Annotated in this window: 105 protein-coding genes and 10 tRNA genes (2 of these 115 running past the window's edge); 73 read left to right on the top strand and 42 right to left on the bottom strand. The window is 44.9% G+C overall.

What is annotated here, in order from left to right:
- From csrD to OCV11_RS01990, 27 genes are all read left to right on the top strand, one after another.
- A protein-coding gene (csrD, locus tag OCV11_RS01860) for an RNase E specificity factor CsrD (RefSeq protein ID WP_261894654.1) crosses the window boundary here: on the top strand, positions 1-1481 show its 3' portion. The gene continues 523 nt to the left of window position 1, outside the view; the window shows 1481 of its 2004 coding nt (coding positions 524-2004); the start codon falls outside the window, past its left edge; the stop codon is at positions 1479-1481.
- Complete coding sequence (locus tag OCV11_RS01865; protein ID WP_261894655.1) at positions 1478-2926, top strand: PilN domain-containing protein; 1449 nt, start codon at positions 1478-1480, stop codon at positions 2924-2926. Before csrD ends, OCV11_RS01865 begins: the two co-directional genes overlap by 4 nt.
- On the top strand, positions 2926-3573 hold the full coding sequence (gene pilO, locus OCV11_RS01870; protein ID WP_261894656.1) for a type 4a pilus biogenesis protein PilO: 648 nt from the start codon (positions 2926-2928) through the stop codon (positions 3571-3573). The genes OCV11_RS01865 and pilO overlap by 1 nt, the downstream gene beginning before the upstream one ends.
- A complete protein-coding gene (locus tag OCV11_RS01875) occupies positions 3566-3880 on the top strand; it encodes an MSHA biogenesis protein MshK (RefSeq protein ID WP_261894657.1) in 315 nt (104 codons plus the stop codon). The genes pilO and OCV11_RS01875 overlap by 8 nt, the downstream gene beginning before the upstream one ends.
- A gap of 14 nt (positions 3881-3894) precedes the next feature.
- On the top strand, positions 3895-5571 hold the full coding sequence (mshL, locus tag OCV11_RS01880) for a pilus (MSHA type) biogenesis protein MshL (protein WP_261894659.1): 1677 nt from the start codon (positions 3895-3897) through the stop codon (positions 5569-5571).
- 6 nt (positions 5572-5577) lie between these two features.
- Positions 5578-6423: an ExeA family protein gene (locus tag OCV11_RS01885; RefSeq protein ID WP_261894660.1), complete on the top strand. Its 846-nt coding sequence runs from the start codon at positions 5578-5580 to the stop codon at positions 6421-6423.
- Entirely contained in the window at positions 6420-7490 is a 1071-nt protein-coding gene (locus tag OCV11_RS01890; RefSeq protein ID WP_261894661.1) for a tetratricopeptide repeat protein, read from the top strand. Before OCV11_RS01885 ends, OCV11_RS01890 begins: the two co-directional genes overlap by 4 nt.
- Positions 7480-9207, top strand: coding sequence for a GspE/PulE family protein (locus OCV11_RS01895; protein ID WP_261894662.1), 1728 nt, complete (start codon positions 7480-7482; stop codon positions 9205-9207). Before OCV11_RS01890 ends, OCV11_RS01895 begins: the two co-directional genes overlap by 11 nt.
- 9 nt (positions 9208-9216) lie before the next feature.
- The gene (locus tag OCV11_RS01900) at positions 9217-10449 is read left to right on the top strand and encodes a type II secretion system F family protein (protein WP_261894664.1); all 1233 of its coding nucleotides are present in this window, start codon (positions 9217-9219) and stop codon (positions 10447-10449) included.
- A 1-nt stretch (position 10450) separates the two neighbouring features.
- Positions 10451-10894 carry an MSHA biogenesis protein MshF gene (locus OCV11_RS01905; protein WP_261894665.1) on the top strand — a complete coding sequence of 148 codons (444 nt, stop codon included), beginning with the start codon at positions 10451-10453 and terminating at the stop codon, positions 10892-10894.
- A 28-nt stretch (positions 10895-10922) separates the two neighbouring features.
- On the top strand, positions 10923-11531 hold the full coding sequence (locus tag OCV11_RS01910; protein WP_261894666.1) for a prepilin-type N-terminal cleavage/methylation domain-containing protein: 609 nt from the start codon (positions 10923-10925) through the stop codon (positions 11529-11531).
- A 41-nt stretch (positions 11532-11572) separates the two neighbouring features.
- A complete protein-coding gene (locus OCV11_RS01915) occupies positions 11573-12049 on the top strand; it encodes a type II secretion system protein (protein WP_261896205.1) in 477 nt (158 codons plus the stop codon).
- A gap of 20 nt (positions 12050-12069) precedes the next feature.
- Positions 12070-12552 carry a prepilin-type N-terminal cleavage/methylation domain-containing protein gene (locus OCV11_RS01920; protein WP_261894667.1) on the top strand — a complete coding sequence of 161 codons (483 nt, stop codon included), beginning with the start codon at positions 12070-12072 and terminating at the stop codon, positions 12550-12552.
- Positions 12549-13127, top strand: coding sequence for a type IV pilus modification PilV family protein (locus OCV11_RS01925; RefSeq protein WP_261894668.1), 579 nt, complete (start codon positions 12549-12551; stop codon positions 13125-13127). Before OCV11_RS01920 ends, OCV11_RS01925 begins: the two co-directional genes overlap by 4 nt.
- On the top strand, positions 13127-13819 hold the full coding sequence (locus OCV11_RS01930) for a PilW family protein (protein WP_261894670.1): 693 nt from the start codon (positions 13127-13129) through the stop codon (positions 13817-13819). Before OCV11_RS01925 ends, OCV11_RS01930 begins: the two co-directional genes overlap by 1 nt.
- Positions 13809-14237, top strand: coding sequence for an MSHA biogenesis protein MshP (locus OCV11_RS01935; RefSeq protein WP_261894671.1), 429 nt, complete (start codon positions 13809-13811; stop codon positions 14235-14237). Before OCV11_RS01930 ends, OCV11_RS01935 begins: the two co-directional genes overlap by 11 nt.
- A gap of 3 nt (positions 14238-14240) precedes the next feature.
- The gene (locus tag OCV11_RS01940; protein ID WP_261894673.1) at positions 14241-17879 is read left to right on the top strand and encodes a DUF6701 domain-containing protein; all 3639 of its coding nucleotides are present in this window, start codon (positions 14241-14243) and stop codon (positions 17877-17879) included.
- A 156-nt stretch (positions 17880-18035) separates the two neighbouring features.
- Positions 18036-19079, top strand: a complete 1044-nt coding sequence (locus OCV11_RS01945; RefSeq protein ID WP_068711852.1) for a rod shape-determining protein — start codon at positions 18036-18038, stop codon at positions 19077-19079.
- A 58-nt stretch (positions 19080-19137) separates the two neighbouring features.
- On the top strand, positions 19138-20031 hold the full coding sequence (gene mreC, locus OCV11_RS01950; protein WP_261894675.1) for a rod shape-determining protein MreC: 894 nt from the start codon (positions 19138-19140) through the stop codon (positions 20029-20031).
- Positions 20015-20509 (top strand): rod shape-determining protein MreD, encoded by a 495-nt coding sequence (gene mreD, locus OCV11_RS01955; RefSeq protein WP_261894676.1) that lies wholly within the window; start codon positions 20015-20017, stop codon positions 20507-20509. The genes mreC and mreD overlap by 17 nt, the downstream gene beginning before the upstream one ends.
- Positions 20506-21087, top strand: a complete 582-nt coding sequence (locus OCV11_RS01960) for a Maf family protein (RefSeq protein ID WP_261894677.1) — start codon at positions 20506-20508, stop codon at positions 21085-21087. The genes mreD and OCV11_RS01960 overlap by 4 nt, the downstream gene beginning before the upstream one ends.
- Positions 21088-21225: 138 nt before the next feature.
- Positions 21226-22695, top strand: a complete 1470-nt coding sequence (gene rng / locus OCV11_RS01965; protein ID WP_261894679.1) for a ribonuclease G — start codon at positions 21226-21228, stop codon at positions 22693-22695.
- Between the two features lie 11 nt (positions 22696-22706).
- Entirely contained in the window at positions 22707-26597 is a 3891-nt protein-coding gene (locus tag OCV11_RS01970; protein WP_261894681.1) for a YhdP family protein, read from the top strand.
- 13 nt (positions 26598-26610) lie between these two features.
- Positions 26611-27438: a carbon-nitrogen hydrolase family protein gene (locus OCV11_RS01975; protein WP_261894683.1), complete on the top strand. Its 828-nt coding sequence runs from the start codon at positions 26611-26613 to the stop codon at positions 27436-27438.
- Positions 27439-27440: 2 nt separating this feature from the next.
- Complete coding sequence (gene tldD, locus OCV11_RS01980; RefSeq protein ID WP_261894684.1) at positions 27441-28886, top strand: metalloprotease TldD; 1446 nt, start codon at positions 27441-27443, stop codon at positions 28884-28886.
- 213 nt (positions 28887-29099) lie between these two features.
- Positions 29100-29519: a ribonuclease E inhibitor RraB gene (gene rraB / locus OCV11_RS01985; RefSeq protein WP_261894685.1), complete on the top strand. Its 420-nt coding sequence runs from the start codon at positions 29100-29102 to the stop codon at positions 29517-29519.
- Positions 29520-29613: 94 nt separating this feature from the next.
- Positions 29614-30384: a glycosyl hydrolase 2 galactose-binding domain-containing protein gene (locus tag OCV11_RS01990; protein ID WP_261894687.1), complete on the top strand. Its 771-nt coding sequence runs from the start codon at positions 29614-29616 to the stop codon at positions 30382-30384.
- Positions 30385-30441: 57 nt separating this feature from the next.
- Here OCV11_RS01990 and OCV11_RS01995 read toward each other — a convergent pair whose 3' ends face one another.
- From OCV11_RS01995 to argR, 4 genes are all read right to left on the bottom strand, one after another.
- Positions 30442-30822, bottom strand: coding sequence for a DUF2061 domain-containing protein (locus tag OCV11_RS01995; protein ID WP_261894688.1), 381 nt, complete (start codon positions 30820-30822; stop codon positions 30442-30444).
- Positions 30823-30980: 158 nt separating this feature from the next.
- Complete coding sequence (locus OCV11_RS02000; protein ID WP_261894690.1) at positions 30981-31421, bottom strand: universal stress protein; 441 nt, start codon at positions 31419-31421, stop codon at positions 30981-30983.
- Between the two features lie 268 nt (positions 31422-31689).
- The gene (locus OCV11_RS02005; RefSeq protein ID WP_261894691.1) at positions 31690-32658 is read right to left on the bottom strand and encodes a TAXI family TRAP transporter solute-binding subunit; all 969 of its coding nucleotides are present in this window, start codon (positions 32656-32658) and stop codon (positions 31690-31692) included.
- Positions 32659-32968: 310 nt separating this feature from the next.
- A complete protein-coding gene (argR, locus tag OCV11_RS02010) occupies positions 32969-33439 on the bottom strand; it encodes a transcriptional regulator ArgR (RefSeq protein WP_261894692.1) in 471 nt (156 codons plus the stop codon).
- A 334-nt stretch (positions 33440-33773) separates the two neighbouring features.
- Between argR and mdh the strand changes: the two genes are divergently transcribed.
- Positions 33774-34712, top strand: a complete 939-nt coding sequence (mdh, locus tag OCV11_RS02015) for a malate dehydrogenase (RefSeq protein ID WP_261894693.1) — start codon at positions 33774-33776, stop codon at positions 34710-34712.
- Positions 34713-34819: 107 nt separating this feature from the next.
- Here the strand turns inward: mdh and ispB are convergent, their stop codons facing one another.
- Positions 34820-35791 carry an octaprenyl diphosphate synthase gene (ispB, locus tag OCV11_RS02020; protein WP_261894694.1) on the bottom strand — a complete coding sequence of 324 codons (972 nt, stop codon included), beginning with the start codon at positions 35789-35791 and terminating at the stop codon, positions 34820-34822.
- 272 nt (positions 35792-36063) lie between these two features.
- On the opposite strand from ispB, the gene rplU reads away from it, so the two are divergent.
- The 6 genes from rplU (at position 36064) to folA (ending at position 39941) form a co-directional block, all read left to right on the top strand.
- A complete protein-coding gene (gene rplU / locus OCV11_RS02025) occupies positions 36064-36375 on the top strand; it encodes a 50S ribosomal protein L21 (RefSeq protein ID WP_261894695.1) in 312 nt (103 codons plus the stop codon).
- Positions 36376-36395: 20 nt separating this feature from the next.
- Complete coding sequence (gene rpmA / locus OCV11_RS02030) at positions 36396-36653, top strand: 50S ribosomal protein L27 (protein WP_086982114.1); 258 nt, start codon at positions 36396-36398, stop codon at positions 36651-36653.
- 217 nt (positions 36654-36870) lie between these two features.
- The gene (gene cgtA, locus OCV11_RS02035) at positions 36871-38043 is read left to right on the top strand and encodes an Obg family GTPase CgtA (protein WP_261894696.1); all 1173 of its coding nucleotides are present in this window, start codon (positions 36871-36873) and stop codon (positions 38041-38043) included.
- Between the two features lie 161 nt (positions 38044-38204).
- Positions 38205-38966, top strand: a complete 762-nt coding sequence (locus OCV11_RS02040; RefSeq protein WP_261894697.1) for a threonine/serine exporter family protein — start codon at positions 38205-38207, stop codon at positions 38964-38966.
- Positions 38966-39433, top strand: coding sequence for a threonine/serine exporter family protein (locus OCV11_RS02045; RefSeq protein ID WP_261894699.1), 468 nt, complete (start codon positions 38966-38968; stop codon positions 39431-39433). Before OCV11_RS02040 ends, OCV11_RS02045 begins: the two co-directional genes overlap by 1 nt.
- 25 nt (positions 39434-39458) lie before the next feature.
- Entirely contained in the window at positions 39459-39941 is a 483-nt protein-coding gene (gene folA, locus OCV11_RS02050; protein ID WP_261894700.1) for a type 3 dihydrofolate reductase, read from the top strand.
- A 27-nt stretch (positions 39942-39968) separates the two neighbouring features.
- Here the strand turns inward: folA and apaH are convergent, their stop codons facing one another.
- From apaH to lptD, 6 genes are read right to left on the bottom strand one after another with little or no spacing between them, the layout of a single operon-like run.
- A complete protein-coding gene (gene apaH, locus OCV11_RS02055; RefSeq protein WP_261894701.1) occupies positions 39969-40784 on the bottom strand; it encodes a bis(5'-nucleosyl)-tetraphosphatase (symmetrical) ApaH in 816 nt (271 codons plus the stop codon).
- Between the two features lie 11 nt (positions 40785-40795).
- Positions 40796-41176, bottom strand: coding sequence for a Co2+/Mg2+ efflux protein ApaG (gene apaG, locus OCV11_RS02060; RefSeq protein ID WP_261894702.1), 381 nt, complete (start codon positions 41174-41176; stop codon positions 40796-40798).
- Between the two features lie 56 nt (positions 41177-41232).
- Positions 41233-42042: a 16S rRNA (adenine(1518)-N(6)/adenine(1519)-N(6))-dimethyltransferase RsmA gene (gene rsmA, locus OCV11_RS02065; RefSeq protein WP_261894704.1), complete on the bottom strand. Its 810-nt coding sequence runs from the start codon at positions 42040-42042 to the stop codon at positions 41233-41235.
- 13 nt (positions 42043-42055) lie between these two features.
- A complete protein-coding gene (gene pdxA, locus OCV11_RS02070) occupies positions 42056-43054 on the bottom strand; it encodes a 4-hydroxythreonine-4-phosphate dehydrogenase PdxA (protein ID WP_373332812.1) in 999 nt (332 codons plus the stop codon).
- Positions 43038-44333 carry a peptidylprolyl isomerase SurA gene (gene surA / locus OCV11_RS02075; RefSeq protein ID WP_261894707.1) on the bottom strand — a complete coding sequence of 432 codons (1296 nt, stop codon included), beginning with the start codon at positions 44331-44333 and terminating at the stop codon, positions 43038-43040. The genes pdxA and surA overlap by 17 nt, the downstream gene beginning before the upstream one ends.
- A 47-nt stretch (positions 44334-44380) precedes the next feature.
- Positions 44381-46732 carry an LPS assembly protein LptD gene (gene lptD / locus OCV11_RS02080; RefSeq protein ID WP_261894709.1) on the bottom strand — a complete coding sequence of 784 codons (2352 nt, stop codon included), beginning with the start codon at positions 46730-46732 and terminating at the stop codon, positions 44381-44383.
- 153 nt (positions 46733-46885) lie between these two features.
- Here lptD and djlA point away from each other — a divergent pair, with 153 nt between their 5' ends.
- Positions 46886-47740 (top strand): co-chaperone DjlA, encoded by an 855-nt coding sequence (gene djlA, locus OCV11_RS02085; RefSeq protein ID WP_261894710.1) that lies wholly within the window; start codon positions 46886-46888, stop codon positions 47738-47740.
- A 211-nt stretch (positions 47741-47951) separates the two neighbouring features.
- Here djlA and OCV11_RS02090 read toward each other — a convergent pair.
- The 12 genes from OCV11_RS02090 to mutY form a co-directional block, all read right to left on the bottom strand.
- A tRNA-Asn gene (locus OCV11_RS02090) sits at positions 47952-48027 on the bottom strand.
- Between the two features lie 28 nt (positions 48028-48055).
- Positions 48056-48131, bottom strand: a tRNA-Thr gene (locus OCV11_RS02095).
- A gap of 35 nt (positions 48132-48166) precedes the next feature.
- A tRNA-Asn gene (locus OCV11_RS02100) sits at positions 48167-48242 on the bottom strand.
- Positions 48243-48269: 27 nt separating this feature from the next.
- A tRNA-Thr gene (locus OCV11_RS02105) sits at positions 48270-48345 on the bottom strand.
- A 42-nt stretch (positions 48346-48387) separates the two neighbouring features.
- A tRNA-Phe gene (locus OCV11_RS02110) sits at positions 48388-48463 on the bottom strand.
- Positions 48464-49192: 729 nt separating this feature from the next.
- Positions 49193-49268 (bottom strand) — tRNA-Asn (locus OCV11_RS02115).
- Between the two features lie 8 nt (positions 49269-49276).
- Positions 49277-49352, bottom strand: a tRNA-Phe gene (locus OCV11_RS02120).
- A 7-nt stretch (positions 49353-49359) separates the two neighbouring features.
- Positions 49360-49435, bottom strand: a tRNA-Thr gene (locus OCV11_RS02125).
- Between the two features lie 45 nt (positions 49436-49480).
- Positions 49481-49556 (bottom strand) — tRNA-Phe (locus tag OCV11_RS02130).
- A gap of 106 nt (positions 49557-49662) precedes the next feature.
- Positions 49663-50805 carry a membrane-bound lytic murein transglycosylase MltC gene (mltC, locus tag OCV11_RS02135; protein WP_261894711.1) on the bottom strand — a complete coding sequence of 381 codons (1143 nt, stop codon included), beginning with the start codon at positions 50803-50805 and terminating at the stop codon, positions 49663-49665.
- Positions 50806-50855: 50 nt separating this feature from the next.
- A complete protein-coding gene (locus tag OCV11_RS02140; protein ID WP_261894712.1) occupies positions 50856-51128 on the bottom strand; it encodes an oxidative damage protection protein in 273 nt (90 codons plus the stop codon).
- Positions 51129-51140: 12 nt separating this feature from the next.
- Complete coding sequence (mutY, locus tag OCV11_RS02145; protein ID WP_261894713.1) at positions 51141-52196, bottom strand: A/G-specific adenine glycosylase; 1056 nt, start codon at positions 52194-52196, stop codon at positions 51141-51143.
- A 178-nt stretch (positions 52197-52374) separates the two neighbouring features.
- Between mutY and trmB the strand changes: the two genes are divergently transcribed.
- Positions 52375-53094 carry a tRNA (guanosine(46)-N7)-methyltransferase TrmB gene (gene trmB / locus OCV11_RS02150; protein WP_261894714.1) on the top strand — a complete coding sequence of 240 codons (720 nt, stop codon included), beginning with the start codon at positions 52375-52377 and terminating at the stop codon, positions 53092-53094.
- A 115-nt stretch (positions 53095-53209) separates the two neighbouring features.
- Complete coding sequence (gene glsB / locus OCV11_RS02155; RefSeq protein ID WP_261894715.1) at positions 53210-54130, top strand: glutaminase B; 921 nt, start codon at positions 53210-53212, stop codon at positions 54128-54130.
- A gap of 75 nt (positions 54131-54205) precedes the next feature.
- Here glsB and hemW read toward each other — a convergent pair whose 3' ends face one another.
- From hemW to OCV11_RS02185, 6 genes are all read right to left on the bottom strand, one after another.
- Positions 54206-55384, bottom strand: coding sequence for a radical SAM family heme chaperone HemW (gene hemW, locus OCV11_RS02160; protein ID WP_261894716.1), 1179 nt, complete (start codon positions 55382-55384; stop codon positions 54206-54208).
- Positions 55384-55983, bottom strand: coding sequence for an XTP/dITP diphosphatase (locus OCV11_RS02165; protein WP_261894717.1), 600 nt, complete (start codon positions 55981-55983; stop codon positions 55384-55386). Before OCV11_RS02165 ends, hemW begins: the two co-directional genes overlap by 1 nt.
- A 166-nt stretch (positions 55984-56149) precedes the next feature.
- Positions 56150-56440, bottom strand: a complete 291-nt coding sequence (yggU, locus tag OCV11_RS02170; protein WP_261894718.1) for a DUF167 family protein YggU — start codon at positions 56438-56440, stop codon at positions 56150-56152.
- Positions 56440-56997 carry a YggT family protein gene (locus tag OCV11_RS02175; protein WP_261894720.1) on the bottom strand — a complete coding sequence of 186 codons (558 nt, stop codon included), beginning with the start codon at positions 56995-56997 and terminating at the stop codon, positions 56440-56442. The genes yggU and OCV11_RS02175 overlap by 1 nt, the downstream gene beginning before the upstream one ends.
- 72 nt (positions 56998-57069) lie before the next feature.
- On the bottom strand, positions 57070-57888 hold the full coding sequence (gene proC, locus OCV11_RS02180) for a pyrroline-5-carboxylate reductase (protein WP_261894721.1): 819 nt from the start codon (positions 57886-57888) through the stop codon (positions 57070-57072).
- A gap of 53 nt (positions 57889-57941) precedes the next feature.
- The gene (locus OCV11_RS02185; RefSeq protein ID WP_261894722.1) at positions 57942-58649 is read right to left on the bottom strand and encodes a YggS family pyridoxal phosphate-dependent enzyme; all 708 of its coding nucleotides are present in this window, start codon (positions 58647-58649) and stop codon (positions 57942-57944) included.
- 25 nt (positions 58650-58674) lie between these two features.
- On the opposite strand from OCV11_RS02185, the gene OCV11_RS02190 reads away from it, so the two are divergent.
- Positions 58675-59712 carry a type IV pilus twitching motility protein PilT gene (locus tag OCV11_RS02190; RefSeq protein WP_261894724.1) on the top strand — a complete coding sequence of 346 codons (1038 nt, stop codon included), beginning with the start codon at positions 58675-58677 and terminating at the stop codon, positions 59710-59712.
- Between the two features lie 10 nt (positions 59713-59722).
- Positions 59723-60829: a PilT/PilU family type 4a pilus ATPase gene (locus OCV11_RS02195; RefSeq protein ID WP_261894725.1), complete on the top strand. Its 1107-nt coding sequence runs from the start codon at positions 59723-59725 to the stop codon at positions 60827-60829.
- A gap of 47 nt (positions 60830-60876) precedes the next feature.
- Here OCV11_RS02195 and ruvX read toward each other — a convergent pair whose 3' ends face one another.
- From ruvX to metK, 7 genes are all read right to left on the bottom strand, one after another.
- Positions 60877-61299, bottom strand: a complete 423-nt coding sequence (gene ruvX / locus OCV11_RS02200; protein ID WP_261894726.1) for a Holliday junction resolvase RuvX — start codon at positions 61297-61299, stop codon at positions 60877-60879.
- A 75-nt stretch (positions 61300-61374) separates the two neighbouring features.
- Positions 61375-61938, bottom strand: a complete 564-nt coding sequence (locus tag OCV11_RS02205; protein ID WP_261896206.1) for a YqgE/AlgH family protein — start codon at positions 61936-61938, stop codon at positions 61375-61377.
- A 40-nt stretch (positions 61939-61978) separates the two neighbouring features.
- Complete coding sequence (gene gshB, locus OCV11_RS02210; protein ID WP_261894727.1) at positions 61979-62935, bottom strand: glutathione synthase; 957 nt, start codon at positions 62933-62935, stop codon at positions 61979-61981.
- Positions 62936-62948: 13 nt separating this feature from the next.
- On the bottom strand, positions 62949-63680 hold the full coding sequence (gene rsmE / locus OCV11_RS02215; RefSeq protein WP_261894728.1) for a 16S rRNA (uracil(1498)-N(3))-methyltransferase: 732 nt from the start codon (positions 63678-63680) through the stop codon (positions 62949-62951).
- Positions 63681-63768: 88 nt separating this feature from the next.
- Positions 63769-64473: an endonuclease gene (locus tag OCV11_RS02220; RefSeq protein WP_261894729.1), complete on the bottom strand. Its 705-nt coding sequence runs from the start codon at positions 64471-64473 to the stop codon at positions 63769-63771.
- Positions 64474-64558: 85 nt separating this feature from the next.
- The gene (locus tag OCV11_RS02225; protein WP_261894730.1) at positions 64559-65059 is read right to left on the bottom strand and encodes a SprT family zinc-dependent metalloprotease; all 501 of its coding nucleotides are present in this window, start codon (positions 65057-65059) and stop codon (positions 64559-64561) included.
- A gap of 155 nt (positions 65060-65214) precedes the next feature.
- The gene (gene metK, locus OCV11_RS02230) at positions 65215-66369 is read right to left on the bottom strand and encodes a methionine adenosyltransferase (RefSeq protein WP_261894731.1); all 1155 of its coding nucleotides are present in this window, start codon (positions 66367-66369) and stop codon (positions 65215-65217) included.
- 320 nt (positions 66370-66689) lie between these two features.
- Between metK and tkt the strand changes: the two genes are divergently transcribed.
- Complete coding sequence (gene tkt, locus OCV11_RS02235; protein WP_261894732.1) at positions 66690-68687, top strand: transketolase; 1998 nt, start codon at positions 66690-66692, stop codon at positions 68685-68687.
- Between the two features lie 91 nt (positions 68688-68778).
- Here tkt and OCV11_RS02240 read toward each other — a convergent pair whose 3' ends face one another.
- Complete coding sequence (locus tag OCV11_RS02240) at positions 68779-69675, bottom strand: LysR family transcriptional regulator (RefSeq protein WP_261894733.1); 897 nt, start codon at positions 69673-69675, stop codon at positions 68779-68781.
- A gap of 499 nt (positions 69676-70174) precedes the next feature.
- Between OCV11_RS02240 and epd the strand changes: the two genes are divergently transcribed.
- The 5 genes from epd (at position 70175) to mscS (ending at position 76065) form a co-directional block, all read left to right on the top strand.
- Positions 70175-71203 carry an erythrose-4-phosphate dehydrogenase gene (epd, locus tag OCV11_RS02245; protein WP_261894734.1) on the top strand — a complete coding sequence of 343 codons (1029 nt, stop codon included), beginning with the start codon at positions 70175-70177 and terminating at the stop codon, positions 71201-71203.
- Positions 71204-71360: 157 nt separating this feature from the next.
- Positions 71361-72521, top strand: a complete 1161-nt coding sequence (locus OCV11_RS02250) for a phosphoglycerate kinase (protein WP_261894736.1) — start codon at positions 71361-71363, stop codon at positions 72519-72521.
- 151 nt (positions 72522-72672) lie between these two features.
- A complete protein-coding gene (gene fbaA, locus OCV11_RS02255; RefSeq protein WP_261894737.1) occupies positions 72673-73749 on the top strand; it encodes a class II fructose-bisphosphate aldolase in 1077 nt (358 codons plus the stop codon).
- 227 nt (positions 73750-73976) lie between these two features.
- Positions 73977-75088, top strand: a protein-coding gene (locus tag OCV11_RS02260) for an IS3 family transposase (RefSeq protein WP_373332800.1) whose coding sequence is annotated in 2 segments (ribosomal slippage) — positions 73977-74238 and positions 74238-75088 — 1113 coding nt in all. Because the reading frame shifts where the segments join, the coding sequence is not laid out codon by codon here.
- A gap of 110 nt (positions 75089-75198) precedes the next feature.
- A complete protein-coding gene (mscS, locus tag OCV11_RS02265; protein WP_261894739.1) occupies positions 75199-76065 on the top strand; it encodes a small-conductance mechanosensitive channel MscS in 867 nt (288 codons plus the stop codon).
- A 90-nt stretch (positions 76066-76155) separates the two neighbouring features.
- Here mscS and OCV11_RS02270 read toward each other — a convergent pair whose 3' ends face one another.
- Positions 76156-76788, bottom strand: a complete 633-nt coding sequence (locus OCV11_RS02270; protein WP_261894741.1) for a LysE/ArgO family amino acid transporter — start codon at positions 76786-76788, stop codon at positions 76156-76158.
- Between the two features lie 117 nt (positions 76789-76905).
- On the opposite strand from OCV11_RS02270, the gene OCV11_RS02275 reads away from it, so the two are divergent.
- The 3 genes from OCV11_RS02275 to OCV11_RS02285 all read left to right on the top strand — a co-directional run bounded on the left by OCV11_RS02275 (position 76906) and on the right by OCV11_RS02285 (position 80560).
- Complete coding sequence (locus OCV11_RS02275; protein ID WP_261894742.1) at positions 76906-77802, top strand: LysR family transcriptional regulator ArgP; 897 nt, start codon at positions 76906-76908, stop codon at positions 77800-77802.
- A gap of 112 nt (positions 77803-77914) precedes the next feature.
- Positions 77915-78577, top strand: a complete 663-nt coding sequence (locus OCV11_RS02280; protein ID WP_261894744.1) for an SIMPL domain-containing protein — start codon at positions 77915-77917, stop codon at positions 78575-78577.
- Positions 78578-78742: 165 nt separating this feature from the next.
- On the top strand, positions 78743-80560 hold the full coding sequence (locus tag OCV11_RS02285) for a GGDEF domain-containing protein (RefSeq protein ID WP_444546118.1): 1818 nt from the start codon (positions 78743-78745) through the stop codon (positions 80558-80560).
- Between the two features lie 404 nt (positions 80561-80964).
- Here the strand turns inward: OCV11_RS02285 and pykF are convergent, their stop codons facing one another.
- Positions 80965-82377: a pyruvate kinase PykF gene (pykF, locus tag OCV11_RS02290; RefSeq protein WP_261894746.1), complete on the bottom strand. Its 1413-nt coding sequence runs from the start codon at positions 82375-82377 to the stop codon at positions 80965-80967.
- Positions 82378-82804: 427 nt separating this feature from the next.
- On the opposite strand from pykF, the gene OCV11_RS02295 reads away from it, so the two are divergent.
- The 3 genes from OCV11_RS02295 to OCV11_RS02305 all read left to right on the top strand — a co-directional run bounded on the left by OCV11_RS02295 (position 82805) and on the right by OCV11_RS02305 (position 85722).
- The gene (locus tag OCV11_RS02295) at positions 82805-83566 is read left to right on the top strand and encodes a DeoR/GlpR family DNA-binding transcription regulator (RefSeq protein WP_261894748.1); all 762 of its coding nucleotides are present in this window, start codon (positions 82805-82807) and stop codon (positions 83564-83566) included.
- A gap of 68 nt (positions 83567-83634) precedes the next feature.
- Positions 83635-85467, top strand: a complete 1833-nt coding sequence (gene glmS, locus OCV11_RS02300) for a glutamine--fructose-6-phosphate transaminase (isomerizing) (protein WP_261894749.1) — start codon at positions 83635-83637, stop codon at positions 85465-85467.
- Positions 85468-85635: 168 nt separating this feature from the next.
- A tRNA-Leu gene (locus OCV11_RS02305) sits at positions 85636-85722 on the top strand.
- Between the two features lie 63 nt (positions 85723-85785).
- On the opposite strand, the gene OCV11_RS02310 is transcribed toward OCV11_RS02305, so the two are convergent.
- Complete coding sequence (locus OCV11_RS02310; protein WP_261894750.1) at positions 85786-86700, bottom strand: LysR family transcriptional regulator; 915 nt, start codon at positions 86698-86700, stop codon at positions 85786-85788.
- A 187-nt stretch (positions 86701-86887) separates the two neighbouring features.
- Here OCV11_RS02310 and OCV11_RS02315 point away from each other — a divergent pair, with 187 nt between their 5' ends.
- On the top strand, positions 86888-87244 hold the full coding sequence (locus OCV11_RS02315; RefSeq protein ID WP_261894751.1) for a cupin domain-containing protein: 357 nt from the start codon (positions 86888-86890) through the stop codon (positions 87242-87244).
- 48 nt (positions 87245-87292) lie between these two features.
- On the opposite strand, the gene OCV11_RS02320 is transcribed toward OCV11_RS02315, so the two are convergent.
- Positions 87293-89305, bottom strand: a complete 2013-nt coding sequence (locus OCV11_RS02320; protein ID WP_261894752.1) for a glycoside hydrolase family 28 protein — start codon at positions 89303-89305, stop codon at positions 87293-87295.
- Between the two features lie 329 nt (positions 89306-89634).
- On the opposite strand from OCV11_RS02320, the gene OCV11_RS02325 reads away from it, so the two are divergent.
- The 21 genes from OCV11_RS02325 to hypB all read left to right on the top strand — a co-directional run bounded on the left by OCV11_RS02325 (position 89635) and on the right by hypB (position 113622).
- Entirely contained in the window at positions 89635-90240 is a 606-nt protein-coding gene (locus OCV11_RS02325) for a 4Fe-4S dicluster domain-containing protein (RefSeq protein WP_068711989.1), read from the top strand.
- Positions 90241-90242: 2 nt separating this feature from the next.
- On the top strand, positions 90243-92276 hold the full coding sequence (gene hyfB, locus OCV11_RS02330; protein WP_261894753.1) for a hydrogenase 4 subunit B: 2034 nt from the start codon (positions 90243-90245) through the stop codon (positions 92274-92276).
- The gene (locus OCV11_RS02335; RefSeq protein WP_261894754.1) at positions 92276-93229 is read left to right on the top strand and encodes a respiratory chain complex I subunit 1 family protein; all 954 of its coding nucleotides are present in this window, start codon (positions 92276-92278) and stop codon (positions 93227-93229) included. Before hyfB ends, OCV11_RS02335 begins: the two co-directional genes overlap by 1 nt.
- 13 nt (positions 93230-93242) lie before the next feature.
- The gene (locus OCV11_RS02340) at positions 93243-94682 is read left to right on the top strand and encodes a hydrogenase 4 subunit D (RefSeq protein WP_261894755.1); all 1440 of its coding nucleotides are present in this window, start codon (positions 93243-93245) and stop codon (positions 94680-94682) included.
- A 12-nt stretch (positions 94683-94694) separates the two neighbouring features.
- Complete coding sequence (hyfE, locus tag OCV11_RS02345) at positions 94695-95342, top strand: hydrogenase 4 membrane subunit (RefSeq protein ID WP_261894757.1); 648 nt, start codon at positions 94695-94697, stop codon at positions 95340-95342.
- 4 nt (positions 95343-95346) lie between these two features.
- Complete coding sequence (locus OCV11_RS02350) at positions 95347-96933, top strand: hydrogenase 4 subunit F (RefSeq protein ID WP_261894758.1); 1587 nt, start codon at positions 95347-95349, stop codon at positions 96931-96933.
- A 16-nt stretch (positions 96934-96949) separates the two neighbouring features.
- Entirely contained in the window at positions 96950-98692 is a 1743-nt protein-coding gene (locus OCV11_RS02355) for a hydrogenase large subunit (RefSeq protein ID WP_261894759.1), read from the top strand.
- An 8-nt stretch (positions 98693-98700) separates the two neighbouring features.
- Positions 98701-99282, top strand: a complete 582-nt coding sequence (locus OCV11_RS02360; protein ID WP_261894760.1) for a formate hydrogenlyase complex iron-sulfur subunit — start codon at positions 98701-98703, stop codon at positions 99280-99282.
- The gene (locus tag OCV11_RS02365) at positions 99279-100094 is read left to right on the top strand and encodes an NADH-quinone oxidoreductase subunit B family protein (RefSeq protein WP_261894762.1); all 816 of its coding nucleotides are present in this window, start codon (positions 99279-99281) and stop codon (positions 100092-100094) included. The genes OCV11_RS02360 and OCV11_RS02365 overlap by 4 nt, the downstream gene beginning before the upstream one ends.
- Entirely contained in the window at positions 100081-100515 is a 435-nt protein-coding gene (locus OCV11_RS02370; RefSeq protein WP_261894763.1) for a formate hydrogenlyase maturation HycH family protein, read from the top strand. Before OCV11_RS02365 ends, OCV11_RS02370 begins: the two co-directional genes overlap by 14 nt.
- A complete protein-coding gene (hycI, locus tag OCV11_RS02375) occupies positions 100512-100970 on the top strand; it encodes a hydrogenase maturation peptidase HycI (RefSeq protein ID WP_261894764.1) in 459 nt (152 codons plus the stop codon). Before OCV11_RS02370 ends, hycI begins: the two co-directional genes overlap by 4 nt.
- A gap of 233 nt (positions 100971-101203) precedes the next feature.
- Positions 101204-101752 carry a 4Fe-4S binding protein gene (locus OCV11_RS02380; RefSeq protein WP_261894765.1) on the top strand — a complete coding sequence of 183 codons (549 nt, stop codon included), beginning with the start codon at positions 101204-101206 and terminating at the stop codon, positions 101750-101752.
- Between the two features lie 15 nt (positions 101753-101767).
- Complete coding sequence (fdhF, locus tag OCV11_RS02385) at positions 101768-103912, top strand: formate dehydrogenase subunit alpha (RefSeq protein ID WP_261894766.1); 2145 nt, start codon at positions 101768-101770, stop codon at positions 103910-103912.
- Positions 103913-104055: 143 nt separating this feature from the next.
- Positions 104056-106077, top strand: coding sequence for a sigma 54-interacting transcriptional regulator (locus OCV11_RS02390; RefSeq protein ID WP_261894768.1), 2022 nt, complete (start codon positions 104056-104058; stop codon positions 106075-106077).
- 21 nt (positions 106078-106098) lie between these two features.
- Positions 106099-106923: a formate dehydrogenase accessory sulfurtransferase FdhD gene (gene fdhD, locus OCV11_RS02395; protein ID WP_261894769.1), complete on the top strand. Its 825-nt coding sequence runs from the start codon at positions 106099-106101 to the stop codon at positions 106921-106923.
- Between the two features lie 333 nt (positions 106924-107256).
- Positions 107257-109704 carry a carbamoyltransferase HypF gene (gene hypF / locus OCV11_RS02400; RefSeq protein WP_261894770.1) on the top strand — a complete coding sequence of 816 codons (2448 nt, stop codon included), beginning with the start codon at positions 107257-107259 and terminating at the stop codon, positions 109702-109704.
- A gap of 51 nt (positions 109705-109755) precedes the next feature.
- Positions 109756-110010: a HypC/HybG/HupF family hydrogenase formation chaperone gene (locus tag OCV11_RS02405; protein ID WP_068712019.1), complete on the top strand. Its 255-nt coding sequence runs from the start codon at positions 109756-109758 to the stop codon at positions 110008-110010.
- Positions 110007-111140, top strand: coding sequence for a hydrogenase formation protein HypD (gene hypD / locus OCV11_RS02410; protein ID WP_261894772.1), 1134 nt, complete (start codon positions 110007-110009; stop codon positions 111138-111140). The genes OCV11_RS02405 and hypD overlap by 4 nt, the downstream gene beginning before the upstream one ends.
- Positions 111137-112135, top strand: coding sequence for a hydrogenase expression/formation protein HypE (gene hypE, locus OCV11_RS02415; protein ID WP_261894774.1), 999 nt, complete (start codon positions 111137-111139; stop codon positions 112133-112135). Before hypD ends, hypE begins: the two co-directional genes overlap by 4 nt.
- A 9-nt stretch (positions 112136-112144) precedes the next feature.
- The gene (gene hypA / locus OCV11_RS02420; protein WP_261894775.1) at positions 112145-112486 is read left to right on the top strand and encodes a hydrogenase maturation nickel metallochaperone HypA; all 342 of its coding nucleotides are present in this window, start codon (positions 112145-112147) and stop codon (positions 112484-112486) included.
- A 2-nt stretch (positions 112487-112488) separates the two neighbouring features.
- On the top strand, positions 112489-113622 hold the full coding sequence (gene hypB / locus OCV11_RS02425; RefSeq protein ID WP_261894776.1) for a hydrogenase nickel incorporation protein HypB: 1134 nt from the start codon (positions 112489-112491) through the stop codon (positions 113620-113622).
- A 138-nt stretch (positions 113623-113760) separates the two neighbouring features.
- Here the strand turns inward: hypB and OCV11_RS02430 are convergent, their stop codons facing one another.
- Positions 113761-115343: the 3' portion of a lysophospholipid acyltransferase family protein gene (locus OCV11_RS02430; protein ID WP_261894778.1), read on the bottom strand. It continues 172 nt past the right edge of the window; 1583 of the gene's 1755 nt are visible here — the last part of the coding sequence; the start codon falls outside the window, past its right edge — the gene reads right to left on this strand; the stop codon is at positions 113761-113763.

The raw sequence follows: 115343 nt of genomic DNA on the forward strand, positions 1-115343 counted from the left end.
GTGGCCGAATGATCTTAGCAGGGCAAGTGGAGCGTTTTGCTGTCGGTGACGAACGAGAGTGGCCTTACACCGCCAGTGAAGCATTAGATAAACTGATTGAAGAGCTCAAAGATGCTCGTCAAGAGCGGAGCCGCTTTGACACGTTTATTCGCAGCCAAACTTTCTTAGACCAATTGACTGGTGCCGCTAACCGTGTGCTTTTCGATAATAAATTAGAAGCGGCGCTGCAAGAGAGTGGCGCTCATGGTGGCGTGGTCATGCTGCGTATCGATGAACTGGAGTCGGCTCGAGAAGAGAATGACAAGCAGTTAGTCGACGATTTTATTATTAACGTTGGTCAGTGCTTATCCAATGTCACCTCTCGCTATCCAGATGTGATCTTATCGCGTTATTACGAATCTATTTTTGCCGTGTTCTTACCGCATCAATCTTCAAAAGATGTCGCGTATGCGGCTTCCCAATGCCTTAAATTGGCGGAGAGGTTAGCGCCCCCATCACCGCTTGATAAAGATAATTGGTTCCATATTGGCGTCACTATGTATAACGAAGGTGAACGCCGTGGTCGTATTATCAATGAAGTAGAAACGGCACTGAAAAATGCTCAACTACAAGGAATGAACGCTTGGAGTCGGTTTAAAAAGCTGGCGAAACCACAAGATGAGCGAGGTAGTGTACGTTGGCGCACGTTGTTTGACGAAGCGTTGAAACCACAAAATATTCTTTTGTATCAGCAACCTTGTTATTTATTGACTGGCAGCGAACAGCTAGTGAAAGTTCACCAAGAGATATTTGCTCGAATTGATGACCCACAACAAGGAGTTATCAAAGCATCACGTTTCAGTGCGGCGCTAGAGATGGTCGGTTACGAATCATTGATGGATCGATCCGTATTTGATCGCGTTATCGATTTTCTTCGTTCTAGCTCATCGAAAGAGTGCTATTCGATTAATATGAATGTAGTGCCTTTCGCGGATAAGCGTTTTGTTCGTTGGTTGCGTTTTGAGCTAATGCAAATGCCTCAAGAGTGGCGTCAAAGACTCTCTTTCGATTTTTCTGAAGGACATTTAGTACAACATCTGGACTACATGCGACCTGTTTTACGGATGATTTCCGCTTTAGGTTATAAAATTGTCGTAGGGCAAGCTGGACGTACCATAGTAAGTACCCACTACTTGAAAGACATCAAGGTTGATGTACTAAAACTGCATCGTAGCTTAGTGAAACGAATCGATCAAAGGCATGAAAATCAACTGTTTGTGCGCAGTATGCTCGGTGTATGTAGCGGTACTGATACGAAAGTCATTGCAGTAGGGGTTGAAGAAGAGTCAGAATGGGCGATGCTCAAAACCCTTGGTGTTGATGGTGTACAGGGGCGCCTATTCGATGAAGAACGTCCACTACAACCTGATGTTCAGTTGAAAAAACGTAAGGTTGAGTCTGTTATTAAACCTGGTAGAAGAAATCGATGGCGAACTAAATGATAAAACTTGATGAATTGATGTCGAAACTGAATGCTAAAAAATCGAAAAATCAATCGATTGTTTTTGCTGTATTTCAGCCTGATGCCATCTATTTTTCATCAAGTGACACTCATTTGGAGTTACCGTCACGTTACCCATTAAGTGACAAAAGTCTTGCTGTTTCATTAGCTTCAGCCTTGTCTATGGCTGGAATTAAGAATGTGCTGGTGGATGTCATCCTCCATGTTAATCAGTATCAAAGCTTTCAAATTGATAAGCCTGCGATTCCCAAGTCGGAATGGCAGGCTGCATTGCCTTTTTTACTCAAAGACTTAATTAGAGAAAAAGTCACCGATGTGGTTGCCGATGCCTATGAACTGCCAAACAGCAATAAGGTGCAATCTTACGTCGTCCATAAAAAGCTGATTCTAGAGCTTTATCATCAACTTCATGAGCAGCATTGTGAATTACACCGCGTTGTCCCTGAACAAGAAGTATGGGCTCAATCAGTACAAGACCTTAGCCATTTTCTACTTTTACAAAAGAGCACTGAAGGCAGTTTTAAACTCGAAGCATTTTATCAGCAGCGTTGTACTTTCCAGCGCACGCTACGTGGCGTGGTATCACCTTTAACGGGAAGTTCAAGTTCACCACTACAACTCGATGGCTTGGCGCTTGAGCTACAGAGATCGGTTGACTATCTGTCATCACAGATGAAAGGCGTGCCGCTGCATGTGCTGAAAGTGTGCTGCGATGAAGAAAATAATGAAGAGGTGGTTGCAGCACTGAATGAGCGTTTAAGTGTGAAATCGTCCGTTCTCGATGCTGAGCATGACTCTTCTGGTTTGGTTTTGGCAAGAAGTGCCCATAAAGTGCAAAGCGGTGCGATTAACTTCTTTCAATCACAACTTAAACCCAAAGTGGATCATTTCACCTTAACCAATGTAGCTGCGGTATGGGGAGCTATATTGGTTGTGATGTTATTGATTACCGCGTTTTATCAGTATGAATTAGCACAGAAAAGTAAGTATTTACTTACTTTGCAATCACAACAAACGATGTTAGTCGCTCAACGCGACGAGCTGAAGAAACAAGCGGCAAATCATCAGCCTTCTCCGGATAAGTTAGCGGCGATAAGTCGACTGAAAAAAGAAATTGATGCGAAAAATGCGTCGATTGGTGCGGTTGATAGTATTGAGCAATCAAAACAGGCGGGTTATTCCGGGATCATGAGTGGATTGGCTAAGTTAGCCAATACGGATATTGCTCTGTCTGAGATTGAGATCGATAACAACCAGCTGAATATCAAAGGATATGCTCGTAATGCAGCTTCAGTTCCTGCTTGGATTGCTCAGTTTAAACAAGAGCTGCACCTGATCGGCCGTAGCTTTGAAAAACTAAAAATCGAACGTGACGATAAAGGGGTTGTGACTTTTGAGCTGAAAACGAAGCAGGAGGCGAAATAATGAAAGCGCACTGGTTACGTTGGAGCCAACTGTTTGCAGAACGTTCACATCGAGAAAAAATGCTCATCGCTCTTGGTGGGTTGGTCATTTTGTTTCTCGCATTGCAGATGTGGGTCTTAGACCCTGTGTTAGCCCAAGTGGCTGTTCAACAAAAAAAAGCGCTCAATACTGTCTCTGAAACACAAAAAGTGACGGCAGAAATTGCACGACTTAAAACGCTGTTGTCGACGGATCCAAACGCTGAAGTAGACAAACAGTTTGCGAGTTTACAGGTACAGAGCCAGCAGCTTTCTATGAGCATGTCTCAAGTCATGGATGGTATGGTTTCCCCATCTGAAATGGCCAATCTATTAGAAAGCGTATTACGCAATGGTAATAAGTTAAAACTCATTAGTTTGACCTCTCTTCCTGCAAAGCCGGTGGGAAAGAGTAAAGATGGTGTCGATGGTGCTTACTATATTCACCCAGTGCGTATGGAGCTAACCGGAAGCTATTTTGCTATTCGTGATTATCTTTCGGCACTAGAAAGTTTGCCGATCAAATATTACTGGCATAGCTTTAAGTACAGTGTTGAAACTTATCCTCAAGCTCGCATGATTTTAGTGGTTTATACGATTGGCTCACGAGAGGAGTTTATTGGTGGGTAGGTATGTCAGATTTTTGGGTCTGTTGTTGTTTGTTTCTTGGCGTGTTATCGCGGCTCAGGATCCCACCGAGCCTCTGTCTTGGATGAATCCTTCCCAAGAAAAAAAAGTAGTACAACAATCGCTGCCTACATTAAACAGCATCATATGCTCCCCTGAGTGCAGCGCCATCGTCAATGGCGAAATCGTAGGTCGTGGTGATGTGGTTAACGGTTATCAAGTTAAAAACATCACGACCTCGACAGTGGTGTTAGCGCGCGGCAAGCAAGAATGGACACTTGAATTATACTCACAAGATATCAAGCAATAAGGGTCTGGAATCGTATGCGTAGATGGTATTTAGGAACCTTGATTTTAGGGCTGGCTGGATGTTCGATGGGCCATCGTGACCCTGTCGAAGTTAAGCAAGCTTTGAATGAAGCGGTGGAAAACAGCCAATCCAAGCGCTTAGCATCGATTCCCGATGCGGTTGCGGCAGACTTAATGCCAGACTCTGGGATTTCAATGCCTTCCGATACTCCAAAGCAGCTCAAGCGATTTCGGATTCAAACCGATGGAGTTGATGCTAGAGCTTTCTTTACCAGTTTGGTGAGAGGGACTGGTTATAGCGTAGCTCTTCATCCTGATGTGTCTGGCAAAATCACGGTTAACCTTTCTGATGTCACCCTCGATGATGTACTCAATGTTGTGCGAGATCTCTACGGGTATGAAATTGAGAAAACTGGTCAAGTTATTCAAGTCTATCCAGCGGGGTTGAGAACCGTCACTATTCCCGTTGATTATCTACAGTTCAAACGTCTTGGTCGTTCGCTAACCGCGATTAATACGGGGACGATCACTAGCAATACCAATAGTTCTAATAGTTCGAACTCCTCGTCCTCTTCCTCATCTTCTTCGAATTCCATCGCCTCGCTACTTAGCTCAGATTCTGGAGATAACAATAACAGCTCCGATGGTTCAACCAATACCTCATCGTTAAGCGGTGGGACAGAAATTGAAACCACCAGTAAGAGTGACTTTTGGGATCAATTGCAAAAAGCCATTACGCAGTTAGTGGGCTCCGGTCGTGGGCAAAGTGTGGTTGTATCACCTCAAGCGGGTGTTATTACTGTGCGTGCCTTCCCTGAACAGATTCGTGAAATTCGTCGCTTCCTTGGTATCTCTGAGCAGCGATTACATCGCCAAGTTATCTTAGAAGCTAAAGTGCTCGAAGTAACACTGAACGATAGCTATCAACAAGGGATTAACTGGTCAAATTTATCTTTAGGTAACAGTAAGGTCACCTTTGGGGTTGATGGCACAACGTCATTACCAGGGATGGATACGATAGGCACTTTGTTAGGTGGAACAACAAGCCTGTCTATTTCCGATGGTAGTTTTTCTGGCGTGCTCAGTTTTATGTCGACTCAAGGGGATATTAACGTCCTTTCTAGCCCACGAATCACTGCGGCGAATAACCAAAAAGCGGTGATTAAAGTGGGGACTGATGAATATTACGTCACTAATTTAACCAGTACGGTTGGTTCTGGCGATAATGCAGAATCGGCACCGGATATCGAATTGACGCCATTTTTCTCTGGTATTTCCTTAGATGTGACTCCGCAAATTGATGACCAAGGTAATGTACTGTTGCACGTACATCCTGCCGTTATTGATGTGGAAGAAGATTCCAAATCAATTACCTATCAAGACCAAGAGATTGAACTGCCGTTAGCTAAAAGCTCTATTCGTGAGTCGGACTCAGTGATTCGAGCTAAAGATGGTGATGTGGTAGTGATTGGCGGCTTGATGAAAACCAGTATCTCGAAGAAGCAGACGAAAGTGCCTTTGTTAGGCGATATTCCGGGGTTGGGACATCTATTTCGTAGTAAGTCGAATGCAACAGAAAAAACCGAATTGGTGATTTTGCTCAAGCCGACAGTAGTTGGCGTCAACACTTGGCAAAAAGAGCTTGAGCGTTCGCAAGACCTACTGCAGCAATGGATTCCAGATACTAAGTAACGACAGATGTATTTAGAACATTTTGGCTTTACTCAATTTCCATTTCATCTCACGCCAGATACCTCTTTATTTCTGGGGCTTGCGCCACATTACGAGGCACTGCAAACGGTGAATGCCGCGCTCATGATGGGTGAGGGCGTCATTAAGGTCATTGGGGAAGTGGGTACAGGTAAAACCATGGTGTGTCGGATGCTGCTGTCACATCTTGCCGAAGAGTTTGTGTGTATCTATTTGCCTAATCCCGCTTTGAATGGTCTTGAGTTACGACAGAATATCGCTCGGGAGTTACAGCTGGGGCACCCCAATGAATCAGTGATATTGGGGGAAATTCAAGCGAAGTTAATCGAGTTACATCAGCAGGGACATAAAGTCGTGGCAATCGTTGATGAGGCCCAAGCGTTACCTGATGATGCGCTTGAGATGCTGCGATTGTTAGGCAATCTCGAAACGGATCAAGCTAAGTTATTACAACTCGTATTACTTGGTCAGCCTGAACTAGACATTAGGTTAACTCAGCATCATTTAAGACAATTTCGGCAACGTATTACGTTTAGTGCCGATTTAAGACCGCTAACGATGGCTGAAACAGTTGCTTATATCGATAACCGGCTAATTAAGTCCGGCGCTAATGCAGGGCTGTTTCCCTTGAGCCAAAAAAAAGCAGTGTGGCGCGCAGCAAGAGGGACGCCTCGTTTGATTAATCAAATTTGTCATAAAACCCTGTTGCTCTGTTTTTATCAGGGTCTCAAAGGAGTTACCAATCCGCCACTGTTTGCTGCAATACAAGATACGTTTGATACGTGTAAACCCAGATTTAAGACCCCTTGTTTTTGGGGATGGAGTCATTCATGAGTGAGGTTAATCAGGCATTGATGCAACTCGTCAAAAAGCAGTCTGGCCCGTTGCAAGATATTCCTCAAGCCGATGTCCCTGTGATGAAAAAACATCATGGCTGGCCATGGTTTATTGCTGGGTTTTCCTTAAGCTTGGCCGTTGGTGGATGGGCGGTGACCTCCAACAATAATCAGCAAGTGGTTCATCAGTCGGACGTTGTTCTCATTCAACCTCATCAAACTACTGAAAGCCCAACGCAAAGGGCGGTTGCAACCAACACGCCAATCTATTCAGCACTAAAATCAACGCCTTCAACCGCCACAACAGTGGTGAATGCTGCACCGACTCTTCCCATCAATACGGCACTGGTCAGCGCGGTTGCCTCTAATACGCAGGCTTCGTCTACGACTGTAGCGACTAACGAGAATAATCATGGAGTGAAAACGTTAGTCGACACCCCACAAGTAAAGATTGAGCAAGTGGATCTAACGCCTGAGCAACTGGCGAAGAATGCACAGACCCGAGCGTTAAAAGCGTTGGATAGCAATAACTTTGATGCAGCGGTGGATGCTTATGCTGAGGCGCTCCGTTATACCCCAAGAGATGAAACATTAAGACAGCGTTTAGCGGCGCTTTACTACGGCAAAAATGACGTTCGCAAAGCGTTTGATTTGTTGCAGATTGGGATTGAAATGAATCCCAAAGGTGAAACACTGCGTATTGCTCTATCGCGATTGCTGATTAAGGAAAAGCAGTTAACGGCGGCATTAACACCGCTCTCTTCTTTAAACGATGGTGCGTCTGTTGAATATTTATCACTGCGTGCTGCTCTAGCACAGAAAAATCAATTTAATGATATGGCATTGGAAAGTTATCAAAAACTGGTTGAGAAAGAGCCGAATAATGCCCGCTGGTGGCTTGGGTTGGGGATTCAGCAAGAACGGGCTCTTCAATTAGCGCAGGCAAAAGTCTCTTATCACAATGCACTCAGTAAAGTTGGAGTCTCTTCAAACTCAATTACGTTTATCCAAGACAGATTAAAAACTCTAGATAATCTTCAAGGAGGAAAACCCAATGCAAATTAAATTAAGAAAGCGTCTGGGGGATCTTCTGGTTGAAGAAGGGATTGTTAGCGAAGATCAGGTGCAACAGGCGCTCAACGCCCAACGTAATACGGGGCGTAAGTTAGGAGACACGTTGATTGAGCTTGGCTTTATCAGCGAAAAACAGATGCTGAGCTTTTTGTCTCAACAACTTAATTTGCCGTTAATCGATCTTAATCGGGCCAATGTCGATATTGATGCGGTGCAATTACTGCCTGAAGTTCATGCGCGCCGCCTGCGTGCTTTGGTTATTGCTCATAATGGCGATACGCTACGTATTGCAATGAGTGATCCCGCCGATTTGTTCGCCCAAGAGTCACTGCTTAATCAATTACCACAATACAGTTTCGATTTCGTTATTTCTCCTGAAAAACAATTGGTTGAAGGGTTTGATCGTTACTATCGACGTACCAAAGATATCGCTAACTTTGCTGAGCAGTTACAAGCTGAACACCAAACTTCAGATACTTTTGATTTCTCAATTGATACCAATGATGACTCTGATGAAGTCACCGTGGTTAAACTGATCAATTCGCTGTTTGAAGATGCCATTCAAGTCGGGGCATCGGATATTCATATAGAGCCGGATTCTAATCTGCTGCGCCTAAGGCAGCGTATTGATGGGGTTTTACATGAAACCCTGCTTAATGAAGTCAATATTGCCCCCGCCTTAGTACTGCGCCTAAAACTGATGGCGAACTTGGATATTTCTGAAAAGCGCTTACCTCAGGATGGTCGTTTCCACATTAATGTGAAAGGCCAGTCCGTTGATATTCGTATGTCGACCATGCCGGTTCAATACGGTGAGTCGGTGGTTATGCGTTTACTTAACCAATCATCAGGGGTAAGAAAGCTCGAAGAATCAGGTATCCCGGATGAATTATTGATTCGTCTGCGACGTCAGCTTCATCGCCCTCATGGCATGATTTTGGTTACCGGTCCTACCGGCTCAGGGAAAACCACCACCTTGTATGGTGCCTTAACCGAGTTAAATGAGGCGGGTAAGAAGATCATTACCGCCGAAGACCCAGTGGAATATCGCATTTCGCGAGTGAACCAAGTTCAGGTGAACTCTAAGATTAATTTGGACTTTTCCACCTTGCTTCGTACCTTTTTGCGTCAAGACCCAGACATCATTTTGATTGGGGAAATGCGTGACCAAGAAACCGTAGAAATTGGCTTGCGTGCTGCGTTAACGGGGCACTTGGTATTAAGTACATTACATACCAACGATGCGGTTGATAGTGCGCTACGCTTAATCGATATGGGCGCTCCTGGTTACCTTGTTGCGAGCGCAGTGCGCGCAGTGGTGGCTCAGCGCTTGGTGCGTCGAGTTTGCCCCGATTGTAGCGAGGCGATCGAAACCGATGAGTCACAAAAACAGTGGCTACAACAACGTTTTCCTAATCAAACCAATGCGGTATTTCGCCACGGGCGCGGCTGTCAAAGTTGCAACTTAACGGGCTATCGAGGACGTATTGGGGTATTTGAAATGCTTGAGCTCGAGCAACATATGATGGATGCGCTGCGCTCAAATGATGCGGTGGCGTTTGCCAAAGCAGCGAGGCAGTCTGAGCAATATAAACCGCTATTGGCTTCTGCGATGGAGTTGGCTTTGCAAGGGGTTGTGAGTTTGGATGAAGTGATGGCTCTGGGTGAGGGTGATGCCTCCGGTAGTGTCCAAGCCATTTACCTCTGAGGATAGTGTATGCCAACGTATCGTTATCAAGGACGCCAAGCCGACGGTTCAAAAACCTCAGGTAGCATTGATGCCCCGACGCAGGAGTTGGCTGCTGAAGCTCTTATGAATCGAGGCGTTATTCCAACGCTCATCGCCGAAGGTAAAGGCAGTGCTTCTGGTATCAGTTTTGGTGTGGATTGGCGCAGTTTGTTTGTGCGTTCGGTACCTTTGGAAGTATTAGTTATCTTCTGTCGTCAGTTGTTTAGCTTAACGAAAGCGGGGGTGCCTTTACTGCGCTCTATGCGCGGTTTAACGCAAAACTGCCCGAATAAACAGCTAAAGCATGCACTTGATGAAGTCTGTAACGAGTTGACGAATGGTCGTAGCTTATCGGCTTCCATGCAATTGCATCCGTTGGTTTTCAGCCCACTGTTTGTCTCAATGATTCACGTTGGTGAAAATACGGGTCGCTTGGATGAAGCACTGTTGCAACTGGCCATGTATTACGAACAAGAAGTTGAAACGCGTAAGCGGATTAAGACCGCCATGCGTTATCCCTCTTTTGTATTGTCATTTATTACAGTGGCGATGTTTGTCCTCAACGTAAAAGTGATTCCTCAATTTACTAAAATGTTCAGTCGGTTTGGGGTCGAACTCCCTTTGCCAACTCGAATATTGATTGGTATGTCAGACTTTTTTGTTAACTACTGGATGGCAATGCTGGGGGCTTTAGTGGCTGCTTTCTTTGCTTTTCGAGCGTGGTTAGGCACGCCAAATGGCAGAGAGAAATGGGATAAGTGGCGCCTGCGTTTTCCGATTGTTGGGGGAATTGTCAATCGTGCTCAACTGTCACGATTTTCCCGTACTTTCGCCCTGATGTTAAAAGCGGGAGTGCCTTTAAACCAATCGTTAGCTTTATCAGCAGAAGCACTGCAAAACAAATTCTTAGAAGCCCGTTTACTAGAAATGAAGTCGGCAATTGAAGCGGGGAGCAGTGTGTCGCAAACCGCGACCAATACGAAGATTTTTACTCCGCTAGTATTGCAGATGATTGTGGTCGGTGAAGAGACCGGGCGTATTGATGAGCTATTAATGGAAGTCTCCGACTTCTATGATCGAGAAGTCGACTATGATTTAAAAACCCTCACTGCGCGAATTGAGCCTATATTGCTGGTGATCGTGGCAGGAATGGTGCTGGTGTTGGCCTTAGGGATCTTTTTGCCGATGTGGGGAATGTTGGACGCCATTCGAGGGCGGTAGCATGAACGAACGATTTCGCTTTGTTGTGTGGGCTGTGTTGTTGGTGATCTTAATTTCGACCTTTTTTTACTATTGGCAAAAAGTACAAGTGGTTGCTGATCGAACTGCATTTACCTTAGCAACCGATCGTATGTTGGATCGTGCGAATCAAATTAAGCAGTTGTGGATTCTGAAAGGTAAGCCATCCCAGTTAACGTATTTGGAACAAACACTGCCGATGAATCAGAGTGGTTGGGTTTTCCCAGAAACAGGACAAGGTATTGATTGTGAGAAAATACTGATGATTCTGTACCCAGATGAGAGGATTCTCAATTTTAAGCCACTTGTGGAAAGTTTGAGCAAGAACGATCGGTTTATATGCAATTTTAGGTATAATCAACAATATGCTATTCAAGTGGTTTGGATAGGAAAGCAGTTTTCTGTGAAGGTGCTCGAAGAACCCTAGTCAATAAAGGGGGACACGGGTCTTTTTGATGCATAGTTTGGGTGGTCATAACATGGTGGTTGGAGATAGGCGAGTAACAGGTTTCTCACTGATTGAGTTGATAGTCGTGATTGTGGTTGTTGGGTTACTTGCTGTTGCTGCTCTACCAAAGTTTATTGATGTGACTGACGAAGCCAAAAAAGCAAGTGTGCAAGGAATTGCTGGTGGTTATGCAACGGCGGTTCTTTCAGCACGCTCCCAATGGGAAGCAGAGGCAAGACCGACCCAAACGGTGGGTGGACAGGTATATAACACGGTCAACTATGACGGTGTCGATTTTTGGTTAACTCGTGCTGAGGACGGTTCTGGTAACAGCACGGGATATCGCGATGGGTATCCTTACGCAATCAATAGCGGGACAGGGAGTTACCCCTCGTCGGTAACAGATGCAGCTTGCATCGCGCTGATGGAGAACTTGTTACAAAACCCTCCTCGAGTGAGCACGGTGACTGCGGCAAACAGCGATTCGGATATACAGTATTCAGCAGAAGCGGACAACTCTGCTCATACTTGTACTTATGTTCAAAAAGAAGGCGGCTCTGCACATCAGTTTGTTTATGAACTGGAAACCGGTCAAGTAACGGTAACTTTGCAGTAGTTGGTAGGTTTTTAATTCAGTCGATGTAAAGAGGTAATATGATGAAAAGACAAGGTGGTTTTACCCTGATCGAATTGGTAGTGGTCATTGTTATTTTAGGTATTTTGGCCGTGACCGCCGCGCCTAAGTTCCTAAATTTGCAGGATGATGCTAAGAAATCTGCGCTGCAAGGTTTGAAAGGGGCAATGGATGGTGCAGCAGGTATCGTCTATGGCAAAGCTGCTGTTGAAGGCAAGGATTCAGGTGATTCTGTTCAAACTCTTGATAGTGGCATTACGGTTCTTTATGGCTATCCTACAGCGACTTCTGCAGGGATTGGTGCATCAGTAACAGGTCTAACATCTGATTGGACATCTTATGCTAATACTAGTACTTCTCCAGCAAGTTTTGTTGCGACATTCAGTAGTTCAAGTATTACTGATGCGTCAGGTGTGACTGGCACTTCTTGCTATGTATCCTATAGCCAAGCAACAAGTGCAGCTGCCGCTTCTACATTGGTCGTAGACTCTGGTTGCTAATTTTACTTAGTTAATCTCGTATGAGTAAATCAAACCCAGCTCAATTAGGTTTTACTCTGGTTGAGCTTGTGGTTGTGATTCTATTGGTCTCCATCGTATCGGCTGCCGCCTACTCCCGATATATGGGGACCTCTGGTTTTTCTGCTTTTACCGCGCAAGAGCAGGCGATGTCGGTGATTCGTCAGGTCCAAATCAACCGCATGCAATCGAATCTTTCCTCTCCTTCTAGCAATGTTAATTATGTATTAGCGATTTCAAGTAACTGTCTTGGTTCGGTTGCTGGATGTGCTAATAGCAGTAACGGTCAGCGTAGTGATTTTGTTAGTGAAGAGGGCATTACCTTTTCGGTTTCCCCCAGTTTAAATACCGTTTCGTTTGATCTACTTGGCAACCCCCTCGACAGTGCAGCAAGTGGTGTGACCATCACCATACGCTCCAGCGCTAACACGGTGCAGCTTTGCATCAACTCCCAAGGTTATGTGAGTAAAGGGGGCTGTTCATGAGGAAACCCAACGGTTTCACGCTGGTTGAAAGTATTATGGCCATGATATTGATTGGCTTTGCCATGGTGACTCTCATCAGCTTTCTTTATCCTCAGGTTGAACGTTCAGCGACTCCTCATTATCAAATGCGCGCCGCCCACTTACAGCAAAGCATTATGAGTCGCATTTTGTCGCGCGCCTTTGATGAACAAAGTGATGTTCAAGGTGGGCAATATCGCTGTGGCGAAAATAACTTACAAGGCGAGGCCACAACCTGTACTGCACCGGCTAGCCTTGGAAAAGAGAGTGGTGAGAGTGCCGACACCTTTAACGATGTGGATGACTATATTGGTTGCTGGTGGAGCGATAATGCCAGTGATTGTGGGGCCACGACAGTGGCTGGGCGTTTAACCGATTTGTTGGACATGTCATCGGCAAGTGAATACGCCCATTTTACGGTGTTTATCAGTGTTAATTATGTGGGCAGCAGTGGCAACGTTAGCTCGACGATTACTGATTTAAAACGGATTCAGCTTAATGTGGATGCGGGCAATTATGGCTCTTATCCATTAGTTGCTTTTCGGGGGAATTACTGATGCCTTCTTCCCGCGGATTCACTCTTATCGAAATGATCATGACCATTATCGTTGGGTCGATTTTGGTATTGGGTATTGCTGGTTTTCTTGAGTTAGGCGCGAAAGGATATACCGATACGGTTGCTCGGCAACGTATTCAAACTCAAGCGCAGTTCGTGTTAGAAAAAATGTCTCGAGAGCTACGCCATGCGGTACCCAATAGCATCGAAGTGACGTCTACCGCACAAGAGCAGTGTGTCTCCTTCTATCCAATTGAGTATGCGGGGTTTTACGCTGTCGATGAGGCATCGCAAACCTTGGAGTTTTTAGTGGGAAATGCCCCTGCTCAATATGATGACTTAAAGTTAATGATCAACCCGAGCCGCCAAGCCGATTTTACGGATAGTAGTATTTACTTCACTCTGTCTGGCAGTGCTACCACTATCTCAATCTCAAGTCATCCACTGGTTAGTTCGTCGATCGCAAATCGAGCCTATTTATACAAAGACTTAGTAACTTACTGCTTAAATTTTGTTGCCAATTCCCTGACGCGAAATTCTATTCAAGTGGGCGACAGTGTGAGTTCAGGAAGTTTTAGCTATGCCGCCCCAACGCTACAACGAGGTGGTGTGGTTCGACTGTCGTTAACCTTAAGCCAAAATGGCGAACAGAGTCATTTTGTGCAGGATGTGCAGGTGCTCAATGTTCCCTAGAAGAAAGAAACAGGCAGGTAACCTCTACATTGTTGCTATATTTGTCATTATGGTGATGGGATTCCTTGCTGCGGCTTTAACCCGAATGGAATGGTCAAATCAAGATTCGCTTTCTCGTGAATTACTTGGCACCAAAGCGTGGTTTGCGGCTAATTCTGTTAATGAAAAAGCGATGACATTGCTTTACCCACTTAATGCGACCAGCAGCGCAGTATCTAGCGCCTGTACAGCATTGGGGAGTAGTTCAGCGGCGGGTATTATGGCGAGTTACGATCAATGCAGTGTTGTCACGACATGTCAAAGTGAAGGCACCTTATCGATTAATAATGCCACCTACTATCGAGTCGAAAGTGCTGTGACCTGTGGTAGCGGTAATTTTAAAGTGCGGCGAGTTCAGGATATTTGGGTTAAGGAGTGAGTAATGAAAGCAGTTCGGCGACTTGTTTTTTTGTGTTTAACTCTACTTCTTTTTTTTAGTGGGGCGGCTCAAGCGCTTAGCTTTACTGCATTTCAATGTCAACAACTTAGGTCTGATAAAGCATTTTCATTACACTACAGTCTGTTCCGGTTATCTGGCTTATTAAATGAGAGCATGGTGGGAATCGATAGATCGGTTGTTTCCTTAAATATATTGCCGCATACCCTTTGGACAACTAGTTCGATTTTATCTGCAGATTTTATTGATCAATCACTAGAATATGGGGTTGAACATCATATTTGGTTAAAGTATGAACCAGTCAACTCTTTAACGTATAGTGGGAGATTAACTTATTATCGTTTAGTTAATAATGTTTGGGTAAAAATCGGCAATACCGTCAATATTAACTTAAAAGGATTATTATCAACCCAGTTAAGTGTTTATGGGATTAATGTTCAAGAGCTAAGTTGTAGTCTAGATAATACTCAGCCTCCAACTCAAAGTACATTTGTAAGACCTGAAGTATGCGATTTATTTCCTGAGCCTGTTCAAAGTTGGATAACCCAAGGTCAATCAAGCTACGCTGGTTATCCAAATAGTCGCCTTAATATTACCAATGATAGTGTAAAAATCGATGGCTGGTCTGGCGCTTATAAAAGAAGTAATACGATAGATATCAATGCTGGTCAAGGAAACGCAAGTTGGAAGGCGCTTCGTGTTGGTTTTGATACTACGGGTGACGACTGGATGGCATGGAACAGAAATGGTGCTAATGTTTGTGATTCTAAAGGATGTTACCCTGGGAACGATGATGGGAAAATTAACGAACGAAAAGTGGCTGCGCCACCGTTAGTTCCTGCCGTTTCTAGTCAGCCGACCCAAGATCTATTTTTAGTTGACTCGAACTCTTCCGATAATCGATTTTATGAAAATTCTTGTGATGTACAACCTGACCAATATTCGCTTTGCATTTACAATCCTCAACGTTCGAGTGATGGTTATATCGATATCTATATTATTAAAAATATTCGCAATTTAGATCTGCTAAAATATGGAAATAATCCAATAAGAGTACATTTTTTTAACGGTATTTATATCGAGCAACTAAATGTACAGTCTGACGTTGCTTTGTATTTCGATAAAAATACCACAGTAACTTTTAATAAATTAATTACCGCAGTTGATACCACACACATCTATTTTGCTTCTTCAGCTTGGATTAATGTTGCAGGCAATGGTGTGGAGGATGATTTTGCTCTTAACAGTCGGGTGGATTTTTATTATGTAGGGGAGGATGACAGTAATTTTCAATATCCGGTAATCTATGGCCCCACTGCGCAATTTCAACTAAAAAGTAAATTATTTAAAGGTTACTTGCTCGCAAAAAACGTTATTCTCGATACCACCATCACAATTCAAGGTGCCGTGACCGCAAATTATTTGGTCATGGTTGAAGCAACGAGGATTGAGTCTCTACCGGGGGGAAATCGATGTGCTGTCCCGATTGACGGTGATAACTATATATTGCAGATTACGCCAAACGAAGATTATTCACTGACTTGTAAAGCGCAAGATGTCACATTTCAGGTGTTTGACGAAGATGGAGCTGCGGCAACCGATTATTCAGGCTATATCGAAGTATCACCTTACACCAATTTAACTGTTGTGACAGGTTCGGGTAGTAATGGAGTATACCAGCCTGACAGCAACGGCCTGTTGGAGCTGAATTTGTCGACTACGAAAGCTCAAGATGTCACTTTATCTGCCTATCTTTCGACACAAACGGATTCTTCGAATACAGTTACGGGAACTTACCATTTCGTTCCTTATCGCTTTGTTGTTGATGATCAACCGGTGATAGCGGACAAACCTACTCAGATTTCTCTCGCTGTTGAAGCTTGTGATGAGCAGAATAATACGATTGATATCGGTTACACAGGAACGCCGAGTTACACTTCCATTTGGAATGCTCCTGAAAATGGAGTTGGATCGTTAACTTTAGATAACCGTACGTTCATTGCTGGCAAAGCGACAGCGATGCTAACGATGGAAGATTCAGGCGTGAAAACGGTTACCTTGGAAGATGGAAATTTTAACTGTGCAGCATTGAATAATGATTGTCCCATCAAAGGTAACGGTACGTTAAAAGGCAGCTTCACCGTTTACTCTCGCCCTTGGACATTCGCAATTTGTCCTTCAGGTACGAATGAGATGGACGGCAATATTACGGATGAAGAGAGTACCGGATTTACCTCCGCAGGTTCATCATTTGCGCTGGTAGTGAAGCCAATTCGATGGCAGAGCAATGGCAGTACGTCAGGAGAGATTGCCAGTGCTTCCTATTGTAGCTCTGCGGTTACTCAAAACTTCTTCTCGACCAATAGCCAGCTTAGCGCAACGGTAGAACTGACTTACAATGTGGCTGAGCCTGATGATGGTGCTGATGGCATATTGAAGAGTGGCGAGAGTACCAGCGTAACGCTGGCTAACGATGCTTCATCGAGTGAGTACAGTTTTTCTGGATTAACTTGGAGTGAAGTGGGCGTGCTGCGCGTTAAAGCCAATACACTGCGTGATGCCGCCGGAACACCAACGCCTTATCTGCAAAACGATCTGTCGATCCAAACCGGTTATCGAGATATTGGTCGTTTCTATCCTGCCTATTTAGCCATTACCACCAACAGTTGGAATTATGCCGATGGGCTTGATGACTTTGCTTATATGGGACAGCCAATCAGTTATGGATTTACTGTTGAAGCGAAAAATTTAAGCGGACAGGCGACAACTAACTACAGCCGCTTTGCCAATGCTTTAAAAGCACAAATGCGATTAGTTGCAGTCGATACGAACAGCGATTACGAGGATATGAGCAGTCGCGTGGCTGACTATAATGATCATTTTTGGTCTGGAACTGATTGGAACTCTGGCGCTGACTTGACCGTAAACCACAGTTTTACTTTTGCTCGGTTAGAGACGTTGCAAAGCCCATTGACTACCAAACCGGATGGTTCATTTACTGCTGGCTTTGGTTTGCAAGTAACGACTGGACCGGATGGCGTTGATTTTCAAGATAATGGCTTAACACATAAGGTTAATGAGGTATTAGTCAGTACAGATAAAGCTTTCCCTCTGCAGCCTGATTTACGTTATGGTCGTTTGGCCTTTTCTGATGTGGGAGGGAACTCAACCTCTAGTGTCAATGTCCCACTATCGGCTCAATATTGGAATGGCAATCAGTTTGTCACTAACACAGATGATTCAGGCAGCCTCCTTTCGATTGATGGGGACAAGGTTTGTAAAAACACCATCTGGCAGAGCCAAGCACAGACATCGAGCTCGCAACTCACAGGAATCACTGGTAATGTGGCCGTTAGTTCTGGCCAAAACCATCAAATTTACGCGCAACCTGATGCGGATTCTGCATTACGAGAACAGGTTCGTTTTTGGATGCGTATAAACGAAAGTTCCCCCCAAGTGAATGAGCAAAATATTGACTGTGGCGGCGCTTATCTTGACCAACCATGGCTACAATTTAATTGGCGTAATGAAGGTGATGAAGATCCATCAACAGTTATTACCTTTGGCGTCTATCGTGGAAATGATCGAGTAATTTATCGCGGAGAACCGGGAATCAATAACTAACGGCGGCAGAGTTTTTCGGGACCGAAGTTAGGAATTTGTTAGAAATTACTTGTTTCGCTCTATGTTTATGCACCAATACCTTGCTGTGATGGCGAGGCGTTGGTACATTTAGAGCAATTTTTTATCTTCTTAATTCTTGCAGGACGAGCGAAGAATATGTTCAAAAAACTTCGTGGCATGTTTTCAAATGACCTATCTATCGATTTAGGTACTGCCAACACTCTTATTTATGTTAAAGGACAGGGCATTGTCCTTGATGAACCCTCTGTGGTCGCTATTCGCCAAGACAAAGGTCGTGGTGGAAAAACTGTGGCAGCGGTCGGTCATGCAGCAAAACAAATGCTAGGACGTACACCAGGCAACATTTCTGCTATTCGTCCAATGAAAGATGGCGTAATCGCTGACTTCTACGTTACCGAAAAAATGCTTCAGCACTTCATCCGTCAAGTGCATGACAACAGCATTTTGAAACCTAGCCCTCGCGTTTTAGTGTGTGTTCCTTGTGGTTCTACTCAAGTTGAGCGTCGTGCAATTCGTGAATCGGCTCTAGGTGCTGGTGCTCGTGAAGTGTATTTGATTGATGAACCAATGGCTGCGGCGATTGGTGCTGGTCTGCGCGTATCTGAACCAACCGGCTCAATGGTGGTTGATATCGGTGGTGGTACGACTGAAGTTGCAGTTATCTCATTGAATGGCGTAGTTTATTCTTCTTCTGTTCGTATCGGTGGTGACCGTTTCGATGAAGCGATTATTAATTATGTGCGTCGTAACTACGGCAGCTTAATTGGTGAAGCGACAGCAGAAAAAATCAAACATGAAATTGGTTCTGCGTATCCTGGTGATGAAGTTCAAGAAATTGAAGTTCGTGGTCGTAACCTTGCTGAAGGTGTTCCACGTAGCTTTACGCTAAACTCAAACGAAATTCTTGAAGCTCTGCAAGAGCCATTAACCGGTATCGTGTCTGCTGTGATGGTAGCGCTAGAACAGTGTCCACCAGAATTAGCGTCTGATATTTCAGAAAACGGCATGGTTCTAACGGGTGGCGGTGCGCTATTGAAAGATCTTGATCGTCTGCTCACTGAAGAAACAGGTATTCCTGTGGTTATCGCTGAAGATCCACTAACTTGTGTTGCTCGTGGCGGCGGTAAAGCTCTCGAAATGATCGATATGCACGGTGGCGATCTCTTTAGCGAAGAGTAATGGCTTGTCAGGAGCTTCACACGTAGGAAGCTCCTGAATCAACTCTGGGATTGTTAAGATGAAGCCTATATTTGGTCAAGGACCATCTCTTCAGCTACGTCTATTCTTCGCTGTCATTGTATCAGCCAGCCTCATGCTGGCTGATAGCCGTTTAGATGCTTTTTCTCATGTGCGTTTTTTGCTTAACAGCTTAGTAGCGCCAATTCAGTATGCTGCGGATTTGCCTCGTTCCCTATTTGATGGGTTTTACGAGCGTGTCAGCTCGCATCAAAATCTGCTTGAATCCAACCAGAAGCTGAAGCAAGAAGTGTTAACTCTCAAAAGTGATTTGATCTTACTGGATCAATATCAAGAGGAAAACAAACGTCTGCGTAAGCTACTGGGATCCTCGTTTGTCAGAGATGAAAAGAAAGTAGTAACGGAAGTTATGGCGGTGGATACTTCCCATTATCGTCATCAAGTGGTGATTGATAAGGGCAGTTTAGATGGCGTATACGAAGGCCAACCGGTGATTAATGAGAAGGGGATTGTTGGGCAAGTAACGTTTGTTGCGGCGCACAACAGTCGCGTTCTACTGTTGATCGACCCGAATAACGCGATTCCTGTACAAAATATCCGTAATGATATTCGCGTCATTGCTTCGGGTAACGGACAAAGTGACGAGATTCAGCTCGAACACATTCCAACCAGTGCTGATTTGCAGGTTGGAGATATGTTGGTGACCTCTGGATTAGGTGGCGTGTACCCTGAAGGGTATCCTGTGGCCTATATTACCAATGTCGATAAAGATACCCGTCGCGAGTTTGCGTCAATTAAAGCGAAACCTGTGGTCGATTTCGATCGATTACGCTATTTGCTGCTGATTTGGCCGAATGAAGATCGTCAGCAAAAGGCAATGCAAGCGGATATTAAGCAAATGCAAGAAGAGGATAAGAGTGACGACGCTAAGTAATGAATGGAAAGGCCGTTGGGTTATCTGGGGGTCTTTTCTCTGCGCATTGATCTTCCAAACAATCCCTTGGCCTGGCTCGCTCGATCTGATTAGACCTTCTTGGCTCCTACTTGTGACCTGTTATTGGGTGTTAGCGCTCCCTCACCGCGTCAATGTGGGAACCGCGTTGGTACTTGGTTTGCTGTGGGACTTGTTGCTGGGTTCCACCTTAGGGATTCGTGGCATGATGATGTCGATCATCATCTATGTAGTGGCGATGAACTTCCTCGTATTAAGAAACATGGCGCTTTGGCAGCAGGCAGTGGTGATCGGCTTACTGACCATGGCATTGGAATTTATGATCTTCTTAGGTGAGTACCTCATTCAAGATGTGGAATTTAATCCTATGTCGCTCTGGAGCGGTGTGATCAGTTGTGTGCTCTGGCCGTGGATGTTTTTGCTATTAAGACGAGTCAGAAGACATTGGCATTTAAAATGAATTCATATCCCCTTGTTTTGGCGTCTGGGTCTCCTAGACGCCGTGAATTATTAGCTCAATTGGGCTATACCTTTGACATTGTGGTTTCTGATGTTGAAGAGCTGCGTCATAGTGGCGAAACTCCGGCTCAGTACGTGGAGCGGTTATCCCGAGATAAAGCGTATGCTGGGATGAAACTCGCGTCTGAGGGGGCGGTGGTTATCGGATCGGATACTATCGTTGTGAAAGGTGACGCTGTATTAGAAAAGCCAAGTGATTTTGCTGATGCAAAACGGATGTTGACTCTATTATCGGGCGATGTTCATCAAGTGATGACGGCTGTCACGGTAGCGCAAGGTCATCACCATGCAACCACCGTTGTGGTTACGGATGTCTGGTTTAAAACCTTATCTGATGATGAGATTGAACAGTATTGGCAGACTGGTGAACCGCAAGATAAAGCCGGAAGCTATGGCATACAGGGCATAGGTGGCCGGTTCGTCACTCGTATAGAAGGCAGTTATTACGCTGTAGTGGGGTTGCCTTTATATGAAACTGATCAATTATTAAAACAAATTACCCATTCACAAAGTCGCTAAACTAGCGGCTTTGTTGTACGTCAATACACGAAATTTATCACCATGTTATGACGTAATTCTTTATTCGCCAAATCATCTAGCCTTCGCTTTATCAGTCATGAACATGATTTGGATTATTTGACTTATTGAGGTTTGCCCATGTGTGCAGAATTGCTTTTAAACGTTACACCGAGTGAGACTCGGGTGGCGATGATTGAAGGCGGTGTCCTTCAAGAGATCCACGTTGAACGTGAAGCGAAACGCGGCATTGTTGGCAATATTTATAAAGGTAAAGTGAGCCGTGTATTGCCAGGCATGCAGGCAGCCTTTGTCGATATTGGTTTAGATAAGGCCGCATTTCTTCACGCTTCTGATATTGTTCCTCACACTGAATGTGTTGCTGAAAATGAAAAGCAGCAGTTTCAAGTGCGTGATATTTCGGAATTAGTTCGTCAAGGCCAAGACATTGTTGTGCAAGTGGTTAAAGATCCACTTGGTACAAAAGGTGCGCGTTTGACAACCGATATTACTTTGCCATCACGTTATCTTGTGTATATGCCTGGCGCAAGCCATGTGGGTGTATCACAACGTATTGAAAGTGAGAAAGAACGCGACCGTTTAAAAGGGGTAGTGGCACAATATTGCGATGAGCATGGCGGTTTTATTATTCGTACTGCCGCTGAAGCAGCGAATGAAAAAGAGTTAGCACAAGACGCCGCTTTCCTAAAACGCCTTTGGACTAAGGTGATGGAGCGCCGCGCCAAATACAAGACTCGCTCTACACTCTATGGTGAACCTGGGTTAGCGCAACGAATTTTACGTGATTTCGTTGCGACCGATATCACTAAAATTCTTGTCGACTCTCGTCAGGAGTTCGAAAATCTGAAAGAGTTCACGTCAGAATTTGTTCCGGAATTGACTGACAAGCTTGAACTGTACGAAGGCGACAAACCTATCTTTGATATGTACGATACTGAAAATGAAATTCAGCGTGCATTGGAGCGTAAAGTTGAGCTGAAGTCAGGTGGCTATTTGATCATTGATCAAACCGAAGCAATGACCACCATTGATATCAACACTGGCGCATTTGTTGGACGCAGAAATTTGGAAGAGACCATTTTCAACACCAACATCGAAGCGACTCAAGCGATTGCCCGTCAGCTTCGTCTGCGTAACCTAGGTGGTATCATTATTATCGACTTTATCGATATGTTGTCGGATGAGCACCGTAAGCGAGTACTAACTTCATTAGATGCTGCGCTGAGTAAAGACCGAGTAAAAACCAACATTAATGGCTTCACTCATCTTGGCTTAGTGGAGATGACTCGTAAACGCACACGCGAAAGTATTGAACATGTTCTCTGTTCTACTTGTCCAACGTGTGAAGGTCGTGGTTCGGTGAAAACCGTTGAAACGGTTTGCTTTGAAATTCTTCGCGAAATTACGCGAGTTAACCGTGCCTACGATGCAGACAAATTCGTCGTTTATGCCTCTCCTGCAGTGGCAGATACTTTGCAAGGGGATGAATCCCATTCACTTGCAGAACTCGAAGTGTTTATTGGTAAAGAAGTTCGTATTCAAGCTGAACCTCTCTACATCCAAGAGCAGTTTGATGTAGTAATGATGTAATAGGACATTGAGTGATCTCGAGATTAACCCGTTTCGGACGGTTTGTGGCTTGGCTTGCAGTCAGCTTATTGGTTATGTTGGCAGTGTTGATCACCTCGTTGCGGGTGCTCCTGCCTCATATGAATCGTTTTCAGGGCGAAATCGAGCAGTGGGTCAACCAACAAACCAATATTCAGTTTGAAATCAAAGATGTGCGTGGTTTCTGGCGAAACACGCACCCCTCCATCGCCTTGCAGGGTGTAACTGCTGATTTCCCAGATAGCTCAGATATCCATTTTTCCTTTGGACAATTGGATATTGAGTTTGACTTGTGGCAATCCATTCTTGAACAAAAGCCAGTCATTGCCGATCTCACCATTCACCAATTAAAGCTGGATGTGCGTTCTGTCGATTGGCAGAAAATTCAGTCTGAAGAAACAACATCGACTATTTCTGAACAAGAAGAGACTCAGCGCCGGATTGTGCAGCGCATTGATAGCCTTTTCCTGCGTCAACTTGATAACTTCTCGTTGCTTGATTCTACGGTGCAATATCGCACCATGAACGGGGACATTAAGCAGTTAGATATAGAAAAATTACGCTGGAATAACCAAGGTAATCAACACTACGCAGAAGGTGTGGTGAGTCTTGCTGATGTGAAGTTGAACTCGCTTTCAGTGCGTGCCAAATTTGAAGATCATGGTTCGCTGCGTGATATTTCCGGTCAGTTTTATGCGGATGCCAAAGGTGTGCAAGTTCGCCCTTGGCTGACTAAGTATGTAAAAGATAAAACGGGTATTAAGAACGGCGTTATCAATTTCAACGCGTGGGTCACTCTTAACCATAATCAGCCAGTCGATGGGTACCTAGAATTACAACCATCAGACCTCTCTTGGCAGGATGAACAAAAAACGCATGATTTGGCACTAGAGTCAGGTATCGTTAATTTGGCTCCTACTCCAAATGGATGGCAGGTAAGTATGCACTCACTTAAAGTGCGTACAGATGACCAGTTATGGCCTGAGTTTGATGCAGCCTTAGATTGGACTCCGCAGAGTTGGCGTTTGAATGTCTCGCAATTGGACATAGGTTCAGTGTTGCCATTGGCACGTCTTTTCTCTGATTCACCACAAACACAATCATTGCTCGGTAAATTGAAACCGAGCGGACGTTTAGAAGATATTCGACTTTCTCGTGGTGATAGCTGGGATTCGTTGCGCTATTCAGCTCGGTTAACGGATGGGGCGATGGCTCAGTGGGCATTGTTACCTGAAGTGCATCATCTACAAGCGTCGATCCAAGGTTCCCTTGCAAAAGCGGATATTCAAGCCTCTTTAAGTGATGACACTTTACCTTATGGTGATGTTTTCCAAGCGCCATTAATCATCCAGCAAGGTGACGTCAATCTTGTTTGGCAGAAACAAGCGGACGGTTGGACACTGTGGAGTGACAAGGTCAACGTCACTACACCGGATCTGAGTGTGAAAGGGGAATTTCGACTCGATATGCCGGAAAAGGAGAGTCCATTGCTCTCTTTTTACGCCGAAACCGATTTGAACCAAGCGGGAGAAACTTGGCGTTACTTACCTCGGCTAGCCTTAGGTGAAGAGCTGACCGACTATCTCTCTACCTCGATTCAAGCCGGACAAGTGAAAACAGCGAAATTGCTCTGGTATGGCCGTTTAGCTGATTTTCCTTATCACCAGCATAATGGCGTGTTCCAAGCTTGGGTTGGATTGAAGAATGCGCGTTTCAGTTTTGATACCGCATGGCCACCATTGACGGACATGCAGCTGGATTTACTGTTTGAAAATGATGCGATGTATCTTGATTCGCATGCAGCCAAACTCATGGATATTTCGGCGCAACGTATTATCGGTCAGATTCCGTCTCTAACGTCGGATGGGCATATTGAGTTGGATGCACAAGCTCAAGGCGAAGGTAACGCGATACGTGACTACATGACCTCTTCGCCGCTGGTTGATTCTGTTGGCGCTGCGTTAACTGCGGTGCAAGTCAAAGGCATAGTGAAGTCGCATTTTCGTCTCAATATTCCATTTACGACGACGAAAGAGCCACGAGCTTGGGGCTGGGCTGACCTCAATAACAGCGCCGTAGATATTGATGCGCCGACTATCCATCTCAATAACGTTTCCGGACGAATTCAATTTGATAACGATGTAGTGACTGCCGCCGGATTATCTGGTCAGCTATTGAAACAACCCGTCTCATTAGATTTTAAAGGTGAGAGTAATAGTAAAGGTTATAGCGTTCAAATTGACACTATTGGTGATTGGGATGTGAAGCCGCTTGGTGAGTATGTAGGCCAGCAGTGGATCAATCCAGTCAGTGGTCATGCACCATGGCAAATGGGGGTTCTTTTGCAGCTTAATGATGTCGGATTTTCCTATCAGATTGATTTACAAGCTGGTTTGAAAGACATCGCGAGTCGTTACCCTTACCCGTTAAACAAAAATCTAGGACAAGCAGGTATTGCTCGTTTAGAAGCCTCTGGTAACCAAGAGCAAGTGTCAGCACGGGTAGAAGTGCCAAATGGTAAGTATCAGGCTGAGATCGACATCACTAAGTCTGTACCAGTATTAGAGGCGACCAATCTTATCCTTGGTCAGGGCAACTTTAAAATGAGCCCAGTCGTTGGGCATCATGCGCAAGTGAGAACCAAGAAGTTCGATCTCGACCAATGGATTGAGTTTATTAATCAAGCTAAATCAGTTCAAGCCAGTGCAGGACCTAGTTCTACCGATGATATTCAGATTCCTGAGCCAGACCGAGTCGAGATCAATACCAAAGAGCTAAGATTGGCAGGATTAGACTGGCATGATGTGGTGTTTACGGGCAGAGAAAAACCAACAGGTTGGTCGATGAAGCTCGATAGCCAAGAAGCATCGGGACAAGCGACTTATATTATGTCCGATGATCTTTCGGTCTCTCTTGATAAATTGCATCTTTATGTACCTGAATTAGATGAGCGAGATCCCAAAAAGCCATTATTGATGGATGAAGTGAAGCAAGAAGATCCACTAATTTCGCAATTTGATCGCGAGTTTCATCAACTCATGCCAAACTTAACTTTAGTGATCAATGATTTCTGGTTCCAAGGCTACAAGGTCGGCAAGTTGAATATGGACTTCGTGCGTCAAGGCGATACCCTGAAGTGGAAGCGAATTGATATCAACAGCGGTACTAACGAAGTTCATGCCGCCTTAGATTGGACACTGACCGACACCACCAGTCATACCAAAATGAGTATCGACATGAAAGGTGAGAACAACAGTGATTTGATGGATCGCTTTGGTATCAGTTCCGGGATTCAAAAAGCCCCGTTTGAGTTGGATTCGCAAATTGAATGGGATGGTTCACCTTGGACTATGCGAGTCAATACGTTGCAAGGTAGTGTGAAAACTGAGCTGGGTAAAGGGGTGATTTCTGATGTGAGTGGGGCAGCAAACTTGCTTGGTTTGTTTAGCTTGGACTCTCTGATTCGCCGTATGAAGCTTGATTTTAGTGACGTATTTGACAAGGGTATGGCGTTTAACTCGATAAAAGGGTCAGGCAAAATCTCCCAAGGGGTTTTTGTCACTAACGATATCAAGATGGATGCTGTCGCCGGTGAACTGTCACTTAAAGGTATGGCAGATTTGAACTCTCGTATGGTGGATGCTCAAGTACATTTTGTACCAGATATGACATCGGGTATTCCTGTATTGAGTGCTTTTGCGGTTGCACCGACTACTGCGTTATATGTGTTAGCTATAACTACTGTGATTTCGCCTGTGGTTGAAGTGTTTACGGAAGTGAACTACGAAATCAAAGGACCTTTGGACTCGCCAACGGTAAAAGAGATTTCGCGGAGTAAAGGTGAATATAAGTTGCCGGAGAATTTAACTAAACCGGCTCAATGATAGGGAGAACCACGTGAGTCGAGTTGGTGTGATTCAGATGACGTCTGGGCCTTCAGTCGCTGATAACGTCACTTTTATTGAAAAGCAGATAGCACGCTTAGTTAAACATGGTGCACAATGGATTGTGACCCCTGAGAATGCCCTATTGTTTAGTCATCGTAATGACTATCACGCTTATGCGGAAACGTTGGGAAAAGGACCAATTCAGTTGCGTTTGAGCGAAATCGTTCGCCACCATAAAGTATGGTTGTTGATTGGTAGTATGCCTATTCGCCGCGCTACGGGTGTGACCTCGACAGCTGTTTTATTGGATCCTCAGGGTCAATGTCATGCGTATTATGATAAGCTGCATATGTTTGATGTGGATGTCGATGATGCTCAGCAGCGTTATCGAGAATCCGAGACATTTGTCCCTGGCAATCAAGTGGTGGTGACGCCGACACCGTTTGGGCGGTTAGGTCTATCCATCTGTTATGATTTACGTTTCCCTGCCTTGTATTCTGAATTAAGACAACAGGGCGCTCAGGTGATAGTGGTGCCTGCTGCTTTTACCGCGGTGACTGGACGGGCGCACTGGGAAGTATTGCTCCGTGCTAGAGCGATTGAAACACAGTGCTGGATTGTGGCTGCCGCGCAAGGTGGAACCCACCCCAATGGCCGAGAAACGTGGGGACATTCGATGGTTATCAGTCCTTGGGGAGAAATTGTTTCCTCATTAGAGCAGCAAGCAGGCAGTTTGATTGTTGAGATGGATGATGAAAAATCTCAGCAAATTCGTCGCACCATGCCTGTCATCGAACATGTTCGCTTTTGCAACCAATTTAAACCAATAAAGAGCTAGATATGAGTATTAACCGCATCGAAGAAGCACTATTAACACCCGCAGGGCTGACAGAGCAAGATATTGCGGATACCTTGTCGAGCATTGCAACTCGGCAGATTGATTACGCCGACATCTATTTTCAATCTAGTTGGCATGAGTCTTTAGTACTAGAAGACAGTATTATCAAAGACGGTTCATTTAACATCGATCGTGGTGTTGGCGTTCGTGCTGTCACCGGAGAGAAAACCGGTTTTGCTTACTCTGACCAAATTCAATTAGACGGTTTGAGACAAAGTGCTCAAGCTGCACGAGGCATCGCACAACAAGGCCAAAATGGTCGTGTACAAGCGTTTAAACGCCAAGATAATCAAGCGTACTATTCGGCAGTTAACCCATTAGAAAGCTGGGAAAAACAGCAGAAAACAGAACTGCTAAAACAGCTCGATGCCTACATTCGAACTAAAGAGCCACTGATTCAAGAAGTATCGGTGAGTTTAAGTGGTGTTCATGAGCAGATGCTTGTGGCAGCAACGGATGGCACTTACGCGGGAGATATTCGTCCGCTGGTTCGTCTCTCAATCAGTGTTCTTGCTCAAAAAGGCGATCGTCGTGAACGTGGTAGTTCAGGTGGCGGTGGTCGTTTTACTTACGACTACTTCCTCACCGAAGAAGCAGGACAAAAGATAGCGTTCTCTTATGCTGATGAAGCGATTCGTCAAGCACTGGTGAACCTTGAAGCGGTTGCTGCGCCTGCTGGCACTATGCCTGTGGTTCTCGGTTCTGGTTGGCCTGGCGTACTATTGCATGAAGCGGTAGGCCATGGTCTTGAAGGTGACTTTAACCGTAAAGGATCCTCTGTATTCTCGGGCAAAGTAGGCAGTAAAGTAACGTCTGATCTGTGTACGATTGTTGATGATGGTACATTGAAAGATCTGCGTGGTTCATTGAACGTTGATGATGAAGGTGTTAACGGTCAATACAACGTGCTGATCGAAAAAGGCATTCTAAAAGGTTACATGCAAGACAAGCTGAATGCTCGTCTTATGGGCGTAGCGCCAACCGGTAATGGTCGTCGCGAATCTTATGCGCAGTTACCTATGCCTCGTATGACCAACACTTATATGTTACCTGGAGAACACACTCCGGAAGAGATCATCTCTACAGTGAAAAAAGGTATCTATGCGCCTAACTTCGGTGGTGGTCAAGTGGATATCACCTCGGGTAAGTTTGTGTTCTCTGCATCAGAAGCTTATTTGATTGAGAATGGTAAAATTACCACGCCAATCAAAGGCGCAACCTTAATTGGCTCTGGTATTGAAGCAATGCAACAAGTCTCTATGGTCGGTAATGATTTAGGGATTGACCGTGGTGTTGGTGTCTGTGGTAAATCTGGTCAAAGCGTTCCTGTTGGTGTGGGTCAACCAACACTTAAGCTGGATGCATTGACGGTTGGTGGTACTGATTAGTCAATCGGTGATGATGAAAAAGCTGCGCACGTCGCGGCTTTTTTATTGAGTGTGACAAAAGGGCGCCGAGGTCTTTTCGTTGCATTTTGTTGTTAGGCGAGAAAATAGCGGAAAGATCAGGCGATCACTACTTTGTGGGTGGTAATTGCTAACGATCCGTGCCATATTTCGAGCCAATTAAATTGATCCTGTTTTTATTGTCTGGAGCGCACTATGTCTCATGAAGATGACTACATGTCTGTGGAAGAATTAATCGAGTTTCAAAAAGAAGAGACTCGCGACATCATCGCAGCTTTACTTGAAGATGGCAGCGATCCAGATGCCCTCTACGAAATCGAACACCACTTTTTTGCTGAAGATTTTGAGCAGCTAGAGAAAGCCGCGATTGATGCCTTCAAAATGGGTTTTGAAGTGATGGAAGCGGAAGAGACAGAAGATGAAGATGGCAATAAATTGCTCTGTTTCGACGCAAGCATGCAATCTGCATTGAACCCTGAGCTGATTGATGCTCAAGTGGAAAAACTTGTTAATTTGGCTGAAAAACACGACATCATTTACGATGGTTGGGGCACTTACTACGAAGGTGAAGATGCTCTTTACAGCGAAGAAGATGAAGACGACGAAGACGAGTAATTGTTTTGTTACTGAAAGTGCCAGCCGCGAGGCTGGCATTTTTTTATCCTGTTGGGTATAAAGAAACAAATTTATTACAACAATGATACTAAACATGACTCAGCTTTCATTAGCCGGACTTTGGCAGGTTTCCCCGCTCACGGATCTCTCCATTCCTCAAGATGACATCACTTTCCCTGCTCCTTTGAGTTCGGTATTACCTAAAGAACTCAGCGAAGACGTGATTGCTCAACAAGAGTGGCATTTGATGCACGATTTTGAGCTAGATGACGTTTTGATGCTTCATCCCGCGATCGATTTGGTTCTTTCAGGGATAGATTATCATGCCGAAGTGCGAATTAACGGTGTGGCTGTCTTTGACTGCGATGGCTCACAAGCAACCTATCGTAAAAATATCAAACCTTATGTTAGCCGTGGCGGCAATCGGGTCGAGATTCTTTTTCTTGAAGAAGAGGAGGATGATCTTCTCGGAGAAGAGTGGGATGAAGAGCTTACTTCAACTCGTGAACCGTTTGATTCTCGTATCGGTATTTGGCGTGAGCCTTATTTGCAGTTTATTCCCCATGTCCGATTGGGTGGCATTCAGACTGAGCAGATTTGGCATCATGGTGGATGTGAATTACTTGTGACTCTAGAGTTTGAAACGCTTAAGCCTGATTTGGTGTCAGCATCAGTGAAATTTGATGGTATGACCTATTATGTCCCCATTGATGTGCGCGCTAAGCAAGCGAGTGTTTTATTCCAAGTAGACGCGCCCAAACCTTATGACCCTCATCATCCAGATGAAGGGGCACTTTACCAAATTGATGTAGAGCTGGATGGCCAATCATCATCAGTTAAGATCGGTCTTTACGATCATGAGTAATGGTTCACGATGAACAAAAAGAGCATCAAATGATGCTCTTTTTTATGATTCATAAGGTTAATGAGCTAGGCAGTGCCATTGGGTTTTACGTTGCCACATCTTTTCATGGAAGTAGTAAACACAAGTGTTAATGCTTGGCTCAATCAGAGCCATGATGCCACCCACCACTAAGCTGCCACTGATGATGTAGGAAACCATGAAGGCAACGTTAAAGTGCACCAATGCGAAACTCATGGTTTTCCATTGTGGTGTTTGCACTTGTTGGCGACGTTGACTGAAAGTGTTCCACGCCCGTTCATGAAAGTAGAAAGCAACTGTATTTACCATAGGTTCTATCATGGCAATCAAACTACCGAGTAAGATGTCACCAGTCAGTAGATAAGCGACACTCATTGCAACGGTAAAGTGAATTGCGGCAAAGCTTAGAGTCTTTTTCATTGTGTTATCCACCGAGGTATTCTTAAGTTGCTTATAGTATTGATAACTATTCTCAACTTAGCCAGTGGATTTTATCGATAGATAGGATAGGTAAAACTTTGGATAAACAACACCGCATCTGTTGCCTAGTGGTCATAAGATGCGGCGTGATGTCGATATCACAACTCAAGCGGTTTGACGACCATGACACTGATTGGCGAGAATTCCACAACTTTGCTGGCAACAGAACCTAAAACCACTTTGTCCAGTTTAGAGCGCTTATGACTGGGCATGACGATCAAATCTGCATTGAGTTTTTTCGCGTACTCGATAATGGTGGAGTAGGGTTTGCCTTCTACGACGTAGGTTTGATAAGGCATGGTGCTGGGGACTTGTGTTTGGGCAAACTCCTCTAATTGCTGACTAACATCCGCTTTCATTTTGGCTGCCGCATCTTTTGGGAAATAGGTTGCGACCATCGACATATGAATTCCCGGAACCACTGTGAGTAGGTGGAGGGTTGCTTGACTGCGTTCACCAATCCAAGTTGCCTGCTCTACCGCTTTATCACAAAAGCCTTTTTCATTGAGATCCACTGGGACGAGAATATTTTTGTACATAGAGACCCTCTTTGCTGATTATTCAGATGCCTTTGATTGAGTACTATCGAAGTCACCAAATCGATCGATACTGTGGTGCTTTTGCTGTAACCATAGCGTTAAAGCTAATGTCTGAGCGTGCGCGATGATCGTTTTTGTCTTAACAAGGGCAAGATGATAGGCGCGATGTGATCGTTATCGATCGAATCGAAGAGGAGTGAACAGCAAGTGGTGGTTCAGCGTTGCCGTACAGAGGCTCCATCGTGATGGATCCTCTGCGCATTACTGGTTATTTCAATAATCCTGCTTCTTTGTAGTATCTAATCGCACCTGGGTGAAGAGGAATGGATATCCCATCTTTGATCATGTCTTCTTTTTTCAAATTGGCGAAAGCGGGATGTAACCGTTTAAAGCTATCAAAGTTTTCAAATACTGCTTTCGCTACGTTGTAGGCTACGTCATCGGAAATATCGGAACTAGTGACGAGTGTTGCTGCGACACCAAAGCTTTTTACATCTTGATCTGTACCTCGATACATTCCCGCAGGTACGCTGGTGTAAGCGTAATACGGATGAGTTTTAACAATTGTGTCGATTTCAGAGCCTGTTGCCGGTACTAACTTCGCATCGCATGCCGTGGTTGCTTCTTTAATGGCACCGTTTGGATGACCAATCATATAGATGAAAGCATCGATTTTGTTATCACAGAGCGCTTGCGAGCGCTCTGAACCTTTTAACTCTGATGTGAGTTTGAAGCTTTGCGTTGTCCAACCAAATGCATCCATCACAACCTGCATCGTTGCACGGTCGCCAGAGCCGGGATTACCGATATTCACGCGTTTCCCTGCAAGGTCCTTGACGTTTTTAATACCAGAGTCAGCGCGGGCAATAATGTTAAAGGGTTCGCTATGAAGAGAGAAAATAGCACGCAGTTTTTTATACGGACCGTGATCTTTGAATTCGCTACTGCCGTTGTAGGCATGGTATTGCCAGTCAGATTGAACGATTCCGAAGTCCAATTCGCCAGAGCGGATACTATTGACGTTATAAATTGAGCCATCTGTTGATTCTACAGAGCAACGAATGTTGTGATCTTTACGCTCTTGATTCACTAATTTACAGATAGCACCACCGGCCGGATAGTAAACACCAGTCACTGAACCAGTGCCAATGGTAATAAATTCTTGCGCACTAACCGAATTGGTTAAACACACTGCTGCAGCAATGGTTCCTATGTGAACGAGTTTTTGTAATTTCATCAATCCCTTCCCTTGGCGGTACTTTCATTTGGGTAGAAAAAACGGATGCGTTGTTTTCTCCCAAAGAGACCTTTCATCAATAAGTGCATATAACAAATCATACCAACAAATTGGCGGGAAATTATAGGTGTGTAAAATTTGGTGACAGTAAAGAGAAGGATAAAGCGTAATAAATAGAGCGGATTTTTTATTATCTTATTGATATTTTTAGATTAATTATCAATTAAAAGGTTGCTTATGACACAAAATAAATGTGAGAAAAATCACGCACAGCTATCTTAATAGTGTGCGTGAAAAATCAATAAGTTAATTAGCCGTTGTACTCGAACAGCTCACAAACAGAAAGGTACAGTTGTCGGGTAGTAATTGGCATGGTTGGAGTGATAAAAATCGTATCATCGCCAGCAACAACGCCCAGAATGCCTTCTGATTTACCAAGGGAATCAAGTAATCGAGCGATCAATTGTGCAGCGCCAGGGCCTGTATGAATGACGACTAATGCGGCGTTGTGGTCGATATCTAATACCAATTCACGCAGTGAACTTGATACTGTTGGAACCCCTAGTTCTGCTGGCAAGCAGTACACCATTTCCATTTTGGCATTACGTGTACGTACCGCGCCGAATTTGGTCAGCATGCGTGATACTTTAGATTGGTTGATATTATCAAACCCCTCGTTTTTTAACGCATCAACGATGTCGCCTTGAGAGCCAAAACGCTCTTCTTTCAATAAAGCTTTAAAAGCACGAACTAGATTATCTTGCTTGTCTATATTGCGCATGTTTCTTCTTTTATTCAGTTAGGGTCAACAATTACTGCATATTTTCGCATAGATATGCATGATTCGCCAAGTTATTCAATAAAAGTGTCAGAAAGGTCACTTAAACACACAAAAAATACCATCTTTGAGCTATTCTCACTTGAGGTTTGGCGCATTATTCCCATAATAACGCCCCCTTTAAGTGCAAGTAGTTGGTCATGTATTGAGCAACCTCTCAAAAGTAAAAGTTAAATTCTTGTAACGAAAATGTGATTACTATAATTGCACAGAAGTTAGCTCCACATACCCTACTGAACACATATATAAGAGACCAGAAGTCTCAAGGAGAATTCGAATGAAAGTCGCTGTTATTGGTGCCGCTGGTGGTATCGGTCAAGCCCTTGCATTGTTGCTCAAGAATCGTCTGCCTGCTGGATCTGATCTTGCTCTGTACGATATCGCTCCCGTGACTCCCGGTGTTGCCGCGGATTTAAGTCACATCCCGACCCCTGTTTCGATCAAAGGCTACGCAGGTGAAGATCCTACGCCAGCTTTAGAAGGAGCAGATGTTGTGTTGATCTCTGCTGGTGTTGCTCGCAAACCTGGTATGGATCGTGCGGATCTTTTTAATGTCAACGCCGGCATCGTAAAATCGATTGCTGAAAAGGTTGCTCATAGCTGTCCTAAAGCGTGTGTGGGGCTAATTACTAACCCTGTGAACACCACTGTGCCTATCTTCGCTGAAGTGATGAAAAAGGCGGGTGTTTACGATAAACGTAAACTGTTTGGTGTAACGACGCTGGATGTCATTCGTGCTGAAACATTTGTTGCTGGTTTAAAAGGTAAAGACCCTAGTGGTGTGAGAGTGCCTGTTATCGGTGGGCATTCGGGTGTGACTATTTTGCCTCTTCTCTCCCAAGTTGCAGGTGTGAGCTTCTCGGATGAAGAAGTGGAAGCACTGACAAAACGTATCCAAAATGCGGGTACTGAAGTGGTTGAAGCGAAAGCGGGTGGGGGTTCTGCGACCTTATCAATGGGTCAAGCTGCGTGTCGCTTCGGTTTGTCTCTCGTTAAAGCAATCCAAGGTGAGAAAGGTATTTTGGAATACGCTTACGTAGATGGTAGTAGTCGTCATGCGCCATTCTTCGCTCAACCTATCATTTTGGGTAAAGAGGGGCTAGAGGAAGTGCTCGACTACGGTAAGCTCAGTGCTTACGAACAATCAGCATTAGAAGGTATGTTGGATACGCTTAATAAAGATATTCAACAAGGTGTTGAGTTTGCCAATAAATAGCCATCTGTAACTTCCAGCGATTTTTTCTGGGACGAAAGAGAGTAAAAGCCGGCGTTTTACGTCGGCTTTTTACATTTTGGAGATCAGCAAATCATGCTAGGCAGAACTTACTTGGTGCGATTAACCGCCATGTGAGCCAATGTAATCAATGCTTCTTTATATTGACTCTCTGGAATCACCGCGAGTTCAGCAATAGCTTTGTCAGCTTCTTGCTGCGCTTTTTCGATCGTGTAACGTAACGATCCCGCTTGATCCATGGCTTCAAGGATCTCAGCAAGACGATCCATGCCGTTGGCGTGTTCGATCGCATCGCGGATCATTGCTTCTTGCTCCGGATTGCCATTACGCATCGCATGTAGCAGTGGCAAAGTTGGTTTGCCTTCTGCAAGATCGTCACCCACGTTTTTGCCCATCTCTTTGCCGTCAGAGGTGTAGTCCATCACATCATCGATAAGTTGGAATGCTGTCCCCAAATAGCGACCGTAGTTTTGCATCGCAACTTCAATCTCTTTTGGCGCTTCGATAAGTAGGGCACCAATTTGGGTTGCAGCTTCAAACAGACGTGCTGTTTTGGAGTAGATGACCTGCATGTAGCTTTCTTCGGTGGTATCAGGGTCGTTACAGTTCATCAACTGCTGTACTTCACCTTCGGCAATAACGTTCACTGCATCGCTCATGACGGTCAAAATTGGCATTGAGCCGAGTTGAGTCATCATTTGGAAAGAGCGAGTGTAGATATAATCACCGACTAACACGCTCGCAGCGTTGCCAAAAGCAGCATTGGCTGTCTCTCTACCACGACGCATATCTGACTCATCGACAACGTCATCATGCAGCAAAGTTGCTGTATGAATAAATTCGATAAATGCCGCAGCAAGAGTATGTTTTTCGCCCTCATAACCGAGTGCTTTTGCCGATAATATCGCCAAAAGTGGACGTAGGCGTTTGCCACCACTGCTAACGATATAAAACCCTAGTTGGTTGATGAGGGATACATCTGAGTTTAGTTGCGCTTGAATTGTTTCATTCACTTTTGCCATGTCGTTGGCAGTAAGCGCTTGGATAGCTTTAAAATCCATTATAAATCCGGCTGAAGTTAGAGCCTTTATGGCGTTTTGATCTTCGATAATTATTGAATAATACACTAAAAAACATTGATAAATACATGGTAGAAAGGCATGATTGCGCCACTTTTCTTTGGCGATTAGCTTTTCGCCAATTTTTTTCAAATATGGCTTGTCATGGGGACGTCATTCGCGTAGAATCTGCGCCCTATTGATGATTAGTTTAGCGCACACCCAAAATGCACAAAATGTACGCATACGGCTGTGCGGAAAGAGCGGAGTAAAATATGTACGCTGTTTTCCAATCTGGTGGTAAACAACACCGTGTAAGCGAAGGTCAAACCCTTCGTTTAGAAAAATTAGACGTTGAAACTGGCGCAACTATCGAATTCGATAAAGTGCTTCTAGTTGCAAACGGCGAAGAAATTAAAGTTGGTGCTCCTCTTGTAGAGGGCGGTAAAGTTGTAGCAGAAGTTGTACAACACGGTCGTGGCGATAAAATTAAAATCGTTAAGTTCCGTCGTCGTAAACACTCTCGCAAACAACAAGGTCACCGTCAGTGGTTCACAGAAGTGAAAATCACTGGTATTAACGCTTAAGTTATTAGGAGAGTCTAACAATGGCACACAAAAAAGCTGGTGGTTCTACTCGTAACGGCCGCGATTCTGAAAGTAAACGCCTAGGTGTTAAACGTTTCGGTGGTGAATCTGTTCTTGCAGGTAACATCATCGTGCGCCAACGTGGTACTAAATTCCACGCTGGTACTAACGTTGGTATCGGTAAAGACCACACTCTATTCGCTCTTGCTGAAGGCAAAGTGAAATTCGAAGTGAAAGGTCCTAAAAACCGTAAATTCGTTAGCATCGAAGCTGAATAAGTTTAGTTTCTAGATGAATCCAAAAGCCCTGCCGTTAGGTGGGGTTTTTTATTTATCTAAGGTACAGAAAGCGTAGAGCTCATACCAAGATACTCACGAGAGAGTAGCTTGTTATCTGTTCCAAAGCGAAGGGGTGTGTCATGGCGCGCCGGCTTCTGCTAAAATTTATATCATTCTCAGTAAATGATGTTGCAACGCAAATAATGCGGAGTAAAAGATGAAATTCGTTGATGAAGCGGTAGTGAAGGTTCAGGCTGGTGATGGCGGCAACGGTGTTGTTAGCTTCTGGCGTGAAAAATTTGTTACCAAAGGTGGCCCAGATGGTGGCGACGGTGGTGACGGCGGCGATATTTATATCGAAGCAGATGAAAACCTGAATACCCTTATCGATTACCGTTTTCAGCGCTTCTATGAAGCTGAACGCGGCCAAAATGGTGGTGGCGGCAACTGTACTGGTAAACGCGGTAAAGATAAGGTTATGCGCGTTCCTGTTGGTACACGTGCTGTTGATATCCATACTAATGAAGTCGTTGGCGAAGTAGCTGAGCACGGTAAACGTGTAATGGTTGCTAAAGGCGGCTGGCATGGTTTGGGTAATACGCGTTTTAAATCCTCTGTAAACCGTGCTCCTCGTCAAAAGACGATGGGTACTAAAGGTGAAATGCGCGAGCTACGCTTAGAGCTATTGCTTCTAGCTGACGTGGGTATGTTAGGTTTACCAAACGCTGGTAAATCAACCTTTATTCGTGCTGTATCAGCAGCGAAACCAAAGGTTGCTGACTATCCATTTACCACTCTAGTTCCTAGCTTGGGTGTAGTGAGTGTCGTTCCAGAGAAAAGCTTTGTTGTCGCTGATATTCCTGGACTGATCGAAGGTGCAGCTGATGGTGCTGGTTTAGGTATTCGTTTCTTGAAACACCTTGAACGTTGCCGTGTATTGCTACACATGATCGATATTATGCCTGTTGATCAAAGCGATCCTGCACAAAATGCTTTAACCATCCTTGATGAGCTAGAGCAGTACAGCGAAAAGCTAGCAAACAAACCACGTTGGTTGGTATTCAACAAAGTTGACCTTATGTCTGAAGAAGACGCGCAAGAGGTTATCCAAGATGTGTTGGATGCATTAGGTTGGGAAGATGATTACTTCACGATCTCTGCGATCAATCGTCAAGGTACGAAAGATCTCTGCATGAAGCTGGCTGACTTTATGGAATCTATGCCTCGTGAAAAAGAAGAGATCTCCGAAGAGCAGCGTGTCGAATTCATGTGGGATGACTACCACAAAACTGCTATGGCAGGTGATGACGTTGTTACCGAAGATGATTGGGACGATGAAGATTGGGATGACGAAGAAGATGACGGTCACGTTATCTATGTTCGTGAATAATCACTGATCTAAACTTTGAAGAGCCGCAATAGTTATTGCGGCTTTTTTATGTCTAAATCAAAGGAAATGAATTTGACGTTATTACGATATGTTTTGATTGATAAATCTTATGTATTATCAGCATATCAATGTCATTAAGCGTATTGGTTAGGAAAGGAATCATGATCTCAAAGCAGAGAGCGGTGTCTCGTCTGATTGCTCAAGCTGGGCAGATGTTGTTAGCTCACGGTGCGGAAAGCACCCTCGTAGGGGATATTATGCGTCGCATGGGCTTTGCCTGCGGAATGCGCGAGGTAGAAGTTTCCCTGTCTGCCAGTTCTTTGGTTGTGACCACGGTTTATAACGATCACTGCATTACCACCACCCGTAGCTGCCCTGATAAAGGGCTTAATATGCGAGTTGTGACTCAAGTGCAGAGGATCTGCATTATGATGGAGCGTAATTTGCTCGATCATACAATGGCTCAGCATAAGCTCGATACGATCAGCCCAAAACGTTATAACCGTTGGATCGTGATCCTGATGATCGGTTTGTCTTGTGCTTCATTTAGCCGTTTAGCGGGGGGGGATTGGGCTGTCTTTGGCATGACGTTCCTTGCTTCTGCTATTGGTATGGCGGCTCGTCAGGAGATGGCTTCTCGTCATTTCAATCCACTCCTTAACTTTGCTACTACGGCGTTTGTAACGTCTCTTATCTCTACTCAAGCGATTAATTATCATATCGGTAACACGCCTACGCTGGTGATGGCATCTTCTGTATTGATGCTGGTGCCGGGCTTTCCTCTGATTAATGCCGTCGCGGATATGCTCAAAGGCTATGTGAATATGGGGATCGCTCGGTTTACTTTTGCCAGCCTACTTACTTTGTCTATCTGTCTTGGCATCATTGCCGCTATGCGTATTACTGGAATTTGGGGGTGGTGATGGAGCAGTTTTTACTTGGTTTAGCAAACGACATGTTTTTTGCCTCGATTCCTGCTGTCGGGTTTGCTCTCGTGTTTAATGTTCCGGTACATGCTTTACGCTTTTGTGCCATTCTTGGGGCAGTGGGGCATGGCTCGCGGTTTGTGATGATGCATTTTGGTGTGCCAATTGAGTGGGCCACCTTTTTTGCAGCTTCCATTGTGAGTTTCATTGGGGTGTATTGGTCGAAGAAGTTTTTGGCTCACCCGAAGGTTTTTACGGTTGCGGGTATTATTCCTATGGTTCCAGGGGTATTTGCTTATAAGGCGATGATTGCGATGGTGCAGATAAATCACGACGGTTTTTCTTTGCATTTGATGCAAGTGCTCACGGAGAATTTCCTCAAAGCGATGTTTATTATTGCTGGCTTAGCGATTGGTCTTGCCGTCCCTGGCCTGTTATTCTATCGCCGTAAACCGATTATTTAGCCACCCAGTAAATCAGAGATAAAGCATGTTAATTAGTATGATTGCCGCGATGGCGAACGATAAAGTGATAGGTAAAGACAATCAAATGCCTTGGCATTTGCCAGCGGATTTTGCGTGGTTTAAGCGTTGTACTATGGGTAAGCCCGTCATCATGGGACGAAAAACCTATGAGTCGATCGGTCGACCTTTACCTGGTCGTCACAATATTGTGATCAGTCGCGATGCTTCTTTAGTGATTGATGGTGTATCGACCGTGTCATCCATTGAGCAAGCTTTAGAATTAGTCAAAGATAATGAAGAAGTTATGATTATTGGCGGTGGGTCAATCTATCAAGCATGCCTTGAACTGGCTTCTCGTCTTTATATTACTGAAATTAAAGCAGACATCGCTGGTGATACCCGCTTCCCTGATTGGGGAACTGGTTGGAAAGAGATCCATCGCGAAACCTATCAGGCTGATGAGAAGAACCAATATGATATGGAATTTGTCATTTTGGATCGTCAATAAAAGAAAACCTGGCTCAGCCAGGTTTTTTTATGCGATTGCCGTTAACGCGGCTTGAGTATAGAAAGTTTTCGTTTCCCAACACATCATGGTGAGATCCCCGCCCCACACACAACCCGTATCCAAACCGATTTCGGAATTGCTGCGATAGCCTTCCAATGCAGCCCAATGCCCAAAGAGGATGGTTTTTTCGATGGGTTTTCTGTTGTTCACGGTAAACCAAGGTATGAGCTCACTCGAGTCCACTTCTGCCGGTGGCAATTTGCATTGCATGTCCAAGCGTCCATCAAGAAAACAGAACCGCATGCGCGTATAAGCGTTGATGATATAACGGTATCGCTCGATACCTTGTAGCTCCTCATCCCAGTAATCAGGCGTGTTACAGTACATATTGCGCAGTAGCCATTGCCATTGATCCCCATGGAGAATCGCTTCAACTTCACGTGCTGCGTTACGTGCTGTGGTGAGATCCCACTGTGGTGAGATACCTGCATGGCACATGAGAAATTCATCATGTTCAGCGAGCAGTGGCTGTTTTCTTAACCATTCCAACAGAATATCTTTGTCAGGCGCATCGAGAATAGGTTGGGTTTTGTCTTTAGGCTTAGCTTTGTGAATCCCTAAAGAGACTGCCAAGAGATGCAGATCGTGGTTACCCAAAATGATGCGAGCGGAGGAGCCTAAAGAGTGAACAAAGCGTAATGTTTCGAGTGATTTTGGACCACGAGCAACCAAATCTCCAGCGAGCCAGAGTAAGTCTTTTTCTTGATCAAAATTAACGGCTTTTAACAACAACTGTAATTCGTCTAGGCATCCTTGAATGTCACCGACGATATAATTTGCCATGTCAACTCCAACTAATTCAAAACATTAGGAACCGCAAGTCGAAACGGTTCTATATCAGTTATAAATTCATCACCATTTTCATCATGCATAAGGTACTGACCTTGCATGACTCCAACGGGAGTTTCTAAAGCAGTACCACTGCTATAGGTGTATTCATCATTGCCTGCAATGAACGGTTGTTCACCCACTACACCTTCGCCTTCAACGCTCATCTGTTTGCCATTGGCATCGGTGATGAGCCAACGTCGGCTAATCAGTTGTACCACTTCTTGACTCAGATTTTTGATGGTAATCAGGTAGGCAAACACATAACGATTTTGCTCAGGGGTTGATTGTTCAGGAATGTACTTAGTGTGAACTTGAATCTTGATACAAGGTTTTGAAACATCCATATCGACTCCTTGGCGAGGGCTAAATAAAAATAGGACGACCTAAGTCGTCCTATTTACTATGCTTCGTGGTTGGCATCCAACCAGTTTGCCATTTTGACAAACTGCTCTAGAGTGAGGTTTTCTGGACGCATTGTTGGGTTAATCCCAAACTCTTCCAGCTGCTCTGCCTCTAGCAAGCCTTTGTAGCAGTTACGTACGGTTTTGCGGCGTTGGTTAAAGCCTTCACGTACTACACGATCCAACCATTTCATATTCGTGGTTGGGTGCGGTAGGGTTTCGTAAGGAACCAAACGCACAACCGCTGAGTCCACTTTTGGTGGCGGAACAAAGGCCGTTGGTGGTACTTCTAAAACTGGAACCACTTTACAGAAGTACTGTGCCATAACAGTAAGACGACCATAAGCTTTCGTACCTGGGCCTGCGGCTAAGCGTTTTACGACCTCTTTTTGCAGCATAAAGTGCATGTCTTGCACATCTTTATGGAATTCAAAAAGATGGAACATCAGTGGTGTAGAAATGTTGTATGGCAAGTTACCGAAAATACGGAGTTTATTGCCTTCTTGTACCAACTGAGTAAAGTCGAAGCGCATGGCATCGCCTTCGTGAATCGTTAGCTTTTTAGCCAGCTCTGGGTGATGACGAAGACGTTCAGCCAGATCGCGGTCCAGCTCAATCACGGTCATTTTGTCAACTTCACGACCAACAGGTTCAGTTAGTGCTCCAAGACCTGGACCGATTTCTACCAAATTTTGCCCTGGTAGAGGGTTAATTGCAGAAACAATACCGTCGATAATGTACGGATCGTTTAGAAAGTTTTGACCAAAACGCTTACGCGCTTTGTGCCCCATATGGACATCATTTCTCATAGTTTTCTCGAAATTATTTCGCTTTCTTATCTACTAGCTCGATAGCTTGTGTCAATGCTGTTTTAAAACTTCCAATATCAGCAAGACCGGTGCCAGCAAGATCGAGTGCTGTACCATGGTCAACGGACGTCCTAATAAAAGGTAAACCTAAAGTGATGTTTACTGATTGTCCAAACCCTTTGTATTTTAGTACAGGTAACACTTGATCGTGGTACATGCCCAAAACCGCATCGGCGTCTTGTAAATATTTGTCGCTAAAAATGGTATCAGCTGGCAATGCTCCCACCAGATGATATCCCTTTTCTTGACGTAATCGTTCGAGTGTCGGGTTTATAGTATCGATCTCTTCATGACCCAAAACACCATCTTCACCGGCGTGAGGATTCAAACCACAGACGTAAATCGTCGGGCGCTCAATCGCGAATTTTTCGACCAGATCTTTATGGAGAATATCGATAATTTTCTCCAAACGTTCACTGGTGACGGCTTTAGACACATAAGCCAATGGAATATGTGTTGTAACCAGTGCCGTTCTTAGTCCTTCTGTTGCCAACATCATGACAACTAAAGGTGTTTTAGACAGTTCAGCAAAAAATTCAGTGTGGCCGCTAAATGCGACTCCAGCTCGGTTAATTACCCCTTTGTGCACGGGGCCGGTGACAATAGCATCAAATTCATCATTCATACAGCCCAAAGCGGCTCTTTCTAATGTTTTTAATACATATTGTCCGTTGGCTTCATTTAACTGGCCAGCAATTGCTGGCTCAGAAATAGCGACATGATCAACAACTAAAGTGCCCGCTTTTTGTGGTGTCGCAGGGCTATCTTTTTGATAATCATGTAATTGAACCGAGATGTTGAGTTGTTGAGCTCGTGTCGCTAGTAACTGCTTATCGGCACAAATGACCAATTGATGCGGCCAATCGTGTTGTGAAAGCGCGAGTACGAGATCTGGGCCAATACCTGCAGGTTCACCTGCAGTGACGACCAATTTTCTAACTGTCACTGTCATCACCTTTTACTACTTCAACGTAGGCGCCAGCACGTAGCTCTTGTAACCATGCACTTGCTTCTTCATTGAACTTACGATTAAACAGAATTCGGTAAGCTTTGTTCTTCATCGCTGCATCGGTTTTATCGACTTTACGGCGATCAAGTACTTCCACAATATGCCAACCGTGAACCGTTTTGAATGGTTCGCTGATTTGTCCGACAGGCAGCGTTTCGACTTGGTGTTTGAACTCTGGAACATACATGTCTGGCGTTTGATAACCCAGCTCACCTTTTTGTGCTGCAGAGCCTGGGTCTTGGCTGTACTGTTGTGCCAATTCGCCGAAAGTGGCTTCACCTGATTTGATTTGGCGAATGAAGTCATTCAACTCTTTTTTCGCGCCATCATCGCTAAGAATGATGCTTGGTTTAATCAAAATATGGCGAGCATTCACTTCAGTCACCGCAACCGACTGCAGACCTTTCACATCGGTGATTTTTAGAATATGGATACCAGCGCCGCTAGTGAAAGGACCAATGACATCACCTTTGTGTTGATCCTGAATCTGATCAGCAAAAATGGTTGGCATCTCTTCTTTGCGCATCCAGCCCCAGTCACCGCCTTCCAGCGCTTTAGGACCTTTCGATACGCTCATGGCAAGTTGACTGAAATCTGCGCCATTCTTTAATTGAGCAACGATTTTTTTCGCCTGTTCAGTGACTTGAGCTTTATTTGAATCGTCATAACGAAGTTGGATATGACTGATATGGTATTGCACTGTAGCGTTGGTTTCTTTTGCTAGCAGTTTGGCCATGTTATCCACTTCGGCTGGGATAATATTGATACGGCGACGAACTAGGGCATTACGGGCTTCACTGATTTCCATCTCCTTACGGATCTGTTCACGAAACTCTGCGTAAGTTAACCCTTCTTCTTGAACGGATTTTGTCAGTTGTTCAACGCTTTGCTTGTTACGTTCAGCAATCTCTTTGATCGCTTCGGTTAGACTTGCATCGTCAATTTTTACGCCGATGCGTTTGGCTTCTTGTTCCTGCAATGTGTCCAGTGTCAGTTTTTCAATCACTTGCTCACGTAGGGCGGCATTGTCTGGAAGTGCTTGGGCATTTTTATTTGCGTTAGCTTTAATGGTTTTGATCGCGTTATCGATATCACTCTGCAGGATGACGCCATCGTTAACGATGACTGCTACACCATCAAGCTCAACGGGTTTAGCGAAAGCCGTGGAGGTAATCGTCAGCATAGTTGCGATACTAATTAAGGCGTGTTTCCACAAATTCATTTCAGATCCTATTGAAATTAGAGGGCTGAAAACTCAGCCCTAAGTGATTAGTTATTTAGGAAAAATGGTCGGCCATAGCCTAATGAGCTACTGCTAGAGATGAGATCTTTACCCATATTGGTACCTAAACCAGTGATACCGAAGCTGATGCCAAAGTTGTTCTCATAAACAGGCGTTGCATCTGGGTAGTTATACAAGGTGCTATTCCAGTGATCTAGCTCTCTGCTGTAAGTAAATCCTAGGTACCAACAGTCCGATGTATAACGTAGACCAGCGATCCACTCTAAAGGTTCATCTATCGTTAGATCATAGAAATATTGACCAGTCGCATACCATTTAGGCGAAATTTGATAGGCACCCAGTAGACCCGCTTGGGATACACCGTCAGTGGTGTAGTTGCGGTAGTTGTCTTTGGTAATAAAGCTGGCTTGTTCTTGGATGTAATCTAAGCTCACGTAGCGGTAGTTAGCTTGCACGTAACCTTTATCGAAACGATATTCCAGAGTGCTATTGCCTGTCTGAACACTGTCTTTATTGGTATCGTATTGGATACCACCGTGATAGAACAGGTAATCATCGTAGTTAAAGTCAGTCTCTACTGCCCAAGCGGAGAAATCTGAGCTGCTCTCATCTTCGTCGACGTCTTCTGGTGTTGATGCCGAATGGAAGTAGAAAATTTGGCCGAAGGATACGTTGAAACGCTCTTTATATTGATCATCAAAGAAACGAGTGGTGGCACCGTAGCTCAATTGGTTCGCAGAGGCGATATAGTCGATACTGCTGTAACGATGTGAGCGGAACAGACCGTAATAGTCAGTTTGTAGCAGAGTAGTATCGTAGTATGAGTAGATCTCTTTCTGGTCTACTTTAGGAATGTACAGATACTGTATCTGAGGTTCTAGAGTTTGGGTGTATTCACCAAACACTTTATCATTACTTTCAAGAGTAATGCCTGCATGGGTGCGAAACTCAGGAACGACGCGCGAGGTACTCTCTTTTAGGTCATAACCATCGGCTTTAATGTCGGTTAAATCAACACCATTGAGATCTTGTTGATAATAGGTGCCGAGCACGCTAGCTTCTGTCGTCCAAGTTCCCCAAGTATTGCCAAGTGGAATGCTTAGCCCTGGTTCAATATGGACACGAGTAGCGGATGGCTTGTTATCTGAGTCATTCTCAAAACGCGCAATATGACTTTTTAGGTCAAAGTCCAGATAAGGCATCAACTCGGGTGCGTAGTAGTTGTACGATAGCTCAGGCAATAGTTTATAAGGCAAATCACTAGAGCTTTCGGTCAACAACTGGAAGTTACGGACTAAGAGAGAAGCATCCCAGTTTTGGGTACGATACTGAGCTTCGCCTTCTTGCATTAATTGACCGTCTTCACGGTTACCCACACTAGAACTTAAGTCAGAGAAGTAATCTATATCACTGACTTTGGAGTAATCAATGGTGAACTTCCAGTTCTTGTCGTAAATACCGTTGTGCTCATATTGGAAACCCCAACGAGCACCGTCCTCTTCATACTGGTTATCTTGAGGCAAGTATTCAGAAGTAATCTGACCTTCGCCTAAATCTGAAAGATAACGGAATTTACTGTTGAGTTGAGTGCCACGTTTTTGCATGTAATGCAATGTGGTCTCTAAGTCATAGTTAGGTGCTAAGTTCCAGTAGAAAGGAACCTCAAGCTCCATACCATCTTTTGAGCCATAGGAAACACTAGGGTAAAGGAAACCTGTTTTACGCGTATCACCGATTGGCACAGTCAGCAGCGGCAAATACATGACCGGAACGTTCTGAATTTCAAAGCGAGGATTGTAGAAGGTAGCCTCTTCTTCGTCTTGGTCAATGTCGATACTGGATGCGACGAAACGCCAAGAACTATCTCCCTCAGGACAGGAGGTAATCGAACCATCTTCGATTTGATAAACTGCCTTGCCTGTACGAGAAATATAGACCGCATGACCACGACCAGGCTGGCATAAGAATTGGTAATCCGTGTTTTCTAAGGTCATTTGATCAGAGTTAAGGTTATTAGTCGCCTTATCTGATCGGGTTTTGACTTGACCATCATTAAACTGAACATCGCCTTCAGCAACTACGACATTCTCTTTCTGGTGTAATGTGACGTTATTGGCTTTAATGCGCTTGGTGCCTTGCGTCACCACCACGTTACCCGAATACGTAGCCTTATCACCATTAATTGCTTCTAGCTTATCTGCCTCTACATTGATAGGCTGTTCCTGCGCGTTTTTCTGTTCAGATTGAGGTACGACGCATTGTTCGATGCTGCTTATCTCTGTTGAACGAGTCACTTTGCTGTCTTCAGCTTGAGTTTGAGGCGCGAATAGAGCCGCACTAATGGAAGCGGCTAAAAACGTGCGGGGAAAACGTAACATTGAGTTGTTCTATCCTGTTGAGCTTAAATGATTCCTGAAATCGGGAGCGAAAACCAAAACTTAAATATAACAGTTCATATCATAAAGGAATTTGCAGCTTCCGACACTATCAGACTGCTTTGCAACTTAAAAATTCACACATGAGAGCACATAATGCAGATTTTTGGCAAAATTCTTGGCGCTTTCTTTGGGTTCCTCTTTGGTGGACCTATTGGCGCTATTTTCGGGTTATTTCTTGGACATCAATTTGATAAAGCAAGGCGTTTAAGTCAAGCCGGTTTTAGTACTGGGACATTTGGCGGTGGCCCAAGTCAGGCTGAGAGGCAACAGGAGTTTTTTAATGCTGCCTTTGCTGTAATGGGGCATGTTGCTAAAGCAAAAGGGCAGGTGACACGTCAAGAAATCCAGCTTGCGACACAAGTGATGGATCGCATGGGCTTGGTTGGTGAACAACGCAAAGCTGCGCAAGATGCTTTTCGTCAAGGTAAAGAGTCCTCGTTTCCTTTAGATCAGGTGTTGGAGAAAATCCGCATTTTGACCTCTGGCCGATTCGATTTATTGCAATTTTTCCTTGAGTTGCAAGTTTCTTCGGCATTCGCTGATGGAGATTTGCATCCAAGCGAACGTGAATTGTTGTTTAGAATTGCTCAGCGTTTAGGATTTTCAGCGGCACAGCTAGAACAACGTTTACGGATGCAAGAAGCTGCGTTTCGTTTTCAACAAGGCGGATTTGGTGGTCAAGGCTCTCAGCACAGCGGTGGCCAATCAGGTTGGCAACAAGCCAACACTAAAGATCAGATCGCGGATGCTTATGAAGTGTTAGGTGTTAGCGCTGATGCGGATGAGAAGACCATTAAGCGCGCGTATCGTAAATTGATGAATGAACACCATCCAGATAAATTGATGGCGAAAGGTTTACCACCAGAGATGATGAATGTGGCAAAAGAAAAATCCCAACAAATTCAACATGCATACGACTTAATTAAAAAAGAAAAGGGAATGCATTAATTTCTCTCAACGTATTAACCAGCCTGCGGGCTGGTTTTTTTGTCTCTGTTATCGGGCTAAAGGGGAGGGAGTCTCGTCAATCAACAGTCGCTCAGAATTAGCTCTGTGTTCTACTTGGCCTATTAACGTTACTTAGTGGTAATTGGTGAGTCGCTTTTTAGCGTCGCAGAAACGAAAAAAGCCACAGCAGGTGCTATGGCTTTTTCGAAAGTGGCTCCCCCTGCAAGACTTGAACTTGCGACATACGGATTAACAGTCCGCCGTTCTACCGACTGAACTAAGGGGGAATTATTCTTTTTTGTTCTCTCTAGAGAATGGTGCCGACTACCGGAATCGAACTGGTGACCTACTGATTACAAGTCAGTTGCTCTACCTACTGAGCTAAGTCGGCTTGGTATCAATAAGAAACAATCTTATCGATGAAAGTGGCTCCCCCTGCAAGACTTGAACTTGCGACATACGGATTAACAGTCCGCCGTTCTACCGACTGAACTAAGGGGGAATTATTCTTTTTGTTCTCTTTAGAGAATGGTGCCGACTACCGGAATCGAACTGGTGACCTACTGATTACAAGTCAGTTGCTCTACCTACTGAGCTAAGTCGGCACATTTTTTTGTCATTCGTGTCAGACACCAACAACTTAAAAGTGGTGCCCGGAGGCGGAATCGAACCACCGACACGGGGATTTTCAATCCCCTGCTCTACCGACTGAGCTATCCGGGCGACGAGGTGTATTAAAAGGTTTTTCCGGTTTTTCGTCAACACTAAATTGCAAAAAAAAGTTTGTTTGTTGTTTTTATATACTTTATGGCCTGTTTTTATCCATTTTTAAGTAAAAGCAGCGATATTTTAGGGTTGGAATCCTCTGAATGATGGCACTAAATACGCCATTCAGTTCTATTCCCCGTTGTAAATTAGTAGGGCCGATGGAGAAAAAATAGGTAATCGCAACTTATTGGTTATCCAATTGGATTAAAGCCAAACCTTAGTAAGTCAATCAACTGGATGCAAAGTAAACAAACGGAAGGCGCCGATGTTTTTACGCGTTTATAGGCTTTAGACACATAATCCATAAGGAACAGCATAAATGTTCATAAAATAACGCAACAGAGGGCACAAAAATGACATCGTTCACTCTAGGCTACCGAATAAACCTATTTTGTCATTTCTAAAGAGGGCAGTTTGGTTTTTATGATCACAGTGGATAAAAAATGATGAATGAATGCAAAGTGATATTTAGCATGGCAAAAAGTGATGGCATTAGCTATTCAATAGAGTAGGGGAACGACTTCTATCATCAATCCAAAGTGACTAAATCAAAAGTGAAGGATTTCGATTAAGGAACGATTAACAACTGATGCGAGCAGTTTAGGCTAATAATCGCTAGGGGATAACATGATGATTGAGCAGAAAAGAAAAAAGCCACAGCAGATGCTGTGGCTTTTTCGAAAGTGGCTCCCCCTGCAAGACTTGAACTTGCGACATACGGATTAACAGTCCGCCGTTCTACCGACTGAACTAAGGGGGAACAAATTGTGGTGCCCGGAGGCGGAATCGAACCACCGACACGGGGATTTTCAATCCCCTGCTCTACCGACTGAGCTATCCGGGCAAATAAATGGTGCCGACTATCGGAATCGAACTGATGACCTACTGATTACAAGTCAGTTGCTCTACCTACTGAGCTAAGTCGGCACACTTTATTCTGTGTGTGCACGTCGTAACGAACACCAAAATTTGTGGTGCCCGGAGGCGGAATCGAACCACCGACACGGGGATTTTCAATCCCCTGCTCTACCGACTGAGCTATCCGGGCTAACGGAGCGCTATTAAACGGATTTTCGCCCCAGTCGTCAACCTGTTTTTTAAAAAAAACTAAAAAAATGGTTTAAGCGACGGTATTTTAGACAATCTGCTGGTTTTTAGTGCTTATTGAACTCTTTTTGGTATTGAGTCACTTTTTCTAAATATCGACGCGACTCTGCATTCGGGTGTTTTTTAGTCAAAGCCCAATACACTTGGTTCGGCTCAAGGCGGTTAATATCCTTTACCGCTCGGTTTCGATCACGACTAAAGGTGTTCAAAACCCCTCCAGTACCTCCGTTGTATGCGGAAATCATGCTGTATTCCAAAGATATTGGGTTATTGACCTGATTTAGATAACGAGTTTTGAGCAGATAGAAATAGGCCGTACCAATGTCGATATTGTTTTCTGGATTGAACAAATATTCCGGTGAGGGCTGGCCTGAGCGGTTTTTCACAAGATTAAATACATCCTTGCCCGCTGTTTTGGGAACAACTTGCATCAGTCCATAAGCATTAGCCCAGCTCACTGCATAGGGGTTAAAGCTACTTTCGGTTTTGATGATCGCATAAATGAGATCTTCTGGAATGCCATAACGCTGAGAAGCTTTGCGGACAATGCTAGCGTATTGATAACCACGGATCTCGATTTGATCTTCTACCATTGGGATCTCAACGTAGTAGGCTTTTTTGAAATCCACTTCTTTGGTCTTAAGTTGATGTTCAATCAAATAATCGGCGTAGCGATTGGCGCGCCAAGTCCATTGAATAGGCTGTTTGTCTTGGTCTACGACCTGTTTATAAAGAAATGGTTGCCCCTTCAATTGAATGTTTTTAGAGGAAAAAAGGTCTACTTGAGAGGGGTTGTCAGGGGTGAGTAGGGTGGTAATGATGGCATTTCTCAAGTGCTCTTTGGGCTCGGTTGACGCCACGGTTTCAACCACAATCACCCCAGTATCGAAATTGACGTCGGTACGGCTGAGATAGTTATCTATGTATTTTACGTAGTTACGTTTGCCCGCCATTTTGATCTCTTTGCTGCCCCATTTTTTTTCAATGTTGCCTGAAAAGCTGTTGATCAATGCATCTAATGCAGCGGTGTCTTTTTGATATTGTCCTGGCAACTGGGCCAGATTTTTAGCAAAACGATTGGTCGGCTCAAAGTCGACATCGTAAAGGTTTTCAACCATTTCGCGGCTACAGCCAACCAAATTACAACTAATCAAAAAAATTGCTGCTAGGGGGAAAACAGTTCGTCTCATTCCATCCTCTACCAATAAAAAGGCCATACAGAGTATGGCCATTGCTGGTATTACGCACTTGGTGGCGTGTACCCTTCAATGTGAACATCTTGACCTTCAAAAAGGAAATTCACCATTTCTGTTTCAAGAAGCTTACGATGCGCAGGATCCATCATATTGAGCTTTTTTTCATTGATAAGCATGGTTTGCTTATGTTGCCATTCCGCCCATGCTTCTTTTGATATTGAGTCAAAAATACGTTTGCCTAGTTCGCCTGGATAGAGCTGGAAATCCAGTCCTTCAGCTTCTTTTTTCAAGCGGGCACAAAAAACAGTGCGACTCATTGAGTTGTCCTCTTAGTTCATCAATTCAAACGGTAGGCTTGCCAACAACTGTTTTACTGGTGCAGCTAAGCCTATTTGTTCGGGTTGTTGTAAGTTATACCAAAGACCTTTATTCGCTTCCATTATCATGTCGGGTTTTGTCGACAACTCGATAAGAATAGGGGTGATATCAAGGTGATAATGGCTAAATGTGTGACGAAATGCGATCAAGGTTTGTTGCTGCTTAATCTCACTATCTTTGATGCCTAAACGCGTAAGAACGTCACCAACTTGCGCATTTTTGTGTTCTGGAAAACTGTAGAGGCCGCCCCAAATACCCACCTGTGGTCGCTGCTCTAACCATACCTCATCATTATGATGCAGCATGACAAACCATGTCTCTTTCACCGGTTTCTCTTTCTTGGGTTTTTTACCCGGATAATCTTGTGGGTTACCTTGAGTGAGTGCTTGGCAACCTGCTGAAATGGGGCACAAACTGCATTTCGGTTTACTGCGCGTGCAGATCATTGCGCCCATATCCATCATGGCTTGATTGTATTTATCAACATCCGTTTTAGGCGTATTGAGCTCTGCATAATGCCAAAGTTGTTCTTCGACTTTTTTCTGACCTGGCCATCCATCCACAGCGTAGTAGCGCGCTAATGTTCTTTTGACATTACCGTCTAAAATCGCGTGGGGCAGTTTATATACTGAAGAGAGCACGGCAGCCGCTGTTGAACGGCCGATGCCTGGTAACTCGTTCATCGCTGTCAAATCTTGCGGAAATTCGCCTTGATAGCGTTCTACAACGGTTTGAGCCGCTTTGTGTAAGTTACGGGCGCGAGCGTAATAGCCAAGGCCGGTCCAGTAATGAAGGACTTCATCTTGCGGTGCTGCAGCAAGATCTGAAACCGTTGGAAAACGTTCAATAAAACGCTGGTAGTAGGGAATGACGGTGGCGACTTGTGTTTGTTGGAGCATGATCTCCGATAACCAGACGCTGTACGCAGTTTTATTTTGTTGCCAAGGGAGCTCTTTACGCCCATAGGCTTCATACCAATCAAGGATCGACTTTGCAAAAGGAGTCACGACATGCTCTTTCTTATAATGATGTTGAGTTAAAATTGCACCACACTTTCGCTAATAAGTACAACGGACAAAAAGTATGGGAATAGAGCATTTCATAGGATTTTTCGTGAAATGCTTGCACCAAAGAAAATTCTTTGGATAATTCCCGCTCTGTTTAATCAATGTGCAGGCAAAACCAATGAGTGAAGTAACCACAAACGAGTTTACTGATGATGGTAAAGTACTACGTAGAATACGCAGTTTCGTTCGTCGTGAGGGCCGTCTAACCAAAGGGCAGGAAGCCGCTATTAACGAGTGCTGGCCAACCATGGGGATTGACTACCAAGATGCTTTGCTAAATTGGTCAGAAGTGTTTGGTAACAATAATCCAGTCGTCTTAGAGATTGGGTTTGGCATGGGTGCTTCTCTGGTTGAGATGGCAAAAAATGCTCCGGAGAAAAACTTCATCGGTATTGAAGTACATAGTCCTGGTGTTGGCGCGTGTTTATCTTCTGCTCGTGAAGCAGGAGTGACTAATTTGCGTGTAATGTGTCATGATGCAGTTGAAGTGTTTGCACATATGATCCCAAACAATAGCTTGACCACATTACAACTATTTTTCCCAGATCCTTGGCATAAAAAGCGTCACCACAAACGTCGTATTGTTCAGCTTGAATTTGCTGAAATGGTTCGCCAAAAACTGATTATTGGTGAAGGCATTTTCCACATGGCGACTGACTGGGAAAACTATGCTGAACATATGATTGAAGTGATGAATCAAGCGCCTGGTTACGAAAATATTGCTACCGATGGTGACTATATTCCTCGTCCAGATGAACGTCCTTTAACTAAGTTTGAAGCGCGTGGTCACCGACTAGGTCACGGTGTTTGGGATATCAAGTACAAGCGCATTAGCTGATGATGTTGGCCAATAGCTAAGTGAATTGAGCTTGGCGTATTGGTTTTTGAACTTTAGTGATTATCGATGCCAACATTGCTTCAATGTTGGCATTTTTTGCCTCTGGAGAAGGACAATGAAACCGACTCATGACATCCTTGCGGCCATTTTGGATGAAGTACGCCCTTTGATCGGCAAAGGGAAAGTGGCTAACTACATTCCCGCCTTGGCGAAAGTACCTAACGATAAATTGGGTATTGCTGTATTTACCAATTCAGGCGAAGTGATTACCGCTGGTGATGCTGAGGAGGGATTCTCGATCCAATCGATCTCTAAGGTGCTCGGATTGACATTGGCGATGCGTCAATATCAACCGGAAGAGCTTTGGCAACGTGTTGGCAAAGAACCGTCTGGTCAGGCATTTAACTCATTGATTCAGCTTGAAATGGAGCAAGGCATTCCGCGTAACCCGTTTATCAATGCGGGGGCGATTGTTATTGCCGATATGCTACAAAGCCGTTTAAGCGCCCCAAGGCAGCGTCTGTTAGAGTTCTCTCGTGGTTTGTCTGGTAATGAAGCGTTGCAGTATGACAAAGTCGTCGCGGCATCTGAAATGATGCATAGCGATCGCAACGCTGCGATTGCTTATCTGATGCGCTCATTTGGTAACTTTGAAAACGATGTTATTCCCGTGTTGAATAACTATTTTCATGCTTGTTCGCTACGTATGAGCTGTATCGATTTGGCAAAAACTTTCAGTTATTTAGCGAATAAAGGTCGGTCGGTGATTACTGATGAAGAGGTGATCACCTCGACTCAAAGTAAGCAAATCAATGCGTTATTAGCAACGTGTGGGTTGTATGACGGAGCTGGTGAATTTGCTTATCGCGTCGGTATGCCGGGTAAATCCGGGGTTGGCGGCGGTATTGTTGCGATTGTCCCAGGAGAGATGACCATAGCGGTTTGGTCTCCTGAGCTGGATAAATCAGGCAATTCGCTGGCAGGCACGCGCGCGTTAGAACTGTTTGCCAAACGTATTGGCCGTTCAATTTTCTAAGATCCGCTCAAATGAAAAGAGACCATGGTATGGTCTCTTTTGCTATTCATTCTGGGTTATTACCCATTGTCATGCTTACTCTTCATCATCTTCAGGCATAAACGCTTCTAATAGATCGTTAAGGAAGAGCTTACCTTTTTCAGTGATCTGCCAGTGGCGCTCATCCTCAACCAAATAACCTTGTTCAAGTGCCCAAGTGATGGTTGGTTCAATAGTGCTCAGTGGCAGGCCTGTTGTCGTGATGAAATCTGCTTTCGGGCATGCTTCAATCAGACGAAAACGGTTCATGAAAAACTCAAATGGACGGTCTTCATCCGGCACCAGCTGTTCACTATCAAGATAAGGTTTGACCATATTTTGATAGGCAGCCAAGTAACCCTTAGGGTGTTTGATTTTTGTGGTTCGCACGATTCTGCCATCGGCAAAACTCAATTTGCCATGCGCTCCACAGCCAATGCCTAAGTAGTCGCCGAAACGCCAATAGTTGAGGTTATGTTGGCATTGATAACCCGGCTTGCTATAGCCGGAGATTTCATATTGAACATAGCCAGCATCGGTCAGCTTTTTATGCCCCATTTCGAAAATATCCCAAAGGTCATCTTCATCGGGCAATACCGGCGGTTTGGAGTAAAACAAAGTATTGGGCTCAATGGTCAATTGATACCAGGAAAAATGAGGTGGAGCGAGTTCTATAGCTTGATCTAAATCCGCCAGCGCTTGCTCAGGTGTTTGATCTGGCAAGCCATGCATTAAATCCAAGTTAAAGCTGTTTAAGCCAATCTGGTGCGCTAAATTCGCCGCGTTGATTGCTTCTTCACGACCATGAATTCGACCGAGTGCTTTAAGCTTGGAGCTTTCAAAACTTTGCACACCGATGGAGATGCGAGTAACACCTTGCTCTCGATACGCTTTAAAGCGGTCGGCTTCAATCGTACCAGGATTGGCTTCCATGGTAATTTCAATGCCATGTTCAAACGGCAGGCGCGCTTCAACGCCACGAAGTAGGGCGCCAATACCTTCGGCTGAAATTAGACTCGGTGTTCCGCCACCAATAAAAATGGAATGCAGTAACCTCGGAGCTTGGGCTAGTTGATAGCGTTCAATATCGCGATCGAGATCTTCCAAGAGCGCGGCAATGTACTCTTGCTCCGGAATCGTCTCTTTTAGGGCGTGAGAGTTGAAGTCGCAATAAGGACACTTCTGCACGCACCATGGAATATGGATGTATAGGCTTAACGCTGGTGGATTTAACATTAAGAATGTTGCTCTTCAATCGCTTTAAATAGTTTTTTCAATGCCTTGCCACGGTGAGATAGCTGTTTTTTACGCGCAGGCTCGAGTTCTGCCGAAGCGCAGCTCTCTTCAGGTACCCAGAATACTGGGTCATAGCCAAAGCCGTTTGTGCCATGAGCTTCAGTGAGAATACGACCTTCCCATTGACCGTGACATACTAGTGGGGTTGGGTCATCAGCATGACGCATTAAGACAAGCACACAGTGGAAACGGGCAGTACGTTGCTCTTCTGGTACACCTTCCATTGCTTTGAGCAGCTTGTTTAAGTTCTCTTCATCGGTAGCGTCTTCACCCGCATAGCGAGCTGAATAGATACCAGGAGCTCCTTTGAGGTAATCGACTTCTAAACCTGAATCATCAGCAATCGCTGCAAAGCCGGTTTCTTTTGCGGCGTGACGCGCCTTGATAATCGCATTTTCAATGAAAGTGGTCCCTGTTTCTGGGACAGATGAAACATTCAGTTCAGTTTGTGCAACCACGTCAAAACCAAAGTCAGACAGTAGGTCTGCCATTTCACGGACTTTTCCCTGATTGCCTGTGGCAAGTACGATTTTGTTCATAATGAGCTCTTTATCTATGAAAGGGGGAGCCCCCTTTCTGAGTATTAGACTGAAATAATTGTCGGCAAGAATACCAGAAACTCGCTCATGCAACGAGCGTTAGAGCGGTGGGATTAACATGAACTCTGCTGATATAAATATCCCCGCACATGGCGGGGATAGGAAGTTAATTGATGAGTTCTGATAATGCAGTTGGGATTTCTTTAGGCTGGCAAATTCGAATTTGCTTATGGCGCCCAAGTTCTCCCTTCTCTATGGTGATTTGTCCTTTAGCCACTTTGCACTGTTTGGCCAGATATTTAGTTAAATGGCCATTGGCTTTACCATCGACCGGTGGAGCGGTAATGGCGACTTTCACTTCGTCGCCATGTAAACCGACGATTTGATCTCGGCTGGCTTTAGGCTGTATATACAGTTTGAGTAACAGATCATCTTGCTCCATCCAGACTGCGGACATTATAGCTGGTACCACATTGGTCCAATGATATCGCCCATCAAGTAGTTGGCGAATTGCAAAATTACAAATAGAACCAATACGCTAAGATCCAGCCCGCCCATGGCAGGAATGATGCGGCGAATTGGCGCTAACATCGGCTCTGTTAACTGGTAGAACACATATTCAAGTGGGCTGCGTCCTTGGCTTACCCAACTCATGATCGCGCGGATAATCAGAACCCAAAAGAGTAGACCGCCAGCGGCTTTTACCAGAGCCATCAATCCAAGTAACAGGAAGTAAGGGCTGAAACTCACTGCTCCGCCTGAGGCCAGCAGAAGTAGCAGCATAAACTTAATGACACATAGAACATAGGCGAACAGTACTGTTGCGACATCAATGTTACCAATTGATGGAATCACACGACGTAGCGGTTTGACTACGGGTTGAGTTGCTTTCACCACGAATTGGGAAAATGGGTTATAGAAATCTGCACGAGCTGCTTGTAGCCAGATGCGCAGAAGAACGACCATGATGTACAAGTCCAACACTGTGGAGATTAAAAAACTCATTGCATTCATATTAGGCCCTTTTTATTGCCATACATTTTTAATTACGATGCTCATCCCGAGCCGCTCACTAACTTGATGAGCTTAAAATAATTTTTCCATTTCTTGGGCTCGAGTGACGGCTGCTTGCATTGCTTTAGCAACGGTCTCGCTCAAATTATGTTGTTGAAACGTTTCAATCGCTTGTGCTGTTGTGCCACCTTTAGACGTCACTTGCAGGCGCAAAGTTTCAAGCTCGAGATCTGGGTTAGCTTTTACCATTTCTGCCGCGCCTAATGCGGATTGCTGCACTAAAAGTCGCGCCGTTTCTTTATCAAAACCTTGTGCCATTGCCTCTTTTTGCATTGCTTCCATAAAGAGGAAGAAATAAGCCGGAGCGCTTCCTGCCGCAGCAATGACGCCATTGATGCCTGACTCTTGCTCTACCCAACACGCTTCGCCGACAGCAGACATCAGATCTTGAGTAAATTGTTTGTCACTCTCAGAAACGTTCGCTGTAGCAAAAAGACCACTCATTCCTTTCTGAATTAGAGAAGGCGTATTTGGCATCACTCGTACCAAATTCAGTTCGCTTGCGAGCAGTTCGTTGAATCGTGCACAGCTGACACCTGCGGCGATAGAGATCACCAATTTTCCTGAAAAATCGACGGATTGGAGAGGTTCACAAACTTGAGCCATCAGCTGAGGTTTTACGGCTAATACGACAACATCTGCTTCTGTTACTGCAGCCGCATTATCATCAGTGGTACGAACACCGAGCGTTTCTTCTAAAGGTTTACGACGAGTTTCAGTCGGTGAGCTGACCAAAATATTTTGTGCACAATAGCCACTTGCAACCAATCCAGCGATGATCGCTTTTGCCATGTTACCTGCGCCTACAAAAGTAATTTTTCTATTTTCCATCCGACTTCACTTCCCCGTAACCTTGTCTCGTAATCGTAAAACTAACAATTAACTTATTGTTTATTTGTGTAATCTCGCTCACCAAAAATAGCCGTACCGATACGTACTATGGTGCTTCCAGCTTCGATAGCGGCTTCCATATCCCCAGTCATCCCCATGGATAAGGTATCCACTTGAGGGTAGGTCAGTGCCAGTTTATCTTTTAATTCAGCGAGGGTTTTAAATGCTCTTAGCTGAGATGGATAATCTGGAACATTTTCTGGAATCGACATCAATCCTCTTAAAGTGAGGTTGGGCAGAGTCGAAATCAATTGCGCGAGTTCAAATAATTCCGCCTCATTAATACCAGATTTTGAAGATTCACCGCTAGTATTGACTTGTATCAGAACTTGTAAAGGTTGCATGTCTGATGGACGCTGCTCACTTAAACGTTGGGCTATCTTGGCGCGGTCAATGGTGTGCACCCACGCAAAGTTTTCAGCCACTGGACGTGTTTTATTGGACTGAAGCGGTCCAATAAAGTGCCATTCCAAAGGTAATTCTGGATGGTTTTGGGAAAAATAATGGATTTTATTCACCCCTTCTTGCACGTAGTTTTCACCAAAAAGAATTTGTCCTGTTTGTGATGCTGCAAGAATAGCTTCGACCGGTTTTGTCTTGCTTACCGCAAGAAGTTGCACCGAGCCTTGGGAACGTCCAAACTTAGTTTGAGCGTTTTCAATTAATGAAGTGATATGTTCAATGTTGTGTTGAATACTCATAGCCAGACTTTTGTAAGGAAAATAAATGGATATCGCCGAATTACTCGATTTTAGTGTAAAGCATAATGCCTCTGATCTACACCTTTCTGCTGGTGTACCTCCGATGGTCAGAATTGATGGCGAAGTAAGAAAACTTGGCGTTCCTGCGTTTTCTCATACGGAAGTTCACCGTTTGGTCTTTGAGATCATGAATGATTCCCAAAGACGTGAGTATGAAGAGAATCTCGAAGTCGATTTCTCTTTTGAACTTCCCAATATTGGTCGTTTTCGTGTTAATGCTTTTCATCAATCTCGAGGTGGTTCCGCTGTTTTTCGGACCATTCCTACCGAAGTCCCTACCTTAGCACAATTAAATGCCCCTGAGATCTTTCATAAAATGACTCAGTATGAAAAAGGCTTAGTCTTGGTTACCGGTCCAACGGGGTCTGGTAAATCAACTACCTTGGCGGCAATGATTAACGAGATTAATGCGACGCAGAATAAGCATATTTTGACGATTGAAGACCCAATTGAATTTGTTCACGCCAATAACAAATGCTTGATTAACCAACGTGAAGTTCATCGTGATACACACAGTTTTAAAGCTGCATTGCGTTCGGCGTTACGTGAAGATCCGGATGTGATTTTGGTCGGTGAGCTGCGTGACCAAGAGACCATCAGCTTGGCTTTGACTGCGGCGGAAACGGGACACTTGGTTTTTGGTACTTTGCATACCAGCTCAGCAGCGAAAACCATCGATAGAATTATTGACGTATTTCCGGGGGCGGATAAAGGCATGGTGCGTTCCATGTTGTCGGAATCGTTACGCGCAGTTATTGCGCAAAAATTATTAAAAAAGGTCGGTGGTGGTCGAGTGGCTTGCCATGAAGTTATGTTAGGCACTCCTGCTATTCGTAATCTGATTCGAGAAGATAAAGTCGCACAGATGTACTCCATTATTCAAACCGGTGCCGCGCACGGGATGCAAACAATGGAGCAAAATGCCCGACAATTAATGTCAAAAGGCCTCGTTGAGTTATCCGAAGTTCAAAGCAAAATCGAGTCAGATATGGCTAATTTCTGAGGAAAAGACCATGTTTTTGGAACAGTGTTTAAGTGGAATGATTACCCGTAAAGCCTCTGATTTGTATATCACAGTTGGAGCTCCGGTGTTGTATCGTGTGAATGGTGAATTGCAAGGCGATGGTGACAAGCTGAGTTTTTCTGATGTAAACAATCTACTTAATCGCATGATGGACAGTGAGCAAGTCGAGCAGTTCTATCATACTCACGAAGCTAACTTTGCAATTGTGCGTGACAGTGGCCGTTTTCGCGTCAGTGCCTTCTTTCAACGTGAACAACCTGGTGCGGTCATTCGCCGTATTGAAACGCGTATCCCAACGTTTGATGAGTTGTCCTTACCTGAATTGCTTAAAGATTTGGTGATGAGTAAGCGTGGCTTGGTATTGGTTGTGGGATCAACGGGTTCAGGTAAATCGACAACCATGGCGGCGATGACGGGTTATCGTAATCAAAATTCTTCTGGGCATATTTTGACGGTTGAAGATCCGATTGAATTTGTTCATGAACATCAAGGCTGTATTGTTACTCAGCGTGAGGTGGGATTGGACACGGACAGCTATGAAGTAGCGCTGAAAAACTCGCTGCGTCAGGCTCCTGATATGATTTTGATCGGCGAAATACGTTCGAAAGAAACTATGGAATACGCCATGAACTTTGCTGAAACTGGTCATTTATGTATGGCGACACTTCATGCCAATAATGCCAATCAAGCCTTAGAGCGTATTTTGCATTTGGTGCCTAAAGAGCAAAAAGAGCAGTTTTTGTTTGATTTATCAATGAATTTACGTGGGGTCGTTGGGCAACAATTGATTCGCGATAAGCAAGGTCAGGGACGTTTTGGTGCCTTTGAGATACTGCTTAATACACCGCGTGTTTCTGATTTGATTCGTCGTGGTGAGCTACATGAATTGAAAGAAACGATGGCGCGTTCACGTGAATCTGGCATGCAAACCTTTGATCAAGCTTTGTATCAATTGGTAGTAGATAACAAGATTACGCAAGAAGATGCCATGCACTGCGCCGATTCAGCTAACGACTTACGATTAATGTTCAAAACTCAAGGTAGCGGGAGCAGCAGTTCAGGCTCTCTAGATCATGTCACTATCGATATGGATTAGTCTCGTTCAGAAAAAGAAAAGGTGCCACTGGCACCTTTTTCATCGCTTTAATTCCACTGGTTTTCAAACCAGCTTTCTAAGATCACTACAGCAGACTGACAATCAATACTGCCTTTGTTGAGTGCTTTATAGCCGCCAAAGGAGAACAATTCTGCTCGTGCTTCTGCGGTAGAAAGGCGCTCATCATGCAGTTCGACTGGCAAACCGAAACGGCCATGTAGGCGCTGCGCAAACTTTTTGGCGCGCGCAGTAATTTCATCTAGTGCTTTGCCATGCAAATCGGTCGGCAGTCCGACAACCAACAAATTAGGTTGCCACTCTTTAATCTGCTTTTCGATATCGTCCCAATTCGGAACGCCATCATTGGCTTTAAACGCTTTAAGAGGTGAGGCTGTTCCAGTCACCTCTTGCCCAATTGCACTACCGATACTTTTGGTACCGAAGTCGAAGGCCATAATCGTACGCGACATAGTTTTGATCTTTTGCTACGGAGTGGATGGTGGTACTCAATCAGCAATGAAATCACACCATTGCTGAATTGAGAACTAAGCGTGACCAGCCTGGCTTGATAAATTAATCGGATTTATCCCCAAGCTGTTGATCGCTTTTTGCCATTTTTCGTGAATTGGCGTATTAAAAATTAATTCAGCATCCGCTTCAATGGTTAGCCAAGAATTTTCTGCCAACTCCGCTTCTAACTGGCCTGGTTCCCATCCTGAGTAACCTAATGCGACCAAATAACCGGTCGGTTCGGCTTCTGTTCCCAAGACAGTCAGAATGTCTTTTGACGTCGTGACGGCAATCTCATCACTCATTCGAATGCTCGATTCATAGTGATCGCGTGGACGATGCAGAATAAATCCCCGATCTTCAGATACCGGTCCCCCATTGAGCACTGGCTTTTTGAGGCTGTCAGTATGAGATTGAGGATAAGCAGGTTCGATTTCGACCTGCTTAAGCATTCCACCGATCGTGACATCAATCGGTGCATTAATCATCAGCCCCATGGCGCCTTCTTCGTTGTGCTCGCAAATATAGATCACACTGTGTTGGAAGTAGGGATCTTGCATACTTGGCATAGCGACAAGAAAATGATTGGTTAAATTCATCATAATCTATCCTTACTTGCGTTATGAAGCTGATGACGCGTTAGCGGTTGATCGCTTTTACGCGTCGCTCAACGGCATCCATCAATTTACCCATGATGGAGATATCAAACTCTTTTTCAATCTCACGGACGCAGGTTGGGCTGGTCACGTTGATTTCGGTCAGTTTGTCACCGATAACATCAAGTCCAACAAAAATCAGTCCTTTCTCTTTTAAGGTTGGAGCAACTGCTTGAGCAATTTTAAGATCAGTTTCACTTAATGGGCGAGGTTCGCCACGACCGCCCGCTGCAAGGTTACCGCGTGTTTCACCTTTTGGTGGAATACGAGCCAAGCAGTAAGGCATAGGTTCACCGTCAACCACCAAAATACGTTTATCACCATTGCTGATATCAGGAACGAAACTTTGTGCCATACAGTAAGTGGTGCCATGGTTAGTTAGCGTTTCGATAATAACAGAAACGTTTGGATCACCTTCTTTTACGCGGAAAATCGAAGAACCGCCCATCCCATCTAATGGTTTTAGAATGATGTCACCGTGTTTAGCGCGAAACTCTTTAATCGTTTCCGCTTTACGAGTCACGATGGTATTTGGCGTTAATTCTGGGAACCATGCTGTAAACAGTTTTTCGTTACAGTCGCGTAAGCTTTGCGGCTTGTTGACGATAAGAGTTCCTTCGACTTCCGCTCTTTCCAAAATGTAAGTGGCATAAATGTATTCAGTATCGAAAGGAGGATCTTTACGCATCAACACTGCATCGAGTTCAGACAGACGAATCGTTTGTGCTGAAGTGAACTCATACCAACCGTTAGGATCTTCTTTCACTTTTACGATCTTCGTGTCTGCCAAAGCAACGCCTTGATCTAAGTGTAGATCAGCCATTTCAATATAATGAATCTCATATCCGCGACGCTGTGCTTCTAACATCATGGCAAAACTGGTGTCTTTCTTAATATTGATGGATGAAATAGGATCCATCACGATTCCGAGCTTAAGCATTCTTCTTTCTCCGTTAGCCTAAATCGCCAAAGCGAACTTGTAAGGCTGTGATAGCGGTTAAGGCTGCGGTTTCAGTGCGCAGAACTCGGGGCCCTAACAAGGTTTCTTCAAAGTGATACTGACGGGTCATATCGATCTCTTCTGAGGATAAGCCACCCTCAGGACCGATCAACAAGCGCACTTTCGTTACCGGTTTAGGTAACGTATTAATGGAGTAGCGGGCTCTTGGATGCAGGTTGAGCTTGAGCGCATCGCTTGGTTCGGCACACCACTCCTCAAGTGACATCACGGGGCGAATTTCTGGAACGCGGTTACGTCCGGATTGTTCACAAGCGCCGATCGCGATTTTTTGCCACTGTTGTAATTTTTTCTCGAAACGTTTCTCATCCAGTTTTACGCCACAGCGTTCTGAAATGAGGGGGGTAATCACATTGACACCCAGCTCAACGGATTTTTGGATGGTAAATTCCATCTTGTCTCCGCGCGAGATAACTTGACCTAGATGAAGATCAAGAGGTGACTCGCAGCCACTTTCCACACGTTCAGTGATATTCACCAAAACCTGCTTTTTGTTCACTTCAGTGATGATGGCTGGAAATTCAGCGCCACTGCCATCAAACAATAACACTTCTTGATCGGCCTGCATTCGCAGTACTCGACCAACGTGTCCACTTGCTTCATCACTGAGTGCGATGATGCCAAGTTGTTCAATGGTTTCCGGGTGATAAATACGGGGAATGCGCATGGATTAGTTCCTGATATTCAGAGTCGATTTGCTAGCGTCTAACATGGATGCTTTAGGACAAAAAAACAAGGGCAATCATGCCTGTTCACTACTGTTTTTGGCACTGGTGAGTGACAAACGTATTATGGTTGCCTTGAATGGCCGCAATTTTCTGGTCGCGTTCACATTCCCACGTGCTCGCAGGGTAGGTTTTATCCCACGCGTTCATGAGCTGAATTTGTGCACTGGAAAGTCGTAAATTATAGCGCTGGCTCATATACAAATAGGTACGAGCGATCGGGCCGCGCGCACTCTCGGGTGGCATGGCTTTGCGGTCTTTAAAGTTGACTTGCATGGTGCATTGGCCATAAGTGACACCATCGATGCCTCGCCATTGACTGAAGTTAAAGTTGGAACGGTCGCCATTCACTTCTCCGATAGCAGGAGTGAGGTTATGCAGATCGGCTTCAATTTGACGAAATACCGTATCATTACGTTCGCAGTTTTTTCTTCCCCCTTGTTGCCAACATTGGCGCTGGTGGCCAAATTGCCATGCGGGCATCACATGTTCCCACTCAATTCGATTGGCGCGTACCTTTTGTTTTCGGACTTGATACCCACACGAAGCAAGTTCAGGAATGCCTTTTTTACCTTGCCAATCAATTTGGCAACCACAATAGAACGTCACTGGATGTTGTTGATAAAGCTTGGTGGCCGCCGTTTTGGCTTGGGAAAAGGTTTTAGGTGCATCAGCTCGCGCTGCTAAGGGAAGGGCAAAGAGCGAGGTAAGCAATAAAATGGATCTGTATTTCATGACAAGACTGAAAAAAGTATGATTTTTATCAGTCTAACATTCCAATAGGGGAAAGCTAGAGAAGCGCCAAGTTATAACGTTATGATTAGGTTAATTGTTTTCCGGTAAATCGAATCTCTTGATGACAAGATTGGCAACGATACACCGCTTGTCCTCGAGTAATCCGATTATGACGACGAATCGATATTTGATGTTTTTGGCACGCACATTGGTACTCGAAGGTTTTTCCTTGAACAGAAGCAATTGAAAATCGGTGCGTCGTCTCAGGTGTTACCTGGAACACTTTGCTCATAACGGCTTGCCACTCAGGGCCATGGGGTTTGACGCGACCAAATACTTGATAAGTGACTAAATGTGCCACTTCATGAGGGATGACTTGATCAAGAAATGCATGAGTATTTTCGTTAAAAAGCACCGGATTAAGCCGAACTTCATTTAAGTGCATGTACGCTTTCCCAGCCGTTTTCCCTCGTAATTTGTAGTTGAGCGTAGGCACTGGAAGATCTTTAGCAAAGTAGCTATTGGCTAAATCAATGCAGAGTTGAATCGTGATGTGTGCTTGTTCGGTTAATTGTGGACTGACCATGCTTACTCTCTTATGCGTTCGGCTTCATCTTACTGCAGCTCCGCAGAAAGTAAAATTGGCTTGCGACCTTTAGATCAGGATTCAATGACGGGATTGTCGATATAAAAAAGCCCCAGCAATGCTAGGGCTTCTTCTCATTGAAATCTAAAATAAGCTTATTTTAGACCAGCGAATTCACGTAGAAGTGCTGCTTTATCAGTCGCTTCCCAAGGGAACTCTTCACGACCGAAGTGACCGTACGCTGCCGTCTTTTTGTAGATTGGGCGAAGTAGGTTCAACATTTCTTGTAGACCGTATGGACGTAGGTCGAAGAACTCACGTACTGCTTTCACGATGATGTCGGTTGATACTTTTTCAGTACCAAACGTTTCAATCATGATAGACGTTGGATCAGCAACACCGATTGCGTAAGAAAGTTGGATTTCACAACGATCTGCAAGACCAGCTGCTACGATGTTTTTCGCAACGTAACGGGCTGCGTATGCTGCACTACGGTCAACTTTTGATGGATCTTTACCAGAGAATGCACCGCCACCGTGACGAGCTGCACCGCCGTAAGTATCCACGATGATTTTACGACCAGTTAGACCACAGTCACCCATTGGGCCACCGATAACGAAACGACCGGTTGGGTTGATGAAGTACTTGGTATCTTTAGCAAGCCATTCTGAAGGAAGAATCGGTTTGATGATCTCTTCCATTACGCCTTCACGTAGATCAGCAGTTGATACTGTGTCTGAGTGTTGAGTTGATAGCACTACTGCATCAATACCAACGATTTTGCCATCGTCGTATTTAAAGGTAACTTGTGATTTAGCATCTGGACGCAACCAAGGAAGAGTGCCGTTTTTACGAACTTCTGCTTGGCGTTGCATTAGACGGTGTGCGTAAGTAATTGGTGCAGGCATCAGTACGCTGGTTTCGTTAGTCGCGTAACCGAACATGATACCTTGGTCGCCAGCGCCCTGCTCTTTAGGGTCAGCTTTATCAACACCTTGGTTGATGTCTGGAGACTGTTTACCGATAGTGTTTAGAACTGCGCAAGTGTTCGCATCAAAGCCCATATCTGAGCCAGTGTAACCAATCTCGCGAACAGTTTGACGAGTTAGTTCTTCGATATCGACCCACGCAGAAGTAGTTACTTCACCACCGACCATAACCATGCCGGTTTTTACGTAAGTTTCGCAAGCAACACGTGCTTTTGGATCTTGTTCCAGAATCGCATCGAGGACCGCATCAGAGATTTGGTCGGCAATTTTATCTGGATGGCCTTCTGAAACGGATTCAGAAGTGAACAGGTGCTTAGCCATGATAACTCCAATCTTTCTATCAAATAGAGTAGCTGTCAGGACTTCGCTACTCTGCACTATCGATTAATATGTAGGCGTTTCTACATCTAGACGTCTATTCTAGGATGCAACAATCAAATTACAAGTTCTTTTTCATATTAGTCATAACTAATCGTTTACTTAGAAGTCGAAATGTCTTCTCTAATCGCAGCAAAAATTAGAGTGCGCTTGGCAAAATCACGGTAACGTTGCCGTAAAAGGTTTGCAGTGATAGGAGGGCTTTGCGACAATACCGACCACCTTGTTATGGATAATTTTTTTCTGCTTTTTTAGGAGCTGACATGTCTTCTCGCAAACATCTGGCGAACGCAATTCGTGCACTAAGTATGGATGGTGTTCAACAAGCTAATTCTGGTCACCCAGGTGCCCCGATGGGTATGGCTGATATCGCTGAAGTGCTTTGGCGTAGCCACTTGAATCACAACCCGAAAAACCCTCAATGGGCTGATCGCGACCGTTTTGTTCTTTCCAACGGCCACGGCTCTATGCTGATTTATTCTCTACTGCACCTTTCTGGTTACGATCTCGCTATTGATGATCTGAAAAATTTCCGTCAGCTTCACTCAAAAACTCCTGGCCACCCAGAGTACGGTTACGCACCTGGTGTAGAAACGACTACTGGTCCGCTAGGTCAAGGTATCACTAATGCTGTAGGTATGGCGTTAGCAGAAAAAGCATTAGCAGCTCAATTTAACAAACCAGAACATGACATCGTTGACCACTTCACTTACGTGTTTATGGGCGACGGTTGTATGATGGAAGGCATTTCTCACGAAGCGTGTTCACTTGCTGGTACTTTGGGACTTGGCAAACTGATCGCATTTTGGGATGACAACGGTATCTCTATCGACGGTGACGTTGAAGGTTGGTTCTCTGACGACACTCCAAAACGTTTTGAAGCGTACGGTTGGCATGTTATCCCTGCTGTTGATGGTCACGATGCTGACGCAATCAATGCAGCCATTGAAGCAGCAAAAGCAGAAACCTCACGTCCAACGCTTATCTGTTGCAAAACCATCATCGGTTTTGGTTCACCAAACAAAGCGGGTTCTCACGACTGTCACGGTGCTCCACTAGGCGCAGATGAAATCAAAGCAGCGCGTGATTTCCTAGGTTGGAACTACGGCCCATTTGAAATTCCTGCTGATATTTACACTCAATGGGATGCGAAAGAAGCGGGCTCTGCCAAAGAAGCGATTTGGGACCAAAAATTTGCGGCTTATGAAGCGGCTTACCCAGAACTAGCAGCAGAATTTAAACGCCGTGTAGCGGGTGAACTTCCAGCTAATTGGGAAGAAGTTTCTAATGCTGTCATCGCTGACCTGCAAGCTAATCCTGCTAATATCGCATCTCGTAAAGCATCACAAAATGCACTAGAAGCGTTTGGTAAAGTGCTTCCTGAATTTATGGGCGGCTCAGCTGACCTTGCACCATCCAACCTTACCATGTGGTCTGGTTCTAAATCAGTGACTGCTGAAGATGCGTCAGGCAACTACATCCACTACGGTGTGCGTGAGTTCGGTATGACTGCGATCATCAATGGTATCGCTCTTCATGGTGGTTTTGTTCCTTACGGTGCCACCTTCCTAATGTTCATGGAATACGCTCGTAACGCAATGCGCATGGCTGCTTTGATGAAAATTCAAAACATCCAAGTGTACACTCACGACTCTATTGGTCTGGGTGAAGATGGCCCAACTCACCAACCGGTTGAGCAAATCGCTTCACTACGCATGACTCCAAACATGAGCACATGGCGTCCATGTGACCAAGTGGAATCTGCAATGGCTTGGAAACTGGCTATCGAACGTAAAGATGCACCATCTGCACTGATCTTCTCTCGCCAAAACCTAGCGCAACAACCACGTACTGCTGAGCAAGTGGCTGACATCGCAAAAGGTGGTTACATTCTGAAAGACAGTGCAGGTAAACCTGAACTGATCCTAATCGCAACCGGTTCTGAAGTTGAGCTTGCGGTTAACGCAGCAGCTGAACTAGAAAAAGAAGGCAAAGCGGTACGCGTTGTATCAATGCCATCAACTGATGCATTCGACAAACAAGACGCAGCTTACCGTGAAGCGGTTCTTCCAGCAGATGTGACTGCACGTGTGGCTATTGAAGCTGGCATTGCTGATTTCTGGTACAAATACGTTGGCTTGAATGGTCGCATCGTTGGTATGACGACTTTCGGTGAATCTGCGCCTGCAGGTGAGCTATTCAAACAATTCGGTTTCACGACTGAAAACGTTGTTGCTAAAGCAAAAGAGCTGCTTGCTTAAGCTTTATGATAGCGTTTAATTGAAAGGGCCTTCGGGCCCTTTTGTTTTTCTGAAGTAGAAAATGGTTTTGTTAAAGAGTGAAAGTAATAGCTTAGGCCCATGTTTCTGGGCGTGTTTTTTTCATCGCATCAATGAACATTCTTAGTCGCAGTGGCAAACGTCCTAGAGGGTAAAAATAGTTAATTTGTACTGGGTCTGAATACCATCCAGATAGACAGTTAATAAGGCTGCCTGGATGTGAGTGAACAAAGCCATTGGCGAATGCGGTAGGAAGTAAACCAATACCTCGTCCTTTTTGGATGGTATCTGCTTGCATTGGTAGGTGATCGTTTTGCAAACGACTATCGAATGCAGGAAGGATATAGCTACCTTGCTGATAATGTGTGAGCTTTAATCCACCTTGGCGAAAGGAGATGAAATCAATCCAATCGTGCTCATTCAATTGGCTTGGATGGGTGATTGGTGAGTGTTGCTCAATATATGACGGAGATGCATACACAGCATATCGCCATAGTCCCAAACGTTCACAATGGTAGCCTTCAGAATGACTAAGTCCTACCCAGACAATAAGATCGGGAGTGAGCTGTGAATTGGATGGGTTGTACTGGCTATGAACTCGAAAACGAATATTGGGGTGCTCAATCATGAATGAATCGATCACTCTTGCCATCCAACCGCGCATTAGATTTGGGTCAACGGCAATGGTGAGTTCGCCCGATACTTGCTGATCTAACTCTTGCAGTGCTTCATGACTTTGGGTGGAAATCATGAGCAATTGTTCTGCGTATGTTTGAAAGATTTCGCCAGCTTTTGTGAGCGTAAGACGATTGCCATCTCTCGCTACCAAGGCTTGACCCAAATCTTCCTCTAGTTGGGCTAAACGGCGACTAAGGGTGGATTTAGGTTGGTCTAACACTTTAGCAGCTGCCGTGAGACTCTTATATTCACAAAGTGCATTAAACGCGCGGATAGCGGCTAAATCGTGCATTGATACTCCCATATAGTCATGCTTTATCACTGGATTAAGGCCAATTAAAATGAACTGGCTTTTGTCTATCGAATAGCCACAATATTGGCTCTAAAATTTATTAATAATTATCATTTAATTGTTAGCAGTGTCTACTTATAACATCGCATAACTTATTGTCAGAAAAAGATTTGTCAGATAACTGATATGAATTGATTGCACTAAGTGTAAAGATGAATAAAGAAGATCGTTTGGATAAAACATTCGTTATATTATTGATAGTGCACTCTTTTTAGTGAGTGAGACAATGTTTTGGTTCACTGCTTGTGGTAGTAGTAACCATTTGTATAGGCACTGGCTGCAATTTGGCAAAAGATAGGGTTCATCTTTTTCCATAATCAAGCATAAAGTGTTCTATAAGCCCCTTGAATAATAAGGGGCTTTCTTTTTGGATTTCCGGGTGTCAATTAGCACAGAATGGAGTACTATCGCACCAACATGAACGATATGGTGTGGGGCAATGCTAAGGGTAGCCATTAACGGATTTGGACGAATTGGTCGTAATGTTTTACGAGCAGTTTATGAGAGCGGGAAAAGCCAAAATATCAAAGTAGTCGCCGTGAATGAGCTGGCTAATCCAGATGCGATGGCGCACTTACTTCAATATGACACCAGTCATGGTCGTTTTGGTAAGAAAATTACAAATGATCAAGAACATCTGTATGTTCACCACGATGATGGTAATTTCGACACCGTTCGTATTCTTCATTTAGCTGAAATCCCTATGCTGCCATGGCGTGATCTTGGTGTGGATATTGTCCTAGATTGTACTGGGGTTTATGGCTGTCGAAACGATGGTTTGCAGCATATCCAGGCGGGGGCGAAAAAAGTCCTGTTTTCTCATCCTGGTTCTCACGATTTAGATAACACTATCATTTACGGTGTTAACCAAGAGACACTCACTTCTGCACATAAGATTGTTTCTAATGGGTCATGCACTACTAACTGTATCGTTCCGATTATCAAAGTATTAGATGAAAACTTTGGTATCGATTCTGGCACTATCACCACCATTCACTCGTCGATGAACGATCAGCAAGTCATTGATGCTTACCACAGTGATTTGCGCCGTACCCGCGCAGCGAGTCAATCCATTATTCCTGTTGATACACGTCTTCACAAAGGTATTGAGCGTATTTTTCCTAAGTTCTCTAATCGCTTTGAAGCCATTTCAGTACGTGTACCAACCGTCAATGTAACTGCAATGGATTTGAGTGTCACAATTAATACAAAAGTGAAAGTTAATGACGTAAATCAAACCATCATCGAGGCATCTCAGTGTACATTACGTAACATAGTTGATTATACTGAAGCACCGCTTGTTTCCATCGATTTTAATCACGATCCTCACAGTGCGATTGTGGATGGAACTCAAACGAGAGTAAGTAATGGGCATCTGGTAAAAATGCTTGTATGGTGTGATAACGAATGGGGATTTGCTAACAGAATGCTAGATACGGCGTTAGCAATGCAGGCAACTGAGTCATAGCCCACATTTAGAGAAAAAAATATTTATTTTCTACGTTGAAATAAATATCCTCTACCCATCTCGGAAAAAGTAGTACGAAAAAGAATACCGAAAACCCGGCTAGTGATAGGCGGGGTGAACAAACTTTATTACTTATAAAAATTTGAGAGGACAAATCATGTCTGTAATCAAGATGACTGACCTGGAACTAGCAGGCAAACGCGTATTTATCCGTGCTGACCTTAACGTGCCAGTAAAAGACGGAAAAGTGACTTCTGATGCACGTATTCTTGCATCACTGCCAACCATTCAACACTGCCTTGCAGCTGGCGCTAAAGTAATGGTGACTTCTCACCTAGGCCGCCCAACTGAAGGTGAGTACAACGAAGAATTCTCTCTACAACCTGTAGTTAACTACTTAAACGACGCACTAGATTGCGAAGTTAAACTAGCTAAAGACTACCTAGACGGTCTTGAATTAAACGCTGGTGAGTTGGTTGTTCTTGAAAACGTTCGCTTCAACAAAGGCGAAAAGAAAAACGAAGACGAGCTATCTAAAAAATACGCAGCGCTATGTGACGTATTCGTAATGGATGCATTCGGTACAGCTCACCGCGCTCAAGCATCTACTTACGGTGTTGGCGTTTTCGCTCCTATCGCGTGTGCTGGCCCTCTACTAGCTAACGAACTAGAAGCTCTAGGTAAAGCAATGGACAAACCAGCTCGTCCAATGGTTGCTATCGTTGGTGGTTCAAAAGTGTCAACTAAACTGACTGTTCTTGAATCTCTATCTAAAATTGCTGACCAACTTGTTGTTGGTGGCGGTATCGCAAACACCTTCATCGCAGCTGCAGGCCACAACGTAGGTAAGTCTCTATACGAAGCTGACCTAGTTGAAACTGCTAAAAAATTGATGGACGAATGCCACATTCCTGTTGCTACTGACGTTGCATGTGCAAAAGCATTTGATGAAAACGCAGAAGCAGTAATCAAGAAAGTTGAAGACGTTCAAGATGACGACATGATCTTCGACCTTGGTCCAGATTCAACAGCTCAACTTGCTGAAATCCTTAAAAACGCTAAAACCATCCTATGGAATGGCCCTGTTGGCGTATTCGAATTCAAAAACTTCGAAGCAGGTACTAAAGGCATTTCTGAAGCGATCGCTCAATCTGCAGCATTCTCTGTTGCAGGCGGCGGTGACACTCTAGCTGCTATCGATAAATTCGGTATCAAAGCTGACGTTTCTTACATCTCTACTGGCGGCGGTGCTTTCCTTGAATTCGTTGAAGGCAAAAAACTTCCAGCCGTTGAAATGCTAGAATCACGCGCAAAATAATTTAACGTAGAAGGCGAGGGTAACCTCGCTTTCTTGTTTGCTGCATACAGAGCACCATTCTGCTAGAATAGGCCAGCTACTGTAGGCAGTTGTTTACAAGATTTTAACTTAACCGTTTTGTTTTAAAACGAGAAAATATAGGATCAAATCCATGTCTAAGGTCTTCGATTTCGTAAAACCAGGTGTTATCTCTGGTGATGATGTACAGAAAGTATTTGAAGTTGCTAAAGCAAACAACTTCGCGATTCCAGCTGTGAACTGTGTAGGTTCTGACTCTGTAAACGCAGTACTAGAAGCTGCAGCGAAAGCGAAAGCTCCAGTTATCGTTCAGTTTTCTAACGGCGGTGCTGCTTTCTACGCAGGTAAAGGTCTAAAAATGGAAGGCCAAGAAGCTCAAATTCTTGGTGCTATCGCTGGTGCAAAACACGTTCACACTGTTGCTGAATACTACGGTGTTCCAGTGATTCTTCACACTGACCACGCTGCTAAAAAACTTCTACCATGGATCGACGGTCTACTAGATGCTGGTGAAAAACACTTCGCAGAAACTGGTAAACCTCTATTCTCTTCTCACATGATTGACTTGTCTGAAGAGTCTCTAGAAGACAACATCGCAATCTCTTCAAAATACCTAGAACGCATGTCTAAAATGAACATGACTCTAGAAATTGAACTAGGTTGTACTGGTGGTGAAGAAGATGGCGTTGACAACTCAGGTATGGACGCATCTGCACTTTACACTTCTCCAGAAGACGTTGCTTACGCATACGAAAAACTGAATGCAATCAGTCCTCGTTTCACTATCGCTGCTTCTTTCGGTAACGTACACGGCGTTTACAAACCAGGTAACGTTAAACTAACTCCTACAATCCTACGTGATTCTCAAGTTTACGTTTCTAAGAAATTCAACCTTCCAGAAAACTCTTTGAACTTCGTATTCCACGGTGGTTCAGGTTCTTCTGAAGCTGAAATCAAAGAATCAATCAGCTACGGTGTTATCAAAATGAACATCGATACTGATACACAATGGGCTTGCTGGGACGGTATTCGTCGTTACGAAGCTGAAAACCACGATTACCTACAAGGTCAAATCGGCAACCCAACTGGTGAAGACGCGCCAAACAAAAAATACTATGACCCACGCGTATGGCTACGTGCTGGTCAAGCATCAATGGTTAAACGTTTGGAAGAAGCGTTCTCTAACCTTAACGCAATCGACGTACTGTAATTTCAGTTTCGTTTATTCGTTTTCAAGAAACCCGCTCAGTGAGCGGGTTTTTTTATGTCTATCCATCGTCAAATTTCCGCAAAGCCCTAGCGAATGAGGATGATATTGCTTAACCTGTACATAATTACTTGTTGAATTTGTGGTCATTTTGTAATCACCCCCTAAAATAGTGGCATACCATTTTAGAGTTCTTCTGCATAAACTGATTTAATCAGGGAGAACTCGCTATGAAGAAATCACGCTATACCGAAACACAAATCGTGAAGATTTTGAAAGAAGTAGAAGGTGGTCGTCTTATCAAGGAAGTTTGCCGTGAATACGGCATATCAGAGGCAACCTACTACAACTGGAAGTCTAAATACGGGGGTATGGAAGCCTCTGACGTCAAACGTTTAAAAGAGCTAGAAGATGAAAACCGTCGCCTTAAATCGATGTTTGCAGAACTGAGCCTAGAGCACCGTATTCTCAAAGATATCATCGAAAAAAAGCTGTGAAGCCAGCGATTAGACGTGAATTTGTTGACTATGCACGGCGAGTGCACAAAGTCAGTTTACGTCTTGCTTGTCGCGCAGTTGGCATCAGCGACTCAGTTTATCGATATCAGCCTAAATTGAACGATGACCAAGAGGTTATTAGTGAGCTACAAAAGGCCGCTGAGCGCTATCCAGCCTATGGCTTCAGTATGTTACTTAAGATCCTTCGTCGGTGGGGTCATACATGGAATCATAAGCGAATATATCGGATTTACTGCGAGCTAAAACTGAATAAACGCCGTAAAGGGAAAAAGCGTCTACCAAGCCGTAACCCTGAGCCGCTGAGTGTACCGCTGTCAGAGAATCAATGCTGGTCTATCGACTTTATGAGCGATAGCTTGCAATGCGGACGTCGGTTCCGAACCTTCAATATTGTGGATGATTTTAATCGAGAAGCGTTAGCCATCGAAGTCGATCTCAGCCTACCAGCTCAGCGAGTGATTCGAGTACTTGAGCGGGTCATTGCATGGCGAGGATACCCAGAGAAACTCCGAATGGATAACGGCCCTGAATTTATCTCTACAACATTGGCAACGTGGGCAGAAGAGCACGATGTTCAGTTGGAATTTATCCAGCCAGGGAAACCGACTCAGAACTCGTACGTTGAACGATTTAATCGCACATACCGCACTGAAATCTTAGATATGTACGTCTTCAAAACACTAACGGAAGTTCGAGAGTTAACAGAGGACTGGCTCAGAGAATACAACGAAGAACGACCTCATGGTGCACTGGATGATTTGACACCATGGGAATATTTAATGAAGCATGAAAAGGCTGAAAACTCTAATTATGGGTGTAACTAATTAGGGGAGGTTTACAATTTTTATCAGGCCAACAAATATAAACTGGGGTAAGTCTATAGAGCATAAGTCATAGTGCGATAAGCCTGCCCATTCTAAAAGAGGAAAACTAGATGGCTAGTGAACCGGTAGGTATTGATACCACCATAGTTAACAATATTGAGCACGTGAACACGTGGCTTGAGAAAAACTCGGATCTGCTGATTCAATATAGCATTAACTTTATGTGGGCGTTGGTTATCCTGATCGTAGGTAACTTCATCGTTAAGTTGATTTCCGGCAGCATTTCTAAGGTGTTGAAAAAGCGCCGGATGGATAAAGCGGTCATCGATTTTATTAATGCCATTGTACGTTATTTACTATTTATCGTGGTGTTGATGGCAGCGTTGGGTAAATTGGGGATTCAAACTGCATCGGTTGTTGCTGTTATCGGTGCTGCAGGTTTGGCGGTTGCTTTAGCCTTACAAGGCTCACTGTCTAACTTTGCCGCAGGCGTTCTGATAGTCGCATTCCGACCATTTAAGTCAGGTGATTATGTGGAAGTGGGTGGCGTTGCCGGCTCTGTGGATTCTATTCAAATCTTCCAAACGGTACTTAAATCACCAGACAATAAAATGATTGTTGTACCAAACTCTTCGATTATTGGCGGTCCAATCACTAACTATTCTCGTCATAAAACCCGTCGTGTGGACTTAGTTATTGGTGTCTCTTACAAAGCAGATTTGAGAAAAACCAAACAAGTCTTGCGTGACGTATTAGATAAAGATGAACGAGTTCTGAAAGATCCTGAACCAACCATTGGTGTGTTAGCGCTTGCCGATTCTTCAGTGAACTTTGTCGTTCGCCCATGGGTTAAAACGGAAGACTATTGGCCTGTTTACTGGGATCTCATGCTCAACATCAAAGAAGCATTAGATGAAAATGGTATCGAAATTCCATTCCCACAAATGGATGTTCATTTGAACAAGCTCGAATCGTAAGAATTTGAGTTTGGGGAAGTTGACAACGGAGGCGATGAGCCTCCGTTTTGCTATCTGTATTAATAAGCTAACAACCCAAGCAACACATGTTTAAAAGTGGTTTAAGTAGAGCTGTTTAGTTAGAGAAAATGCCAAGATAAACATCATCGCAGAGATCAGCATATCAATCAGTTGTTGTGCTTTAGGTTTAGATAACACGTGGCTTAGTTTGGCCGCGCCCATAGAGATGGTAAAAAACCATACGAAAGAGGCAGAAATAGTACCTACTGCAAAAGCCAAACGATCTGAACCATGAAATTGCCCGCCTAACGAGCCTAAAATCACGACGGTATCCAGATAGAGGTGAGGGTTAAAGACCGTCACTGCGCATGCCCCAAGAATGACCGCAATGCGATTGCCTTTCGTGATCGCACTTGCATCATCGTTATTGGCATACTCAAAACGCAGCGCACGTTTTAACGATTGAAAACCATAAACAGATAAAAAGGCGATGCCCGCGATAGTAATTCCAATTAACACATTTTCATGTTGCGACAAAATCGCGCCTGCGCCAAAAATGCCGAGCGACATAAAAAATAGGTCAAGGAAACTACACACTGTTGCGGTTGTCAGATGATGGTTACGTTTAATACCTTGATTCAACACATAGGCATTTTGTGCACCGATAGGGATGATCATTGTCGCCCCTAGACTAAACCCCTGTAATGCTACCCAGTAATTCACAATAACCTCGTACAACAACATTGGAAAGGAAAGTGTGGGGAAGATATAGAGATTTAATTAATAAGTATAATTAATCATTTTAATATATTATAAGTTAACTTAATCAAGGAGGATGTTATGCGTGGCTTAGATTACAAATGGATTGAAGCATTAGATGCGGTGTTGTCTCAGGGCAGCTTTGAACGAGCGGCAGAAGAACTCTACATTTCACAATCAGCGGTGTCTCAGCGGATTAAGCAGCTTGAGAAATTTCTCGCTCAACCTGTATTGGTCCGTAGTTCTCCGCCACAAGCAACACCAATCGGAAAAAAGTTACTCGGATTATACCGACGTATTAGCTTGCTTGAACAAGAGGTGATACCTGAGTTGACCAATCAACCGCATTTACGTCCGGTATCTTTAACGATTGCAACCAATGCAGACAGTTTAGCAACTTGGGTTTTACCTGCTTTGAATCACATCATGACAACGGAAGCCGTCGCACTGCATTTTTCTATTTTGGATGAGTCGCGCTCCATTCAAAAAATGAAAAGCGGTGAAGCAGTAGGCGCTATCAGTGTTGAATCACAACCTCTAGTGGGTTGTAGCGCTGAATACCTAGGTAAGATGGAGTATCTTTGCGTTGCTAGCCCGCATTTTATTGAGCGCCATTTTGCCGATGGCGTGCATCGTGAGTCGCTACTGCGTGCACCTATGGTCTCTTTTGACTCTCAGGATGATCAGCACAAACGCTTTCTATACCAACATTTCGGTGTTTCCCAGGAGCTCAATATCAATCATAAAGTGGGAAGTTCGGAAGCGTTTGTGACGATGGCTAAGTCGGGAATGGCTTACTGCATGATTCCTAAGTTGCAAATTGAGCGTGAACTGGATGTCGGAGAGTTAATTGATATTACCCCAGGACTTTCTTTGACCAATAGTATCTACTGGCATCACTGGCAATTAGAAACCGGCTTATTAAAAGACATTTCTCAAGCTATTGTGTCAGGCGCTCATGCTCGCTTAGAACAGTAAATAAAATCTGCAGTAACCTAATACAACACAAGCTAAATTGGATGAAGAGATAGGAGAATAGGGTATGCACAAATGTCGACGTTCTTTGGTAATGATATGTCTCGGACTGGGTATGAGTTTTTCTTCGATGGCTCAGGATGTCACGTTTCCTCATGTTGTGACGACAGGCAATGCCATTCTGTCTGTCGCTCCTGACAGTGCAGTATTAACGAGTCAGATACGAGTCACTCAAGCAACCGCCGATGCAGTGAAACTGCAAGTGGATAAGGCTGTCGGCCGTTATACAAAAGATCTCTTGAATCAGAAGATTGATAAGCAGTTTATTACCAGTTCAAATCTTTCGATTTCTCCTCAATATCACTATGGCGATAAAGGGGAGAAAACCTTGATAGGATATGTTGGCTCACGTCAAGTCGAAGTGACGATTACTGACTTAACGCAACTCAACCATCATATTGATTTGGCATTAGCTGATGGAATGAATCAAATATCAGGAATTCAGATGGGGTTAAGGAATCGCAAATCCTATGAGGAGCAAGTGCTTAAAGCTGCTATGAACGATGCACAGCGTAAGGCTCAATTATTGGCGACTGGGTTTAATAGCCAACTAGGCTCTATTTGGCAGGTTGAGTATCATGCTAATCAAAATATCCCTCGTTTTGAGCGTGTTTCTTTGCTGCAAACTAAAGCGTCTGATGTTACAAATTCCTATCAAAACAGTCAGATAGAACTAGAAGCGAATGTGGATGTGATTTATCGCATGTCTTCTGAGTAAATTGATACTTTGGGATTAATTTTTGTTTTAACGATAGTTTTTTAAACAGTGACTTAAGGTAACTGATACAATTATAATTCTTATCAATAAGCATAATGGCGTTGAGAATCGGTGAGAATTAATCGTTGGATAATTTTTTTAGGGTGCTGCTGCCTCGCGATAATCGTGGCAGGGGCATTCTATTATTCGCATCGATACCAGTTGTTGCTCAAAAACAACTTAACGACCATTGCGAATACGGCTGATACTCAGCTTGACTACAACCAACAACATTATGATCGAGCAAAAAAACAAACCCGGTCAATAGTGACTCTCATGAGTCATGATCCAACGGTCTATGATTATGTGTTTGATCCTAATGCGGAGAATGAAGAACACCTGAGGTCGGCTTTCTCTGCGATTATGACCAGTTTGGAGTGGTATCATCAGATTCGCTTTATTGACTCAGATGGCAATGAAAAGATCAAGGTTGAGTCTCCCTCAGATGATATGCAGGTAAGTCGACACTCCGCTAAGTTAGCTAATATCCGTGATAGTTCACTTTTTGAATTCCTGAAGTCGATCCCAGATCAAACGGTAAAAGCGTGGGGAATTCAGTGGAGTGAGCCACTCTCTTTATCCTCTCAGCCGCGAGAAGCCATTTACTATGTCGCTATCCCTGTGACGTTACTCGGCCAGCGTCATGGCTACATTGTTCTAGATGTGAGTCTATCCACCCTGTACCAAATGCTTATTCTGCCGCAGAAAGGTTTTCATCTAGAGATGCTCAATCAAGATGGTCAGTATATTGCAGGCGTGAAGCCGAGCCAGATCAATTTGCAGCAACAAAATTGGTCTTCGGAGCGTTTCAATACCCTCTATCCCAAAAGTTGGGAAGTGATGCAGCATGCGAGTAAAGGTGTGTTAACGGAGAATAATCACCTCATTATTTACCGGCATGCGAGGATCTCAAGTAGTGCATCCCTCACTATGTTGATCAATTTGTCTCCACAGCAGCTACAGCATGAGATTCAGCGTGATGTGGATGATTTAAAAAATGAAGCCTATTTCGTGCTTTTGATCATGCTGTTATTCGCTTTGCCTTCTGCAACGCTCGGACTGCATTATCACCAACGTAATATTGAAAGTAAGTTAGCAAATGCCGCACTGCATGGTATGTCTGCGGTGGTGATTTCCGATACGCAATATCGGATTAAGTTGGTCAATAAAACCTTCGAAAAAACAATTCATGTGAAAGGGGCCGAAGTCGAAGGATTAAACACTCTCGATTTTTTGCTTTCTGAATACGATGAAGAGTTCAAACTTCAGGTAAAACGGATTGTTCAAGAGCATGCGCTGTGGCGTGGAGAGATTAATTACGTCGCTCCAAACGGTGAGCTGATGGTGGTGCTAATGCGCATTCAAGCGGTTTTGGAGCGTGGGCGGGTTAGCTATTACATTATTAGCTTAGTCGATATATCGGAACGTAAAGCTCTTGAAAATCGCTTGAGAGAAATGAGCGAAATGGACGATATGACTAAGTTATGGAACCGACGTAAGTTCGAAATGGAGATGAAGATACAATCTGCATTTGTTCGAGAACATGTCGGTTATACAGCGGTGTTGGTGTTGCTTGATATCGATTATTTCAAGTCCGTTAACGATCAGCATGGTCATGATGAAGGTGATAGGGTCATCATTCATATTGCCAGCAGCTTAAAAAGCCTCGTGCGCAATACCGATTTTGTGGCGCGTATCGGTGGAGAAGAGTTTGCCATTATTATGCCCAATACTGTGGTAGAAGATGCAATCAAAGTGATGGATAGAATCCGTCAGGATATCGCTCAAGATGAACTGGCTAAAGTTACGATAAGTACCGGTATTACGGATATGACCGAAGATAGAACGCAGACTTACAAATGGGCAGATGTCGCCTTATACAGCGCTAAATCCGAGGGCCGCAACCGAATTAGTACGTGTTTGAGTAGTGAAGAAATTGCATAAAAAGTCCCTATTCTTTTTGATAGTTTGATTGATAAAACCGTCTTGAGTTGGGATGAATTTTGAGTAAACTGTGTTTTTTTTAAACAGTTTGGCTCCAGTGGTACAGGGAACTGCAAAGTTAAAAGTATTGTTTGATATAAAATCTACGGAATTCAAACACTCTGGGCAGTATGAGGCAGAGCATGTTGTTAAATCATTTTCTCGTTAGACTAACGATCGGTTGTCTGTTGGTATTAGGAATTAAATTGAGCGCACTCTATTTTCTTCCAATGGTGTTACTCCTAAATACGCACCACAGAGAATTTTTTGGCTGGTAAGTTTTCTACCAAGTAGAACTTAACGCTATTAGTTTAGCAAAGATAAAAAAATCGGGGCCTAGGCCCCGATTTTTCTTTTCACTTCTATTAAAGAACGTGAACTGACGCAGTGTTTGTTGTACCTGATGCAACAAGAGCACCAGAAACCATAACTGCGATGTCACCTTTCTTACCTAGACCTGATGCAAGAGCCACTTCTTTACCTAGACGGTAGAAGTCATCAGTGCTAGCAATTTCATCAACAACAACAGGTGTTACACCTTTAGATAGCACAAGTTGTGCCGCTGTTTTCTTGTTAGTTGTGATAGCAAGAATGTTTGCTGTTGGGAAGTATTTACGAACTGAACGAGCAGATTTACCTGCTTCAGTTGCAACTACAATAAGTGGAGCAGCCAGTTTTTCAGCTGTGTCTACCGCACCTTTACATACTGCTTCAGTGATACGTAGGCGTGGGCTGTCTAGACGAGAGCTTAGCTCTGCTTGTAGAGAAGAATCAGTACGTTCTGCAATACGAGCCATGATGGTTACTGCTTCTACAGGGTATTTACCTTTCGCAGTTTCACCAGAAAGCATTACCGCATCAGTACCATCCATCACTGCGTTAGCAACGTCGCCTGCTTCAGCACGAGTAGGACGTGGGTTTTTGATCATTGAATCAAGCATTTGAGTTGCTGTAATAACCACTTTACGAGCGCGGTTACATTTTTCAATCATCATTTTTTGCGCGAAGATTACTTCTTCAGCTGGGATTTCAACACCAAGGTCACCACGAGCAACCATGATACCGTCAGATGCTTCTAGAATTTCGTCGAAGTTATCTACGCCTTCTTGGTTTTCGATTTTAGAGATGATTTGGATGTTTTGACCGCCGTGAGAAGCAAGCACTTCACGGATTTCACGAACGTCTGATGCTTTACGAATGAAAGAAGCAGCAACAAAGTCAACGCCTTGTTCGCAACCAAATTTCAGGTCGTTTTTGTCTTTTTCTGCAAGTGCTGGAAGGTTTACAGATACGCCAGGAAGGTTAACACCTTTGTTTTCGCCTAGTGCACCGTTGTTCAGAACTTTACATTTTACTTCTGTCTCTGTTGTAGACAGTACTTTCATTTCGATTAGACCGTCGTCAACAAGGATAGTGTTACCTTCAGCTAGGTCTTTTGCGAAACCTGAGTAAGTTACTGCTACACGAGTTTTGTTACCAATAACAGTTACGTCAGTGGTAAATGTGAATTCTTGGCCAGCTTCTAGATCAACGTCTTCACCATTTTCTAGTTTGATGGTGCGGATCTCAGGACCTTTAGTATCCAATAGGATTGCTAGAGGTTTACCAGTGTTTTTCATAACTTCGCGGAAGTTTTTGATGCGAGTACCATGCTCAACGTAGTCACCGTGAGAGAAGTTTAAACGCATTACGTTCATACCTGCATTAACTAGCTCGGTAAGTTTCTCTACTGACTCAGTTTTTGGGCCAATCGTACATACGATTTTGGTCTTTTTCATGGAAGTGTCTCTCCGGTAAATAGTATCAATTTGAAAGTTGTTTCACAGGTCAAAGAGGGCTCGTGGTGGCAATTTGTACTTTCTGTATCGCCTGTCTGCAAAAAATCGAGCTAAGGTCTCTTTGGTTGAAAGTCTTACAACAGATTTGATCAGTTTATAACTACATCTGTTGCCTAAAATTTCAGAATTATCGGGATTTCCCTAGGGTACAACGGGAAAGTTACAAAAATATCACGCCTAGTTCTGTAATTTTTTTTCTTTAGGGCTGGAATTCTACCACTTTATTTTTTCAATAGCACTGTCCAAGAATTGTCTTAGGACAAGGTTTTAGCGTGAAATATTAATTTTTTGGAGCAAAATAAATGGACAGTAATGTTTCGAAGTGATTATAATTGCTTTCGATTCGTAACCTGCTATAAAGTTAAAAATGTCGAAACGAAATACTCAACTTAGAAGACACGCTATTGCGACTCTCGTTAATGAGATGGGCGAGGTAAGTGTTGAATCCCTTGCTTCTCAATTTGAAACTTCAGAAGTCACTATTAGAAAAGATTTGGCTTCCTTAGAAGAAAATGGACTATTACTGCGTCGCTATGGTGGTGCTATAGCATTACCGAAAGAAGTCGTAAGCGAAGAGTTAAGTCCAAAAGTTTCGGTTCGAAAGGTTTCTATCGCTAAAGCGGCTGCTAAGTTAATTAGAGATCATAACAGAATTGTGATCGACAGCGGCAGAACGACCGGTGCGTTGATTGAACAACTCAATGAAAAACGTGGTTTAGTTGTGATGACCAACTCACTTCAAGTGGCCAATGCCCTTAGTGAGTTAGAGAACGAACCAACATTATTGATGACAGGCGGTACTTGGGATACGCGTTCTGAGTCTTTCCAAGGCAATGTGGCGGAATCGGTGTTGCGTTCTTACGATTTTGACCAACTCTTTATTGGCTGTGATGGTGTTGATTTGGAACGAGGTACAACCACCTTTAATGAGTTGATCGGTTTAAGCAAAGTGATGGCAGAAGTCTCACGTGAAGTCATCGTGATGGTTGAGTCTGACAAGTTTGGTCGCAAGATCCCTAACTTAGAGTTGCCTTGGAACATAGTTGATGTGTTGGTAACAGATGCAGGTTTACCAGACGAATTCGTTAAGAAAATTGAATCACATCAAGTGCGAGTTATTCGCGCTTAATCAAGTAAATATTAGGACTTAAAAAGTTGTGGTAAGTCCTCAACGTCAAATTTTAGGAGCTTATTGGTATGTGTGGAATTGTTGGTGCAGTAGCACAGCGTGATGTAGCAGAAATTCTTGTTGAAGGTCTACGTCGTTTGGAATACCGCGGTTACGACTCTGCTGGTGTTGCAGTGGTAGATGCAAACAAGAATATGACCCGTGTTCGCCGTTTAGGTAAAGTACAAGAGTTGGCCGATGCAGTTGCAGCGACTCATGTTCATGGTGGTACTGGTATCGCACATACCCGCTGGGCAACACATGGTGAGCCATCTGAAATCAACGCGCACCCACACGTATCTGGCGATATTGCTGTTGTACATAACGGTATTATTGAAAACTACGAAGTGTTGCGTGAAACGTTACGCGCTCGTGGTTATGAATTTGTTTCTCAAACCGATACTGAAGTTATTGCTCATCTAGTTGAGTGGGAACTTCGTACTTCAGCTTCTTTGCTTGAAGCCGTACAAAAAACAGCAAAACAACTTGAAGGTGCATACGGTACTGTTGTGGTTGACCGTAAAGATCCTGAACGCCTAGTTGTGGCTCGCTCTGGTAGCCCAATCGTTATCGGTTTAGGTGTGGGTGAAAACTTCCTCGCATCTGATCAGCTTGCTCTATTGAACGTAACTCGTCGCTTTATTTACCTTGAAGAAGGTGATGTGGCTGAAATTACTCGTCGTGAAGTGAAAATCTTTGCCGCTAACGGTGCGCCAGTAGAACGTGAAATTACCGAATCTAACGCTGAGCACGATGCGGGTGAAAAAGGTAAATACCGCCACTTCATGCAGAAAGAAATTTTTGAACAGCCAAAAGCGCTACTGAATACCATTGAAGGTCGTATCACGCACGATTCAGTGATCACCGATAGCATCGGTGTACACGCAACAGAAATTCTGAGCAAAGTTGAACACATTCAACTGATTGCTTGTGGTACTTCTTACAACTCTGCGATGGCTTCTCGTTACTGGTTTGAAGCAATTGCTGGCGTGAGCTGTGACGTAGAGATTGCCTCTGAGTTCCGCTACCGTAAATTTGTGACACGTCCAAATAGCTTGTTGATTACCTTGTCTCAATCTGGTGAAACGGCCGATACATTAGCAGCTCTTCGTCTTGCTAAAGAAAAAGGCTACATGGCGGCAATGACCATTTGTAACGTGGCAGGTTCTTCTCTTGTTCGCGAATCTGATATTGCCTTTATGACTCGCGCAGGGACTGAAATCGGTGTGGCTTCAACCAAAGCCTTTACTACTCAGCTTGCTGCATTGCTGATGCTGGTTGCGGCGATTGGTAAACAGAAAGGTACAGTAAACAAAGAAACTGAGAAAGAGATTGTCACTGCGCTGCATGCTCTGCCTCAACAAATTGAAGCAGCACTTGCAAGTGAACGTGAAATCGAAGATTTGGCAAAAGACTTTGCTGATAAGAGCCACACGCTATTCCTTGGTCGTGGTGAGTACTTCCCAATTGCCTTGGAAGCAGCGCTGAAACTGAAAGAGATCTCTTATATCCATGCAGAAGCCTACGCTGCAGGTGAGTTGAAACATGGCCCATTGGCACTTATTGATGCCGACATGCCAGTGGTGGTGATTGCACCGAACAATGACCTGTTGGAAAAACTCAAATCCAACATTGAAGAAGTGCGTGCCCGTGGTGGGTTGTTGTATGTCTTCGCTGATGAAAACGCAGGGTTCGTTAGCGATGCCAGCATGAAAGTGATCACCATGCCGCATGTGAGTGAAATCACTGCACCGATTTTCTACACCGTACCAATGCAATTGCTGGCTTACCACGTTGCATTGATTAAAGGCACTGACGTTGACCAACCTCGTAACCTAGCGAAAGCGGTAACAGTAGAATAAGTCATAGATCAGCAGTCTTAGTTAAAAAAATGGCGAACATAAAAAGTTCGCCATTTTTGCATTTTGCTTAAAAAACAAACATATGAGAAGGATAAGTGTGATCATTATCTCCTTTCATATATGTGTCTCTTTTCACTTTTTGGGTTTAGCAGGATATTAGCGCCACACGCAGATGTGGTGGAATTGGTAGACACGCTAGCTTCAGGTGCTAGTGGCCTCACGGTCGTGGGAGTTCAAGTCTCCCCATCTGCACCAGTTCTAAAAAAGGCCCGTTATTTATAACGGGTCTTTTTGTTTTTTTTGTTTTTAAACAATATGTTATGCGAGAGTGGTAATGCTTTGTTTTTCTAACTTCAGTTTATTTTTGAAGTCAGAGACGAAGCGAATAAAGGCGTGTTCTGCTTGTGACAGGGAATCCTCATCTAGCCAACATAAATGAAAGTGACAGTATTCTTTCGGCACTAACGACATAGCATGCAGATTTGGCGTTTGTTCTACAACTTCACGTAATAGAGTTGATACTCCTAATCCATCTAAGGTGGCTTGTACAATCATTGGGATGTAATTGCTTTCAATGATCACATTGGGGCGAAAGCCTGCTTGTTCGCAGCGCTTATCGATGATGTTACGTTGCAAAAAAGAATCGTCCATTAAGATCAGTGGTAAGTATTCTAACTCGTTGTCTTTTATTGACTCTTTTTGTGCTAGGGGATGATCATGCGCACAACTGACGACCATCTCTTGGCGTTCTAAAGACAAGCGTGGCCACTTTTTATGGATGCGTCTTTCATCAATGATGGCGAGATTAAGTTGCCCTTCTTCGAAATGGCTGCGAATGGTGCTCGCGCTGTTTTGAATCACTGAGATCCTAATTCCCGGATAGGTTTGATGAAACAGTTTTAGAATGTGCGGAAATTCAGTATACCCATACATCTGTGGTAAGCCGATTCTAAGGTGACCAGAGCGAAGTTTTTGTCGATCCGCAATCTCTTGTTCTACTCGTTCAATTTCGCTGAAAATTCGTTTTGAACGCTTGAGGAGTAAATGTCCCTCTTCTGTCAGTTTCAGTGGCTGATTGCGCACCCGAGTAAACAGTAATACCCCTAACTCTTCTTCTAATTTTTTTATCGCCACACTCAAACTGGGCTGAGCTACATGCAGTTCGGTCGCTGCACGGGTGACATTCTGTAGGCGGGCAATGGCTTCAAAATAACGTAATACTCTGATTTCCATATTGAGACACTATCATGGGAATAAAAAAACAGTATTTCCTCTCACGGATTAGAGTCAATACAATTTTCGTTATTAAAACGATATCAATCAGTATTCCCCCTGCAGAAGTTGTTAGCGTATTGAAATTTCTCTAAACGATGAGGTCGTTCCTTGTCGGCTTTCTGCCTTTATCTAAGAATGAGCGACTATGTTAACCGATGAATTTCTTCAAAATTTGGATCAAGCAGACTTACGTGAGTCTTATGAGGGAATTCGATATGCTTCATTTGATTTCGGTGGTGGGTTTACGCAAGGTTACCTTCTGTTTGAACCAAAGAAAGTCCTGCCCAAGTTCTCGTTTCATCAGTCAATCAGTTTGTTCATTTTGGATGGACATGCAGAGCTGACAATTGAACAAAATAGTCATTTACTGCGTGCAGCAGATCTCTACATTATTCCAGCAGATAAGCCTTTTTCATTGGAAAATGTCTCTGGGAAATATCGCTTAAAAATATTGTTAACCTCGGAACAACCGATAGATTTTGGTATTCGTTGGATACACTAAAAATTGAGGGAAATTGGCTCCCTTCGATGAAAGAAGGGAGCGGGTTTGTTATTTGTAAGGTGGTGACACTTTTACAAATTTGACGTTCTTTGAATGGCTGAGTTTCCAAGGTGAGGCATCGCCGTTAAGGAATGTGACCTCTTCAAACACGCTATCTTTGAGATGGTCGATACGGGTTTTTTGCTCTTGGAAAAACGTCACTTGTTTAAATACTAAGTGATCGTGCCATGTTTCTGGGTAGGTGACTTCGCTGTCTTTGCCGTCATAGCCATCAATGAGTATCGAAGGTTTACTGCTAGGTTCTCGGTTATCCACTGTCACGTCATCGATATCTATGTGGTTAAAGTAGGCAGCTTGTGCGGCATTTTCAAAGACGTTATCGCCTGCTTTATAAGCTAACGTAAACACAAATGGGCTACCTAAACCGCCACGGTTTTCTACATCAACACCACTTGGCAACGCCGTGTGTGTATTGTGTGAACCAATATCGGCTAAGACGTTTTCTCTAAAGGTAATGCGTCTTACACCGCCACCAGTGGAGAGTGTGCTTTTTAAACGTAAGCCATTATCGGTCATAAAGGAGACGTTGTTTTCTGCGACAATATCTTGAATCCAAGCACCAGTATGACTGCCTGCGACCAATACGCCATGACCTTCGCGTGTGTAGTTGTTAAATACCCAGCCACGCTCGGTGGAGTGCACACCTTCGGTGCCGGCTTGATAATCTTTCCCTTGCCCAGCGGCGAAGTTAATGCAGTCATCACCGCTATCGATAAAGTTAGCGAATACAGCAAAGTCGCTACTGTTACCAAATTCAACGCCATCGGCATTATTAATGTCGAACGTTTCGGTGCGAGTGTAAGCCATGGTGGTGTTTTCACTATCCAGAAACATGATGCCGTGATAGGCAGGGTTAAGTAAGGTTAGTCCTGCAAAATAGAGTTGATTGACTCCGCGGAAGGTAGCAAGAGCCGAGCGGCGATTAGCGTAGATATCTTTATTAAACTGACCTTGATATTCAATGTTGTTGGTATCGCCATCCCAGTTAGGATGATATTCACGATAGGCCGCAATCATCTGATCTTTGGCCAAAATTCCCAAGCTATACACCAAATCTCGACCACCCGGAGGGTGATAGGCGAGATTCTGTCCTGCTTCATCTAGTGTGGTACCTTGCTGTTGCCAGCCACTGCCATCTAAGGTGCCTTGACCCACAATCCTTATATTTTCAAAGGTCCCCATACGGTGGTCGTAACCTTGTTGGCTGTGGTTTTCGCCATTGCGATGGTCTGCTGCTAGCGTGTTAAGTAGTGAAGGCGGGCGGCGAGAGTCGGTTGCATTGGTTCTAAAACTGTAGAGTTGGTAGCCCTGTTGCAAAGGGTAATCTTTAGCGTAAGGAGAACCTTTTAACGTCGCTCCTTTAGCTATTTCAAGCGTCATATTGCTATGCAAAAACAGGGCGCCAGTGACATAAGTGGCTCCTGAATCGCTGGGGGCAATCAATACTCGACAGCCGTAGGCATTGGTTGATTGACTTGAGCATTGATCAATCGCGGTTTGAATGGCTTTGGTGTTAAGGGTTTTACCATCACCTTTCGCACCGAGTTGAGCAACATCGACTGTATGCGCATAAGCGGGGGTGGTGATGCTTAGTGGGGCACTTAACGCCGATTCTTGTCCATCTTCATAAACTGCAGCAATTTGAAATTGATATTGGGTTGTTGGTTTGAGCCCTGTCACCATGAAATTTTGGTAACGAATCGAGTAGTTAAAGTGTGTTTTATCCCGTTCATAAAAGGCATTGAAATAGGGCGCTGCTGGGTTGTGCTGGGCATTATTGGCGCTCGCTAATCCAAGCGATTGACCGTTCTGATAAAGACGGTAGTCAACTATATGTTGCCGTTTCGAAGGTTGCTGCCAGACCAAAACCACACTCTCTTCATCTTGTGCTAATGCCGGTGAGGAAAGTGTTAAATCGTTTAGCGTAATAGGTGTTGCTGCCTGGCTTGAGGCCGCAATAAGCGCACATGCGATAGCACTGAAAATCGGTAATCGTCTCATGGTATCCCTATAAAATAAAACGTCGTTTCAAAATGGTATTAATGGAATGTTTTACCATGAGGTGGCGCTATGACCTATGAGAGAGATCGCAATTTGTCATCGGCAGTCGACAAAGTTGTCACATAAGTTTTTGCGCTGTTTTTCAGTTCGACACTAGTGTCGACACTGGGTGTCGAAGTCACTGATTTTACGTTAATTTTCTGTTTTAAAACGGATTGTTTTATTAACATCTTACCTCTAATAATATGATTTTATTGGCTTTATTAAATCATATTCCAGGTTGGCATACATGTTGCTCTAAAGGACTTATTTAATTAACAGGGTATGCTATGAAGAGCTTTGTGATTGCAGATCCGAAAAAATGTATCGGTTGTGGTACCTGCATGGCAGCGTGCTCCGACGTACATAAGAAGGAAGGTCTGCAGAGTCATCCCCGGTTGACAGTTGTCAAACATCAGGATGCGACGGTTCCTGTTATGTGTCGTCACTGTGAAGATGCACCATGCGCTACGGTGTGTCCTGTACAGGCGATTACGAAGGAAGATGATCGTGTACTGATTAATGAAACCTTATGTGTTGGCTGTACCTTGTGTGCTGTTGCCTGCCCATTTGGCGCCATTGCTTTTGATGGTAGTCGTCCGGTCGCCATGGCCAACAGTTACGATACTTATATTCCATCCACTCCTCGCTCAAGTAATCCTTGCACTTCCTCTCCTCAGACTTTTGGTCATGACATTCTTGCCTGGGAACCTGGCGTTAAAAGCATCGCAGTGAAGTGTGATTTATGTGGATTTCGTGAAAAGGGCCCAGCTTGTGCTGAGGTGTGTCCTACCGATGCGATTGTCATGGTGACCGACAATGAAGTGGTTGACTCTCGTTCGCTAAAACGCGAGATGGCTGCGGAAATGTCCCAAGCCACGAAGATGGAGAGATAGCAATGACGAATACACTTGAGTTATTGGCGATATCCATTGGCTGTTATGTCATCGCCAGTTTAGTGGCTTTACTCGGTAGCGGTGAACGTGAATCGTGCATCGTAAAAGTATCTGGTGTGTTGGGCTTTATTGGCGGTGTGCTTGGTTTGCTCAGCTCTGCACAAGCGCTATTGGGTGGTGCTGCGCTGACAGCAACTCTTTACAGTCCGTTTGAGTTTGCCCAACTGACTATCAATATGGACGCACTTGGTGCGTTTATGGTGTTGGTGATTTCCCTCATCATGGTTGCCGCTTCCATTTATTCATGGCATTACATGAATGAGTATTTGGGTAAAGGGGCGTGGGGCATCAGCTTCTTCCTCCATCTTTTTGTTGCTTCTATGGTGGCATTAGTGGTGGTTGATAACGCGTTTTACTTCATCGTGTTCTTTGAAATGATGTCGTTAGCCTCTTACTTCCTCGTGCTGGTGGAACAAACTGAGAAAAGCGTAAAAGCCGGGCTGCAATACTTCTTTATTGCTCATGCTGGTTCTGTGCTGATCATGATTGCGTTCTTTATGTTGTACCGCGCATCTGGCTCACTCAACTTTGCCGACTTTACCAATTTGAATCTGCCTGTGTGGGAATCTTCCGTCATCTTCCTATTAGCGTTCTTTGGCTTTGGTGCCAAAGCCGGGATGATTACTCTGCACGGCTGGTTACCACAAGCTCACCCTGCAGCACCTTCACACGCATCGGCTCTGATGTCTGGCGTAATGGTCAAAATCGGTGTGTTCGGCATTATCAAAGTGGGTGTGGTGTTCCTTGGTGGAACTCAAGCGTGGTGGGGATATGTTGTACTTGCCTTTGGCGCAGTCTCTTCCGTATTGGGCGTTATGTACGCCTTGGCAGAACACGACATCAAACGCCTACTGGCTTACCACACTGTGGAAAACGTCGGCATTATCTTAATGGGTGTTGGTGTGGCGTTAATTGGTATGGCAACAGGTCATCCCGTTTTTGCTGCGTTAGGCCTACTAGGTGCTTTATACCACTTGCTTAACCACGCAGTGTTTAAAGGTTTGCTGTTCTTAGGTGCTGGCTCTGTGATTTATCGCATGCACACCAAAGACATGGAAAAAATGGGTGGTCTTGGCAAATTAATGCCTTACACCGCAACGGCCTTTTTAATTGGGACCATGGCGATTTCTGCACTGCCACCACTGAATGGTTTTGTCAGTGAATGGTTTATCTATCAATCGCTGTTTGACCTAAGCCGTCAATCTGTTTTGAGTATGTCGATTGCGGGACCTATCGCAGTGGTGATGCTGGCGATTACCGGTGCGTTGGCGTGTATGTGTTTCGTTAAAGTTTACGGTATCTGCTTTAGTGGTGCGCCTCGCACGCAAAAAGCGAGTGAAGCGCGTGAAGTGGGCTGGCCTATGGTGCTTGGCTGCGCTTTCTTAGCCGTAATGTGTATCGTGTTGGGTGTCGGTTCTCCTTGGATCTCTCCTTTGATCTCAGACATTGCCACCACCACGTTAGCGGCTGCGCCAATTGTTGTTCATCAAGGCATGTCACTTCATCCTGTTTCTACTACTCAAGCCATCTTGTCGACACCGGTTATCACCATTGGTTTGTTGGTGCTGCTGGTTGTTCCTGCGCTGATGTTGGCCTTCTTCAAAGGTCGTCGTTTGAGTAATCGTCGTCAAGGTGATCCTTGGGCCTGTGGTTACGCTTACGAAAGCCGCATGACCGTCTCTGCGGGTGGTTTCACTCAACCGCTGCGTCATATGTTTGCTCCGGTGTATCGCATTCGCGTGATCTTAGACCCAAGTGGTTGGATGCAGCGCTCGCTGCAAGCCGTGACAACTTCTGCTGCGGCGATTGAGCCAAGTTTTGATCGCTACTTAGTGCAACCGGCTTGCCGCGCTGCCATGTCAGTCAGTGGTTGGGTAACGCGCATGCAAGGCGGGGATTTCCGAATCTACTGCTTGTACATCGTTGTGGCGTTACTGGCACTGCTTTTCCTTCCCGTTGATTTAGGAGCGAAATAATGGCTGAACTTCATATGCCCGGATTGAGCTGGATTGTATTGGCCGTAGTACAAGCGTTATTGATGCTGCTACTGGCACCACTCGCTACCGGATTCTCGCGCATGATTCGCGCCAGAATGCACTCACGTCGTGGCCCTGGTTTGCTGCAGGATTATCGCGATATTGCCAAATTGCTGCGTCGCCAATCTGTGGCGCCAGCCAATGCGGGTCCTATCTTTTGGATCATGCCGTGGGTGCTGATTGTCACCATGTTATTGGTGGGCATGGCGCTGCCTACGCTCACTCAAACCTCACCATTTCCGATTTCAGGTGATGTGATTACCGATATCTATTTATTGGCGATCTTCCGCTTCTTCTTCTCTCTGGCTGGCTTAGATTCCAACAGCATGTTCAGTGGGGTGGGGAGTGCGCGTGAGTTAACGCTTGGTGTGTTGGTGGAACCGATTTTCGTGCTGTCGATTTTTATCATGGCCATGATTGTTGGCTCAACCGACCTAGGCTACATCAGCCAAGGGATGTTGGGTGAAATCTTCCAACAACCGGTCACCGTTGTGCTTGCGGGCGTTGCCTGTGCGTTTGCCATGTTTGTTGAAATGGGCAAATTGCCATTCGATGCGGCAGAAGCAGAACAAGAACTTCAAGAAGGTCCGGTAACGGAATATTCCGGTTCAGGCTTGGCGATGGTCAAGTTAGGTTTGGGATTGAAACAGCTTGTTGTGGTTCAGCTTTTCCTTGCCATTTTCATCCCATGGGGCAAAGCGACAACCCTAGCGTTCCCTGATTTGTTACTTGCTGCAGTGCTGCTGCTGTGCAAATTGATCGTTGTGTTCTTCCTCGCTGGTTTGGTTGAAAACGCAATGGCTCGGGTACGTTTCTTAAATACGAGTCGACTAACTTGGTCTGCATTCTCTTTTGCAGGTCTGTCGTTAGCCTTCTACGTCATCGGATTGTGAGGTTTTATTTACAATGGAGATGATCGGTTTATTTACGATTTTGGTGCCGTTCTTAGGTGCCATCCTGACCTTATTAGTACCTAAGACTTCGGCTAAGTGGGTCTGCCAGATCTTTGCTGCACTGGCGACGCTCGGCACTTGGGCTTTGGCTTATCACTTCTTTTTGCAAGGTGGTGAAGCACAGTCGGTTGAGATTGTGCAATTTGGTCACTTATTGATCTTCGGTCTAACCGTCGACAAAGTCAGCACCTTGATTGCTGCCGCCGTTGTGGGATTAGGGTTGATTGTTGCGATTTACTCATTAGGTTACATGAGCACCGGTAACAAAGAGCATCCTCATGAAGGGGACCCTCGTTACTACTCATTCCTACTGGTGTTCATCGGTGCAATGGCAGGCTTAGTGCTCTCTTCTACCTTGGTGGGGCAACTGCTGTTTTTTGAAATCACCGGTGCCTGCTCTTGGTCATTGATTGGTTACTACCAAACCCCGATTGCGTTTCGTTCTGCGTTGAAAGCGTTGATCGTGACTCACATTGCGTCACTGGGTCTGTTTATCGCTGCGGCGACCTTGTTTATCCAGACCGGTACGTTTGAACTCACTGCGATTGCGACTCTAACGCCTAGTGCAAAAATGATTGTGCTGTTTGGCATTTTGTTCGCCGCTTGGGGTAAATCAGCGCAACTGCCAATGCACATGTGGCTGCCTGATGCGATGAATGCTCCAACCCCAGTCAGTGCCTATTTGCACGCGGCTTCCATGGTCAAAGTGGGCGTATACATTTTTGCTCGTGGCATTTTGTCAGCCGGTGATGTGCCTATCGAAGTGGGTGTTGTGGGTGTGATTGGTGCCATGATCACTATGATCTACGGCTTTGTAATGTACTTGCCTCAAAAAGACATGAAACGTCTATTGGCTTACTCAACCATTACTCAACTGGCGTATATCTTCCTTGCTCTTTCCATGGCCGCTATGGGCTCTTCTTTAGCAATGAAAGCGGGTGTGAGTTACATCTTCAACCACGCCTTTGCTAAGAGCTTGTTCTTCTTTGTCGCAGGTTCACTGAGCTTTGCCTGTGGTACTCGTATGTTGCCACAACTGCGCGGGATCATTACCAAGTCACCATTGCTCGGCGTGGGCTTCTGTGTCGCTGCCATGGCGATTGCGGGTGTGCCTCCGTTCAACGGTTTCTTCAGTAAATTCCCATTGCTTGAAGCTGGTTTCCAACTCTCTGCTGAGCACAGCTGGTTAACGCCAGTCTTGGTGTTGGCACTGATTGAATCTGTTGCGACCTTTGGTTGGCTGCTCTACTGGTTTGGTAAATCCGTGATTGGTAAACCATCTGAAGTGGTAGAAAACATTTCTCCTCTGCCTGCTTCAATGAAATCCATGTTGGTCGTGCTGATTGCCATGTCCGTTCTGTCCAGCTTCATTGCCTCAGCATGGCTCAATTAAGGAGGTCAGACTATGAGTGATTTAATGATGAATAACCTAGCCAGTTTATTGGTGGTGACCTCCTTTTTGGTGGTGATTGCCCGTAAAGCGCGTAACGCGGCGTGGTTATACGCAATTCAGTCGTTGGTGTTGGTTGGGCTATTTGCTGCGATTGCACACCGCTATGACGCTCATGAGCTTTATAGCTGGTCGGTAACTGCCTTCATTTCTAAAGTGATTTTGGTACCAGGCATTTTGTTTATTCAATTGGGCAAAATGCAAGACACCAAGGCAGAGCAACCATTGATTCGTCCAATCTGGATCGCTTTGATTGTGGGTGTCATCAGCATTGCTTCTCTATATGCAATTGAGCCAGTTCAACTGCCGATGATTGCTGAGCTAAAACCGATTTTGGCGGTCTCTTTGGCGCACTTCTTTATCGGTCTGCTGTGCATCGTCAGTCAACGCAACATCCTCAAACAGATTTTTGGTTACTGCTTGATGGAAAACGGTTCGTCGTTGACGTTGGCTTTGGTGGCTCACAATGCGCCGCATTTGGTTGAAATCGGCATTACCGTTGACGCTATTTTTGCTGTGATTGTCATGGTGATTTTGGCGCGTCTAATTTTCGCCAAACTGCGCACATTAGACGTCAAACAACTCACTGTATTAAAAGGGTAATAGCATGATGTCTCTAAGTTCTATTTTTCCCTATCTGCTTGGCATTCCACTGTTTGCTGCATTGGTGAGCTTGGCAGGTGCTTGTTTAAAAGGGGAGTTTCATAAGCTCTCCTCACTAATTCACACCGTCAGCGTGTGCGCTACGTTCATCATTACTTGGATGCTGGCGCTGCAAGTGTTTGAGCACGGCGCGCTGGAAACGCAAGGTCACTGGTTACTGCTCGATAGTTTATCTGCCTTGTTTATGGGCGTGTTGGGGCTGGTGGCATTGATCACTGGTTTGCACTCGTTGGGTTATATCGGCAGTGAATTTAAAGAAGGGGAACTCACCAGTAGTCAGGTGTCACTGTACTACGGTTTGTTCAACCTATTCCTTGCAACCATGTTGATTGCTTTGACGGCGAACAACATCATCATGATGTGGGTAGCGATTGAAGCGACCACCGTCAGTTCGGTGTTCTTGGTCGGGATTTACTACCAACGTTCTTCACTTGAAGCGGCTTGGAAATACATCATGCTGTGTAGCGTCGGTGTGGCGTTTGGTCTGTTCGGTACCGTCATCACTTACTCCAATGCTGTTGCGGTATTTAGCGATCCTTCGCAAGCGATTTTCTGGACAGCGATTCGTGATAATGCGGCGCAATTCGACCCTCGTCTGATTCAAATCGGCTTCATCTTCATCATCATCGGTTTTGGTACCAAAGTGGGTCTGTTCCCAATGCACACTTGGCTACCTGACGCTCACTCCGAAGCGCCAAGCCCTGTTTCTGGTCTGCTTTCTGCTGGCCTATTGAACTGTGCATTAATGGTGATTTTGCGTCACTTAGTGGTGGCTCAAGAGGTTTTGGGTCATGGGTATACTCAAGCTCTGATGCTCGGTTTTGGCCTGCTTTCTGTCGCCGTCGCCGCCTTCTTTATCTTGGTGCAAAAAGACATCAAACGTTTGTTGGCTTATTCCAGTGTGGAAAACATGGGCCTTATTACCTTCGCGATTGGCTTAGGTCCTTTGGGCGTGTTTGCCGCGATGTTGCATGTGATTAACCACAGCTTAGGTAAAACCTTGATGTTCTGCGGCGCTGGTAACGTGATGCTCAAATACGGCACTCGTGACATGGGCATTATCAAAGGCGTGGTGCGTGTTGCGCCTTGGACTGGCGTGCTGTTTGGCGCTGGTGCATTAGCACTCGCTGGTGTTCCCCCATTTAACCTATTTGTCAGTGAATTCTTGATTGTCTGCTCTGCTCTTTATGCGCAGCACCCCGTGCTCATCATCATCTTGTTACTGCTATTGACTCTGGTTCTTGCAGGGCTGGCTCGTTTGGTGGCGGCTTGTGTGTTGGGCAAAGCACCTGAAGGTGTCGACAAAGGCGAAGTGAACATCATGACCGTGGTGCCACTGGTCGCAATGATGGTGTTGATGGTGATCATGGGCACTCACATTCCAAGTGCGATATTACATGGTGTCGACCAAGCGACTTTGGTCATCACTAACCAAGACTTCAGCACCGTACTACAACAACTGCATTTGCCATGGCAATCCGTTACCGATTTGTCGAGCACCGCAGATCTAGTTACACCAATGACTCACTAATGAGAGAGAATGTCGAATGGATATGAAAACGAAAGATTACTCACAACGTCAGCTCGGAAAACAGTACGTTGATGGGGTACGTCATCTATTCCCAGCCGCCATTCTTGAAGAAGAGTGGCAAGCAGAAAACCAAGTAACCATTACGGTCAAAATGACCTCATTGGTCGAAGTGATGAAATGGCTTTACTACGATCAAGGTGGTTGGCTATCGGTTAGCTTTGGTAACGACGAACGCAGTATCAACGGTCACTTTGCCGTGTATCACGCCCTTTCTATGGAAGGTGATGTAAAAAGCTGGGTGGTGGTAAAAGTGCTGGTGGACACAAGCAATGAAGAGTTCATCTCTATCACTCCGCACATTCCAGCGGCAGTGTGGGGCGAACGTGAAATTCGCGATATGTTTGGTCTACGCCCAGTAGGCCTGCCAGACGAACGCCGTTTGGTGCTCCCCGATGACTGGCCAGAAAATCTGCATCCACTGCGCAAAGATGCGATGGACTATCGCCAACGTCCAGAACCAACGACGGATACCGAGAATTACCCGTTCTTAAATGAAATCGGTGACGACTCAAACCGTATCGTGCCGGTTGGCCCTCTGCACATTACTTCTGATGAACCTGGTCACTTTCGTCTGTTCGTAGATGGGGAAGATATCGTCGATGCAGACTACCGCATGTTCTATGTTCACCGCGGTATGGAAAAACTGGCCGAAACTCGTATGGGTTACCACGAGATCGGTTTCTTAGCCGACCGTGTATGTGGTATTTGCGGATTTACTCACAGTGTGGGTTACAACAACTCAGTGGAAACTGCGCTGCAAATCGATGTGCCTGAACGTGCCCAAATGATTCGTACCGTATTGCTGGAAGTGGAACGTCTGCACAGTCACCTACTTAATATCGGTTTATCTAGCCACTTTGTGGGTTTCGATACTGGCTTTATGCAGTTCTTCCGTGTACGTGAAAAAACCATGGAATTGGCTGAAATTCTCACTGGGGCACGTAAAACATACGGTATGAACCTAATTGGTGGTGTGCGCCGCGATATTCTCAAAGAGCAACGCCAAAAAGGCATTGCTTTAGTTCGTGAAGCGCGAAAAACCTTTAGTGAGTTAGTCGATATGCTTCTTGCTACACCAAACATCGATAGCCGTTTGTGTGGCGTGGGTGTATTAGCGAAAGACATCGCTCGCGATTTTAGCCCAGTAGGCCCAATGATTCGTGGTAGTGGCTTTGCTCGTGATGCTCGTGTTGTGCATGGTGCTCATCTCGAAGCTTACTCACAAGTGCCTATCGAACTGCAACACCTTGATACTGGTGACGTACAAGCGCGTGTGTTGGTACGTATTCGTGAAGTATTCAATTCATTAAATATCATTGAATTTGGCTTAGATCACTTGCCAGCGGGTGCGATTTTGACCGAAGGCTTTACTTACGTACCACACAAATTTGCGTTGGGTTATACCGAAGCGCCTCGTGGTGAAAACGTCCACTGGAGTATGACGGGGGATAACCAAAAAGTGTTCCGCTGGCGTTGCCGTGCGGCGACTTATGCAAACTGGCCAACACTGCGCTACATGCTGCGTGGTAACACAGTGGCAGATGCACCGTTGATCATTGGTAGTTTGGACCCTTGTTACTCTTGTACTGACCGCGTCACCATCGTCGACACCAAGAAAAAACGCAGTCAAACCATTCCATATAAAGCGATTGAGCAATACAGCGTGAACCGTAAAAACTCACCGCTCAAAGCGTGGTAGGGAACATCATGATCAAGTTACTTAAAACCATCTTAAAAGCAGGGGATGTCACTGAAAAATATCCCTTTGCACCGTTCGAAGTGGCTCCGGATTTTCGTGGTAAACCTGAGCTCAATGCTAGCCAGTGTATCTCTTGTGGCGCGTGTACACGCGCCTGTCCTGCTAACGCATTGATCATGGAAACCGATGCAGCCAAAGGTACTCGTCGTTGGGAGCTTTCCCTGGCTCGCTGTATTTACTGCGGCCGTTGTGAAGAAGTGTGTCCAACCCACGCCATTGAGCTGACACCACAGTTTGAATTGGCGGTGACGAACAAAGCCGATTTGTATGAAAGTGCGGAGTTCAAGCTGGCGAAATGCACCTGTTGTGGTCGTCCATTTGTGGCGAAAAAACTGCTCAATTACGTGATCGATACCTTGGAACAATCTGGGTTAACGGGTGAGCATTTGGTTATGCGTCGTGTGCAGTTAGAAACCTGCCCAGAGTGTCGTCGTAAGGCCAATATGTTGGATGGCGAAAATATTGCGCATCAACGCTTTATTGCCACTCCTGCAGAAATCGCACAGCGTCAAGAGAAGGAAGAAGCATGAAAGGCATAAAACAGTTATCAGGCATCAACCATACTCAGACAGTGCCCGTTCCGCTTTCTCCTGAACATGAAAAACTCAAACAGGTGTTGATTAAACAGATTAAACGCTCTGCTTATGTTTATCGTGTTGACTGCGGCGGTTGCAACGGCTGTGAAATCGAAATTTTTGCCGCAACGACACCCGTTTACGATACTGAACGCTTTGGTATCAAAGTAGTAGCGTCACCTCGTCATGCCGACATCTTATTATTTACTGGTGCAGTTACTCGTGCGATGCGTGCGCCTGCACTGCGCGCTTATGAAGCCGCGCCTGACCCGAAAATCGTAGTCTCTTACGGCGCATGTGGCTGTGATGGCGGTATCTTCCACGACCTTTACTGTGTGTGGGGCGGAACCGACAAAATCGTCCCTGTTGACGTTTATATCCCTGGTTGTCCTCCAACACCGGCAGCAACCTTATATGGTTTTGCGGTTGCCTTGGGTCTGCTTGAGCAAAAAATGCATAGCAAAGAGCACCAAGCTGACAAAGAACCGGCCACGCTGCGTCATACCGGTATTCCTTTAGATATTCGCGTGATGATCGAGCGTGAAGCGCGAGTGTTGGCTGGCTATCGCGCCGGTAAACGTATCTCCAATGAACTGATGGATGTGCTCGAAGCGAGTGATGCCAACACGGTTGATCAAAACGTGAAAGCGTATCTTGATGAACATGCCGATCCCCGTTTAACGGAGATCGTGAACACCTTGATGCGCGGTGTGATGATGCAATTAACCGGTGGTGAACCTCAAGGAGCGTGTCATGGATGTCGCTGAGTCTCGCCATTTAAAAGGAGATGTCTATTTTTATCGTCTGACGCGCAAGTTTGTCGATGAGAAAGATGACATCCCTCAAGCTGCCAAACAGGTGATGTATTACACCTTAGCTATCGGTCACCACTTGGGGATTGTCGATTGCTTAAGTGCTGCGATGACCTGCACTGGCGCTCAATATTTGGAATGGATTTCAGCGTTAGACCCTGAAAGCGAAGCGTATCGCAAAATGAAAGGGTTTCTGATGTTCGGGGAAATTACCGTGTTCCCCGAACACATCAATATGTTGGCACTGGCGTTTGATCGTATCGATAAAGAACAACAAAGCGCGAAAAGTCGTGAACTCACTAGCGGTTTTATTGAGGTGTTAACGGCAATCTATCACGAGCCAAATATGTATTTGATGATTCGAGGTGGACAATGAGCCAACAAATCTTATTGACCGTCGGTAACTATATGATGGGTGACGATGCCGCTGGCCCCTTGCTGGCTAAGCTGTGTCGTGAAAATCCACTCGATATGTGGGAGGTGTTGGATGGCGGTACGATGCCAGAAGACACTTTGCATCTGATTCGTCGGGCGCAGCCACAACGAGTCGTGGTCGTCGATGCCGCCGATTTTGGTGAGCAAGTTGGCGAAATTCGCGTGATTGAACAAGAAACCAGTGCCGATATGTTTTTGGTTTCTACCCATAGCCTTCCTCTCAATTTTTTACTCAATGAACTCAAAACCTTTGTTCCTGAAGTGACCTTTATTGGCATTCAACCGGAGCAGGTCGGATTTTCTTACCCTATGACTCCAGCGGTAAGAAAAGCTGTCGAACACCTCTACCAGTGCTTACCTAACTGGGAAGGTGACGGCGGTTTTGCTCATTGCTAACTCGGTTAACTCGTCACTAGTGTCATTGGGTTCGTCACTAATGACGACTGACGGGGAAACCAGCAGTAATGACAGTATTGTAAGACGATATTTATCGTGAGCTATGTTTAAAAATAAATATAAAACAGTGAGTTATTTTGTTTTCTTACTCAACTGAAAGATTGGCACGTCTCGTGCTTAATAGGCATTAGAGTTTTTTTAACTCTGGTGTACCGACACTAGAAGGATATCGCATGAATCGTTTTGTCTTTGCAGACGCCACTAAATGTATTGGTTGTCGAACTTGTGAAGTAGCGTGCGCGATTTCTCACCAAGAAGGATGTTCTGGCACGCTGCAGAATGCTGAGAGTTTTGTCCCTCGCCTGCAGTTGGTGAAAAATGCGCAGGTGACCACTCCTGTCATGTGTCGTCAGTGTGACGACGCACCTTGTGCTCAAGTTTGTCCTAACAACGCCATCGTCCATGAAGATGGTTTTGTGAAGGTGATTCAATCTCGCTGCATTGGTTGTAAAACCTGTGCCGTTGCTTGCCCATTTGGCGCAATGGCCGTTGTGACCACTATGGTGGAAGAAAATCGCGGCGCTGCTGCGTTATTTAGCCGTAAAGTGCCTAAATCACAGGCGATTAAATGTGATTTATGTTCTCACCGTGAAAATGGTCCGGCTTGTGTAGAAGTTTGCCCAACTGGTGCTATCAGTCTGATTAATTCTGATGAACTTCAACAAACCAGTCAGCAAAAACGCGAACAAGCAGCCACTCGCGCTGCTGGCATCACTGTCTGATTTAAGAAGGTTAATATGAAAAAATCCATCGTAGTTTGTCCCTACTGTGGCACAGGGTGCAAACTGAATTTACTTGTTGAAAACGACAAGGTTGTTGGTGCTGAACCTGCTATGGGTCGTACCAACGAAGGTAACCTTTGTTTGAAAGGTTACTATGGTTGGGACTTCTTAAACGACACCAACCTTTTGACTCCACGTCTAAAACACCCAATGATTCGCCGCACTCGTGACTCAAAACTTGAAGCGGTTTCTTGGGATGAAGCATTAGATTTCGCCGTTGAACGTTTAACTGCAATTAAAGAAAAATACGGCGCAGATTCTATCATGACCACAGGTTCTGCTCGTGGTCCTGGTAACGAAGCCAACTACGTGATGCAAAAATTTGCTCGTGCAGTGATTGGTACAAACAACGTCGACCACTGTGCGCGTGTTTGTCACGCTCCATCCGTATCTGGCCTAGAATCCACCGTAGGTAACGGTGCGATGAGTAACTCAATCAACGAAATTGCTGAAGCAAAATGTCTATTGTTCTTCGGCTATAACGTGGCTGACTCTCACCCTGTTATTGCACGTCAAGTATTCAAAGCCAAAGCCAACGGCGCGAAAGTCATCGTATGTGACCCGCGTAAAATCGAATCAGTTCGTATCGCTGACCAATGGGTTCCATTGAAAAATGGTTCAAACATGGCGGTAGTGAACGCGATTGCTTACACCTTGATCGATGAAAACCTTTACGATGTGGATTACGTGCAACGTTACACAGAAGGTTTTGAAGAATTCCGTAAAACCGTGATGAACTACTGTCCTGAAGAAGTAGAACACATTACTGGTGTACGAGGTGAAGAGATTCGTCAAGCGGCTCGCACTTACGCAAATGCCTCTGAATCTATGATTCTATGGGGAATGGGCGTGACTCAATTTGGTCAAGCTGTGGACGTAGTTCGTGGTTTGGCTGGCCTTGCGATGATGACTGGTAACTTTGGTCGTCGTGGTGTGGGCGTAGGTCCTGTACGTGGTCAAAACAACGTACAAGGGACTTGTGATATGGGCATGTTGCCTCATCAATATCCAGGCTACCAAGCGGTCACTAACGATGCGATTCGTGAAAAATTCGAAAAAGCATGGGGCGTGAAACTGTCTCACAAACCGGGCTATCGTATTACTGAAGTGGGTCATAAAGTGGCTGAAGGCGTATGTAAGGCTTATTACATCTTTGGTGAAGACCCAGCGCAAACTGAAGCTGACTTAGCACAAATGCGTAAAACATTGAGCGATCTTGAACTGGTTATCGTCCAAGATATCTTTATGACCAAAACCGCAGAACGTGCTGACATTATCTTCCCATCCACCAGTTGGGGTGAACACGAAGGCGTTTACTCAAGTGCTGACCGTGGTTTCCAACGTTTCTACAAAGCGGTGACTCCACCTGCTGACGTGAAACCTGACTGGGAAATCTTCAGCCTATTGGCAACTCGTATGGGTTACCCAATGCACTACAACAATACCGAAGAAATTTGGGACGAAATGCGTCACTTATGCCCTCTGTATGAAGGTGCAACCTACGAAAAAATGGCCGGCCTGAAAGGCGTGCAATGGCCATGTGTTGATGAAGCAGACCCTGGTACTCCTTACCTATTTAAAGGCAATAAATTCTCTATGCCTTCAGGTAAAGGTAAATTCTTGGGCGCTGAATGGCGTGCTCCTGTTGAACAACCTGATGCGGATTACCCATTGGTGCTTTCAACAGTCCGTGAAGTGGGCCACTACTCTTGCCGTTCTATGACTGGTAACTGTACCGCACTGACCACCTTGGCTGATGAACCAGGATTTGCACAAATCCACCCTGATGATGCAGCTAAATATGGCATCAAAGATCAACAGCTGATCTGGGTTTCTTCTCGTCGCGGTAAAGTCATTACTCGTGCGAATGTGAACCCTCGTGTGAACCAAGGCGCGATCTACATGACTTACCAATGGTGGGTGGGTGCATGTAACGAGCTGACCATTGAACGTGTTGACCCAATTTCAAGCACACCAGAATACAAATACTGTGCGGTGAAAGTGGAAGCGATTCAAGATACAGCTTGGGCTGAAAATTACGTGAAAACGGAATACAGTAATATGAAAGCTCGCCTAAGATCACATGTTGAACAGGCATAATTAAGATTTTAGTAAATTAAGTTCCTCATTATTTAGGATCTTAGTGAATTAAGATCAAAGAAGGCTCTTTATGCATGCGGTATTATACGTGCAACTAAAGAGCCTTTTTTATTAATGCCATGAATCAAATAGCCCAGGAATTAATGATTTTCTCCAAGGCAATGTTATCGATTAACGATACCGCTGACTTGCTGACATTTCTCAATAGTGAAGAGTGTGCTTTTTTACAAGTAGAGAAGATCAACATCATATTGCGCTGTGGCCAATCTGATGAATCTGTTCTTTATTATGTCGATGAACAAGATCGTGTTCACCGCGAAGCTTTTTATCATCAGGAATACGATTTATACAGTATGCCTTACGATGATGGTTTATATAATTTAGACGGCGTTAGTTTCTATTATTCCCATCCTCATTTTGCTGACCATTCCGCATACGCCAACATCCACCATTACTGCAAAATTCCGCTTAAATCGATGAACCAACAAATCGGTTTTATCGAGTTTATTAACCCCCAAGTGGATGAGCTAGAAGATGGAGAGCGCCAGTTCCGTCTGCAAAACAGCATGATAGTTTCCTTTGTCACTCATGTGCTTGATCATGAACTAACCAGTTCGATGACCAAGCAGATTAGCCATGAAAGGGACAACTATCATATCTTGGTTGATGTCACTAACGCGGTGATCAGTCAAAGTAATAAAGAGATGCTGTTGAGTTCTCTGCAGCAATGCATTTACCAACACTTTTCGGTGACGGATCTCGCGCTTATCGATATCAATCAAGGGCTTTATACGCAAAGTACCAGCCGAATGGCCGATGGGCAGGTGTATCAACAAAGCCACTTTTTTACCGATGATTCGGCCTTTCTCGCCGCAGTAAACAAAAATGAAGTGGTCTATTTGGATAAGAAGCTTCTTGCCAAAATGGAAGACCAAAAAAACACCCTGCAGTTTGCCGATGACATCACGCAAATTATTGTGATGCCGCTGATTTTTCGCCGCATGAAAGTGGGCTATATCGCTTATATGATGCGTGACGATAGGCAAATGCCGAGCATGGATATTGATACGTTACAGCAGGTGGCCGCTCGAGTCGCATTGGCGATGCACAGTGTGAATATGCACGAAGCTCATGCCAAAATGATGCCGAAAAGTGAGTATGTATCGATTGAAGATAGCTATGATAAGCATCTGATTTTTGATGATATTATTAGCCAAAGTGAATCAATGAATAAAGTGCTCGACCAAGTGGCGATGGTGGCCGATTGCGACAGTACCGTGATGATTTTGGGTGAAACGGGCACCGGGAAAGAGTTGATTGCTCGAGCGATTCATAAGATGAGCCGTCGCAGTCAAAAACGCATGGTGAAAATGAACTGTGCAGCGGTGCCTGAAGGTTTGTTTGAAAGTGAGCTATTTGGGCATGAAAAAGGGGCATTTACTGGCGCGATCAGCAGTCGAGTCGGGCGATTTGAGCAAGCCAATAACGGCACTTTGTTCTTAGATGAGATTGGCGATATGCCGATTGAACTACAACCTAAGTTATTGCGTGCACTACAAGAAAGTGAAATTGAACGGGTGGGAAAAAACCAATTGATCCCCGTTGATGTGCGTATTGTGGTTGCGACTAATGCCGATTTGCTTAGCATGGTGCAAGAGAAAACCTTCCGTAGCGATCTCTACTATCGTCTCAATATTTTCCCGATTCAGATCCCGCCACTGCGTGACCGTCCTGAAGATATTCCATTATTGGTCAAACATTTCACGCGTACTATCTCGAAAAAAATGGGTAAGAATATTTCAGCTGTGACCAACAGTTCGATGCGCGCACTGAGCGCATTTAGTTGGCCGGGAAACGTACGTCAACTGCGTAACTTCATTGAACGTTCGGTGATTTTAACCCGTGGTGATGTGTTGAACGTGCCCGTTGAAGAGTTACTCAGTCTTGGCCTTGATTTGGAAGACGTTGAAGATGAACAAGAAAATGGTTCTAAATCCAATGCGGACGTGGATCGCGACTTGATAATTCAGACTTTGCGCGACTGTAATGGTATCGTAGCAGGCGCTCGTGGCGCTGCAGCTAAGCTGGGTTTGAAACGCACTACTTTGCTGTCACGAATGCAGAAAATGGGTATCAGTAGTAAAGATTATTTGCCGGAAGTGTAAGGCAAACAAAAGGATACAGAGATGAGTGTTGAGTTGTCACCAGTCGATTTTCCCGCCTACAAAGAGAAATCGATCGTACGTTATGAGCAAGGCAAAGATTGGCAAACTAAACAGGATGCCTTAATTCAAGAGACACCTGTTGCGATTGAATTTAATGGTGTTGCTTATACGGTGATGATGTGTACACCGATGGATCTCGAAGAGTTTGCCGTTGGCTTTGCGTTAACCGAAGGCATTATCGACCAAATGAAAGATGTCCATGATGTGGATATTCAGCTGCAAGATAATGGTATTACGGTGAACGTTCAGGTGGCGAATCGCTGTGTTGAGCGTTTAAAAGAAAAACGCCGCTCTTTGGCGGGAATGACAGGCTGCGGTATCTGCGGTACAGAAAAATTAGACTCGGTATGTCGTTATCGTCAGCCGCTACCCAGCTCTGTGCGGTTCGATATGGATAAGCTGCAAACTGCCCTTGATAGCCTTTTTGATCATCAAGAACTCAACCAAATGACGGGCTCTTCCCATGCGGCCGCTTACCTTAATCAAGAGGGTAAGATTGAGGCCATTTTTGAAGATGTGGGTCGTCATATTGCATTGGATAAACTGGTCGGTTGGATTGCCAGAGAGCAAAAACGCCAAGGGGCCATTTTAGTCACCAGTCGCGCCAGTTTTGAAATGGTGCAAAAAGTGGTTGCCAGCGGTGTCGAAATATTATTTGCCGTTTCGGCTGCCACTAATATGGCCGTAGAAATGGCAGAGCAGCTCAATTTAACCCTGTGTGGCTATTGTCGCCGTGGTCGCGCTAATATTTATTCTCATCCAGAACGAATTATTGAACTACCATAGTTGAAATTTCATTTTACCAAAATAAAGGGCACGTAAATTTACGTGCTTTTTATGTTTTTATCCTCTATCAATTTTATTTTTATAGAACGAAAAATAATAAAAACAAGCACGAAAAAATTGTTTAACTTGGGATTGATTTGAGTCAACTCCCAGCTCTGTATATTCCATTTAGGTTCGATAAAATAGGCAGCAATTACTTATTGATCTGCTGAGAGTTATTGATTGATTTAACCTGCCACTATTATCGTTAATGAATTCATGATTTGAATTTTTTACGCATAATCTCATGGCAAAAATTGATTATTTCTTTCGCGCCAACCTCGGAGCTTTTTCATGCTTTCTCGTCGCCTAATAGAGATTAGCGGAGTGGTGCAAGGCGTGGGTTTTCGCCCTTTCGTCTATCAGCTAGCCACTCGCCATCAACTATTAGGTTCCGTTTGCAATGATGCTTCTGGCGTTCATATTGATGTGCAAGGATTGAGCGAGCGTTTAGATCTGTTTATTGCCGAGCTGCATCGGTCTGCACCGCCGCTTTCACGGGTTGACCAGATTACCGTGGCTGAGCAGCGCCCGCATCAGGTCGATGCTTTTACCATAGTGCACAGTGAACGTGAAAACCGAGTCTCGGTGAGTGTTTCTCCAGATCAAGCCATGTGCAGCGATTGTGCCCGTGAGCTACGCGACCCGCATTCTCGCTACTACCGCTATCCCTTTATCAACTGTACCAATTGCGGCCCACGTTTTTCGATCATCAAGCAACTGCCATATGACCGTGAATTGACTTCGATGGCCGAGTTTGAGCTTTGCCCTGACTGCGCGAAGGCTTATCACAATCCGTTCGATCGTCGTTACCACGCCCAGCCGGTGAGCTGTGATGTTTGTGGTCCACAAGTGACTTGGCATACTCCGGCGCATGGTCAATATGACCAAACCCAAACCCAAACCCAGCAACGAGATTTAGCCATAACCCAAGCGGCAGAGATGATTGGGCAGGGTGGGGTGATTGCCGTCAAAGGCCTAGGTGGATTTCACTTGGTTTGTAATGCGCAAAATGAAGTGGCGGTGCAGAAGTTACGGGCTTTAAAACACCGACAAAGAAAACCGTTGGCGGTCATGGTGCGCGATGTCGCCAGTGCCGAGCAATTGGTTTGTGGCGAGCCATTAGAGTGGCAAGCGTTGAGCTCGCAAGCTGCACCAATTGTATTAATGAAACTGCGTGATGATGCTCAGTCTAAGTGCTTTGCAGTAGCCCCATCAGTTGCACCTAGCATGCGTTATCTTGGGGTAATGCTGCCTTATACGCCTTTGCATCTGCTGCTGTTTGATGAATTGCAAAAATGGCATATCAGCAGCTTGGTGATGACCAGTGCCAATGTCTCTGGCGTGCCACTGGCAACAGAAATGAACCAAGTGGTTGAGCAGTTCGGTGGACAGCTGGATGGAGTGCTTAATCACAATCGCGAGATAGTAAACGCTTGTGATGATAGCGTGGTTCACTTAGCTGGCGGTGCAATACGAACTTTACGCATGGCGCGCGGTTACGCTCCATATAGCAAAGCATGTGAGGGTATCGAACACTCCATTATGGCGGTGGGCGCGCAGCAAAAATCGAGCGTCGCTTTTGCAATTCCTGGTCAGTGGATGCTCTCGCCTTACCTTGGTGATATCGATGATATCGATACCCAACAGCGCTTTGTCGCAATGACCGACTATTTCCCATCCTTGTATCAAACCACGCCGCAGCAGTGGTGTGGTGACCGTCATCCCGGCTATTTTTCAACGCAGTTTCTCCATCAACAAGCGGGACAGATTCAAACTCTCTCACATCATTATGCTCATCTATTGGCGGTGATGGCGGAGCATAGCTACACAAATTCTGTGCTCGGTTTTGCTTTTGATGGCACCGGTTGGGGGGACGATGACACCGTGTGGGGCGGGGAAGTGTTAGTGGCTGATATTCATGGTTATCAGCGTTTAGCGCACCTTAGACCATTTCGTCTGATTGGTCGTGAACAGGCGATTTTCGAGCCAGCTCGAATTGTCTTTGCGATGCTGTTAGAGCAGTTGTCTGTGACTGAAATAGAAGCCTTGGCGCTACCCCTGTTTCGTTCGTGGTCCCATGACCGATTTATTAATCTCCATCAGTTATGGCTCTCAGAGAAACATTCGCCTTATACCTCATCGATTGGTCGCCTGTTTGATGGGGTTGCTGCGCTGATTGAGCTGGTGATTACACCGGATTTTGAAGGGGAAAGTGGGCTAGTGATGGAGCAGCGTGTAGAGCTTTTGGATCATAGGTGTCCAAATGATCCAAAAGCTGTACGTGTTAGGGATGAAATTGATAAAAAGTCATATTTATCAATGAATAAAGAGTTTTTGGATCATGGGTATCCAAACCAAGATAAAGCTGTACAAGAGGCTTTGCCCGCCCCATGGTCGCTTATTTGGAATGAGCAAAAACAGTTGGATTGGTGGCCAATGCTCGCGTGTTTAGTTCGACATGCGAACTCCGTTTCCGTTACACCGCAGTGGCAAAACCAAGTGAGTCGCAGGCTGATTGATGAGCTTGCGAATGCCATTGTGAGTTTAGCCAATGATTATCCAGAGTTGCCTGTGGTGCTGTCTGGGGGAGTATTTCAAAACCGCCAGCTATTAAATCGTGTGACGGAGCAGTTAAGTGCACAAGGTCACCTATGGATGACGGGCAAAGTGATTCCTGTAAACGATGGTGGCGTTGCTGCTGGCCAACTCTGGTATGGCATTCATCATCAACAAAATTGAGCAATGGAAGGCTTAATAACAAGCCTTCGAGTGACACAAGAGAATAAGACTATGTGTTTATGTATTCCATCCAGTGTCGTGAGTGTGGATAACGACAACGCGACGGCCAAGGTTGAAACCTTAGGCGTCATTCGTGAAGTGAGTATCAGCTTAATTGACGAACCGGTTGAAGTAGGCGAACACCTGCTGATTCATGTTGGTTTTGCAATCAGCAAAATTAACCAACAGGAGGCGGAGGAAAACCTCAAAATGTATCAATCACTGCTGAGCGAGATGGAGCAGGATCATATGCAGGTTATGTTATGAGTGATAGCAGCCAACTTTATGCCGCCTATCGTCAGCCGCAAGTAGTGCAAGCTTTGGCTGAGAAAATCGCGCTTCGAGCGACTGAGCTCACGCAGCCACTGTACATCATGGAGGTATGCGGTGGGCATACCCATACCATCATGAAATATGGTTTAAAACAGTTGCTGCCCGATAACCTCCATTTTGTTCACGGTCCCGGCTGTCCTGTTTGTGTAATGCCAAAAGAGCGTATCGATCAGGCGATAGCTTTGGCGATGACTGATGGGGTTATTCTGGTGTGTCTTGGCGATATGATTCGCGTGCCTGGTTCGAAATTATCTTTGGCACAATGTCGCGCCAAAGGTGGAAAGGTTGAGCCGGTTTACGACCCGATGGATACCCTTAAAATCGCTGAGCAAAATCCCGATAAGAAAGTGGTGTTCTTTGCCATCGGGTTTGAAACCACCACACCCATGACGGCGGTGTTAGTCGATTTGGCAGAAAAACGTGGCTTATCCAATCTCTATTTTCATATTAACCATGTGCTCGTTCCGCCTGCGATGCATGTGGTGATGGCCGACCAACAAACACCAGTCAATGCCTTTATTGGTCCCTCTCATGTGAGCACCATTACGGGCGCAAAAATTTATCAGCCGATTGTGGATCAGCACCATATTCCGATTGTGGTCGCAGGGTTTGAACCTGTTGATGTATTGGAGTCGGTATTGATGCTGGTGGAGCAAGCGGTTGAACGTGCTGCACGCCTTGATATTCAGTACAAACGTGTGGTGTCGATGGCAGGGAACATGGCAGCCCAAAAGCTCATCGAGAAGATATTCACAGTGCGCGAATCCTTCAATTGGCGAGGCTTAGGTCCGATTCCTAACTCAGCGCTACGTTTGCGCGATGAATACGCACACCGCGATGCAGAACTGGAATTTAAAGCCATTTTGCCCACTCACGCGGTGGCGGATCATAAAGCGTGTCGCTGCGGCGATATCTTACGTGGTTTAGCGACCCCAGCCGATTGCAAAGTGTTTGGAAAAGCGTGTACACCAACTCGGCCTATGGGCAGTTGTATGGTGAGTTCTGAAGGGGCTTGTAATGCCTATTATCGTTATGCCGGAATTATGGAGGAAACCCTGTCATGAGTCGTCCACAACAGGTGCAACTAAGCCACGGTGGTGGCGGACGGGAGATGAATGAGTTCATCCATGAGATTTTCTTTCGTCGTTTTGAAAACCCATTTTTGAAAGCAGAAGATGCGGCAACCTTAACCCTCAATGGTCAAGTAGCGATGACCACCGATAGCTTTACCGTTGAGCCGCTATTTTTTGCAGGTGGCAACATTGGTTCGTTGGCAATTGCAGGAACCACCAACGATTTGGCGATGGTCGCAGCACAGCCTAAATATCTGACTTGTAGCTTTATTCTGGAAGAAGGTTTTGCCTTTAGTGAGTTAGAACAAATCGTCGATACCATGTCGCAAGAGATTGTACCCACCGGTGCAGTGATCGTCTGTGGCGATACCAAAGTGGTGCCTAAAGGCTGCGCCGATAAAGTGTTTATCAACACCACAGGGGTGGGCGAGATTCTGTTACCGAACGTATCGGCAAGCCAGCTTCAAGTGGGTGATGTGTTATTGGTATCACGCGATATTGGTCGCCATGGTGCTTGTGTGCTGGCCGCTCGTGAATCCCTGCGTTTAGAAAGTGAGATTAAAAGTGACTGTGCCACGCTTTGGCCGGTCGTAAGTCAATTGATCAGCAGCGGTATTACGCCACATGCGATGCGTGATGCCACACGCGGTGGGTTATCCGCCGTGCTCAATGAATGGTGTCAAAGTTCCAATGTGCAGATGCGTTTGCAAGAACAAGCCATTCCTGTGGATGCCGCAGTGAAAGGCGTGTGCGAACTCTTTGGTTTTGAACCATATGATTTGGCCAATGAAGGCACCTTTATTATCGCGGTTCCTGCGGAGCAAGCGGCGATGACACTCGACGTGTTACAACGTTTTCAGCCGCAAGCGGCCATCATCGGTGAAGTGGTGGCGGGTAGCCCTGCTAAACCTGTGCTGTGCAGCCCATGGGGAAGTAAGCGGTATCTTGATTTCCCGGTTGGGGAATTGCTGCCACGGATTTGCTAGGAGGCAGCCATGCATGAATTATCCATTAGTTTAAAAACAGTCGACATCGTCGTTGAACAGGCGCGTAAGCATCGCGTTAATAAGGTGACGGGGTTAACTTTGAGTATTGGTGCGCTCTCTTGTATCGAACCTGATGCTCTGCGTACTGGGATTGAGTTTGCTAGCCGTGAAACGGTGGCAGAAGGGGCGCGGTTATCGATTGAAATGGTGCCTGCCAGTGGTACGTGTTTGGATTGTGGCAGTCACGTTGGTATCAGTAGTCATATGGATGCGTGTCCTAAGTGCAATAGCTACAACATCAGAGTCGAAACGGGTGAAGAGCTCCAGATTAAAAATATCGAGGTAGAATAGTAATGTGTACGGTTTGCGGCTGCGGTGACAGCCATGTGGAAGGTCACCATCACGAGCATGACCATGCTCATGAACATTCACACGCCCATGCTCACGAGCACGAACATAGTCATGACCACGAGCATTCGCATCAGCACTCTCATGACCATCATCATGATGAACCACATCACCACGAGCATCACGCCAGTGACAATAGCTCATCTCAACCCGTAGTGATTCATCATCACTACTACCATAATGGCGATGTTCACCATCATGTGCATTATCACGTTGGGGAACAAAGCCACGGGTATGAAAGTGGTGAACACGCTCATTCTCATCACCACTCCCATGATCACGAACACACGCATGATGAGCCACATCATCATGACCATCAGCATTCTCATCACCATGACCATGAAGGCGTGGTAGCGAGCAATGGGGATCTGCATTTTGGTCAAGGTGAAGCGCAAACCCATGTGGCTGGGGTATCGCAAAAGCAGTTGATTACCCTAGAACAAGACATCTTGGGGAAAAACAATCAGGTTGCTGAACATAACCGCGCGCATTTTATCGAGCAGAATCAATTGGTATTGAATCTGATGTCCAGCCCGGGATCAGGTAAAACCACCTTGCTGACCGAAACGATCGAACAGATCAAACAGAAGGTTGGCTGTGCCGTGATCGAAGGCGATCAGCAAACCAGTAATGATGCAGATCGGATCCGTGCGACTCAAGTGCCTGCTATTCAAGTGAATACCGGTAAAGGATGCCATCTGGATGCGGACATGATTCATCAAGCCTATCATCAGCTAGGGCATTTGGATCATGGTGTGCTGTTTATCGAAAACGTCGGTAACTTGGTTTGTCCTGCGAGCTTTGACTTGGGCGAGTTCTGCAAAGTGGTGATTTTATCTGTTACTGAAGGTGCTGATAAACCGCTTAAATACCCGAATATGTTTGCGGCTTCGCGTTTAATGATCATCAACAAAATCGATCTACTGCCGTATGTTGATTTTGATGTTGAGCAGTGCATTGAAAATGCGAAGAAAGTGAATCCAGAGATTCAGATTCTTAAACTCTCCGCTCGCAGTGGCGAAGGGATGGAAGCGTGGACCAGCTGGTTATTGGAACAGCAGCATCAACTCGCTCACTAAGTCTCAAGTTGATGTAAAAAATCACATTGATGTTAAAAATCAAATGGCTACCCGAGGGTAGCCATTTTTGTCTCTGTACTGTTTATTTATGGGAAGTTATTTATGGAAAGTTACTTATGAGAAGCTTCTTACGGGAAGCTACTCATGAGAAGCCAAATAGTATTTGGCTTGCTCACTGCCCATGTAGCGCCCTAACGTCCGTTCTGGAACTTGTCTTAAATCGACCACGATTAAGCCATCAAGGGCATCGTTAAAGTCGGGGTCGATATTGAAGCTGACTAACTTTCCGTTCAGTCCCAAATATTGACGTAGCAGCACTGGAACGCCTTTGCCTTCATCGATGCGGGAAATCACGCGGCTTAGGAGCTGCAAATCCGCAAGTGAAGTCAGTAAGCTCGCGTTCCACTGTGGCTGACCGGAGGTGGGCAGTGGATTGGTTGCGGCTACCAGTTCGGCTTGTTGCTGGTCGTAATAGTGCAAGGTCATGGTATCGGCTAGTAAACGACGCGCTTGTTCGCTGTAGTCGTTACTGATACTCACAGGGCCAAATAGGTGGGTGTATTCTGGATGGCGATAGACATAAGTGGCAATCCCTTTCCAGAGTAACAGCAGCGGTGCCATCGATTTTTGATAGCGATGATCAACCACTGAGCGTCCCATCTCGATCGCTTTGCCCATGTTGTCCATAAACTGACGATCGTATTGGAATAGGGTGCTGGAGTAGAGGCTATCAATGCCACTTTTTTGCATCAAACGATCGGTTAAACCGAGACGATAGGATCCGACGAGTTGATTTAACTCACGATCCCAAATAAACAGATGGAGGTAATCGCGATCAAATTGATCGATATCGAGTGCCAGTCCAGTGCCTTCGCCCACCATGCGAAAGTTCTCTTCGCGTACGCGGCCAATTTCCAGCATCATCGAAGGCAGTTTATCTGCGCTCGTGCAGTAAACATCAAACTCGTTATGACTAAGCAGCTTATCTTGAGCGGGTAACTTAGCCATATCGCTAAGTAAATCCTGCACGGGAACACGTTCGGCAATTGGTGCTAAGTTAGTATCTTGGCTGTTCTTATTGCGTTTGGTGCAAGGCACCTGCTGGAGCAGATACGTATTGAGGCGCAGGTAGTTGACCAACTGCTCATCACACAGCGGATGCACTTCTTTATACGCTATCGCTTCACCGATAGAGATATTGATGGTCGATTGCTTTTTATTGAGCAGTTCACGCCCGAGCATTAAGGTGCGCAGTAGTGGATGAATCTTACCTGCCATATAAAAGCGACGTGAGTTATGACCGTCGATATAGACAGGGACGGTCGCCGTTTTGTGCTTTTTCACTAAACGACTCACCGAGCGGCTCCACTCTTTATCTTCAAGGCGACGCTCTTTGCTATTGACCAGTTGCGAGACTTCACCTGCTGGGAAGATCAGCAGCAAACCGCCTTGTTCCAAATGTTTATGCGCTTTGCGCATCGCGACCAAGTTAGCTTGTGCTGCTTTGGCCGTTTCAAACACATCCACACCGATAAACAGTTCATCAAGTTCAGGAACCGTTTTTAAGTAATGGTTAGCAAGGATTTGTACATCAGAGCGTTTGGCAAGGAGTAGCTCAGCAAGAATAACGCCTTCTACACAGCCAAGCGGGTGGTTAGCGACCACGACAGTGGCGCCGCTTTCAGGAATTTGATTGAGCGAACCGCGCACAACTTGATAGT

The organism is Vibrio porteresiae DSM 19223, from assembly GCF_024347055.1.
Lineage (GTDB): Bacteria > Pseudomonadota > Gammaproteobacteria > Enterobacterales > Vibrionaceae > Vibrio > Vibrio porteresiae.

What these genes read in the sequence shown, in the direction of transcription:
- OCV11_RS01865 (WP_261894655.1), top strand. Translation starts at nt 1,478, where the DNA reads ATGATAAAACTTGATGAATTGATGTCGAAACTGAATGCTAAAAAATCG.
- pilO (WP_261894656.1), top strand. Translation starts at nt 2,926, where the DNA reads ATGAAAGCGCACTGGTTACGTTGGAGCCAACTGTTTGCAGAACGTTCA.
- mshL (WP_261894659.1), top strand. Translation starts at nt 3,895, where the DNA reads ATGCGTAGATGGTATTTAGGAACCTTGATTTTAGGGCTGGCTGGATGT.
- OCV11_RS01885 (WP_261894660.1), top strand. Translation starts at nt 5,578, where the DNA reads ATGTATTTAGAACATTTTGGCTTTACTCAATTTCCATTTCATCTCACG.
- OCV11_RS01890 (WP_261894661.1), top strand. Translation starts at nt 6,420, where the DNA reads ATGAGTGAGGTTAATCAGGCATTGATGCAACTCGTCAAAAAGCAGTCT.
- OCV11_RS01895 (WP_261894662.1), top strand. Translation starts at nt 7,480, where the DNA reads ATGCAAATTAAATTAAGAAAGCGTCTGGGGGATCTTCTGGTTGAAGAA.
- OCV11_RS01900 (WP_261894664.1), top strand. Translation starts at nt 9,217, where the DNA reads ATGCCAACGTATCGTTATCAAGGACGCCAAGCCGACGGTTCAAAAACC.
- OCV11_RS01905 (WP_261894665.1), top strand. Translation starts at nt 10,451, where the DNA reads ATGAACGAACGATTTCGCTTTGTTGTGTGGGCTGTGTTGTTGGTGATC.
- OCV11_RS01910 (WP_261894666.1), top strand. Translation starts at nt 10,923, where the DNA reads ATGCATAGTTTGGGTGGTCATAACATGGTGGTTGGAGATAGGCGAGTA.
- OCV11_RS01915 (WP_261896205.1), top strand. Translation starts at nt 11,573, where the DNA reads ATGAAAAGACAAGGTGGTTTTACCCTGATCGAATTGGTAGTGGTCATT.
- OCV11_RS01920 (WP_261894667.1), top strand. Translation starts at nt 12,070, where the DNA reads ATGAGTAAATCAAACCCAGCTCAATTAGGTTTTACTCTGGTTGAGCTT.
- OCV11_RS01925 (WP_261894668.1), top strand. Translation starts at nt 12,549, where the DNA reads ATGAGGAAACCCAACGGTTTCACGCTGGTTGAAAGTATTATGGCCATG.
- OCV11_RS01930 (WP_261894670.1), top strand. Translation starts at nt 13,127, where the DNA reads ATGCCTTCTTCCCGCGGATTCACTCTTATCGAAATGATCATGACCATT.
- OCV11_RS01935 (WP_261894671.1), top strand. Translation starts at nt 13,809, where the DNA reads ATGTTCCCTAGAAGAAAGAAACAGGCAGGTAACCTCTACATTGTTGCT.
- OCV11_RS01940 (WP_261894673.1), top strand. Translation starts at nt 14,241, where the DNA reads ATGAAAGCAGTTCGGCGACTTGTTTTTTTGTGTTTAACTCTACTTCTT.
- OCV11_RS01945 (WP_068711852.1), top strand. Translation starts at nt 18,036, where the DNA reads ATGTTCAAAAAACTTCGTGGCATGTTTTCAAATGACCTATCTATCGAT.
- mreC (WP_261894675.1), top strand. Translation starts at nt 19,138, where the DNA reads ATGAAGCCTATATTTGGTCAAGGACCATCTCTTCAGCTACGTCTATTC.
- OCV11_RS01960 (WP_261894677.1), top strand. Translation starts at nt 20,506, where the DNA reads ATGAATTCATATCCCCTTGTTTTGGCGTCTGGGTCTCCTAGACGCCGT.
- rng (WP_261894679.1), top strand. Translation starts at nt 21,226, where the DNA reads ATGTGTGCAGAATTGCTTTTAAACGTTACACCGAGTGAGACTCGGGTG.
- tldD (WP_261894684.1), top strand. Translation starts at nt 27,441, where the DNA reads ATGAGTATTAACCGCATCGAAGAAGCACTATTAACACCCGCAGGGCTG.
- rraB (WP_261894685.1), top strand. Translation starts at nt 29,100, where the DNA reads ATGTCTCATGAAGATGACTACATGTCTGTGGAAGAATTAATCGAGTTT.
- OCV11_RS01990 (WP_261894687.1), top strand. Translation starts at nt 29,614, where the DNA reads ATGACTCAGCTTTCATTAGCCGGACTTTGGCAGGTTTCCCCGCTCACG.
- OCV11_RS01995 (WP_261894688.1), bottom strand. Translation starts at nt 30,822, where the DNA reads ATGAAAAAGACTCTAAGCTTTGCCGCAATTCACTTTACCGTTGCAATG.
- OCV11_RS02000 (WP_261894690.1), bottom strand. Translation starts at nt 31,421, where the DNA reads ATGTACAAAAATATTCTCGTCCCAGTGGATCTCAATGAAAAAGGCTTT.
- OCV11_RS02005 (WP_261894691.1), bottom strand. Translation starts at nt 32,658, where the DNA reads ATGAAATTACAAAAACTCGTTCACATAGGAACCATTGCTGCAGCAGTG.
- argR (WP_261894692.1), bottom strand. Translation starts at nt 33,439, where the DNA reads ATGCGCAATATAGACAAGCAAGATAATCTAGTTCGTGCTTTTAAAGCT.
- mdh (WP_261894693.1), top strand. Translation starts at nt 33,774, where the DNA reads ATGAAAGTCGCTGTTATTGGTGCCGCTGGTGGTATCGGTCAAGCCCTT.
- ispB (WP_261894694.1), bottom strand. Translation starts at nt 35,791, where the DNA reads ATGGATTTTAAAGCTATCCAAGCGCTTACTGCCAACGACATGGCAAAA.
- rplU (WP_261894695.1), top strand. Translation starts at nt 36,064, where the DNA reads ATGTACGCTGTTTTCCAATCTGGTGGTAAACAACACCGTGTAAGCGAA.
- rpmA (WP_086982114.1), top strand. Translation starts at nt 36,396, where the DNA reads ATGGCACACAAAAAAGCTGGTGGTTCTACTCGTAACGGCCGCGATTCT.
- cgtA (WP_261894696.1), top strand. Translation starts at nt 36,871, where the DNA reads ATGAAATTCGTTGATGAAGCGGTAGTGAAGGTTCAGGCTGGTGATGGC.
- OCV11_RS02040 (WP_261894697.1), top strand. Translation starts at nt 38,205, where the DNA reads ATGATCTCAAAGCAGAGAGCGGTGTCTCGTCTGATTGCTCAAGCTGGG.
- OCV11_RS02045 (WP_261894699.1), top strand. Translation starts at nt 38,966, where the DNA reads ATGGAGCAGTTTTTACTTGGTTTAGCAAACGACATGTTTTTTGCCTCG.
- folA (WP_261894700.1), top strand. Translation starts at nt 39,459, where the DNA reads ATGTTAATTAGTATGATTGCCGCGATGGCGAACGATAAAGTGATAGGT.
- apaH (WP_261894701.1), bottom strand. Translation starts at nt 40,784, where the DNA reads ATGGCAAATTATATCGTCGGTGACATTCAAGGATGCCTAGACGAATTA.
- apaG (WP_261894702.1), bottom strand. Translation starts at nt 41,176, where the DNA reads ATGGATGTTTCAAAACCTTGTATCAAGATTCAAGTTCACACTAAGTAC.
- rsmA (WP_261894704.1), bottom strand. Translation starts at nt 42,042, where the DNA reads ATGAGAAATGATGTCCATATGGGGCACAAAGCGCGTAAGCGTTTTGGT.
- pdxA (WP_373332812.1), bottom strand. Translation starts at nt 43,054, where the DNA reads ATGACAGTGACAGTTAGAAAATTGGTCGTCACTGCAGGTGAACCTGCA.
- surA (WP_261894707.1), bottom strand. Translation starts at nt 44,333, where the DNA reads ATGAATTTGTGGAAACACGCCTTAATTAGTATCGCAACTATGCTGACG.
- lptD (WP_261894709.1), bottom strand. Translation starts at nt 46,732, where the DNA reads ATGTTACGTTTTCCCCGCACGTTTTTAGCCGCTTCCATTAGTGCGGCT.
- djlA (WP_261894710.1), top strand. Translation starts at nt 46,886, where the DNA reads ATGCAGATTTTTGGCAAAATTCTTGGCGCTTTCTTTGGGTTCCTCTTT.
- mltC (WP_261894711.1), bottom strand. Translation starts at nt 50,805, where the DNA reads ATGAGACGAACTGTTTTCCCCCTAGCAGCAATTTTTTTGATTAGTTGT.
- OCV11_RS02140 (WP_261894712.1), bottom strand. Translation starts at nt 51,128, where the DNA reads ATGAGTCGCACTGTTTTTTGTGCCCGCTTGAAAAAAGAAGCTGAAGGA.
- trmB (WP_261894714.1), top strand. Translation starts at nt 52,375, where the DNA reads ATGAGTGAAGTAACCACAAACGAGTTTACTGATGATGGTAAAGTACTA.
- glsB (WP_261894715.1), top strand. Translation starts at nt 53,210, where the DNA reads ATGAAACCGACTCATGACATCCTTGCGGCCATTTTGGATGAAGTACGC.
- hemW (WP_261894716.1), bottom strand. Translation starts at nt 55,384, where the DNA reads ATGTTAAATCCACCAGCGTTAAGCCTATACATCCATATTCCATGGTGC.
- OCV11_RS02165 (WP_261894717.1), bottom strand. Translation starts at nt 55,983, where the DNA reads ATGAACAAAATCGTACTTGCCACAGGCAATCAGGGAAAAGTCCGTGAA.
- yggU (WP_261894718.1), bottom strand. Translation starts at nt 56,440, where the DNA reads ATGTCCGCAGTCTGGATGGAGCAAGATGATCTGTTACTCAAACTGTAT.
- OCV11_RS02175 (WP_261894720.1), bottom strand. Translation starts at nt 56,997, where the DNA reads ATGAATGCAATGAGTTTTTTAATCTCCACAGTGTTGGACTTGTACATC.
- proC (WP_261894721.1), bottom strand. Translation starts at nt 57,888, where the DNA reads ATGGAAAATAGAAAAATTACTTTTGTAGGCGCAGGTAACATGGCAAAA.
- OCV11_RS02185 (WP_261894722.1), bottom strand. Translation starts at nt 58,649, where the DNA reads ATGAGTATTCAACACAACATTGAACATATCACTTCATTAATTGAAAAC.
- OCV11_RS02190 (WP_261894724.1), top strand. Translation starts at nt 58,675, where the DNA reads ATGGATATCGCCGAATTACTCGATTTTAGTGTAAAGCATAATGCCTCT.
- OCV11_RS02195 (WP_261894725.1), top strand. Translation starts at nt 59,723, where the DNA reads ATGTTTTTGGAACAGTGTTTAAGTGGAATGATTACCCGTAAAGCCTCT.
- ruvX (WP_261894726.1), bottom strand. Translation starts at nt 61,299, where the DNA reads ATGTCGCGTACGATTATGGCCTTCGACTTCGGTACCAAAAGTATCGGT.
- OCV11_RS02205 (WP_261896206.1), bottom strand. Translation starts at nt 61,938, where the DNA reads ATGAATTTAACCAATCATTTTCTTGTCGCTATGCCAAGTATGCAAGAT.
- gshB (WP_261894727.1), bottom strand. Translation starts at nt 62,935, where the DNA reads ATGCTTAAGCTCGGAATCGTGATGGATCCTATTTCATCCATCAATATT.
- rsmE (WP_261894728.1), bottom strand. Translation starts at nt 63,680, where the DNA reads ATGCGCATTCCCCGTATTTATCACCCGGAAACCATTGAACAACTTGGC.
- OCV11_RS02220 (WP_261894729.1), bottom strand. Translation starts at nt 64,473, where the DNA reads ATGAAATACAGATCCATTTTATTGCTTACCTCGCTCTTTGCCCTTCCC.
- OCV11_RS02225 (WP_261894730.1), bottom strand. Translation starts at nt 65,059, where the DNA reads ATGGTCAGTCCACAATTAACCGAACAAGCACACATCACGATTCAACTC.
- metK (WP_261894731.1), bottom strand. Translation starts at nt 66,369, where the DNA reads ATGGCTAAGCACCTGTTCACTTCTGAATCCGTTTCAGAAGGCCATCCA.
- tkt (WP_261894732.1), top strand. Translation starts at nt 66,690, where the DNA reads ATGTCTTCTCGCAAACATCTGGCGAACGCAATTCGTGCACTAAGTATG.
- OCV11_RS02240 (WP_261894733.1), bottom strand. Translation starts at nt 69,675, where the DNA reads ATGCACGATTTAGCCGCTATCCGCGCGTTTAATGCACTTTGTGAATAT.
- epd (WP_261894734.1), top strand. Translation starts at nt 70,175, where the DNA reads ATGCTAAGGGTAGCCATTAACGGATTTGGACGAATTGGTCGTAATGTT.
- OCV11_RS02250 (WP_261894736.1), top strand. Translation starts at nt 71,361, where the DNA reads ATGTCTGTAATCAAGATGACTGACCTGGAACTAGCAGGCAAACGCGTA.
- fbaA (WP_261894737.1), top strand. Translation starts at nt 72,673, where the DNA reads ATGTCTAAGGTCTTCGATTTCGTAAAACCAGGTGTTATCTCTGGTGAT.
- mscS (WP_261894739.1), top strand. Translation starts at nt 75,199, where the DNA reads ATGGCTAGTGAACCGGTAGGTATTGATACCACCATAGTTAACAATATT.
- OCV11_RS02275 (WP_261894742.1), top strand. Translation starts at nt 76,906, where the DNA reads ATGCGTGGCTTAGATTACAAATGGATTGAAGCATTAGATGCGGTGTTG.
- OCV11_RS02280 (WP_261894744.1), top strand. Translation starts at nt 77,915, where the DNA reads ATGAGTTTTTCTTCGATGGCTCAGGATGTCACGTTTCCTCATGTTGTG.
- pykF (WP_261894746.1), bottom strand. Translation starts at nt 82,377, where the DNA reads ATGAAAAAGACCAAAATCGTATGTACGATTGGCCCAAAAACTGAGTCA.
- OCV11_RS02295 (WP_261894748.1), top strand. Translation starts at nt 82,805, where the DNA reads ATGTCGAAACGAAATACTCAACTTAGAAGACACGCTATTGCGACTCTC.
- glmS (WP_261894749.1), top strand. Translation starts at nt 83,635, where the DNA reads ATGTGTGGAATTGTTGGTGCAGTAGCACAGCGTGATGTAGCAGAAATT.
- OCV11_RS02310 (WP_261894750.1), bottom strand. Translation starts at nt 86,700, where the DNA reads ATGGAAATCAGAGTATTACGTTATTTTGAAGCCATTGCCCGCCTACAG.
- OCV11_RS02315 (WP_261894751.1), top strand. Translation starts at nt 86,888, where the DNA reads ATGTTAACCGATGAATTTCTTCAAAATTTGGATCAAGCAGACTTACGT.
- OCV11_RS02320 (WP_261894752.1), bottom strand. Translation starts at nt 89,305, where the DNA reads ATGAGACGATTACCGATTTTCAGTGCTATCGCATGTGCGCTTATTGCG.
- OCV11_RS02325 (WP_068711989.1), top strand. Translation starts at nt 89,635, where the DNA reads ATGAAGAGCTTTGTGATTGCAGATCCGAAAAAATGTATCGGTTGTGGT.
- hyfB (WP_261894753.1), top strand. Translation starts at nt 90,243, where the DNA reads ATGACGAATACACTTGAGTTATTGGCGATATCCATTGGCTGTTATGTC.
- OCV11_RS02335 (WP_261894754.1), top strand. Translation starts at nt 92,276, where the DNA reads ATGGCTGAACTTCATATGCCCGGATTGAGCTGGATTGTATTGGCCGTA.
- OCV11_RS02340 (WP_261894755.1), top strand. Translation starts at nt 93,243, where the DNA reads ATGGAGATGATCGGTTTATTTACGATTTTGGTGCCGTTCTTAGGTGCC.
- hyfE (WP_261894757.1), top strand. Translation starts at nt 94,695, where the DNA reads ATGAGTGATTTAATGATGAATAACCTAGCCAGTTTATTGGTGGTGACC.
- OCV11_RS02350 (WP_261894758.1), top strand. Translation starts at nt 95,347, where the DNA reads ATGATGTCTCTAAGTTCTATTTTTCCCTATCTGCTTGGCATTCCACTG.
- OCV11_RS02355 (WP_261894759.1), top strand. Translation starts at nt 96,950, where the DNA reads ATGGATATGAAAACGAAAGATTACTCACAACGTCAGCTCGGAAAACAG.
- OCV11_RS02360 (WP_261894760.1), top strand. Translation starts at nt 98,701, where the DNA reads ATGATCAAGTTACTTAAAACCATCTTAAAAGCAGGGGATGTCACTGAA.
- OCV11_RS02365 (WP_261894762.1), top strand. Translation starts at nt 99,279, where the DNA reads ATGAAAGGCATAAAACAGTTATCAGGCATCAACCATACTCAGACAGTG.
- OCV11_RS02370 (WP_261894763.1), top strand. Translation starts at nt 100,081, where the DNA reads ATGGATGTCGCTGAGTCTCGCCATTTAAAAGGAGATGTCTATTTTTAT.
- hycI (WP_261894764.1), top strand. Translation starts at nt 100,512, where the DNA reads ATGAGCCAACAAATCTTATTGACCGTCGGTAACTATATGATGGGTGAC.
- OCV11_RS02380 (WP_261894765.1), top strand. Translation starts at nt 101,204, where the DNA reads ATGAATCGTTTTGTCTTTGCAGACGCCACTAAATGTATTGGTTGTCGA.
- fdhF (WP_261894766.1), top strand. Translation starts at nt 101,768, where the DNA reads ATGAAAAAATCCATCGTAGTTTGTCCCTACTGTGGCACAGGGTGCAAA.
- OCV11_RS02390 (WP_261894768.1), top strand. Translation starts at nt 104,056, where the DNA reads ATGATTTTCTCCAAGGCAATGTTATCGATTAACGATACCGCTGACTTG.
- fdhD (WP_261894769.1), top strand. Translation starts at nt 106,099, where the DNA reads ATGAGTGTTGAGTTGTCACCAGTCGATTTTCCCGCCTACAAAGAGAAA.
- hypF (WP_261894770.1), top strand. Translation starts at nt 107,257, where the DNA reads ATGCTTTCTCGTCGCCTAATAGAGATTAGCGGAGTGGTGCAAGGCGTG.
- OCV11_RS02405 (WP_068712019.1), top strand. Translation starts at nt 109,756, where the DNA reads ATGTGTTTATGTATTCCATCCAGTGTCGTGAGTGTGGATAACGACAAC.
- hypD (WP_261894772.1), top strand. Translation starts at nt 110,007, where the DNA reads ATGAGTGATAGCAGCCAACTTTATGCCGCCTATCGTCAGCCGCAAGTA.
- hypE (WP_261894774.1), top strand. Translation starts at nt 111,137, where the DNA reads ATGAGTCGTCCACAACAGGTGCAACTAAGCCACGGTGGTGGCGGACGG.
- hypA (WP_261894775.1), top strand. Translation starts at nt 112,145, where the DNA reads ATGCATGAATTATCCATTAGTTTAAAAACAGTCGACATCGTCGTTGAA.
- hypB (WP_261894776.1), top strand. Translation starts at nt 112,489, where the DNA reads ATGTGTACGGTTTGCGGCTGCGGTGACAGCCATGTGGAAGGTCACCAT.